The sequence below is a fragment of the Aminobacterium thunnarium genome (genome assembly GCF_055390565.1).
The window spans coordinates 460,229-575,571 of record NZ_AP042412.1 but is presented as its reverse complement, the minus strand read 5'-3'; the positions used below and the strand labels follow the sequence as shown (position 1 = coordinate 575,571).

103 protein-coding genes, 4 tRNA genes and 1 pseudogene (2 of these 108 running past the window's edge) are annotated in these 115,343 nt (G+C 40.4%); 23 read left to right on the top strand and 85 right to left on the bottom strand.

The window, feature by feature from the left end:
* The 29 genes from ACZ5GY_RS02765 to ACZ5GY_RS02625 form a co-directional block, all read right to left on the bottom strand.
* Positions 1-833 carry the 5' portion of an Rne/Rng family ribonuclease gene (locus ACZ5GY_RS02765; RefSeq protein WP_213691640.1) on the bottom strand. Its footprint begins 667 nt before the window's first position, so the window shows 833 of its 1,500 coding nt (coding positions 1-833); its start codon is at positions 831-833; its stop codon lies off the left edge, out of view.
* On the bottom strand, positions 833-1,447 hold the full coding sequence (locus ACZ5GY_RS02760; protein ID WP_213691626.1) for a DUF2344 domain-containing protein: 615 nt from the start codon (positions 1,445-1,447) through the stop codon (positions 833-835). The genes ACZ5GY_RS02765 and ACZ5GY_RS02760 overlap by 1 nt, the downstream gene beginning before the upstream one ends.
* Positions 1,444-3,282 (bottom strand): TIGR03960 family B12-binding radical SAM protein, encoded by a 1,839-nt coding sequence (locus ACZ5GY_RS02755; protein WP_464111976.1) that lies wholly within the window; start codon positions 3,280-3,282, stop codon positions 1,444-1,446. The genes ACZ5GY_RS02760 and ACZ5GY_RS02755 overlap by 4 nt, the downstream gene beginning before the upstream one ends.
* A gap of 21 nt (positions 3,283-3,303) precedes the next feature.
* A complete protein-coding gene (gene rodA, locus ACZ5GY_RS02750; RefSeq protein ID WP_213691628.1) occupies positions 3,304-4,413 on the bottom strand; it encodes a rod shape-determining protein RodA in 1,110 nt (369 codons plus the stop codon).
* A gap of 15 nt (positions 4,414-4,428) precedes the next feature.
* A complete protein-coding gene (gene minE / locus ACZ5GY_RS02745) occupies positions 4,429-4,695 on the bottom strand; it encodes a cell division topological specificity factor MinE (RefSeq protein ID WP_213691641.1) in 267 nt (88 codons plus the stop codon).
* 25 nt (positions 4,696-4,720) lie between these two features.
* A complete protein-coding gene (gene minD / locus ACZ5GY_RS02740) occupies positions 4,721-5,524 on the bottom strand; it encodes a septum site-determining protein MinD (RefSeq protein WP_213691629.1) in 804 nt (267 codons plus the stop codon).
* Positions 5,525-5,549: 25 nt separating this feature from the next.
* On the bottom strand, positions 5,550-6,218 hold the full coding sequence (gene minC, locus ACZ5GY_RS02735) for a septum site-determining protein MinC (RefSeq protein ID WP_213691630.1): 669 nt from the start codon (positions 6,216-6,218) through the stop codon (positions 5,550-5,552).
* A gap of 36 nt (positions 6,219-6,254) precedes the next feature.
* Complete coding sequence (gene mrdA, locus ACZ5GY_RS02730; protein WP_213691631.1) at positions 6,255-7,991, bottom strand: penicillin-binding protein 2; 1,737 nt, start codon at positions 7,989-7,991, stop codon at positions 6,255-6,257.
* Positions 7,984-8,445 carry a rod shape-determining protein MreD gene (mreD, locus tag ACZ5GY_RS02725; RefSeq protein ID WP_213691632.1) on the bottom strand — a complete coding sequence of 154 codons (462 nt, stop codon included), beginning with the start codon at positions 8,443-8,445 and terminating at the stop codon, positions 7,984-7,986. The genes mrdA and mreD overlap by 8 nt, the downstream gene beginning before the upstream one ends.
* Positions 8,442-9,236, bottom strand: a complete 795-nt coding sequence (gene mreC, locus ACZ5GY_RS02720; protein ID WP_213691633.1) for a rod shape-determining protein MreC — start codon at positions 9,234-9,236, stop codon at positions 8,442-8,444. The genes mreD and mreC overlap by 4 nt, the downstream gene beginning before the upstream one ends.
* An 18-nt stretch (positions 9,237-9,254) precedes the next feature.
* Entirely contained in the window at positions 9,255-10,334 is a 1,080-nt protein-coding gene (gene mreB / locus ACZ5GY_RS02715; protein ID WP_213699768.1) for a rod shape-determining protein MreB, read from the bottom strand.
* The gene (locus ACZ5GY_RS02710) at positions 10,331-11,011 is read right to left on the bottom strand and encodes a JAB domain-containing protein (protein WP_213691635.1); all 681 of its coding nucleotides are present in this window, start codon (positions 11,009-11,011) and stop codon (positions 10,331-10,333) included. The genes mreB and ACZ5GY_RS02710 overlap by 4 nt, the downstream gene beginning before the upstream one ends.
* A gap of 6 nt (positions 11,012-11,017) precedes the next feature.
* Positions 11,018-11,656, bottom strand: a complete 639-nt coding sequence (locus ACZ5GY_RS02705; protein ID WP_213691636.1) for an MBL fold metallo-hydrolase — start codon at positions 11,654-11,656, stop codon at positions 11,018-11,020.
* Positions 11,656-12,105: a D-aminoacyl-tRNA deacylase gene (dtd, locus tag ACZ5GY_RS02700; protein ID WP_213699769.1), complete on the bottom strand. Its 450-nt coding sequence runs from the start codon at positions 12,103-12,105 to the stop codon at positions 11,656-11,658. The genes ACZ5GY_RS02705 and dtd overlap by 1 nt, the downstream gene beginning before the upstream one ends.
* A 9-nt stretch (positions 12,106-12,114) precedes the next feature.
* Positions 12,115-14,430 (bottom strand): RelA/SpoT family protein, encoded by a 2,316-nt coding sequence (locus tag ACZ5GY_RS02695; RefSeq protein ID WP_307879496.1) that lies wholly within the window; start codon positions 14,428-14,430, stop codon positions 12,115-12,117.
* Positions 14,431-14,449: 19 nt separating this feature from the next.
* Positions 14,450-16,114, bottom strand: coding sequence for a single-stranded-DNA-specific exonuclease RecJ (locus ACZ5GY_RS02690; protein WP_213699770.1), 1,665 nt, complete (start codon positions 16,112-16,114; stop codon positions 14,450-14,452).
* On the bottom strand, positions 16,111-16,503 hold the full coding sequence (locus tag ACZ5GY_RS02685; protein ID WP_213691783.1) for a LapA family protein: 393 nt from the start codon (positions 16,501-16,503) through the stop codon (positions 16,111-16,113). Before ACZ5GY_RS02685 ends, ACZ5GY_RS02690 begins: the two co-directional genes overlap by 4 nt.
* A gap of 30 nt (positions 16,504-16,533) precedes the next feature.
* Entirely contained in the window at positions 16,534-17,982 is a 1,449-nt protein-coding gene (locus ACZ5GY_RS02680; RefSeq protein WP_213691784.1) for a radical SAM/SPASM domain-containing protein, read from the bottom strand.
* A gap of 189 nt (positions 17,983-18,171) precedes the next feature.
* Positions 18,172-19,047 carry a protein translocase subunit SecF gene (secF, locus tag ACZ5GY_RS02675; RefSeq protein ID WP_213699771.1) on the bottom strand — a complete coding sequence of 292 codons (876 nt, stop codon included), beginning with the start codon at positions 19,045-19,047 and terminating at the stop codon, positions 18,172-18,174.
* A 17-nt stretch (positions 19,048-19,064) separates the two neighbouring features.
* Positions 19,065-20,459, bottom strand: a complete 1,395-nt coding sequence (gene secD / locus ACZ5GY_RS02670; RefSeq protein ID WP_213691786.1) for a protein translocase subunit SecD — start codon at positions 20,457-20,459, stop codon at positions 19,065-19,067.
* A 116-nt stretch (positions 20,460-20,575) separates the two neighbouring features.
* Positions 20,576-20,962, bottom strand: coding sequence for a preprotein translocase subunit YajC (gene yajC, locus ACZ5GY_RS02665; protein WP_307879499.1), 387 nt, complete (start codon positions 20,960-20,962; stop codon positions 20,576-20,578).
* 86 nt (positions 20,963-21,048) lie between these two features.
* The gene (locus ACZ5GY_RS02660) at positions 21,049-21,675 is read right to left on the bottom strand and encodes a redox-sensing transcriptional repressor Rex (RefSeq protein WP_213691787.1); all 627 of its coding nucleotides are present in this window, start codon (positions 21,673-21,675) and stop codon (positions 21,049-21,051) included.
* A gap of 47 nt (positions 21,676-21,722) precedes the next feature.
* Entirely contained in the window at positions 21,723-23,003 is a 1,281-nt protein-coding gene (eno, locus tag ACZ5GY_RS02655; RefSeq protein ID WP_213691788.1) for a phosphopyruvate hydratase, read from the bottom strand.
* Between the two features lie 30 nt (positions 23,004-23,033).
* Positions 23,034-23,309, bottom strand: coding sequence for a S4 domain-containing protein (locus ACZ5GY_RS02650; RefSeq protein WP_213691789.1), 276 nt, complete (start codon positions 23,307-23,309; stop codon positions 23,034-23,036).
* A 48-nt stretch (positions 23,310-23,357) separates the two neighbouring features.
* On the bottom strand, positions 23,358-25,100 hold the full coding sequence (gene dnaG / locus ACZ5GY_RS02645; RefSeq protein ID WP_213691790.1) for a DNA primase: 1,743 nt from the start codon (positions 25,098-25,100) through the stop codon (positions 23,358-23,360).
* A 98-nt stretch (positions 25,101-25,198) separates the two neighbouring features.
* Positions 25,199-27,160 carry a sodium-translocating pyrophosphatase gene (locus ACZ5GY_RS02640; protein ID WP_213695135.1) on the bottom strand — a complete coding sequence of 654 codons (1,962 nt, stop codon included), beginning with the start codon at positions 27,158-27,160 and terminating at the stop codon, positions 25,199-25,201.
* A 125-nt stretch (positions 27,161-27,285) separates the two neighbouring features.
* Positions 27,286-27,936, bottom strand: coding sequence for a molybdopterin-guanine dinucleotide biosynthesis protein MobB (locus ACZ5GY_RS02635; RefSeq protein ID WP_213699772.1), 651 nt, complete (start codon positions 27,934-27,936; stop codon positions 27,286-27,288).
* Between the two features lie 6 nt (positions 27,937-27,942).
* Positions 27,943-29,088 (bottom strand): AI-2E family transporter, encoded by a 1,146-nt coding sequence (locus ACZ5GY_RS02630; RefSeq protein WP_307879503.1) that lies wholly within the window; start codon positions 29,086-29,088, stop codon positions 27,943-27,945.
* 37 nt (positions 29,089-29,125) lie between these two features.
* The gene (locus ACZ5GY_RS02625; protein WP_213691184.1) at positions 29,126-30,052 is read right to left on the bottom strand and encodes a carbon-nitrogen hydrolase family protein; all 927 of its coding nucleotides are present in this window, start codon (positions 30,050-30,052) and stop codon (positions 29,126-29,128) included.
* A 205-nt stretch (positions 30,053-30,257) separates the two neighbouring features.
* Between ACZ5GY_RS02625 and ACZ5GY_RS02620 the strand changes: the two genes are divergently transcribed.
* Entirely contained in the window at positions 30,258-31,601 is a 1,344-nt protein-coding gene (locus ACZ5GY_RS02620) for an MATE family efflux transporter (protein ID WP_213699773.1), read from the top strand.
* A gap of 20 nt (positions 31,602-31,621) precedes the next feature.
* Entirely contained in the window at positions 31,622-32,194 is a 573-nt protein-coding gene (locus ACZ5GY_RS02615; RefSeq protein ID WP_464111975.1) for a TetR/AcrR family transcriptional regulator, read from the top strand.
* Positions 32,195-32,254: 60 nt separating this feature from the next.
* Here ACZ5GY_RS02615 and guaA read toward each other — a convergent pair whose 3' ends face one another.
* From guaA to murJ, 6 genes are all read right to left on the bottom strand, one after another.
* Positions 32,255-33,787: a glutamine-hydrolyzing GMP synthase gene (gene guaA, locus ACZ5GY_RS02610; protein WP_213690280.1), complete on the bottom strand. Its 1,533-nt coding sequence runs from the start codon at positions 33,785-33,787 to the stop codon at positions 32,255-32,257.
* A 145-nt stretch (positions 33,788-33,932) separates the two neighbouring features.
* Positions 33,933-35,573: a chaperonin GroEL gene (gene groL / locus ACZ5GY_RS02605; RefSeq protein ID WP_213690281.1), complete on the bottom strand. Its 1,641-nt coding sequence runs from the start codon at positions 35,571-35,573 to the stop codon at positions 33,933-33,935.
* Positions 35,574-35,612: 39 nt separating this feature from the next.
* Complete coding sequence (gene groES, locus ACZ5GY_RS02600; protein WP_213690282.1) at positions 35,613-35,903, bottom strand: co-chaperone GroES; 291 nt, start codon at positions 35,901-35,903, stop codon at positions 35,613-35,615.
* 206 nt (positions 35,904-36,109) lie between these two features.
* Positions 36,110-37,123, bottom strand: coding sequence for a tRNA (adenosine(37)-N6)-threonylcarbamoyltransferase complex transferase subunit TsaD (tsaD, locus tag ACZ5GY_RS02595; RefSeq protein ID WP_464111974.1), 1,014 nt, complete (start codon positions 37,121-37,123; stop codon positions 36,110-36,112).
* A 6-nt stretch (positions 37,124-37,129) separates the two neighbouring features.
* Entirely contained in the window at positions 37,130-37,687 is a 558-nt protein-coding gene (locus ACZ5GY_RS02590) for a hypothetical protein (protein WP_464111973.1), read from the bottom strand.
* Entirely contained in the window at positions 37,677-39,263 is a 1,587-nt protein-coding gene (murJ, locus tag ACZ5GY_RS02585) for a murein biosynthesis integral membrane protein MurJ (protein WP_464111972.1), read from the bottom strand. The genes ACZ5GY_RS02590 and murJ overlap by 11 nt, the downstream gene beginning before the upstream one ends.
* Positions 39,264-39,308: 45 nt before the next feature.
* On the opposite strand from murJ, the gene ACZ5GY_RS02580 reads away from it, so the two are divergent.
* A complete protein-coding gene (locus tag ACZ5GY_RS02580; RefSeq protein ID WP_213690286.1) occupies positions 39,309-39,785 on the top strand; it encodes a hydrogenase 3 maturation endopeptidase HyCI in 477 nt (158 codons plus the stop codon).
* Here the strand turns inward: ACZ5GY_RS02580 and lptB are convergent.
* The 9 genes and pseudogenes from lptB to ACZ5GY_RS02535 form a co-directional block, all read right to left on the bottom strand.
* Complete coding sequence (lptB, locus tag ACZ5GY_RS02575) at positions 39,758-40,486, bottom strand: LPS export ABC transporter ATP-binding protein (protein ID WP_213690287.1); 729 nt, start codon at positions 40,484-40,486, stop codon at positions 39,758-39,760. The genes ACZ5GY_RS02580 and lptB overlap by 28 nt on opposite strands.
* Complete coding sequence (locus ACZ5GY_RS02570) at positions 40,467-41,243, bottom strand: LptA/OstA family protein (RefSeq protein WP_464111971.1); 777 nt, start codon at positions 41,241-41,243, stop codon at positions 40,467-40,469. Before ACZ5GY_RS02570 ends, lptB begins: the two co-directional genes overlap by 20 nt.
* A gap of 86 nt (positions 41,244-41,329) precedes the next feature.
* Entirely contained in the window at positions 41,330-41,764 is a 435-nt protein-coding gene (locus tag ACZ5GY_RS02565) for an ACT domain-containing protein (RefSeq protein ID WP_464111970.1), read from the bottom strand.
* 77 nt (positions 41,765-41,841) lie between these two features.
* A complete protein-coding gene (gene thrB / locus ACZ5GY_RS02560; protein ID WP_213690290.1) occupies positions 41,842-42,750 on the bottom strand; it encodes a homoserine kinase in 909 nt (302 codons plus the stop codon).
* Positions 42,747-43,796: a threonine synthase gene (thrC, locus tag ACZ5GY_RS02555; RefSeq protein WP_464111969.1), complete on the bottom strand. Its 1,050-nt coding sequence runs from the start codon at positions 43,794-43,796 to the stop codon at positions 42,747-42,749. The genes thrB and thrC overlap by 4 nt, the downstream gene beginning before the upstream one ends.
* Before the next feature lie 345 nt (positions 43,797-44,141).
* Positions 44,142-45,398, bottom strand: a complete 1,257-nt coding sequence (locus tag ACZ5GY_RS02550; protein ID WP_213696061.1) for a class II fructose-bisphosphate aldolase — start codon at positions 45,396-45,398, stop codon at positions 44,142-44,144.
* Between the two features lie 261 nt (positions 45,399-45,659).
* A pseudogene (locus tag ACZ5GY_RS02545) lies at positions 45,660-45,965 on the bottom strand (glycine betaine ABC transporter substrate-binding protein); the annotation flags it as partial.
* A gap of 25 nt (positions 45,966-45,990) precedes the next feature.
* Positions 45,991-46,491, bottom strand: a complete 501-nt coding sequence (locus ACZ5GY_RS02540; RefSeq protein ID WP_464111968.1) for a glycine betaine ABC transporter substrate-binding protein — start codon at positions 46,489-46,491, stop codon at positions 45,991-45,993.
* A 334-nt stretch (positions 46,492-46,825) separates the two neighbouring features.
* Positions 46,826-48,166, bottom strand: coding sequence for a sodium-dependent transporter (locus tag ACZ5GY_RS02535; protein ID WP_464111967.1), 1,341 nt, complete (start codon positions 48,164-48,166; stop codon positions 46,826-46,828).
* A gap of 468 nt (positions 48,167-48,634) precedes the next feature.
* Here ACZ5GY_RS02535 and ACZ5GY_RS02530 point away from each other — a divergent pair.
* Together ACZ5GY_RS02530 and ACZ5GY_RS02525 are read left to right on the top strand one after the other, a co-directional pair.
* A tRNA-Gln gene (locus tag ACZ5GY_RS02530) sits at positions 48,635-48,708 on the top strand.
* Between the two features lie 8 nt (positions 48,709-48,716).
* Positions 48,717-48,792: transfer RNA gene (locus ACZ5GY_RS02525), tRNA-Glu, on the top strand.
* Between the two features lie 78 nt (positions 48,793-48,870).
* Here the strand turns inward: ACZ5GY_RS02525 and speD are convergent.
* Positions 48,871-49,287, bottom strand: a complete 417-nt coding sequence (gene speD, locus ACZ5GY_RS02520; RefSeq protein ID WP_213690294.1) for an adenosylmethionine decarboxylase — start codon at positions 49,285-49,287, stop codon at positions 48,871-48,873.
* Positions 49,288-49,511: 224 nt separating this feature from the next.
* Here speD and ACZ5GY_RS02515 point away from each other — a divergent pair, with 224 nt between their 5' ends.
* Positions 49,512-50,165 carry a heparan-alpha-glucosaminide N-acetyltransferase domain-containing protein gene (locus ACZ5GY_RS02515; RefSeq protein ID WP_213690295.1) on the top strand — a complete coding sequence of 218 codons (654 nt, stop codon included), beginning with the start codon at positions 49,512-49,514 and terminating at the stop codon, positions 50,163-50,165.
* Between the two features lie 572 nt (positions 50,166-50,737).
* Here ACZ5GY_RS02515 and ACZ5GY_RS02510 read toward each other — a convergent pair.
* Positions 50,738-50,813: transfer RNA gene (locus ACZ5GY_RS02510), tRNA-Ala, on the bottom strand.
* 182 nt (positions 50,814-50,995) lie between these two features.
* On the opposite strand from ACZ5GY_RS02510, the gene ACZ5GY_RS02505 reads away from it, so the two are divergent.
* Positions 50,996-52,750, top strand: a complete 1,755-nt coding sequence (locus tag ACZ5GY_RS02505) for a phosphodiester glycosidase family protein (RefSeq protein ID WP_213690296.1) — start codon at positions 50,996-50,998, stop codon at positions 52,748-52,750.
* Here the strand turns inward: ACZ5GY_RS02505 and ACZ5GY_RS02500 are convergent.
* The 5 genes from ACZ5GY_RS02500 to ACZ5GY_RS02480 form a co-directional block, all read right to left on the bottom strand.
* A complete protein-coding gene (locus ACZ5GY_RS02500) occupies positions 52,714-53,583 on the bottom strand; it encodes a mechanosensitive ion channel family protein (RefSeq protein ID WP_213690297.1) in 870 nt (289 codons plus the stop codon). The genes ACZ5GY_RS02505 and ACZ5GY_RS02500 overlap by 37 nt on opposite strands.
* Positions 53,584-53,615: 32 nt before the next feature.
* A complete protein-coding gene (locus ACZ5GY_RS02495; RefSeq protein ID WP_213690298.1) occupies positions 53,616-54,062 on the bottom strand; it encodes a hypothetical protein in 447 nt (148 codons plus the stop codon).
* A 12-nt stretch (positions 54,063-54,074) separates the two neighbouring features.
* Entirely contained in the window at positions 54,075-54,938 is an 864-nt protein-coding gene (locus ACZ5GY_RS02490; RefSeq protein WP_213690299.1) for a peptidylprolyl isomerase, read from the bottom strand.
* Positions 54,939-54,953: 15 nt separating this feature from the next.
* Entirely contained in the window at positions 54,954-55,799 is an 846-nt protein-coding gene (locus ACZ5GY_RS02485) for an SDH family Clp fold serine proteinase (protein WP_213690300.1), read from the bottom strand.
* A 145-nt stretch (positions 55,800-55,944) separates the two neighbouring features.
* The gene (locus tag ACZ5GY_RS02480; RefSeq protein ID WP_464112104.1) at positions 55,945-58,239 is read right to left on the bottom strand and encodes a phage/plasmid primase, P4 family; all 2,295 of its coding nucleotides are present in this window, start codon (positions 58,237-58,239) and stop codon (positions 55,945-55,947) included.
* Between the two features lie 658 nt (positions 58,240-58,897).
* On the opposite strand from ACZ5GY_RS02480, the gene ACZ5GY_RS02475 reads away from it, so the two are divergent.
* The 5 genes from ACZ5GY_RS02475 to ACZ5GY_RS02455 are packed head-to-tail and all read left to right on the top strand — an operon-like array spanning position 58,898 to position 65,638.
* Complete coding sequence (locus ACZ5GY_RS02475; RefSeq protein ID WP_013810668.1) at positions 58,898-59,119, top strand: helix-turn-helix domain-containing protein; 222 nt, start codon at positions 58,898-58,900, stop codon at positions 59,117-59,119.
* A gap of 4 nt (positions 59,120-59,123) precedes the next feature.
* On the top strand, positions 59,124-60,692 hold the full coding sequence (locus ACZ5GY_RS02470) for a type I restriction-modification system subunit M (protein ID WP_464111966.1): 1,569 nt from the start codon (positions 59,124-59,126) through the stop codon (positions 60,690-60,692).
* Positions 60,689-61,885 carry a restriction endonuclease subunit S gene (locus tag ACZ5GY_RS02465; RefSeq protein WP_464111965.1) on the top strand — a complete coding sequence of 399 codons (1,197 nt, stop codon included), beginning with the start codon at positions 60,689-60,691 and terminating at the stop codon, positions 61,883-61,885. Before ACZ5GY_RS02470 ends, ACZ5GY_RS02465 begins: the two co-directional genes overlap by 4 nt.
* Positions 61,882-64,983: a type I restriction endonuclease subunit R gene (locus ACZ5GY_RS02460; protein ID WP_464111964.1), complete on the top strand. Its 3,102-nt coding sequence runs from the start codon at positions 61,882-61,884 to the stop codon at positions 64,981-64,983. The genes ACZ5GY_RS02465 and ACZ5GY_RS02460 overlap by 4 nt, the downstream gene beginning before the upstream one ends.
* Positions 64,984-65,005: 22 nt before the next feature.
* On the top strand, positions 65,006-65,638 hold the full coding sequence (locus ACZ5GY_RS02455; protein WP_213690304.1) for a hypothetical protein: 633 nt from the start codon (positions 65,006-65,008) through the stop codon (positions 65,636-65,638).
* A 150-nt stretch (positions 65,639-65,788) separates the two neighbouring features.
* Here ACZ5GY_RS02455 and ACZ5GY_RS02450 read toward each other — a convergent pair whose 3' ends face one another.
* The 7 genes from ACZ5GY_RS02450 to ACZ5GY_RS02420 form a co-directional block, all read right to left on the bottom strand.
* A complete protein-coding gene (locus ACZ5GY_RS02450; protein ID WP_464111963.1) occupies positions 65,789-68,308 on the bottom strand; it encodes an ATP-dependent Clp protease ATP-binding subunit in 2,520 nt (839 codons plus the stop codon).
* Positions 68,309-68,337: 29 nt separating this feature from the next.
* Positions 68,338-68,820, bottom strand: a complete 483-nt coding sequence (locus tag ACZ5GY_RS02445; protein WP_213690306.1) for a CtsR family transcriptional regulator — start codon at positions 68,818-68,820, stop codon at positions 68,338-68,340.
* Positions 68,821-68,912: 92 nt separating this feature from the next.
* A complete protein-coding gene (plsY, locus tag ACZ5GY_RS02440; RefSeq protein ID WP_464111962.1) occupies positions 68,913-69,515 on the bottom strand; it encodes a glycerol-3-phosphate 1-O-acyltransferase PlsY in 603 nt (200 codons plus the stop codon).
* A 2-nt stretch (positions 69,516-69,517) separates the two neighbouring features.
* A complete protein-coding gene (locus ACZ5GY_RS02435; RefSeq protein WP_213695812.1) occupies positions 69,518-71,572 on the bottom strand; it encodes an acetate--CoA ligase family protein in 2,055 nt (684 codons plus the stop codon).
* Between the two features lie 88 nt (positions 71,573-71,660).
* Positions 71,661-72,755 carry a hypothetical protein gene (locus tag ACZ5GY_RS02430; RefSeq protein WP_213699328.1) on the bottom strand — a complete coding sequence of 365 codons (1,095 nt, stop codon included), beginning with the start codon at positions 72,753-72,755 and terminating at the stop codon, positions 71,661-71,663.
* Between the two features lie 151 nt (positions 72,756-72,906).
* Positions 72,907-74,811, bottom strand: a complete 1,905-nt coding sequence (locus ACZ5GY_RS02425; RefSeq protein WP_213699327.1) for a tetratricopeptide repeat protein — start codon at positions 74,809-74,811, stop codon at positions 72,907-72,909.
* Between the two features lie 24 nt (positions 74,812-74,835).
* Entirely contained in the window at positions 74,836-75,645 is an 810-nt protein-coding gene (locus ACZ5GY_RS02420; RefSeq protein WP_464112103.1) for a Mut7-C RNAse domain-containing protein, read from the bottom strand.
* Between the two features lie 66 nt (positions 75,646-75,711).
* Here ACZ5GY_RS02420 and apgM point away from each other — a divergent pair, with 66 nt between their 5' ends.
* Positions 75,712-77,013: a 2,3-bisphosphoglycerate-independent phosphoglycerate mutase gene (apgM, locus tag ACZ5GY_RS02415; RefSeq protein ID WP_213699326.1), complete on the top strand. Its 1,302-nt coding sequence runs from the start codon at positions 75,712-75,714 to the stop codon at positions 77,011-77,013.
* A 5-nt stretch (positions 77,014-77,018) separates the two neighbouring features.
* Positions 77,019-77,807 carry a hypothetical protein gene (locus tag ACZ5GY_RS02410; RefSeq protein WP_464111961.1) on the top strand — a complete coding sequence of 263 codons (789 nt, stop codon included), beginning with the start codon at positions 77,019-77,021 and terminating at the stop codon, positions 77,805-77,807.
* 67 nt (positions 77,808-77,874) lie between these two features.
* Here ACZ5GY_RS02410 and ACZ5GY_RS02405 read toward each other — a convergent pair.
* From ACZ5GY_RS02405 to ylxM, 8 genes are all read right to left on the bottom strand, one after another.
* Positions 77,875-77,961 (bottom strand) — tRNA-Leu (locus ACZ5GY_RS02405).
* Between the two features lie 61 nt (positions 77,962-78,022).
* On the bottom strand, positions 78,023-78,376 hold the full coding sequence (gene rplS, locus ACZ5GY_RS02400; protein WP_213690313.1) for a 50S ribosomal protein L19: 354 nt from the start codon (positions 78,374-78,376) through the stop codon (positions 78,023-78,025).
* 33 nt (positions 78,377-78,409) lie between these two features.
* The gene (gene trmD / locus ACZ5GY_RS02395; protein ID WP_213690314.1) at positions 78,410-79,669 is read right to left on the bottom strand and encodes a tRNA (guanosine(37)-N1)-methyltransferase TrmD; all 1,260 of its coding nucleotides are present in this window, start codon (positions 79,667-79,669) and stop codon (positions 78,410-78,412) included.
* A complete protein-coding gene (gene rimM / locus ACZ5GY_RS02390; RefSeq protein WP_213690315.1) occupies positions 79,669-80,199 on the bottom strand; it encodes a ribosome maturation factor RimM in 531 nt (176 codons plus the stop codon). The genes trmD and rimM overlap by 1 nt, the downstream gene beginning before the upstream one ends.
* Positions 80,200-80,209: 10 nt before the next feature.
* Positions 80,210-80,458: a KH domain-containing protein gene (locus tag ACZ5GY_RS02385; RefSeq protein ID WP_323402049.1), complete on the bottom strand. Its 249-nt coding sequence runs from the start codon at positions 80,456-80,458 to the stop codon at positions 80,210-80,212.
* Complete coding sequence (gene rpsP, locus ACZ5GY_RS02380; RefSeq protein ID WP_213690316.1) at positions 80,458-80,733, bottom strand: 30S ribosomal protein S16; 276 nt, start codon at positions 80,731-80,733, stop codon at positions 80,458-80,460. The genes ACZ5GY_RS02385 and rpsP overlap by 1 nt, the downstream gene beginning before the upstream one ends.
* 66 nt (positions 80,734-80,799) lie before the next feature.
* Positions 80,800-82,149 (bottom strand): signal recognition particle protein, encoded by a 1,350-nt coding sequence (ffh, locus tag ACZ5GY_RS02375; protein ID WP_213690317.1) that lies wholly within the window; start codon positions 82,147-82,149, stop codon positions 80,800-80,802.
* A 38-nt stretch (positions 82,150-82,187) separates the two neighbouring features.
* Positions 82,188-82,472, bottom strand: a complete 285-nt coding sequence (ylxM, locus tag ACZ5GY_RS02370) for a YlxM family DNA-binding protein (protein ID WP_213690318.1) — start codon at positions 82,470-82,472, stop codon at positions 82,188-82,190.
* A gap of 161 nt (positions 82,473-82,633) precedes the next feature.
* Here ylxM and ACZ5GY_RS02365 point away from each other — a divergent pair, with 161 nt between their 5' ends.
* Both ACZ5GY_RS02365 and ACZ5GY_RS02360 read left to right on the top strand, forming a co-directional pair.
* Positions 82,634-83,296 carry a lactate utilization protein gene (locus ACZ5GY_RS02365; protein ID WP_213690319.1) on the top strand — a complete coding sequence of 221 codons (663 nt, stop codon included), beginning with the start codon at positions 82,634-82,636 and terminating at the stop codon, positions 83,294-83,296.
* A gap of 63 nt (positions 83,297-83,359) precedes the next feature.
* The gene (locus ACZ5GY_RS02360) at positions 83,360-84,349 is read left to right on the top strand and encodes an asparaginase (protein WP_213699324.1); all 990 of its coding nucleotides are present in this window, start codon (positions 83,360-83,362) and stop codon (positions 84,347-84,349) included.
* Between the two features lie 48 nt (positions 84,350-84,397).
* On the opposite strand, the gene ACZ5GY_RS02355 is transcribed toward ACZ5GY_RS02360, so the two are convergent.
* The gene (locus ACZ5GY_RS02355) at positions 84,398-85,153 is read right to left on the bottom strand and encodes a sulfite exporter TauE/SafE family protein (RefSeq protein ID WP_213690321.1); all 756 of its coding nucleotides are present in this window, start codon (positions 85,151-85,153) and stop codon (positions 84,398-84,400) included.
* A 100-nt stretch (positions 85,154-85,253) separates the two neighbouring features.
* Between ACZ5GY_RS02355 and ACZ5GY_RS02350 the strand changes: the two genes are divergently transcribed.
* Positions 85,254-85,679 carry a PPC domain-containing DNA-binding protein gene (locus tag ACZ5GY_RS02350; RefSeq protein ID WP_213690322.1) on the top strand — a complete coding sequence of 142 codons (426 nt, stop codon included), beginning with the start codon at positions 85,254-85,256 and terminating at the stop codon, positions 85,677-85,679.
* On the opposite strand, the gene ACZ5GY_RS02345 is transcribed toward ACZ5GY_RS02350, so the two are convergent.
* On the bottom strand, positions 85,674-86,162 hold the full coding sequence (locus ACZ5GY_RS02345; RefSeq protein WP_213690323.1) for a YbaK/EbsC family protein: 489 nt from the start codon (positions 86,160-86,162) through the stop codon (positions 85,674-85,676). The genes ACZ5GY_RS02350 and ACZ5GY_RS02345 overlap by 6 nt on opposite strands.
* Before the next feature lie 3 nt (positions 86,163-86,165).
* Complete coding sequence (locus tag ACZ5GY_RS02340) at positions 86,166-87,050, bottom strand: LysR substrate-binding domain-containing protein (protein WP_213690324.1); 885 nt, start codon at positions 87,048-87,050, stop codon at positions 86,166-86,168.
* A 194-nt stretch (positions 87,051-87,244) separates the two neighbouring features.
* Here ACZ5GY_RS02340 and ACZ5GY_RS02335 point away from each other — a divergent pair, with 194 nt between their 5' ends.
* From ACZ5GY_RS02335 to ACZ5GY_RS02325, 3 genes are all read left to right on the top strand, one after another.
* Positions 87,245-87,613 carry a helix-turn-helix domain-containing protein gene (locus ACZ5GY_RS02335; protein ID WP_213690325.1) on the top strand — a complete coding sequence of 123 codons (369 nt, stop codon included), beginning with the start codon at positions 87,245-87,247 and terminating at the stop codon, positions 87,611-87,613.
* A gap of 36 nt (positions 87,614-87,649) precedes the next feature.
* Positions 87,650-88,570 (top strand): radical SAM protein, encoded by a 921-nt coding sequence (locus ACZ5GY_RS02330; RefSeq protein WP_213699322.1) that lies wholly within the window; start codon positions 87,650-87,652, stop codon positions 88,568-88,570.
* 94 nt (positions 88,571-88,664) lie between these two features.
* On the top strand, positions 88,665-89,531 hold the full coding sequence (locus ACZ5GY_RS02325; RefSeq protein ID WP_213690327.1) for a MurR/RpiR family transcriptional regulator: 867 nt from the start codon (positions 88,665-88,667) through the stop codon (positions 89,529-89,531).
* A gap of 9 nt (positions 89,532-89,540) precedes the next feature.
* Here ACZ5GY_RS02325 and ACZ5GY_RS02320 read toward each other — a convergent pair whose 3' ends face one another.
* From ACZ5GY_RS02320 to ACZ5GY_RS02300, 5 genes are all read right to left on the bottom strand, one after another.
* Positions 89,541-90,233: a metal-dependent hydrolase gene (locus ACZ5GY_RS02320; RefSeq protein ID WP_464111960.1), complete on the bottom strand. Its 693-nt coding sequence runs from the start codon at positions 90,231-90,233 to the stop codon at positions 89,541-89,543.
* A 75-nt stretch (positions 90,234-90,308) separates the two neighbouring features.
* Complete coding sequence (aspS, locus tag ACZ5GY_RS02315) at positions 90,309-92,117, bottom strand: aspartate--tRNA ligase (RefSeq protein ID WP_213699320.1); 1,809 nt, start codon at positions 92,115-92,117, stop codon at positions 90,309-90,311.
* Between the two features lie 51 nt (positions 92,118-92,168).
* Positions 92,169-93,431, bottom strand: coding sequence for a histidine--tRNA ligase (gene hisS / locus ACZ5GY_RS02310; protein ID WP_213690330.1), 1,263 nt, complete (start codon positions 93,429-93,431; stop codon positions 92,169-92,171).
* Positions 93,432-93,636: 205 nt separating this feature from the next.
* Complete coding sequence (locus ACZ5GY_RS02305; RefSeq protein ID WP_213690331.1) at positions 93,637-93,897, bottom strand: stage V sporulation protein S; 261 nt, start codon at positions 93,895-93,897, stop codon at positions 93,637-93,639.
* 171 nt (positions 93,898-94,068) lie between these two features.
* Complete coding sequence (locus tag ACZ5GY_RS02300; protein ID WP_464111959.1) at positions 94,069-94,653, bottom strand: metallophosphoesterase; 585 nt, start codon at positions 94,651-94,653, stop codon at positions 94,069-94,071.
* A 141-nt stretch (positions 94,654-94,794) separates the two neighbouring features.
* On the opposite strand from ACZ5GY_RS02300, the gene ACZ5GY_RS02295 reads away from it, so the two are divergent.
* Both ACZ5GY_RS02295 and ACZ5GY_RS02290 read left to right on the top strand, forming a co-directional pair.
* Positions 94,795-96,951 (top strand): Tex family protein, encoded by a 2,157-nt coding sequence (locus tag ACZ5GY_RS02295; RefSeq protein ID WP_464111958.1) that lies wholly within the window; start codon positions 94,795-94,797, stop codon positions 96,949-96,951.
* 27 nt (positions 96,952-96,978) lie between these two features.
* Positions 96,979-99,600, top strand: a complete 2,622-nt coding sequence (locus ACZ5GY_RS02290; protein WP_464111957.1) for an ABC transporter substrate binding protein — start codon at positions 96,979-96,981, stop codon at positions 99,598-99,600.
* Here the strand turns inward: ACZ5GY_RS02290 and ACZ5GY_RS02285 are convergent, their stop codons facing one another.
* Both ACZ5GY_RS02285 and ACZ5GY_RS02280 read right to left on the bottom strand, forming a co-directional pair.
* Positions 99,601-100,068 carry a hypothetical protein gene (locus ACZ5GY_RS02285; RefSeq protein ID WP_213690335.1) on the bottom strand — a complete coding sequence of 156 codons (468 nt, stop codon included), beginning with the start codon at positions 100,066-100,068 and terminating at the stop codon, positions 99,601-99,603. It abuts the gene before it with no gap.
* Between the two features lie 92 nt (positions 100,069-100,160).
* Entirely contained in the window at positions 100,161-101,531 is a 1,371-nt protein-coding gene (locus tag ACZ5GY_RS02280; protein WP_464111956.1) for an HD-GYP domain-containing protein, read from the bottom strand.
* Between the two features lie 236 nt (positions 101,532-101,767).
* Here ACZ5GY_RS02280 and ACZ5GY_RS02275 point away from each other — a divergent pair, with 236 nt between their 5' ends.
* On the top strand, positions 101,768-102,862 hold the full coding sequence (locus ACZ5GY_RS02275) for a class I SAM-dependent RNA methyltransferase (protein ID WP_464111955.1): 1,095 nt from the start codon (positions 101,768-101,770) through the stop codon (positions 102,860-102,862).
* Here the strand turns inward: ACZ5GY_RS02275 and ACZ5GY_RS02270 are convergent.
* The 9 genes from ACZ5GY_RS02270 to ACZ5GY_RS02230 all read right to left on the bottom strand — a co-directional run.
* Positions 102,857-103,900, bottom strand: coding sequence for an ATP-binding cassette domain-containing protein (locus ACZ5GY_RS02270; protein WP_464111954.1), 1,044 nt, complete (start codon positions 103,898-103,900; stop codon positions 102,857-102,859). The two genes, ACZ5GY_RS02275 and ACZ5GY_RS02270, sit on opposite strands and share 6 nt — an antisense overlap.
* 29 nt (positions 103,901-103,929) lie before the next feature.
* Positions 103,930-104,703, bottom strand: coding sequence for an ABC transporter permease (locus tag ACZ5GY_RS02265; protein WP_464111953.1), 774 nt, complete (start codon positions 104,701-104,703; stop codon positions 103,930-103,932).
* Positions 104,703-105,491 (bottom strand): molybdate ABC transporter substrate-binding protein, encoded by a 789-nt coding sequence (modA, locus tag ACZ5GY_RS02260; protein ID WP_464111952.1) that lies wholly within the window; start codon positions 105,489-105,491, stop codon positions 104,703-104,705. The genes ACZ5GY_RS02265 and modA overlap by 1 nt, the downstream gene beginning before the upstream one ends.
* Before the next feature lie 25 nt (positions 105,492-105,516).
* Positions 105,517-107,364, bottom strand: a complete 1,848-nt coding sequence (locus tag ACZ5GY_RS02255) for a sensor domain-containing diguanylate cyclase (RefSeq protein ID WP_213691907.1) — start codon at positions 107,362-107,364, stop codon at positions 105,517-105,519.
* Between the two features lie 145 nt (positions 107,365-107,509).
* Positions 107,510-110,542 carry an efflux RND transporter permease subunit gene (locus ACZ5GY_RS02250; RefSeq protein WP_307879512.1) on the bottom strand — a complete coding sequence of 1,011 codons (3,033 nt, stop codon included), beginning with the start codon at positions 110,540-110,542 and terminating at the stop codon, positions 107,510-107,512.
* Positions 110,543-110,553: 11 nt separating this feature from the next.
* Positions 110,554-111,861 (bottom strand): efflux RND transporter periplasmic adaptor subunit, encoded by a 1,308-nt coding sequence (locus tag ACZ5GY_RS02245; protein WP_213699706.1) that lies wholly within the window; start codon positions 111,859-111,861, stop codon positions 110,554-110,556.
* A 98-nt stretch (positions 111,862-111,959) separates the two neighbouring features.
* Positions 111,960-113,195: an HAD-IIA family hydrolase gene (locus ACZ5GY_RS02240; protein WP_213691910.1), complete on the bottom strand. Its 1,236-nt coding sequence runs from the start codon at positions 113,193-113,195 to the stop codon at positions 111,960-111,962.
* A gap of 166 nt (positions 113,196-113,361) precedes the next feature.
* Positions 113,362-114,900 (bottom strand): BCCT family transporter, encoded by a 1,539-nt coding sequence (locus ACZ5GY_RS02235; RefSeq protein ID WP_213691911.1) that lies wholly within the window; start codon positions 114,898-114,900, stop codon positions 113,362-113,364.
* Between the two features lie 95 nt (positions 114,901-114,995).
* On the bottom strand, positions 114,996-115,343 hold the 3' end of the coding sequence (locus ACZ5GY_RS02230) for a glycine/betaine/sarcosine/D-proline family reductase selenoprotein B (protein ID WP_213699704.1). It continues 957 nt past the right edge of the window; only the last 348 of its 1,305 coding nucleotides appear in the window; its start codon lies beyond the right edge, outside the window; the stop codon is at positions 114,996-114,998.

Below are 115,343 nucleotides of genomic sequence, written 5' to 3'. Positions count from 1 at the left end.
ATAAGATACGCACCAGATCGAAGCCATACTTTTCGATCAAGAGCCGTTTCTAACTCTCTCTCGATTCCATAAAAATCAAAAATAGGGGAATTTCCTTCATATAAATTAACATCAGGCTCTTTACCGTTCATAATGCGTTTCAAATATTCATTAACTTTATGAAATTCTTCTTCACTATCTATTACTATTTCCCCAACGTCTCCAGTCAACTCGTCTCGAAGCACACGTCCAACAAGACCTATGTCTCTATAGATAAGACATGGAGCTGTCTGGACCTCCGCTTCGTGGCTAATTTCATTCCACAAATCCAAGAGAACATGCAAGTCGTGAAAAAGAGCTTCTTCCTCTACTCCTTCCGCAGCTGTACGGATAATTACACCAAAGCCTTCTCCTTCTTCTCTCAGCTTTTTGGCAATGGAGCGAAGACGCTTTCGTTCGTCTTCATTCGATATTCTTTTAGAAACACCTGTTTCCTGTCCATCGGGAACCAGAACAAGATAACGACCAGGCAAAGAGATTCTGGAGGTCACTCGTGCACCTTTATTTTTTCGAGCTGCCTTAACAACCTGAACAACCACTTCCAAATTAGGCTTTAAATCAAGACCTTTGGCATCATTCAAATATAAGAAAGCGTTACGTCCATCGCCCAAATTTACAAAAGCAGCGTGGATTCCAGGTAAAACACTATCAACTCTCGCCTTATAGATTTCACCTGTTTTCTGACGTTCCCACATCCGTTCTACGAAAATATCAACAAGCCGCCCCTTTTCAAGGATGGCAACCCTCATTTCCTCAGGATCTAAAGTGTTAGCAATTATTTTTCTGTCTGTCATCATATAACATCCCCCTGAGGAACTACAGGGTCAACATCTGTTCCGTTCCATACCCCCACAGCGGTACGGACAAGATGCACATCAGGCCAGCCTTTTACATAGTCAGCCTCAACTATTCTTTTCACCAAAGAACCCGCGCCAAAAGCAAAAGGCGAGCCTAAAACAAGTTTTAAAAAAGCTCCATCTCTGGAACTATGCATTATCTTCTGAGGCAAGAATATTCCTTCTTCCACATCATCAACAAATCTATCAAAATTCAAAGGAGAACGAAAAGACAGCAAATACCCCGATGCATCGCAGCTTTTACTTAAAGAAGGTCCTTCATAAATCTGTGCACCTGTTATTGTAAAAGCCTCTGGAATACAGCTATTCCACTGATATAAAAAATCGTCATTCCAAGAATCAACCCACATATCAGCAGGCTCTGCAAGCGCTACAACACCTACTGGAAGTTCAGGACCTAAACTTATTCGAGGTCTTGGTGTAAACCCTTCTGTCAAAGCAAAAACTAAACCTGCTCTTCGTCCTGATCTATACAAAAGCTGGGGCATAGCTATATGGGGGATAAAACATCCCCGTCCCCTTTTGGCATAGGTAAGCCTTACTCGAATCATAGTAACGATCCCCCTTTAGACCACTGGCAGCCATTATTTTGCCAACCACATCCATGGCAGTGAGACCAACGACAATCTGGGGTAAGCTGCTTTTTTACTGCTTTTTCATGCTCCGACCATAAAAATGCACGAGATACCCCTGTATCAATATGATCCCAGGGAAGATGCTCACTATGAGATCTTTGACGTGTTGTATAAAAAAGAGGATCTATATCGTTTTCTTCAAAAGCACTAAACCATCGTTGAAGGGAAAAAGTTTCACTCCACCCATCGAATCGAGCACCCTTTCTCCATGCACTTTCAATAACTTTTGCCAAGCGACGATCGCCTCTGGCAAAGACACCTTCAAGAAAAGTCTGCTCTGGCTCATGATACTTTAATGACACACGGCGATTATAGATTTGATGTTTTAAAAACTGACCTTTTTCTCGAAGTTCATCAATAGAGTTTTGTCGTTCCCACTGGAAAGGCGTATGCCCCTTCGGGACAAAACCAGCTACTGAAACAGCAATATTTACATTTCTTTTACATGCCTTACCAATCGACAAAGCGTGAAGAGCAATATCAATAATTCCTTTTAAATCCTCCTCTGTTTCGGTAGGAAGCCCCATCATGAAATACAATTTGACTCTATTCCAACCATGGTTGAAGGCAGCATTCAATGAATTATCAATATTTTCTTCTGTTACTCCCTTATTAATAACGTCTCTAAGTCTCTGCGTACCCGCTTCAGGAGCAAAAGTCAAACCGCCACGACGCATAATTTCAAGGTTCGCAGCTAAATCGACTGAAAAGGAATCCATTCTTAAACTTGGCAAACTCAGTTTTACACCTTTCTCGTCAAGGAAAGGTGCAACATCGTTAAGCAATGTGTTGAGGCCAGAAAAATCACACGAGGCTAACGAAACCAGGCCAACCTCCTCCCAACCTGAGGCAAGAACAAGTCGTTGTATTATTTCTTTTATTTCTTCAGGGGTACGTTCTCGCACTGGGCGGTAAATTATACCTGCCTGACAAAAGCGACATCCTCGCGTGCATCCTCTGAAAATTTCCACAGGAACTCTATCATGAACAATTCCTGCGGCAGGAACAATAAGACTATCCGGGTAAAAAGCACCACGAAAATCTTGTATCACTTGCCGCTTTATAGGCAATGCTTGATGAACAGAAGAAAAAGAGACTCCCTCTTCTCCATAGGTAACATCCACAAGAGAAGGAACATAAACTCCCTCTATCCTTGACAATGCCAATAAGCGTTCATCTCTCGATAGCCCCTTTGTTTCAGCTAACACATCAACCATCTGGAGAAGTGTAATTTCTCCTGCCCCAAGACAAAAAGCATCAATAAAAGGCGCTATTGGTTCTGGTGTTAAAGCCCCAGGCCCCCCGGCAAAAACAATAGGGTCACTTTCCCCTCTCTCTTCTGAATAGAGAGGGATTCCTCCTAAATCAAGCATTGTTAATATATTAGTAAAGCTTAATTCATATTGAAGGGTAAATCCTACGGCATCAAATGTAGATAGAGGACGATCTGTCTCTATAGAGCCAAGCAACAGATTGTTTTTCCTCAACAGATCTTCCATGTCAATCCACGGACAATAGGCACGCTCCACATCAGCCCGTGGAAGATGCTTAAGAAGGCTATAAAGTATCTGGAAACCAACGTAACTCATTCCTATTTCATACACATCAGGAAAGGCCAAACAAAAACGCACAAGAGATGGATCTGGCTCTTTAGGCTTTACCGGTCCCCACTCGCAACCAGCATAGCGCGAGGGACGGGAAACCTGTGCCAAAAGAGGCCACAGCGCATCCTCAAACTCAGGGAATTTCATATAATTCCTCCCAACAAAAATCTATTCATAATCTTTCACTGTCGAAAGATATACGCTCATAATGAGAGCCATGGCAATAAAAACAGCTAAGAGAGAACTACCACCATAGCTTAAGAAAGGAAGTGGCAATCCAGTAACAGGAAGAAGTCCCATGCTCATGCCAATTGATTCTATAACCTGGAACCAAATCCATGTTGCCAAACAAGCGACTAACACCTTTCCTCGTGTATCCTTACAACGAAGACCAGCTTCGATTATTTTCCAAAATAAAATAGAAAAGAGAGCTAATAGCAAAATAGCTCCCAAAAAACCAAATTCCTCAGCATAAACGCTAAAGATAAAATCAGTATGTGGTTCCGGCAGAAAACGAAGCTTACTCTGAAGCCCTTGAAGAAAGCCTTTTCCAAACAGCCCACCTGAACCAACAGCAATTCGTGATTGAATAACGTTATATCCTGCTCCTAGAGGATCCAGAGCAGGGTTCAAAAAGACAAGTAACCTTTTTTTCTGATACTCTTTCAAAAATTGCCACCCTATAGGAAGCAACATAAAACCCAAACTAGTTAGCGTCAAGGTATATTTTTTCGGAGCCCCTGCAATAATTAAAGCAACGAAAGTCATAAGGCCATATACTATAGTACTCCCCAAGTCTGGTTGTATGAATACAAGTAAACTAGAAACGGAAGCAAGAGCCAGCCCTCCTATAAAACGAGATAACGTGTCTGGCGGATATCGACATAAATGTTTGGACAAAACAAGTGCCAGACCTATTTTCCCCGCCTCAGAAGGTTGGAAATGAAAGGGACCGAGGTTCAGCCAACTTTGAGCACCTTTTATTGTTAACCCCATGATAAGAACGATGAGAAGCAATATGACAGATGCCCAATATAAAGGGTACGCCCAACGAAGCAAGCGACGATAGCCTATTTTCAATACGAGCAGAAAAACAACAATAGAGATACCGCCCCATACAAGCTGACGGAGAGCAAATCCACCAGTTCTATGAGTAACTCCTACTCCTGCACTGTATATAGATATAACGCCTAAAGCAAAGAGAGCAAGTACCGATAAAAAGAGTACTTTATCTCCATATATTAGAAGTTCCTTTAACGATAGCTTCTTTTCATCCATCCGGCTTCATAATCTCTATTCGCTCTTATTTGTCCTTTTAATTCTCACAACTGGAATGTTTGCAACAAAGGCAACCGATTTATCTGCTCTATCGAGATCCATTTCAATGTTACCCGTATCAATCTCCATGTATTTAGAGAGAACTTCTATCATATCCTTACGAAGTTCTTCCATAAGACCAGGAGAAATATCAGAACGATCATGAATCAATACGATTTGAAGTCGTTCTTTTGCTGTTTTCTTCGTTCCTTGACGTCCGAAAAGTTTTTGAATTATTCCCATCATGCTCTTCTCTCCTCCTAGATCTCTATAACCCGAACAACCGTCTTATCCCAGAGAAAAATCCGGACCCTTCGTGACTGTTAAGATTCAAAAAGGGTACCTCTTTTCCAAGAAGACGATCCGCAATATTCGTAAACGCCTGAGAAGCAAGAGACGTATCTCCACTGGTGAGTGGTTCTCCCCTATTCGCTGATTTAACAACGCTCTCATCATCAGGTACGATTCCGATAAGTTCTATGGCCAAGACATCAAGAACGTCCTGAACATCAAGCATTTCTCCTTCTTTGACCATTTTCGGTTTGACTCTGTTGATAACAAGGCGAATAGGTGCTTTTTCCATAGATTCAAGAAGCCCTATGATACGGTCAGCATCGCGCACTGAAGGAATTTCAGGAGTAGTTACGACGAGAGCTTCAGTTGCCCCAATTGCAGCATTTTTAAAGCCCCCTTCTATTCCTGCAGGACTATCTATAAGAATAAAATCAAAGTCTTCTTTTTTGAGCATTTCGCACAGATCTACCATCTGTTCGGGATTTACTGCATCTTTCGTTCGCGTCTGAGCTGCCGGAAGCAAGAAAAGGTTATCTACCCTTTTATCTCGTATTAAAGCTTGAGGAAGACGGCATGCACCCTCTATAACATCTATAAAGTTGTAGACTACACGATTCTCCAGCCCCATAACAACGTCAAGATTTCTAAGACCAATGTCAGCATCAATGGCCACTACTTTAAATCCAGCTTTGGCCAATGCAAAAGAAACGTTAGCGGTAGTTGTTGTTTTACCAACACCACCCTTACCAGACGTTACAACTATGACTCGAGGCTCCACGAAAATCCCTCCATTCCCTATGTTCTTATAATTTTAGTTCTCGAACAAAGAGAGAACCTTGTTCAAGCGTGATAATAACAGGGTGTCCCCACCATTCCATTGAACTATCAAGGTAACTTCCTACTTTATGACCCAACCTAACTTGTTTTGCCTGGAAATCTCCTACTACGATATTTTGCCCCTCATCACCATCGGAGCCAGCATGTGCGAGACCTTTCAGACGCCCCCAGATACAAATATTGCCAGAAGCTATTACTTCCGCTCCATCATTGATATGTCCAATAACAACAACGTCGCCTCCATGCTCTATTCGCTGACCGGAACGAAGTGACCGTATAAGGAAAAGAGTATCACAACTTTTTCCCTTCCGCGGAGAAACTTCACGAGCAGGCTCACCCGTTTTCATCCCCCAGGATTGAAGTAAATACTGGCTCTCTGCATCATACGTAACCCACGATGAAATACATACATGTTGGGCATAAATAAATTCATTAAGAAGACGTATTATAAAATCCTTGCCTAAAGAACGACCTTGAAAGTCAAGAATAACTTTCATCCCCAACAACGCTTTTGCCTGAGATGAAAGACTAATAAGGTCTGTTAAAACATCTTTTTCAGATAATTCCTCAGGAACAATAAGACGCAGACCTTCACCTGTTCCCTTCAATTGTACTGGAGTTTGAAACGTTTCCATAGACTCCATACTCCTTCCTTCTTCAGGTCGAGAAACCTATTTCGTCAAATCATGCCCTACGAGGTAAGCCAAAATTTCACCTACAATAGGAGCCGCTATAGAACTTCCATGTTCTCCTGCTTCAACAACAGCCACAGCAACGTAGCGTGGCTTATCTACCGGTGCATAACCTGCGAAAAGTGCGTGATCAGCACCATGAGCATTTTGGGCCGTTCCAGTTTTTCCTGCAACAGTTACCCCGAAAGTTCCAGCTCTCCAACCTGTTCCTCCCTTTACAACTTTTTCTAATCCCTCTTGAACAATCTGCATATTTTTCTTGGAAATATTCAATTGTTTGGGGGGAACTGCATTTCTTCTATAAAGATAAGGCGTAACTAATTCGCCTCCATTAGCAAATACCCCATACATCCGAGCTAATTGAATCGGAGTCATCAAAAGAAAACCTTGTCCAATAGAATAATTGACCGTGTCTCCCTGATACCATGATTCCTTTACAACTCTTTCTTTCCATTCACGACCAGCCCTGTTACCAGAAAGCTCCCCAGGAATATCTATCCCTGTCAACTCTCCGACTCCAAATTTCTGTCCCCAATTCGCCAGTCTGTTAATTCCTAATTTTATTCCTACTTGATAAAAGTATACATCACATGAACTGCTTAAAGCTTCTTTTAATGATATACTACCATGTCCGCTTCTTTTCCAACACCTAAAAGTTCTACGACCCAATTGAAAAGCTCCGCTACAGAAAAAACTTGTTTTAGGCGTAACTTCCTTTTCTTCAAGAGCCGCTATGGAAACTAAGGCCTTAAATGTGGATGCAGGAGGATATACTCCCGCAATACTCCGATCAAGCATAGGCCGCTCCGGGTCGTTCAGCAATGACCGCCATTCCTTAGCGGACACTCCCCAAGCCAAGGGGTTATTATCATAAGAAGGGGAGGTATAGAGCACTAAAACAGCTCCTGTTTCAACATCCAACGCTACAACAGCTCCTCTATTGCCCTCTATAAGATCAGCCGCTAATCTCTGCGCCCCTAAATCAAGAGTAAGGTAGAGATCTTGTCCCTTCACTGGAGGCTTAAAATCCAGATCTTGAACGCGTCTTCCCCGGGCATCAACTTCTATTGATTCTTCACCGGGAAGTCCTCGTAAAAGAGATTCATATGAATACTCTACGCCAGCTTTGCCTATAATATCTCCGCCTACATAATCCCCATCTCGTTTCGACTTCAACTCATCTTCACTTATTTCAGCAACATAACCTGTAACATTTGCAGTCAAAGCCCCTGAAGGATAGGTTCGACGCCATACTGGAACAGGGAAAAGCTGAGAAGGGAATTCCGGGTCAGCAATAAGTTCTGCCATTTGGGTCAATGTAAGATTTGAAACAACGCGTACAACCCGATAAGGCGCCCAATATTGCCGCTTCACGGTGGCTTTTATTTCTTCAGGCGTTAATGGGATGCCATGTTTTTGGAATATCCTTGATGTTTTAACTGCAAGTTCATCTTTTTCGAGATCAAGAGGATACCCCATAATATCGAAGGTGCGGATATTAATTGCCAAAGGGGCACCATTACGGTCAAAAATATTTCCACGAGATGGTGCAAGGCGAATAAATCGAAGACGATTATTAGCCGCTAGTTTAATATAGCTATCGGCATGGATAATCTGAAAAAAGTAAAGGGCCACGGCAAGTAAAGCTATAGAGCCAAGGATGACTACTCTCCATATGCGGAGACGTCGATCTATATCAGTTCGAGAATTAGACATCGTTTTGTTCGGTCCTCCACGCATAAAGAAGACATGCAAACATAACCATGGGGATAAGAACAGCTTGCTGAACAAGGAAGGCTTTTAAAATAGTCTGCTCACGGAATCCCCACATAAGTAATCGAATGAATGTCAAAAGTAGGTGAGAACTCCATACTAAAAGGCCAAAAGCAGTAATGCTTCGGGCTGAAGATGGCAAAGAAAACCATATCCATCGGGCAAAAAATATAGATACAACATAAAGTCCAGAAGAAACACCTATGAGACCAGGCCAGCGTAAATCCCATAACAGCCCTCCGATAAAACCTATCCAAAGAATAGATATTCCTTCTTCGTGATTTTTTAAAGCTGAATAAAGAAGAACGAGAAGGAAAATTTCAGGAACTAGAAAATGGCCTGAAGAGAAAACGCGAAGAAGATCTTGAATATACCAAGCTATAACAAAGGAAATCATTGTTCAGTATCTCCTTTGAGTACTTCAACACTGTACAATTGAACAAAATCAGCCCCTGGTTCGATTTTATATGCGACAAAACCTCCAGAAAAATGCCGCAAGTCACCTGTGACCTTTCCTACAGGAAGGCCTGGAGGTAAACTTTCACTAACAAGAGCAGTACTCACCGTCATATTTTTTTCTATTGATCTCCCCTCAGGGATATATTGAAGCCATATGTCTCCCTGTCCATCTCCTGTCACAATACCCAAATCACGTGTCTGGTCCACAACTACAGGAATAAAAAGAGACGCAGAAGTTATTAGCTCCGCCCATGAATACCCTTTTTCGACACGGGTGATTCGGCCAACAAGATTTCCGTTTTGCAAAACAGGGGATCCGGGTTGTAGTCCCTTTTCCTTCCCTTGATTTATTCGTATTTCTGTCCACCAATTTTCTGGAGAACGAAGTGTTATTCGAACATATTCTGCCGACTGCTCGATTTTTTTCTTTATTTCCTCTACTTCATCTTTATTAATAGCTAATTTGAGCACCCAATTCTCTTGCGATAACTCTTGTATCTGCGCTATAAGGTCAGCTCTTTCCTTAAACCAAAAAGATACTTTTCTAAGGGTATCACTTAAAAAAACGGCTGGAATTTCAGGATAGTATAAAAATTTTCCTACCCAGTCACTTGGTGTACGAAACGCTGAAAGCTGAGGAGCAAGAGCCAACAGCAAAAGGCTCGTAGCAAGGGCCACGAGCCCGTGTATAACTTCTTTACTGAAATCGCCAGAGTCTGGCTTGCGCATCTTACAATCTCCAATACATTACTGTGAGCCTTTTTCAACAGAGAGAAGAACCTTTTTCATATCATCAAGATTCTCAAGTATTTTCCCCACTCCTTGAGCTACTGAAAAAAGAGGATCTTCAGCAACAATAACGGGTGTACTTAACGATTTCGAAAGGCGTTCGGGAAGGCCACGAAGTTGGGAAACTCCTCCCGAAAGGATTATACCTTGATCTACAATATCTTTGGAAAGCTCAGGTGGTGTCTGCTCCAAAGCTACCTTTACCATATCTTCAATTCGACGAATAATAGGTTCAAGAGCCTCTCTAACCTCAGAGGACGTTACAACATCAGCTTTAGGAAGACCATCAGCCAAGTCTCGCCCCTTTACTGCCATCTCCAATTCTTCTTCTAGTGGGAGAGCCGAACCAATCTGTATTTTCACTTCTTCAGCCGTCGTTTCACCAATGAGAAGAGCATATTTTTGTCGTAACATGGCTATAATGGCTTCGTCCATATCCTGCCCTGCAGTACGAAGCGAATTTGTAACCACTATACCTCCAAGGGAAAGAACGGCAACTTCACTCGTTCCACCACCAATATCAAGAATCATGCTTCCTCGCGGTTCTTTAATCGGAAGGCCAACTCCTATTGCTGCAGCAACAGGCTCTTCAACAACATAAGCTTCCCGTGCACCAGCCCCTAATGTAGCATCAATAACGGCCTTTCGCTCAACTTCCGTAACTTCCGCAGGAACTGATATGACTACTCTAGGATGAGATAAAACCATACTTCCGCCTGCTGCTTTTTTAAGACAATAACGAATCAATTCCTCTGTCATATCAAAGTTAGCTATAACACCATCCTGCATTGGCCATATCGTATAAACTCCTGTTGGCGTCTTACCTGCCATTGCTTTGGCTTCTCTTCCAACAGCAATAACTTCTATATTTCCGCCGCCTTTTATTTTCTTACGGATAGCCACAGCAGAAGGCTCGTTAATTACAATTCCCTTCCCCTTCACATATACAACGATATTGGTCGTTCCCAAATCAATACCAACGTCTGTTCCAAACATACCAGAAAGAAATCTGAACACTTGAACACTCCCCACCTTCATGTGGTATACCGCGAGGGAACCCGTATTTTTTCCCCTCCGGCAGCAATAAAATGCCCAATCAATTTTATATCGAGCACTTTGAGATTCCGCTCTACAAACTCAGTTAATAATATATCTTCCCTGCTAGGAGCTAACATACCATTTGGATGGTTATGAACTAAAACCATTCCTTTTGCGTCAAGGCGAACAGCCCTTCGAAATAAATATTTTACATCAAGGTACGCTCCTTCAATACCTCCATATGATATCCTATCTCTCGATATTATATTTTCCTTATCATCAAGAAACAAAGAAACAATTACTTCTCTATCTTCATGCGAAAGAAGGTGACACAAAGAGATTACCTTATTTTCCCATTTTTCGCATTCTCCTTCTCTTTCTGTTTCTGTTTCGTATATCATCAAACGTCTGCCTAACTCCATGGCAGCTGCAATAACTGCAACCTTAGCCTTCCCTATACCTCTTATTTTGTAAAACTCGGAAATGGAGGCTTGTGATATACCTTTCAATCCACCCAACACATGTAATAACTCTGCCGACATTTCAAGAACGTCTCTGTTTCCACTGCCTGTACGAAGAAGTACTGCAAAAAGTTCTGTTAATGAAAGTGCAGCAACTCCCTCTCGAAAAAGCCTCTCTCTTGGGCGTTCAGAGGGAGGCAAATCTTTTAACTTCACGAAAAACTACTTTTTTCTCTCTGGCCAGAAGGGATTTGACTCTCTTTCCTTCCCAATAGTCGTTTCTGGCCCGTGTCCAGGAAGAACTGGCATTGAATCTGGCAGAGTTGTTAATTTTTCAAGAGAACGAGAAAGAAGTTCTCCATCTCCTCCGGGAAGATCTGTTCTCCCAACGCTCCTGGCAAAAAGCGTATCACCAGACAGGAGCAACAGTTCACCGTTATGATCAACCGCAAAACAAAGACTTCCAGGAGTATGCCCAGGAGTAGCTATAACAGATATCGAAAATTCACCTATTTGTAGTTTGTCGCCATCCTCCAGTAACCGAGAAGCTTTCCATCCAACAAAATCCAGACCTAACCATTGAGAAAGATTCAAATCTGGATCACTTAAAAGATTCTCGTCATCTCGGGAAACGGCAACCCCTTTTGAAGCATAAGGGGCAAGAGAGGAAAGTCCTCCAATGTGATCGATATGAGCATGGGTCAAAAGAATCCATTCAAGATGGATATCATTTTCTTGCATGAATGAAATTATATCTGCAGGATCTCCGCCTGGGTCAACAAAAAAACCAGTCTTTTGATTATCCCAAAAGAGGAAACCATTTGTCCATAAACTTCCCAGGGGAAAGCGCTTATAATTCATTAGAGAACCTCCGGTGTATCAATTATGAGCGTAACTGGACCATCATTTACAAGTTCAACCATCATATGAGTTTGAAATACTCCCGTTTGAACAGGTACATTTCGTTCTCTAGCTTTCTCTACAAAAATAGTATAAAGCTTATCAGCCACATCGGGGGAAGCCGCTTCAACGAAAGAAGGGCGCCTTCCTTTTCTGCAGTTACCATAAAGAGTAAACTGAGAAACAACAAGCAATTCCCCGTTTACATCAAGAAGAGATCTGTTCATCTTCTCATCTTCATCTTCAAAAATTCTTAAATTAACTACTTTTTCTACAAGCCAATCTACATCGGCCTCTGTATCTTTTACAGAAACACCTAACAAAACAAGAAGCCCTTTATTTATGTTGCTTACCCTTTCAGCATCCACGGATACTGATGCCGATGATACTCTTTGAACAACAGCTCTCATATTTTACCTTCACCCCCGGATGACTTCTATGACATTCTTAACCGCATTCAATCTAGCAACAACCGTGTAAAGATGCTCTATGTCTCTAACTCTGATCTCTATCTTCATTCGGGCAAGGGTTCCACCAACAACGTGAGCCTTGATCCCAACAATATTTCCATCACTTGCCATTATAGCCTGAGCTACATCAGTAAAAAGGCCAGATCTGTCCATAGCTTCAAGCTTCAATCGTGTCGTGTAATAATTCCCCCGCGTTCCAGCACCCCACGAAACGTTTATAAGTCTCGATTCTCCCGCCTCTTGTAAGTTAGGACAACCTAACCGATGAACAGTAATACCTCGAGTGCGGGTAGAATAACCGACAATTTCATCTCCTGGAACCGGAAGACAACAGCTTGCTATAACAACCTGAACACCTTCTGCGCCCTCTACTATAATATCGGAATCTGTTTTCTTTATGCCGGAAACTGGTACTTCTTCGGGTATTTCTGGTAATGCAGGAATCTGAGCCTTTCCTATCAGTTTCTGTATGAGCGTTGAAGGATTTAACGTATTGTTTCCAACAGCGACGAGGATATCTTCCCCATTGGAGTGCCCTATTTCACGGGCTATTTTATTGAGAAGGGGAATGAGTTCCTCATACTCTGTATTTATTTCTTCAACATTCCGTCTCTTTATTTCGCGTTCAAGAAGTTCATATCCGCGTTGAATTTTTTCTTGACGTTCCGCTTTTTCCTGCTGTCGGAAATATGAACGTATTTTACTCTTCGCTTTTCCACTTCTAGCCATTTTTAGCCAATCACGAGAAGGTGTTCCCTGGGGAGATGTAATAATTTTTACTATATCTCCATTCTTCACCTCGTAAGTCAGCGAAACAATTCTATTGTTAACCATAGCTCCTACACATCGGTTACCCACCTGTGTATGGATCGCATATGCAAAGTCTATAGGCGTCGATCCCTTGGGCAGTGAAACGACCTTTCCCTGGGGCGTAAAAACAAAAACATCAGATGTAAGGACATCTTCTTTCAAACGCTCTAAAAACTCTGAGGGACCAACTTCATGATCTCCTTCCAGGGCTTGGCGAATCCAAGTCAGACGAGCATCTAAATCATCGAGGACATTGCCTCCCTCTTTATATCGCCAGTGAGCTGCAATACCATATTCTGCAAGTCTGTTCATATCAGATGTTCGTATTTGAACCTCTAACGGTTCTCCCATAGGCCCCACAACAGTTGTATGGAGAGACTGATACATATTTGTTTTCGGATTAGCTATATAGTCGTCAAATTGTCCGGGGATAGGTTTCCATATTGTATGAACAATACCTAAAACAGAATAACATGTTGCTACATCGTCTACGACAACTCTCAAAGCCAAAAGATCGTATAGCTGTTCAACAGAAAGCTTTTTACGGTTCATTTTTTCATATATGCTATAAAAATGCTTAGCGCGGCCTTTAACTCTGAAGTGAATATTTTCTTGTTTTAGTCGTTCCTGGAGGATTTCTATTGCTTTTTTAATAATAGCTTCTCGCTCAGGTAATTTTTTTCGAACTCGACGACGTATTTCATAATACATATCAGGATCGGAATATTTAAAGGCCAAATCTTCTAAGCCTCGTTTAACTTGATATATTCCCAAGCGGTGAGCTAAAGGAGCATATATTTCCAGCGTTTCCTTTGCTATTCGTAACTGTTTATCTTTGCGAAGAGCCCCTAGCGTTCGCATATTATGAAGCCTGTCTGCCAATTTGATAAGAACAACACGAATATCCTTGGCCATAACAACAAACATTTTTCGAAGATTTTCAGCTTGATAATCTTCAAAAGATTTAAAAGGCAGTTTTCCTAATTTAGTAACGCCATCAACAAGGGTAACGACTTCTTCCCCGAAGGTTGACTTCACTTTTTCGGCAGAAAGAGCCGTGTCTTCAAGAACATCATGGAGAAGAGCTGCAATAAGCGTTACAACATCAAGCTGCATATCTGCCAGTATTGAAGCCACATTAATACTATGTACCACATATGGATCGCCACTTGAACGTTTTTGCTCACCATGAGCTTCCGCTGCAATAACGAAAGCTTCGCCTAATTTTTTTAACTCTTCCTTTGTTAAATAATAAGTGACCTTCGACCATAATTCGTGCCAAGCAAATTTAACAGAAATAGTTCTTTCGGTCTCTGGAATTCGGCCAATGTAGCTATCACGCAACTTCCCCAACGTCTTCTTATCAAGTCCCAAGCTCTTAAGATGACGTTCTTGCTCACTAGGATCAATTGGATCTATTTCATATTCCAAAGAATCAGTATGTATCTCTACCATGGCTCGGTCACCTTTCAAATCAAGAGTCTACAACAATATAATCGAGCATAAACTGAAGATGGGCTTGCCCACGCCAATAATTAATACTCGGATGGTAGACCCAGCCCTCAATTTTAGACGAAGGTATAGACTGAAGCATTTCCACACTGTTAAAAGCAACGAGAGACTCTGAACCACATTGTATCTTTGCATGAATGCCTGTTTTTCCCAATGGAATAACTTGCTCATCTCCCTGTCTTTCGCAAAAAAGCAACGGACAAGGATTCCCCATTCCAAAGGGACCAAGAGGCAACGCAGCATTCCAATCCTCAAAGGTGATTCGTGAAGGATGTAAGGCTAATGCAGATATTTCAGGCTCTTCATATTTTACACTAGAAAGTATTTGCTCTAAATCCACTTTAAGCTTCTCCCAATTATCTTTGGTCACAGAAAAACCTGCTGCTTGCTTATGCCCACCCCAAGCCTCAAGTTGCCCAGCAAGACAATCAAGAACATGTACAGCATTTCCGCCGTCTGGCATACGCAATGTTCCTCGGATCCAGTCTCGTACAGGTGCCGCCAAGACTACAGGAGCATTCTTTTCAGAACATAGGCGACTCGCTACACCACTCAAAACACCGACTGGCCAAGATTCTTCAAAAAGAACATGTTTCGAATCTTCATCGACAACTTTCGCAGCCTCTTTGGTTATTCGTGTTGAAAGGTTTTGTCTCTTTCTATTTATTGAAATAAGTTCCTCCACGCGACTATCAATGTTATCTTCACCAATTAAAACTTTTACTGCGAGATCTGCATAAGAAAGGCGACCAGCAGCATTAAGACAAGGTATAACTTTCATGGCAAGATGTTCTTCATTAATGAAACGCTGGGAAAGCCCTAATTTTCTAATAAGCTGCTCCAATCCAATCCGGCTGGAAAAACGAATTTTCTGAATGCCTTCCTTTACCAAAGCTCTGTTTAAAATTTCAAGAGGCATACAATCAGCGACGGTAGCCAAAGCTACTAAATCAAGACGATCTAGCAGCCACCTACGCGGCATAATTTCAAACTGATAGGCCCACATCCATAATACAGCTGTTGCACAAAGCCGACGAGCCTCATTATCGCCATCTATTTGTGGATTAACGACAAAAGAGTCAGGAATTTCATCTCTGTCTGGTAGGTGATGATCAAAAACAAAAACATTCATCCCCTCTTTACGAGCCGCTTGTAAGATATCTTTATCTTTTGTACCACAATCAACAATAACAAGGGTATCACACCCTGCTCCAAGAAGTTGTTGAACAACGTCTTGATGAAGCCCATACCCTTCAAAATGCCTGTGAGGAATATAATATCTGACTCCTGTTGCTTGCCTTTGACATAATTCCATTGCTAAAGTTGTGGATGAAACTCCATCCACATCATAATCACCATAGACAACAACATTGCCCAATGAAGAAAGACTTCGCCATTTATCCGCCACCACTTTTGCCGCTTCACCAAGAAAACAGGAAGACGTTAAGAAATCAAGGCTCGGACGAAGCCAGGCCCGAGCCTTGTCTATATCGTGAAGAGAAAATCTTCCTTGCATATCTAAAAGAGCAGCAACGAGAGGCGAACAATTTAATTCATTGGCAATGCTGTAACTTGTTGTTGCCGGCACTGCCACTTTAAGTTTCGATCTTGAACAAAAAGATGTCACTGTTTGTCATTTTCCTCTCTTTGCGTAAAGTCTGGTTCTACTATTTCAGTTTCTGCATGCGTTTGCACTTTTTCTACGGTTGAAGAAGATACCGCTGCCGTAGCATTCATAGCATTAAGCAACGACATGCGTTCCTCTTCCATCTTTTTTACCTTGCCTTCTAACTCACGAATCTGTTTCTTATACTTTACTCGTGATTCGAGAGCTGCAGACATGGAAACAAGCCACATGAGAACGCAGCCTCCTGCAAAAACAGCTACCTCCCAAATACCTTGAGGAACCTGACGAGTCCATATTAAAAACTTGACAGTAATCTCCCCTGTATTCTGAAAAGCAAAAACCGCAGATAACATCATTGCAAGTCCCACAGCTAAAGCGTAACTCCTCATGTGACTCCCTCCTCAGGATCCGACTACCCACTAACGACGAGAGCCGGCTGGTAGATTCATCCTTTCGAGCCACTCTTTTTTATCTTCTTTTTCGAGGCTCTTCAGATACTTTTCTTTTTCTCCATGCTTCCACAATGGATCATAAATCTCTTTCATTTCACGTGCATATTCATCAAGAGCGCGAGGAATGCTACCAGAAAGTATTTTTTCTAACCCTTCGTGACACGGCCTTGCTCCAAATTTTTTGACAGCATCTCGTAGCACTTCTGGATGATCCAAAATCATACACGGACGAAGAAGGTTATCATCTCCATCGTATGGAAGTTGGTTACGAATATACGTGAAGAATGGACTTCCTGCAATCTCCACAAGAGATTTTTCCCTAATATTATCAACTGCAAAGGGAGCAAAAACACATGGCTCAACGCTTCCATCAGAAATCACATGCCAATAACGCTCTCCAGCAGCCATACACCCATCAACATATGGCCCGTCATTCCAAAAATCACCTATGAAGATTGGAAATTCTCCACTATGGCGCCACTCTTCAACCTTTTTATGTAACATTGAACGCTGCTTAGGTGTCGACATGTACGTCAAGTCGGGATTTTCCCCTATTGGAACGTATTGGAAAAACCATCCTATTTTACAACCTCTGTCTATCATCGTCTTAATAAATTCATCGCTCGACATATAATCCGCTGTATTACGCGTATATGTAGCACTAAATCCGAACATTACTCCGGCTTCGTTAAGTCGACGATAAGCAGCTATCACCTTATCATATATTCCCTGACCACGTCGTAAATCAGTGAGTTCTCGACTTCCTTCCACAGAAATCATGGGCATAACATTACCCAAATCAACAAGTCGTTGCACCATTGTATCATCGAGAAGTGTTCCATTTGTATAGACCTGGAAGTAACAATCGTCATGTTTTTCCCACAAATCAAGCAAATCATTGCGGAAAAAAGCTTCTCCTCCAGAAAATGTAAAAAAGTACATGCCCAGCTCTTTTGCATCGGTAAGAAGCTTATCAAGTTCTCCAAATGTAAGTTCATTACTTGTGTCATATTCGGCAGCATAACATCCCTTGCAATGAAGGTTACATTTCATTGTAGGGCTAATAACCATGAAATTAGGCAAATGGACATTATACTCTTTCTCTTTTTTGTCACGGATACCTCTGCCAAGGACCATAAAGTTAACAACAAGATTTTGAATAAATTTGGAAAGGCAGTGAGGATTGAGTTCCAGGGCAATTCGACGAACAACCCCCACAAAGGGATCATTCTGTAGAACCATGTCTGAAAGCTGTTTAAAAGTTTCTCGATGATACCGCGCAGGAGCAATACTTGCAATTGCTCTGAAAAGAGATGCTAGTTGTCTATCATCCCCTTTCCGAAGCATTAATGCAGCTTTTTCGATAGCTTTTTGGGAAAAATGCCCTTTAGCTTTATCGATCATTGAAATGGCCACTTTCATCATCTCCTTTAAGTGATTTTGACCTTGACCATTTACTTTTTTTCGAAAAGGCGAATTTTTTTCATTTTAATAGAGTATTTGCATTAAGTAAAGCAAATATAAAACATGTTAAAAAAACAGGGGGCAAGAAAGAAAGTTCTTTCGCCCCCTGGGATCCTCTATTACAAATAAGAGAAAATTACATTATTTTTTGTTAGTATCTTTTAAATACCATTCCGTTAATAGAGAGCCTGCCACATAAATCGAACTATATGTTCCTACGACGATACCAACAAGCAAAGCTAAAGAGAAATTAGCTATAACCGGTCCACCCCAAATGAAAAGGGCAAGTACAGGTAGGAACGTTGTCAAAGATGTATTGATCGTTCTTGACAGAGTTTGATTGATAGACATATCAAGCAAGTTGGCAATTCCCTCTTGTCTCAAATACTTCCAATTTTCACGTACTCTATCAAGTACGACTATTGTATCATTAAGAGAATAACCGACAATAGTTAAAATAGCAGCGATGAAAGGCAAACTAATCTCTCGACCAGTAAGACTGAAGACACCCAATGTAATAATAGAGTCGTGAATTAGTGCAGCAACGCTGACGACGGCAAATCTAAACCGGAAGCGAACTGTTATGTACGCTAAAATTCCCAAAAGGGCAAGTCCCACAGCAATTAACGCTTCGCGGCGCAATTTTTCGCCAACAACTGGTCCTACCTTCTCGAATCGAAGCACTTCCATGTCCTGATATTTATCTTTAAGTGACTGGATAACTTCTTTGCGAGATTCCTCTGTATCGGCATTAACTCGAATAATAACTCCGCGATCGCTATAAGCCTGAATAACAGCCTGTTTTTGGCCAACTCCTGCCAAAACATTACGAACATCCCCTACTGGAACAGGAGAACTAAACTCTACTTGAACGACGTTACCTCCTGTGAAGTCTATACCCAAATTGAGTCCCTTCACTAAAAGGAGTCCAAGGCTCACTACAATAAGTACCAGGCTAAGAAGGATCGCTTGTCGCCGATGCTTCATAAGTTGAAAAGAAAACTTTTTATTGAACATGTGCAAACCCCCCTCGCCTATGAACGGTGACTAGAAAAAGAAGCTTTAGAACCACTCATGAGAGCCTGGAGTAAAACACGGGTGACAATAACTGCGCTGAAAACGCTCGCTAAAATCCCTATGCTTAACGTAACAGCAAACCCTCGAACAGGACCACTTCCGAAATAATAGAGAACTCCTGCCGCTATAAGAGTAGTAACGTTGGCATCAAGAATGGTTGTTAACGCTTTTTTAAATCCTGCATCAATTGCAGCACTGGGCGTTTTACCCATTTCAGACTCTTCTTTTACTCTTTCATAAATCAAGATGTTTCCATCTACTGCCATTCCGATAGTCAAAATAATACCGGCTATTCCTGGCAAAGTCAGAGTTGCCTTCAAGCTGATAAGGCCAGCAAAGACAAGAAGGATACATACACCAAGCGCAACATCGGCTGCTAAACCAAGACTTCTATAGTAAAGCAACATAAAGCCCAAAACAAGCAAAGTACCAATAAGTCCCGCTTTAAGTCCAGATCTGACAGAATCTGCTCCGAGGCTGGGTCCAACAGATCGGTTTTCTATTACTTCTACAGGAACAGGAAGGGCGCCTGCTCGAAGCATTATGGCCAAACGCTGAGCTTCTGTAGCAGAGAAACGTCCTGAAATCTGCGCATTACCACCACTGATACGCTCTTGAACCACAGGCGCAGAAACTACATTTCCGTCAAGGATAATAGCTATCTGTTTCCCTACATTATCTGCCGTCGCCTGTTCAAAAAGCTTTGCACCTTCAGAATTAAACTCAAGAGTAACAACTGCCCGCCCCAAATTATCAAACTGAGTCTTGGCATCAACAAGATGTTTCCCGCTTACAAGAGCTGAACCAAGCAAAAAATATCTGCCTTCATCATCTTGGGCGACAATTGCACCTTCAATAGTTTGAGACTGTTTTTCCAGTTCAGATTTGTATGTTTCAATTTCACTCTTAGCTTCGTTCCATCTTTCTTGGGCCGTTTTGAATTCTTCGTCGTTATCATAATTAGGCCGTTCAGGGCCAGGAGGGACTGCCGGAGTTGCACCGATAACCTTCCGGAACTCAAGCAAGGCTGTTTTTCCAATAAGCTCAAGTGCTGCTTCAGGATCTTCCACACCTGGCAAATCGACTATTACACGATCCCGTCCCTCTCGCTGAATCACCGGTTCCGCAACACCATACTGATCTATACGATTTCTTAAAACAGCCAATAGCCGTTCTATACTATCGTCAGTAAGGGCACTACCTGGCACAGACTTTGCCTGGAGAACAATATGCGCTCCGCCTTTCAAGTCAAGACCTAAATTTATCTTTCCTTTTATAGGAAAGACAGAGAGCAGGGCGGCAACAATTACCACTGCAACTAAGACAAGCCGCCATCGGTCTTTCTTCAACATGACTTTAACCTCCCTAAACCTTAAGTTCCAAAAACTTTAACATTGAACAAAATCATAGAAAAAGGAGCGGACACTCAGAGTATCCACTCCATTTACACTATAATATAAGAGTTAACCTACTTCTCTTCATCTTCCTTTGTCTCTTCTTCAGAAGGAGCCTCGGAAGTAGCTTTTTCATTGCTTACTGCTGGCTCAGCTGCTGCAGATCTCTTATTGATGATAGAAGATTTGAGAATACGAACCTTCACACCGTCTGCTATTTCAAGAATTATGCTGTCATCTTTCACTTCGCGAACTGTACCAAAAAAGCCACCTGCAGTTATAACCTGATCGCCACGAGTCAGGGCTGCCAAAAGATCATCATGCTGCTTTTGACGTTTCTTTTGCGGCCTAATGATAAAGAAATAAAAAATAAGCACAAATATTACGAGAGGGAAAAGCATCCCCAAAAGACCACCTTGCGCTCCACCAGCTCCTGTTGTCTGACCACACTGCTGATTCAAATAAAACGCCTCCTCTTCTAAATTCATCCCTTTGAGTTCAACAGTGATATTCTAGCAGAATATCAAATCCATAAAAGGGTTTATTATTACTCTTCTCTATGTTTGAGATAAAAAAGTAATTTTTCGAGCTCTACAGATATATCTACACTATAAACAAGCACACTATCAGGGGCAACAATAGCCAAGGGAGAAAAGTTAAGAATCCCTTTTACAGTGCCGACAGAAACTATTTTATCAACACATTCCTGAGCCACGGATGATGGTACCGTCAAAATAATAACTTCAATACCATTCTTCTTCATGACATCATATATGTCATCCATGTGATAGCAAGGAATACCAGCAACTCTTTTCCCTACTTTTTCAGGATCTACGTCAAAAAGCACTTTAATATCAAATTTTGAGCTTTTGAAAGCTTTATGCCCGAGAAGGGCTTCGCCCAGACGTCCGACCCCCACAAGGGCTATAGGCCATTTTCGCGGAGAAGCAAGTATTTCATCAACATGTCTATACAGTTTCTCTACGTGATAACCCACCCCCCTTTTTCCAATTTCACCGAAATAAGAAAGATCTTTTCTTACCTGACTCGCTTTAAAAGCAAGCATCTCTCCTATTTCTTGGGAAGAAACTACCTTCTGACCTTCATGATAAAGCTGCTCTAATAATCGATGATATTGAACAAGCCTTTCAACTGTAGGTTCAGCAATTTTCATTTTTTCACGTCCTTCAATCTTCTCTCAAAATATGTGCGGCCCTCTGACTATGAAATTTTGAAACGAGACAGCCCCGCATAGCCAGTTCCAAATCCTTCTATTTCTTCCTCTATGCGAAGGAGTTGGTTATATTTTGCTACTCTGTCAATACGTGCTGGAGCTCCGCTCTTAATTTGACCTGCTGCTACAGCAACGGCCAGATCACTAATAAACGTGTCATCCGTCTCTCCAGACCGGTGGGAAATAACGGTGCTATATCCATGACGTACAGCCATATCAATAACATTCATTGTTTCACTTACCGTCCCTATTTGATTCAATTTAATCAGTATAGAGTTGGCAACTTTCTGATTAAACCCTTCTTGCAACCGCTCTGGATTCGTAACAAAGATATCATCTCCAACCAATTGCACAGACGTTCCTAATGCATGAGTCAGAGACGCCCACCCTTTCCAATCGTCTTCAGCCATTCCATCTTCAATAGAAACAACTGGATATGCTTTGCAGAGATCAGTATAATACGAAATTATATCGCCTGTATCCAGAGTTCTTCCTTCACCGGCAAACTCATATTTACCATCTTTGTATATCTCAGAAGCAGCAACATCAAGGGCTAAACTTATCTGATCACCAGGAGTATAACCAGCTTTTTCTACAGCTTCAAGGATCAAATCGATGGCCTCTCTATTGCTTTGCAAGTTGGGAGCAAAGCCACCTTCATCACCAATTGCCGTACTGTATCCACGAGTCTTAAGCGTCTTTTTCAAAGAATGGTAGGTCTCTGCTGCCATACGAAGGGCTTCTGCAAAAGAACTCGCTCCATGGGGAACAATCATGAATTCCTGTATATCAAGATTATTATCGGCATGAGCACCGCCATTGATTACGTTCATCATTGGGGTAGGCAAAAGATATGGTCTAATTCCTCCCAAATAAGCCCAAAGTGGAAGGCCATGATCTTCGGCTGCTGCTCGTGCGACAGCCATTGAAACTCCAAGGATAGCATTGGCTCCCAAATTTGATTTGTTATCTGTTCCATCTATTTCTAATAACGCCATATCAATGGAAGCCTGCTCTGAAGGATCACTCCCCACAAGTTCCGGCCCAATTTTATCGTTTATATTTCCGACAGCCGTCAATACCCCCTTACCCATATAGCGGTTTCCACCATCCCGCAATTCCAAAGCTTCATGAGTACCTGTAGAAGCTCCGGAGGGTACCGCAGCTGTTGCTATAATGCCGTTATCAAGCCAAACCTCTACCTCTACTGTAGGATTTCCTCGTGAATCAAGAATTTCTCTTCCATAAACACCCGCTATGATACCCATCCCTATCATCTCCAATTCAAAAAATTCCGTTTACCACGGCTTTTCATCAGATTTAACACGACGTTCCTCTTGCAACTCGTAAGGTATTGACTCTTTTCTTCTTATCATCTTTTCGTCGTCAATTAAAACTTTTATCGTGAGAACACGTGTTGGGTAGGCTATTTCTACAGTGTCTCCCATCCGAACCTGAGCGGAAGAACGACATTGGCGACCATTGAGGCGCACGGCTCCTACTTCTACCATCTCCTGAGCCACGACTCTCCTTTTTACTAACCTTGACTCTTTCAAATATTTATCAAGTCTCACATTGTTCCTCCATACACAAATCTAGATTAAGTATAACAAAAATTTGTATTAGCGAGCTTTCAAATTTTTGGCAATTTTACTATACTCTTCTAGCTCTTCTCTCGTTGCTTTACCTTGCAACATCCTTTTCTCAATTCTTTTAAAAACATTTTCTGACTTTCTTCTATGCAATGCTTCTGAAACAGCTTTCCAACACTCTTCTTCTTCACTGAAAGAATCACAAAAAGCCCCTCCAGAAGCCAAAATTCTAAATGGGAGTGTTTCACTCAAATTACGCCAATGCTCTTCTAGCTTTTCTGGAGATTGCCCAGAGAAAAGAGCTGCTATCATACCCTTAAGCCCTTCATTATCTATAAGCAGAAAAACTTCATCAGGGTCAACTGTTCGACGCCGCACGGGGTTATTCCAAAGACAATATACGAGTGCCGCCTCAAGAGGGTCAATAGTTTCATCTAAAGCATTATGTTCCTCTTTTTGAGCATCTCCGTCTCTGTGCTCTGACACATTTGATTTTGACACGTTTCTTGCCACACGCAGAGAGTCAAGCTGAAGCTGCAATTCGTGAGGAAGAACTCCTAAAACAGCACTTACTCTCGGAACATAAGGCGCAATATCGATAGGATTCAGCTGAGCAAATCCTTGAAGTAAATCTTCAACGGCAGTTCTTCTTGTCTGAGGATTTTCAAGTTGCGATTGTCGCAAAGAAAGGTGGAAAAGGACTAAGGGCAACGCTCTGTTCAGCGATTTATTGAACAGAGCCTTTCCATCTTCATGGGAAAGCAAATCATCTGGATCTTTTCCTGAAGGCAATCCAACGACGCGAACATCCAAGCCACATTGCTGCAAAACATACATACTCCGTACTGTAGCCTCTTGTCCAGCTGTATCTGAATCGTAACAAATAAAGCAAAGATCCGTAAAGCGTTTTAATAGGCGCGCCTGATCTTCTGTCAAGGCTGTACCTAAGGACGCAATAGTTTCTTTATATCCTGAAAGATGCAATCGGATTGCATCCATATATCCTTCAACAAGAATCGCTCGCTTCTTTTCTCGAATCTCTTGTTTAGCTACGTGTAATAAATAGAGATTTTGACGCTTACTGTATAAAAGTCCTTCTGGGCTATTAATATATTTTGCTCCATCTCCATCTGTAACTCTTCCGCCAAAAGCAAGAAGTTTTCCTGAAACGTCGCGGATAGGAAAAATAATTCTACCCCTAAAACGATCATATACTCCTTTTGTTCCCTCTATGACAAGTCCACAATCCAATGCTTCTTTTAGAGAGGTTTTTTCTTTTTTCAAATGGCTCCATAATGAATCCCATGAAGATGGAGCCCAACCTAACTCAAACATTGATGCATCCTCTGGCGTTATATCTCTCTTATTGAGATAATGCAATGCTATACGTCCACCAGGCTCTTTCAAAGCTGTACGATAAAATAGTAAAGAGAGCTCCATAATATCAAATAAAGAACGTTTGTCCTCACTTTTCCCAGACACAGAAGGAACAGAAAGAGTCACTCCAGCCTTGCGAGCAAGAATTTCTAGAGCTTCTCTAAAGTCTAGTCCTTCAATTTTCATAATAAACGAAAAAATGTCTCCGCCTTCTCCACATCCAAAACAGTGAAAAGTCTGCCGATCAGGAGAGACTATAAAAGAAGGGGTCTTTTCTTGATGGAAGGGACACAAGCCTTTAAAGTTTTTGCCTGTCTTATGAAGACGAACATAGTCGCCTACAACATCAACAATATCAAGTCGTTCTTTTATAAGACGAACTGCATCCTCACCCACCTGAGATCACCTCCACTTAATACAGCATAAGAAAAAAGGGGAAGGATATCAATCCTTCCCCTCAGAAAATACAATCTTTACAATAAACTTTACCTAACTTACATGAAGAGAGGAGCTAAAACCAAAGCTACGACTGACATCAACTTAATCAAAATATTCAAGCTTGGACCAGACGTATCTTTGAAAGGATCTCCCACTGTGTCTCCTACAACTGCAGCAGAGTGATTACTTGTTCCCTTACCGCCGAAGTTTCCTTCTTCTATGTACTTTTTGGCGTTATCCCACGCACCACCCGAGTTTGACATGAAGATAGCCATCATAACACCGGTAACGATAGATCCTCCGAGAAGACCACCCAATGCTTCAGGACCAAGAATCAATCCAACAAGAATAGGGGTAATGACAGCCAAAAGACCAGGAATAACCATTTCTTTCAAAGCAGCGCCAGTTGAAATATCAACACATCGCTCATACTCTGGGCGTCCTGTTCCCTCCATAATGCCTGGAATCTCACGGAACTGTCTTCGGACTTCATCAATCATGGATTGAGCAGCTCGTCCAACAGCCTGAATTGTCAAAGCGCTGAAAAGGAAAGGTAACATGCCTCCGATGAACAACCCCACCATAACCTGAGGATCTTTTAAGTCAATGGCATCAAGATTAACAGCATGCGCATATGCAGCAAAAAGAGCTAACGCTGTAAGAGCTGCGGAACCAATGGCCAAACCTTTACCCATAGCAGCTGTAGTATTCCCTACGGCGTCAAGTTTATCGGTAATTTCGCGAACTTCATGAGGAAGGTGACTCATTTCTGCGATTCCACCAGCGTTATCAGCGATAGGTCCGTAAGCATCAACGCTCAGTGTCATTCCAGTGATTGAAAGCATACCAACGGCTGCACATGCAATACCGAAGAGGCCTCCAAATTTATAACCAACAAGAGAAGCAACACAGATCAGTATAACAGGTATAACAGTGGATTTCATTCCCACAGCTATACCGGAAAGAATAACAGTAGCTGGTCCTGTCTCTGAGGATTTGGCGATCTGCTTAACAGAATTATAGTCTCCAGACGTATAAATTTCAGTCACATAACCAATGAGAACTCCCACAGCCACTCCGGAAAGAACAGCCCAGAAAAGAGTTAAGTCTCCCAAAACAGCTTTGGTTACAAAGAAAGAGCCTGCAATCATAACTCCGCCTGTTACAAAGGTACCTATTCTGAGAGCAACCTGTGCATTGCCGCCTTCTTTAACACGGACAAACATCGTTCCGATAATGGCTGAAACAATTCCTAAACCAGCCAGAAGAAGGGGATAGTAAATGCCACGACCTCCAAAAACGGTCAAACCAATAGCCATAGCTGCAATAATCGAATTTACATATGATTCAAAAAGGTCGGCACCCATTCCGGCAATATCTCCAACGTTATCACCAACGTTATCGGCAATAACAGCTGGATTACGTGGGTCGTCTTCAGGAATTCCGGCTTCAACTTTACCAACCAAGTCAGCTCCCACATCGGCAGCTTTAGTATAAATGCCTCCACCAACACGAGCGAAAAGAGCAATGGAGCTTGCTCCGAAACCAAAACCTGTTATGATGTTGGGATCCTTGAAAAGAACGTAGCAAAGCATTATTCCAAGAACACCAAGACCGACAACAGACATCCCCATAACGCTTCCGCCACGGAAAGCGACACCAAGAGCCTCATTCATTCCATGAGTGGCAGCGTAAGAAGTTCTTCCATTAGAGCGTGTGGCAACTGTCATGCCAATATATCCAGCGATAGCACTGAAGAGAGCACCTACTAAGAAAGAAACAGCTGTCCCCATGCCGATTTTAAAGCCAAGAAGAGCTCCAACAAGTATTGCGAAAGGGAACAACCAACGATACTCCCTCGAAAGGAAAGCCATTGCCCCACCATGAATGATTTCTGAAAGTTCATTAACTCTTTCGTTTTTGACTTCAAACGCTTTAATTTTGCTATATGCAAAGAAAGCGTAAACGAGAGCCAGAACTCCAGATCCTACTACGATCCAAAACGCCTGAGAATCCATACAAAGAAACCTCCCTTTAATTCATAAAAACTTGAAAAAGACAGCCCGCCTCAATAGGCGGGCAACTACGGCCAAAAACTCAGTCAATTATAGTAAGGAGAGATAGTAAAGACAAGTGATAAAACCTATTTCCTTTTGTCTTTCTTTATAAATATTTCAATATTTCCATTTAATTTTCCTATTTTCTTCAAAGAAGAGAGCATGCCCTTTATGCCACCCTCGATAAACTCCGCTACAAAAGGTTTTAAATGTATATACTCCCCTTCTACAGTCAGAGTAAGTTTATTGGGATTTGCCTTACGAGATAATGAAAGAATATATTCCGCCAAAAATTTTTCTTCTCCAACATAAAATATTTGTCTTGAACATTTCGTCTCTTTTTCTCTCTTTGAATTCAAACTGTAAAAAGCAACAACTCCCAAAATATCTGAAGGACAATCTTCAGGTTCTCCTATCCAAACCTTCGGGTAGGAGAAAGATTTTCCCCCTTCAATTAGAAGAATGTCAAGATCAGGCTCTATATTATACTGTATTTTTTCAAGGGGCAAGTCTCCTGCTTTTTCATATCGATAACCATCAACACCCCAATAAAGCACCGGGATATCGTATAATAAAGCTTTTCCCGTATCTGTATGGCATGATGATAAAACTTTTTCATGAGAGTGTTTGACATAAGCAACTTTAGCATCAGCTTCCTTTAGATATTCAAGCAATAAAAGGCAAAGGCTTGTTTTACCACTGTTTTTTATCCCAGCGACAGTAAAAATAAAAGCCATATCAAGTCACTCTTTCGCCCGATCTGAAGGAGTCTCAATCGGACTTGTTTTCACGCTGTATTCTCGTATGTAGCCCTTCCAGATATTTCTATAGCTATCAAGCAAAAAGACAAAAAGGCTTATGATCAAAGGCCCCAAGAACAATCCGAGAAAACCCCAAGATGCTAAACCCCCGACAACACCTATAAAAATAATAAGTACGTGAGCTTTTCCTCCGCCAGAAATAAATATGGGACGAATAAAATTATCGACCATACTCACAATGGTAAGTCCCCAGATTGAAAGAATAAGAGCTTCTTTTATCTGCCCATTGTAAAAAAGATATATAGCTCCCGGCCCCCAAATAAGTGGTGTACCAATAAAGGGTATCATTGCCAGCAATGCCATAATTGCGCCAAAAAGTGCAGGGCTAGGGAGTCCTACATACCACCATCCCAGAGCTCCGAGAACACCCTGAATACCGGCGGTAAGGGTGATGCCATAAATAACCGCTTGTAGAATTTGCTTTGCCCTATTGAAAAAAGCTTCTTTTTCTTTTAAAGGAAGAGGCACAATATCATTTACATAGTCTAGAATAACGTGTCCGTCTCTAATCATGAAGAAAGAAGCCACAACAATAACTATAAGTTGATAAAGGATACGTATAGAATCTCCCAAAAAAGATCTGGAGGTATCTGCTAACGTGGAGGCAATCCATGACCCAATCTGTTCTATGACATTGACTAAGAAGGGATAATCCTCTAAGAAAGGACGTATTCTATTGGCAATTATTTCAGGGAAGAAAAGATTCATCAGTCCTTTGCCTTGTTCAATGTTCACCTTTGACAAAATCGAGGCGAGATGTCCATATATTCGTATTCCTTCCCTAGCCAGTGTAACGCCTACAAAGATGGCTGGTACAACTATAAGAAGAATGAGAATCGCTGTGGATAGGACGGCTGCAACGTTAGGGTATTTCCCCTTAAATAATTTTCCGTGAATAATTTTATAAAAAGGATAAACAAAAAACGACAATATGGCTGACCATGCCAACGGACGAAGCAGATTAAAGGACACCAGATATGCAAGAGCACCCAATGCTAAAAAAACAATTGTAAACGGAAGGAAAAAATTTCGAATCCGTTTATAAGGCCGCCGACTCTGGTATGTCAAAACAATCTCTCCCATCCCACACTTCAATTATAAACATTTATTTTTCATGAACTATTAATTCTGTAACATCTGGCCTCGAATAGTGGCCGCAGACATCAAATTCCATTCTAGCCCTTGCAGACTCATCGGGATTAATGTCGGCATAAATGATGCATTCTTTATCCCAAACAGGTTCAGTAACATAGTGACCGTAAGGATCGATAATGGCAGAGCCTCCATTACAGGGTGTATCAGGCAGCTTTTCAATTTCAGCAGCAGGGCCATGGTATCCAACAGGATACATTTCTTTTGTAAAATACTGATTAACATGAAAAACATAACATTTGCCCTCAATAGCAATGTGCTTAATAGTACTATGCCATTCAGGATTATTGTTAGTATTGGGGCATAGATATAATGAAACCCCCTTCTGATAAAGTGCTACACGAGCGAGAGGCATATAGTTTTCCCAGCAAATCAAAGCTCCCATTTTCCCCCATGGCGTATCAACTACAGGAAAATAATCCTTGTTGGCATCTGCCCAAATCACTCGTTCTGTACCTGTAGGCTTCAACTTCCGATGATTACACAGCAGGTCTCCTTCCGGGGAGAAAATCATATTGGAACAGTACAATGAACCATTATTATAGTCCCGCTCGGTATAGCCTATGCTAACATAGGCACGTGCCTCTTTTGCTGCAGCACCTATCTTATCAGTATCTCCACTAGGGCAGAGGAGTGCATTGTCATAATAGATTTTCCAGTCATCTCGACAAGCTTCCGTTCGTGAACCGACGGTAAATCCATATGTCAATCCATATGGATAACAAGGAATAATAGACTCAGGAAATATAATCAATTCTGCTCCATTCGCGCCAGCTTCTCTAATTTGTCCACAAACCTTTTCGATAGTGGAATTCTTATCAAACATAACTGGGGAAGCCTGGACCAAGGCAACTTTTAAATATTTTGATAAGTCTTTCATAGCAACCTCCAAGCAAAATACAACTTATATTGTCCAACAGTAAAAGTATACCAGTTCCATAGACAAAGAGTATATAGATTTATTGTTGATTATAAAATCACCTTGATTTATAATATCGAATTCGTATTCAATATATACCGCAAGTTGACGGTGTATTTTTTACTCTCATTATTGAATATAAATTCATTTTTAAGGAGATACTCGAATGAACAAAGAAGAAAGAGTTCAACTTATGTTACATGGAGATTTAAAGAAAACCTTATTAAAAATGGGTATTCCAACCGTGTTTGGAATGCTTATCAATGCTCTGTATATCGTTGTTGATGGCTATTTTGTTACTGGACTTGGTACATCGGCTTTTGCCGCAGTCTCTGTAGTATTTCCATTGGTTCAGATTGTTATTGGGATCGGTCTCGTTTTCGGTACAGGAGGTTCTTCCTATATAGCTCGATTGCTGGGAGCTGGGGAAAAAGAGCGTGCTAATCGCACTGCATCTACGACCCTGTTCGGCGGGTTGATAGGAAGTATTTTTTTCATAGTCCTTTTTCTCCTGTTTATCAAACCTCTGCTCTTTACGTTGGGAGCTACTGAACAAAGCTATGGTTTTGCCCACAAATACGCCACTATTATCCTATCTGGATCAATATTCAATATTCTGTCTATCATAATGGGCAATTTAACGATAGCGGAAGGACGCGTAAAACTTACTATGATAGGAATGACAACAGGAGCTGTTCTCAATATTATTCTTGATCCAATTTTTATATATACTCTGTCCATGGGTGTTTCTGGTGCTGCCATTGCCACTGTCTTAGCAGAATTCATTGCTAATATATTTTATTTCCAGTTTATTTTACGGAAGAAGAGTTATCTTCATTATTCTCTCAAAAACTTTCGACCAGATAAAATTATGTTGCAAGAAATTTTCAAGATTGGTCTCCCTAGCTTTTTTGTTCAACTGCTTACTAGTCTTTCTATGGGGTATACCAATCAACAAGCCAGAATGCTTGGCGGAGATGACATGGTGGCAGCAATGGGCGTCATGTTACGCTTGATGGCATTGGGATCTTTTGTGGTTTTTGGTTATACTAAAGGTTATCAACCCGTTGTTGGAGCAAATTATGGAGCAAAACAGTATCATCGAGTACGCTTGGCTATCCGCACTACTCTTCTTTGGCTCACTAGTTTCTGCGCTATTTTTGGAATATCGATTGCTCTTTTCAGTCATCCCATCGCTATGGCATTTTCAAACGACTCTTTAGAAGTTTCAAAGCTCGCCTCAAAAGCACTTTTATTAAATGGGCTTATCTTCATTGGTTTCGGATTTCAATGTACCTATTCGCAGGCGTTTCTGGCGCTAGGGAGAGGTAAGGAAAGTTTTATACTGAATATATCTCGACAAGGAATATTTTTCTTCCCAGCAATGTATTTTTTATCTAAATACTTTGGGATCAAAGGTATTTTTTGGGCTCAACCTATAGCTGATATTTGCACGATTATCCAAACGTTATTTTTAGTTCTTCGAGCAAATAAAACACTGCACTTTTGACAATAAGGGGGAGGAAGTTTATGCCGCAAGTTTTAAAAGAAGAAATTCGTGAACGAATTTTTTACGCAGCAGAGGAAGTTTTTTATGAAAAAGACTTTCGAAGTGCAAAAATGCAAGACATTGCGAATCGTGCAGGGATTCCGGTAGGACTTATCTACTCCTATTATAAAAACAAAGAAGACCTGTTCAATGATGTAGTTGAACCTGTATATTTTGCTTTTCATCAAGCAATTAAAGAAGAAGAATCGTCTCTACATGGATTTACTTCGAAAAGTTCTCAAGATGCTGGAGTAATATATATGAACAACCTTTTTGCAAATCATAAAAAACTTGTAATTTTAGTGGACAAGGGCTCTGGGACAAAGCACGCACACGCAAAAGATGAGCTTGTTCATATTCTTGAACTTCATATTCGAAAAGCGCTAGATTCAAAAACAATCAGACACTATGACAACATGCTTATTCACATTCTAGCATCCAATTTTACGGAAAGTTTGCTGGAAATTGCACGCCATTACAAAAATGATCAATGGGCTCAAGAGATGTTTACTTTAGTTAATCAGTGTTATTTCAAGGGAGTTGACTCTTTGTGAAAAAGCAGAGCGGCTTCAAAAGAAGCCGCTCTGAATATTTATAGAATTATTTGTAAGCGCTTATTCCCACTCTATAGTGGAGGGTGGCTTACTGGTAACATCAAGGACAACCCTGTTAATTCCCTTAACAGCATTACAAATTCTCCGAGACGTTCTATCTAATACATCGTAAGGAACACGCACCCAATCAGCAGTCATTCCATCTGCAGATTCAACTGCACGAAGAGCAACCACTTCAGCGTAGGTTCTTGAATCTCCCATAACTCCTACGGTCTTAACTGGCAAAAGAATACAGAAAGACTGCCACACTGTAGGATAGAGGTCACTCTTTGAAAACTCTTCTCTAAAGATTTCATCTGCAGCTCTTAATGTCTCAAGACGTTCTTTTGTAAGTTCTCCCAAGCATCTCACTGCCAGGCCAGGACCAGGGAAAGGCTGCCTATTAACGATATCGTCTGGAATTCCCAATAATGTGCCTATTGTCCGCACTTCGTCTTTAAAAAGATCGCGCAGAGGTTCAAGAACCTTTAGTTTCATATCATCAGGCAATCCGCCAACATTATGATGGCTCTTAATGACAGAAGCACCTTTTCCTTTTTGACCGCTCTCAATAACGTCTGGGTAGAGAGTTCCCTGAAGAAGCCATTCTGCATCCTCAACTTTAGCTGCTTCCGCTTCAAAAACGCGTATAAAGGTCTCCCCTATTATCTTTCGTTTTCGTTCAGGATCGGTAACACCCTTTAGGGCTTCCAAGAAACGATCACTAGCGTCCACATAATGCACATTAAGATCTAATTGCTTATATTGCTCCAAAACTCGCTCAGCTTCCTGATACCTTAATAAACCATTATTAACAAATATACATTCGAGACGATCACCAATAGCCTTTGCAGTCAACACAGCAGCGACACTTGAATCGACTCCGCCAGAAAGACCACAAATAACTCTAGTATTCTGGGTCGTCTTTTTTATATCCTCAACCATGGTATCAATCCAGTTTCCAAGATCCCAATCTCCAGTACATGAACAAATATTGAAAAGGAAGTTGGAAAGAATTGCCGTTCCGTTCTGCGTATGAGCAACTTCAGGATGAAACTGCAATCCCCAAATATGTTTTTCTTCCATTGCGAAGGCTGCAGGAACCCCACCATCTGTTTCTGCCAAAAGCTTTGCCCCATCTGGAAGTTTGGAAATATGATCACCATGACTCATCCATACTTCAAATGTCTCAGGCACACTCTTCAAAAGCAAAGAATTCAACTCTTTCAGAGAAATGGCTGTTCGCCCATACTCCCGGCTTACTCCGGAATCGACATGCCCACCTAGAAGTTTTGTCAAAAGCTGCATTCCGTAACATACTCCCAAAATAGGAACACCAATATTAAAAAGATCTGCAGAAACAGTTGGGCTGCCTTCTTCCATAACGCTCTGAGGTCCACCAGATATAATAACGCCACGAGGCTGACGTTGACGAATATCGTCAACAGAGGTATCCCAAGGCAATATTTCGCTATGCACCTTCAGTTCCCTTATTCTTCTAGCTATCAGCTGTGTGAACTGAGAGCCACAATCAAGAATCACTATATTATCCATTTACATTCCTCCGAAAAAGAGCAAAATTCTCAAGGTAAATTCGTACTTCAATTATATTACCAGAAAGAGAAAAGAGGGAAAAGAAAAGCCTCCACTTTCGTGGAGGCTTTTCTTCATATTTATATTTTGTCGATTGCTGATATTCCTAATACATGCCTTCCATTCCGCCCATGCCACCCGGGCCACCCGGCATTGGAGTAGCACTCTTAGGTTCTGGTTTGTCAGCAACAATAGCTTCAGTGGTCAGAACCATAGCTGCAATGGAACCAGCATTCTGCAATGCGCTGCGTGTAACCTTTACAGGATCAATAATTCCGGCCTCAATCATGTCAACATATTCGCCGGTAGCAGCATTTAGACCATTACCAGTCTTCAAGCCGCGAACTTTCTCAACAATGACATCGCCCTGATATCCAGCATTCTGAGCAATAAGATGCAACGGAGCTGTAAGGGAACTCAACACAATTGTACCGCCAGTTTTCACATCGCCGGCAAAATCCTCAAGATATGTCTCAAGGGAAGCAAGGCAGTTGATTATAGCAACACCGCCACCTGCAACGATTCCTTCCTCAACAGCAGCTCTTGTAGCGTTAAGAGCATCTTCAATACGATGTTTGAGCTCTTTCTGCTCTGTCTCAGTAGCAGAACCAACCTGAATGACAGCTACGCCGCCAACAAGCTTAGCAAGGCGCTCCTGAAGTTTCTCTTTGTCATAATCGGAAGTAGAATCTTCAAGCTCTCGTTTGATCTGAGCAGCTCTCTTACGAATTTCGTCTGGGTTGCCTGCACCCTCAACGATAGTTGTCTCTTCTTTTGTAATGCGAACTTTTTTGGCTTTTCCGAGCATGGAGATATCTGCACTATCAAGTTTGATGCCGATATCTTCACTAACAACCTGACCGCCGGTTACAATGGCGATATCGTTAAGCATTGCCTTACGACGCTCACCAAATCCTGGGGCTTTAACGGCTGCAACCTGCATTACGCCTCTCAGTTTGTTAACTACGAGAGTTGCCAAAGCTTCTCCCTCGATGTCCTCAGCAATGATCAAGAGAGGTTTACCTGTCTGAACAACTTTTTCGAGAATAGGAAGAAGGTCTTTGATATTGCTGATCTTGCCATCGTGAATAAGAATATAGGCATCATCAAATGCTGTTTCCATTCTCTCAGGATCAGTTACCATATAAGGGCTGATATATCCTTTATCAAACTGAAGTCCTTCGACCATTTCGAGAGTGGTTCCTACGGTCTGGCTATCTTCTACTGTGATAACTCCATCCTGTCCCACTTTATCCATAGCTTCAGCGATAAGCTGACCAATAGCAGAATCATTGGCGGAAATAGAAGCTACCTGAGCAATTTTGTCTTTATTTTTAACGGGAATAGCCATCTTTTTCAGCTCATCCACGACGAAATCGATAGCTTTGTCAATTCCCTGGCGCATAAGCATACCGTTAGCACCAGCCGCAACGTTTTTCATACCTTCACGGATAATTGCGCGAGCCAAAACTGTAGCTGTTGTGGTACCATCTCCAGCTACATCATTTGTCTTGGAAGCAACTTCTTTTACAAGCTGAGCTCCTGTATTTTCAAAAGGATCTTCCAATTCGATTTCTTTCGCAATGGTAACACCGTCGTTGGTAATTGTGGGAGATCCAAATTTTTTCTCAAGAACAACATTACGTCCTTTAGGACCAAGTGTTACACCAACAGTATCAGCTACTTTATCAATACCACGCAGCATTGCATGGCGTGCTTCTTCACTAAAAGTAAGGATCTTCGGCATTTTTATTTTCCCCCTTAATAGAGATCTCGTTCTCGACTCTTACTTCTCAACGATAGCGAGTACATCGCGCTCGCTGAAAATGACAAATTCGTCTCCGTCAAGCTTTACTTCAGTTCCAGCATATTTACTGAAAATAATGCGATCGCCGACTTTAACTTCAAGAGGAAGCTTCTGTCCGTTTTCAAGAACCTTACCGGTTCCCACTGCAATAACTTCTCCCTCCTGGGGTTTTTCTTTTGCAGTGTCTGGAAGAACAATGCCTCCCTTTGTTTTCTCTTCCTGATTGATGACCTTAACGACAAGACGATCACCAAGTGGCTTTAAATTCATTCGAGAATCCCTCCCTAAAAGATAAATATCTCTTTTAACATATTAGCACTCAATGTCATCGAGTGCTAACCGAACGGCTTAGATATTAATTGTCCTGCTTTTGAATCTCAAGGATGGTTAAATGTAATTAGCTGAATTTATTCTTGATAATCCATCATTTCCTCGTTATTTCTCCTATATTCTTACTTTTAAATTCTTTTAAAATACTAAACCAGTGTCCATGAGGGGTTAGGCGCTAACAAAAGATCTGATATATCCCCTTTTTGATATCTATTGAAGGCAGCTGCTGCAATCATTACAGCATTGTCAGTGCAACGAATTGCTGGAGGAATAAAAACCATCCAATCCTTTTTTTTCATCAGAGCCTCTCTCAATCCTCTATTAGCTGCAACGCCACCAGAGATAGCAACTTTCCGAATACCTGTAACTTCGACCGCTCTTTCTAGCTTGGTCATAAGGGCTTCCACTGCAGCTTTTTGAAATGAAGCGCATAAATTTGCCACTGGAAGTTCGACTTTCTTCTCTTTCAAATCATTCACAGCCCACAGCACCGCTGTTTTCAAACCACTAAAACTAAAAGCAATTTCATTACTGGATTTTAACGGGACAGGAAAAGAAAAGGCTTTAGGATCGCCTTTGTAAGCAAGTGAATCGATCACTGGCCCTCCAGGATATCCCAGATCCAATAGTTTGGCCACCTTGTCGTAAGCTTCCCCCGCAGCATCATCACGAGTAGCACCTAAAAGACTGTATCTTCCAAAATCTTCTACCAAAACTATCTCCGTATGTCCTCCTGAAACAATAAGACAGATAAAAGGTGGAACTAGGTCAGGAGATGCTACAACGTTTGCAAAAAGATGTCCCTCAAGGTGATTAACGCCAAGAAGGGGCAACTTCCATGTCTGAGCCATAGCCTTGGCAGTCATTACCCCTACCATCAAAGACCCCATCAAGCCGGGACCGGCTGTGACTGCAACAAGAGAAAGCTCTTGAGCCGGTTTAGTTATGCCGGCATCGCCTAATGCTTTATGAACAAGAGGCAAAATAGCCTCCAGGTGCTTTCTCGACGCAAATTCAGGCACAACCCCCCCAAAAGGGGCATGATCTTTAATCTGGCTCGATATTAAATCAGCCTTTACGTTCCGCTGTCCTTCCAATATAGCAACAGCAGTATCATCACAACTACTTTCTATTCCTAATGTTAAAAAGCTTTTTTTCACCTATTGTCACCTCTTTGGTACATTGAAAACCCCAGTGTATTGCTCATATGAGAGTTCTACATTTCGTCCTTTAATCACATATTTAGATGGAACCGAAAAAGCTAACGTTCCAATTGTGTCGGGAGGCAAATCACCCACAGCCATAAAATCTTCATTCGTCAAAATATCCTTTGGATCGACGTTATGAGTGCCAACTTTTATATTTTCTGGAGAAAAATCCCATCTTTTTATGGTCTTATAGCGCATAACAAAGAGTGCTCTGTTTCGCAATTCTTTATTTGAAAAATGGCTGGCGTGCCATTTTAACCAATCAGGAGCATGCGGATCAGAAACAATCCCTTTAGAAAGAGATTCATCAACATAAATAAACGCAACTTGAGCTCGCGCCCCAATGACCATGTCTCCCAACGCTTCTCCCTCTATCCAAATTACAATTGTTCGTTCATCAATTTTTTGTTGCAGAGTATCGGCTGCGCTTCCTGGCGTGCTTGAACAAAAAATAGAGATAGCTAAACACAATAGAAAAGCAATCTTTTTCCCGCAGCGCGTTGTTCTATTGATCATTATGAGAATCTCCCTTCTGGTCTGTCTCTTTCTTTTTTGTAAATGCTCCTCGCAACCACTGCCATTCATGAAATTTAAAGAGCAATGTTCCCACACCATAAATCGCTGCACCCAGAATCATTACAGCAAATAGCCAGCTGCATCTTACAATAAGGCTCTCCTCGATGGGAAAAGGATAGAAAGCTTTAAATTTCAATATCGCAGCTGTCATAATTCCTAATATGGTTCCCATTCGAAATGTCCACTTCATACCCAGAATTTCTAATGGGTGATTAATTCTCCGAGCTAAAAGATATCCCCCAACAAAAGAAGAGAAGGTGAACCCTAAAGACGCAGCAAGAGCCAAACCGGCAAATCCCATCGGCTTAACAAGAATAAGACAGAATATAACATTGGAAACCACGCTCGACAATGTTACAAGTAAAGCTGAACGGGGAGTGCTCTGTGCATAAAGCCCCCTGAGAAGAACAGTTGTACAAGCCATTCCAGGTAGTCCCCAAGCATACATAGCCAAAGCAACCCCTGTTGCATGCCATGCCCAAGCGTTAAAGGCTCCCCTAAAAAATAATATATTGACCACTTCATCAGCAACGAGAACAAGACCCACTGTAACAGGAAGAACAACAAAAAGGGCAAACCGTACCGCATCTCGCATTGTTTCTCGAAACTCCTTTGTATCGCCAACCGCACAACGAGAAAGTTCCGGCAAGACTGCCTGAGATATGGCAATTACAAAAAGTCCTAAAGGCAATTGGATAACTCTATTAGCATAATTTAAAACAGAAATGGCTCCATCCTGAAGAAAGGACCCTAACATACGGCTTATAACGGGATTGACCTGATTCAACGATAATCCAGCGGCATAAGGAAAGAAAAGTTTCATTACTTTTCGAAGCTCAGGATCTTTGAATCGAGGCTTTTCCGGCAAAAGCATTATCCCTTTGAATCCACTCCAAACCCATTGGAGAGCCATTTGACAAAAACCTCCAGCCAAAACGGCAATAATAAGTGTCCATATTCCAAAACGAGAGGCCATTACGAGAAGAATGATGAGATAGACAATATTGCTCAGCGCAGGTGCTATAGCTGGAACAAAATAAGAATCAAGACTATTAAGAACCCCCATAGCTAAAGCAGCAAGCGAAACAAAAATTAAAAAAGGGAACATCCATCGTGTCATAGAAATTGCCAAAGAGGCTTTGACAGGGTCGAAACCTGGGGCCATAATTTTGACAAGATAGGGAGACAAAAGGACTCCCCCTAACACAACAGCTGAACCTGCCAGAAGGAGAATGCATAAAGATTGCCGCGCTAAGTTCCTAGCCTTGTCTTTTCCTTTTTGAAGAAGAGTCTGGGAAAAAACAGGCACAAACGCAGCCGAAAGAGCTCCCTCTGCCAGCATTTGTCGAGATAGATTAGCTAACGTATATGCAATATAGAAGGCATCAAGTTGACTTGATGCCCCAAAAATAGCAGCTGTTACAATTTCTCGCGCTAAGCCTAAAATTCGGCTAGCAAAAGTTCCAACCATCATTACTAGAGCGTGTTTAACCATTCGGGAAACACGAGAGGACATGAAATACGCCTCCTGAAAAAATTAGCAAGAAATGAGGTGCTTTCTTTGAGTTCTATTATACTTTGGGGTATTGGCAACCCCCTTTTTGGCGACGACGGTGTCGGTCCATTTGTTGCTGACGCGCTACGAAAAGAAGGACTACAACGCTCGATAACCGCTATTAATTGCGAAACTATGCCTGAAAATTATGTTGCTGATTTAAGACGGAAAAGTCCAAACACACTTCTCATCATTGATGCTGCCGATATGAATCTTGCTCCTGGTTCTCTTCGGCGCATTCCTTTTGACATGGTAGAAAATATCAGCTTCAGCACTCACGGCTTACCGTTAGGAATGCTTCTAGGAGATTTAGTGCAAAAGATCTCTGTCATCTACATAGGAATACAACCATCAAACCAAGATCTAGGGGCTCCTATATCAAACGAAGTAAAAAAGGCCGCTCAAGAGCTTCTCGTAATACTTGGAAAAGAAGATTTTGAAAGTATACCCCTACTTCACCATGAAAACCTGTCACCCAAATAAAATTTTCTTGCAACATCACTCTGGGCAACTTCATCGGGAGAGCCTTCTATTACTATTTCTCCCTGATGTATAAGATAGGTTCGATCTGTAATAGCCAAGGTGTCACGAACATTATGATCCGTAAGCAAAATACCGTATCCCTTAGCTCGAAGACTCAATATAATCTGCTGAATATCGTAAACAGCAATAGGATCTATGCCGCTAAAGGGCTCATCAAGCAATATAAAATCCGGCATTATGGAAAGGCACCTGGCTATTTCGACTCGACGCCGTTCTCCACCACTGAGAGCATACCCAGGAATATTAGCTAAATTAGTCAGGCCAAATTCTTCCAATATGTGGGAAACCATCATATCCATTTCTTTCTTACTCTTTCCCTGTTCTTGGAAAATAACTTCTATATTTTCTTTTACTGTAAGATTTCTGAAAACAGATGCCTCTTGAGGAAGATATCCCACACCTATACGTGCTCGTCTGAACATGGGGAAGGGTGTAATGTCTCTTGAATCAATCATCACTCGACCTGAGTCAGGTTTAATAAGACCTACAATCATATAAAAAGTGGTCGTCTTTCCTGCGCCATTAGGACCAAGGAGCCCCACAATTTCACCCATATGAACATCAATATTCACAGATGAAACTACAGTGCGCCCTTTATAGGCCTTACAAACATTACGGGCCTTAAGAATCTTTGCGCTCATCTTCTGAGTTTCCTTTCTTATCCTGCATCTGAATTGTAACTTGGGGTTTTCCTGATGCAGACATCTTTCCTGACTTCGGAGAGTAAAGTATTTCTTCTGCTCTTAGCGTACGTTCCGGCTGTACCGCAAGAGCATTGCCTCGCACTTTTACCAGATCCTGAGCTTGGGAATAAACAGCGTTAGAACCTGTAATACGAGTTTTTTGTCCATCAGTTCCAATTATGATAATTACAACATTTCCAGAAGCTTGAATATCCGATGTTTCCCCATTCTTGATTTTTCCTTTTATTGAAGAAGCTGAAAGAAACATTTTCTGCTGACTGTCCTCAAATTTTTTTACTTTTTCTGCTTCAAAAGCAGTTTTACTCACTTTCAGCTCCTGAGCCTCTACAGAACGCGGCCCAATATACCCAGATACGCCTCCTAACAAGGAATACCAACCATTTTCAGAAAGGTCGCCTTCCAAAGTCGTACTCTTAAGATCTACAGGTTCTTGTTCCCATTTTCCAGTAATATGAACTCCACCTGATAGAGTCACGTGGCGATTATCAAGATTTCCCTTTCCAGTAGGAGCCATAATAAGCAAATCAACTCTCTGTATGCGAACGTTGCCATCAGCAGTAAAATCACCTGTTCTAGAGTGATACACCATGCTATCTGCCGTTACATGGGCCTCTACCGCCCATAAAGTACCTGCACAGATACAAAGCAAGGCCAAAATAGTTAAAATTTTTACATGCCTGAGGCTTTTTTTCATATACCTTACACCGTCCCCGTAAAAGATACGACGTAAAAACGCCGCAGTTATTCTACATTATATCTGCTATTGGAAGAAGCTCTCTATTAGGACTTCTTCTTTTCTTGAAATTTCCACTCTAAAGCCTCTATGGCATCGTCAACAGTAGAAGATGAAACAACGCATGTCACAGCACTTTCCGTTGCTAAAATCATATCAATATTTATGCCTTTATGAGCGAGAGCAGAAAAAACCTTTGAAGGAAGTTTTATATCAGTTCCATCAATCAAGACAGATACCTTCGCGATCTCAGAATCAAAGGTTACCCCCTGCGCTCCAATTTCCATAGACACAGCTCGGCAAACACGTATTGCTCCCTCTATTCCACTCTTTTGAACTAGAAAAGCAATATCATTAACTTGTCCTCTCATAACGCTCTGAACAATCATTTCCACTCTGATATCAGCATCGGCAAGGGCAGAAAACAAAGAAGCAGCTATACCTGGAATATCTGGAACCCCCAACAGGGCAACTTTGGCCACATCTAAGCTTTTCTGAATCTGACTGTTAGTTTTCTTTTTGGCAGTTATTTTAAAAACCTCCCCTCAAAAGTGTAGATTTAAAGCACGCTTAAGCCTTCACGCTCTTCACTAAGAACAAAAAAACGGGAGCGAATACCGTATCGTGAAAAGATGGAGCACATATGTCTGGCAACGTCTCCTGCAACTTCTTCTGTAAAGGCTATCATACTTGGGCCAGATCCGCTAATGGCAACTCCGAGACAACCGGGAGCATTAGAAAGTTCGTTAAGTATATCTTCTCCACCAGGAAAAAGGCGAGCTCGAAAAGGCTGATGTAACCGATCCCCCATAGCCCAAGGTAAATTGTTCCAATTGCCGGTACTCCACGAAGCAGCAAGAAGGGCTGCTCGGCTTATATTATAAACAGCATCTTTCAAAAATACTTTTTCGGGAAGGGCATCTCTGGCACTTTGTGTACTTACACGCACATCAGGAACAGCGACAACAGCAAATATGTTTTCAGGTAAGGGGGGCAATTTAACAAACCTGACATTTTCTTCATCAATGCCGCTCACAACCATACCTCCCATACAACAAGGAACGACATTATCCGGATGTCCTTCAAGCTGAACCATTAACGGCAATAATTCTTCTTTAGGAAGAGGAGCTTCTCTCAACACATTAGCAATAGCTATACCAGCGACAATCGCTGTGGAAGAACTTCCCAATCCTCTAGCCATAGGAATAGCATTTAAAGAACACAGGTCAAGGCCAGGTGGATCTATTCCCCATTTTTTACAGGCATACTCATAACTCTGGACAAGGGCATTGTTATCTTGGCATAACTCTCCGCTACCTTCCCCTATTACTTCAATGTTATATGAGCCTGATTTTAAAAAACCTTTAACATCGAAAAAGTTGTATAGCGTTAATGCCAAGCCTAACGTATCAAATCCAGATCCTAAATTAGCACTTGAAGCCGGAACTTTTACTCTAAAAAGCCTCATAGTCCTAAAACTCCCCCCAACGCTTCAATTGTGCCATCGACAGCAATAGGATCAGGTAATCCCTTGAGAGGAGCATCGGGGTCCTTTAAACCATTTCCAGTGAGGATAAGAACAATGCGCAATCCCTGCGGTAGTTTTCCACTCCTTTTCAATTTGAGAAGAAACGCAAGAGGAGCACACGAAGCGGGTTCTGCAAAGACACCATCATGGGAAGCAAGTTCACGTTGAGCCTCAAGAATTTCTTCGTCAGAAACAGAAGCAAATTGGCCACAACTCATTTGAATGGCCTTAATAGCTTTTTCAGCATTTACGGGGTTACCGATTCGAATAGCAGTAGCAACTGTCTCTGGATTCTCTACCGTATATCCACGAACAAGAGGTGCAGCTCCCTCTGCCTGCACACCCATCAAACGAGGCATAGTATTTATTTTTCCTATCTCTTTGTAGTATTCCAACCCTGCAGCGTAAGCACTAATATTTCCAGCATTTCCAACAGGTAAAACGATCCAATCGGGAGCCTCCGACAATTCGTCGCAGATTTCCCAAGCGGCAGAACGCTGCCCCCAAAGACGATAAGGATTAAGAGAATTGACAAGGGTAACTTTTTTAGATGAGGCAAGTTCTCTCGCTAAACGTAGAGCTTCATCGAAATTTCCTCGTACAGCAACAACCTTTGCACCGTAAATCAGAGCTTGAGTTAGCTTCCCTAAAGCTACTTTTCCCTCTGGCAATAAGACAAAACATGAGAGTCCCGCAGATGCTGCGTAAGCAGCTGCAGAAGCAGAAGTATTTCCAGTAGAGGCACATATAACGGCATTCGACTTTTCTTCAAGAGCTTTAGCCACAGCCATAACCATACCTCTATCTTTAAAGGAACCACTTGGATTAAGGCCATCAAACTTAGCCCAAAGAGTGACGTCCAACTCACGACTCAAGTTTTTTAAAGGAATAAGAGGAGTATCCCCTTCAAGCAACGTTATACGTGGTGTTGCCTGAGTTAGAGGTAGATCCTTCTCGTATCTATATAGTATTCCCTGCCTAGCCATTTTTCGCCCTCCTTAAAAAATAAGAAGCCCACATCTCTCCAAATAGGAGACGATGTGGGCTACACTCGCGGTTCCACTCCATTTCCGGCATAAGCCGGCTCTTTTTCCGCAACAGATAATAGGGTGCGGTTTCCGTGTCTTATCCCTATACTATAGGCTTCGACACAAGCTCCAAGGTGGTCTTCGTTCAGACAATCCGCAAAAAGCTCTCAGCCGCTGGCTTTTCTCTCTGTTCCGGATAAATACAAAACTACTTTCCTCTTCATCGCTCATACCACAAACAAATTTTACATTTGAGGTAATCTTATATACTTAGTTTATATATCTGTCAAGAAGAGATTTTTTCTAATCTGTATAATCTTGACCGTCCTTTACGGAATGTCCTGGTACACGATCAACTGTAAAATCGGATCTTTTCCCTAAAATTGCTTGTTCGGGAGTACCATTATGATCAGAGCGTTTTGCAATAAACTCAAGAACTCTATCAGCAGAATCCACTGCATTAAATGCCTTAATAAAACGCGTTGCCCATTCCTCTGTTTCATCAACAATTCGCCCTATAATTTCAGGGGACTCGCTCTGAATTATATCTCCCATGGGCAAATTAGCTTTTTTATAATTTCCGTCTTTTCTACTGTATCCTTGAGCGTCACACCACTCTACAATTTTCTGCCATGTTTGCTCAGTTACACCACGATTCGGCTCTTTGACATACGCACCGTTTTCTGTAATGGCGTTTCCCGTATCTGGATCCATTTTGATTCCAAATATAATGTTCTGGAAAAGAGTCGCAACATTTCCCTTATTAATGCCAAAACGGGCAAATTTAGCCACTTTTTCAATAGGAGTACCAGAAATACCGTGCTGCGCAATTGACGCACCATAAGGGCGAATAGCATTGGCTATTTCAAGGGTTCTTTCAAGATCTATGCCTTCCTGCTGGCCTGTATCATAAGTTCCATGCAAACTGCCATTAGAAATAGCAAGAAGATCTGGGAAGATTCCCCACGAATTAAGCCCTCCAATAAAGAATTTTGCTTCCTCTACTGTGGTTAATTCCCCTGGCCCTTTTATCTCACCTACTTCAACTTCCAATCCAAGATAGGGAGGGATATGCATTGCTACATCACGAGTGCTGCAAAGATTTTCCCAATCTGGCAAATGAGAAGCATCAATGGCAACAGAAGTCCATCCTTCTTGAATAATTGAAGGAATATGACTTACAGCCTTGAAAAGATCCGCTTCGGACTTAATAGCATAATGGTCGACATGTAGACCAAAGATCACACCATGTCCCAATTCAGAAGAAGTTTTTACTGCATATTCCGGAAGATTTTGGAAATTTCCGGCACAGTACGTCGCTTCTGACTTCGCTATCTCAATAAAAACAGCCGCATTCAATTTTTTAGCAGCCCTGAACACACCTTTTATTGTCAAAGGGTTCCGTGCATTAGCTGCAAGAATAATAGCATTTGCTTCTCTGAAGGCTCTAACAATGTCTCGACCACTGACCAATCCAACTTCTTCATTTCCCCATAAAGCCTGAACGTTCAGAGGGCGTTTTTTCAGCATCTCTTTATATGAGGCGCTGTTCGTTCTCATCCGTTGTCACGCTCCTTATATAATTTTCCTAAAATATTTTTATCTCAAATATAGACACCCATAAATGACATACAATACACTATACCACAAGCTTTTTATAGGGCTTGTTCAACCTTACGAATTGTCTCATCATCAAGCCAATTCATCCAATCCTCTTTGTATTCCTTGAGATACCAAAGAGCTGTTTCTTCTGCAGTTGCTTTATTTTTTTGCATATGAGCTAACGCCCTATTAGACTTATCTAACGTTATTGATACTTTTTCAAGAAAGTGACAATATCAGGATTTTTTTTGCAAAATCAGCATTAATAAGTTTAAGAACTTTTGACTTGGGATAGGCGCATCCATGATTTTCTTCCCATTTTTCCTGATCGAACAATGGTTCTTCAAGCATTGTCATATCAAGAGTACCCATTATTGCGGTCAGTTCCCAATGATAAACCAGAATCGGCTCTCCTCTTTGATAGGCACGCATAATAACTGTCGTCAAAGCTGTTCCTGATCCTGGATCGAACGCTATGAAATATTCATCTAATCCATACGCTTCGAATTTATCTTTATTAATGGAATGACAACCCCATCCAGAAGGAGCATTATAAAATCTTCCTTCGTTTGGTTCCTCTGGATCTTTGAAAAATTCCCAATATCATTGGAAGATCCATCACAGACTTTAGATTCGGAAATATTGGATCAATCCCTCGTTCGGGATCTCCTTTAATAACGTATGTAGGGACATACCAACCTTGAGGAGCGTCAGGATAAGTATTGCCAAGACTAAGGACCCTTCCTGCTTCTTTGTTACGTTTCCACCATTCAGAAACGTTATCAACCCAAAGGTCCAATACTACATCATAATTTCCTCGCTCAAGCCCCAAAAGACCTGGCATTGAGTCAGCAAAAACATAGTCTATTTTTTTGCCATATCCGTGTTCCAGAATAAAACCAGCCACTCTATTATGTATTTGAACAGAATCATAACTTAGATCAATCATAACAATCTCTTTTTGACTGGCTAATGCTTTTGGGGAGAAAGGGGAAATTATTAGAGACAAACCACTTATGAGAAGTATTATCGAAACAAAATATTTTTTCATATAGCTACCTCCTTTATTCCTAAGCGAAGACATATGAAGCATAGCTATACAATTTTCTTTCGGGGAATAAACCATTAACAATAATTAGTTAACAAAAAACACAACACTACATAATAAAAAAATCACCAGCAATTTAGTAGTTTGTCACGCCATTTATTTTCTTCTAGTAAAAATATGCTTCATATGCACAACACTCACTATAAATTAACATGTTGGAACTATTGCGTCAAAGAAAGAAGGGCACTTATCACTAACAATCCTACTATATTGCAAACAGAAAAGAAGAATTCTTTTGTAAAATCCTTCTTTTCTGTTCAGTTAAAAAACTAAGATTTTAACGTAAACCATTCCACATGATCATAATGATAGCTATAGGAGCAAAAAAGCGCAGTATCAAAAGCCATGGAGACATAAGAGCAAAGTCAAGTCGGCCATTGTTGGAAACATCATCTTTGATTCTATCTGTTACAACCCATCCAACAAATAAAGAGATCAAAAGACCACCTGTAGTCAAAAGGATGTTATTGCATACCCAGTCCATGGCATCAAGAAAACTCTTTCCAAAGAGATTAATAGGATAGGCTCCCTGAGAAAGAGCCGATGGAATTCCGAGAAGAAAGATAGCTGTTCCCATAAGAAAGCAACTTTTTCTTCTACTCCATTTCAACTCATCTTTACAGTAAGATACAACAACCTCGAAAAGAGATACTGACGAGGTAAGAGCAGCTATAAAGAGAAGTGCAAAAAAGAGCGCTGACCAGACCATACCGCCCCACATTTTCGAAAAAACTGCGGGTAAAGTTATAAAAGTGAGACCTGGACCTGCCCCCGCATCGATGCCAAAAGAAAAAACAGTAGGGAAAATGATCAATCCAGCAAGAAAAGCAACAAGGGTATCAAGAAGAGTAACTGTAGCAACTGATTTAGGAATATTTTCATTCTTACCAATGTAGCTGCCAAAAGTTATGAGAATTCCCATACCGAGAGAAAGGGAATAAAAAGCTTGTCCCAAAGCATCAATAATAGTACTTCCTGTAACTTTTGAAAAATCTGGCTTAAGATAAAAAGCAATACCTTTTGATGCGCCTGGAAGCGTCAAAGCCCTGACAACAAGTATCAGTATGATAAGGAAAAGTCCTGGCATTAGAATTTTGCTGGCCCGTTCAATACCTTGACCAACACCTTTATACACCACCATAACAACCATAAGCATAAAAGCAAAAAAAGCCAGAAGAACTTGAGTAGGATTAGCAATAAAACCTAAAAAAGCATTCTGTACAGCCGACGTATCATTAAGAGACATAAGGCCTGTGAAAGACTTAAAAATATAAGCGAATGTCCAACCTCCGATAACGGCATAATAAGAAAGAATAATAAAGGCTACAGCCAGCCCCATCCAACCAACGAGAGGCCAGGCGCCTCCTTTTAGCTCTTTGAAAGCTCCCACAGCATTCTTTTTCGCTGCGCGACCAATAGCAAACTCTGCCAACATTACTGATGCTCCTATAGTAAATGCCAAAGCAATGTATATCACGAGAAATGCAGCTCCACCATTTTTACCCGTAATATAGGGAAAACGCCAGATATTTCCAAGACCAACTGCTGATCCCGCTGACGCAAGAAGAAAGCCAACCCGGCTTCCCCACTGCTCCCTTTCTTTTTCTTCTTGTCTCATAAAAATCCCTCCCTGTAATATTTGAATATTCAAAACAGATAGACGCATAACATAAGCGCTCTTTATGGCGTTAGTAATTTAGTTATTTAAGAATTTAATGTGATCTTGATGACTGAATAAAAAAAGGGCCGAACCCTAAAAAGGGCCCGACCCCGAAAAGTCTGCTGGCTAAAATCAAATGCCAGTAGGCGCTCCGGAAGAGGGCCCGCAGCTAATAATAACGAGGAGTATAATTATTATGTTAACTAAAGTATTTCGATTTATAATCACTACGTTCCCCTCCTTGCCTCTGGTGTATTTTGTATCCTCGAAAGTGGCGCTATTCTATATGTTATTTTCAGACTTGTCAAATTCTATTTTATTAAATATTTCAAGGTTCACCATTAAACACATTTCTGCGAAGAAAAGGGGTTGCAGTTTCATAAAGACCATGGTAATATACCCATCGCTGTGTGAGACGTAGAATGTTGGGGAATGGTGCAACGGCAGCACGCCTGACTCTGGATCAGGTAATCCTGGTTCGAATCCAGGTTCCCCAGCCAGAAAAAGAGGCCCCATCGACTAGTGGTCAAGGTCGTCACCCTCTCAAGGTGGAGACACGGGTTCGAATCCCGTTGGGGCTACCAATATAAATTTAAAAGAGGCTAGAAATTCTAGCCTCTTTTTTTGCTTTTTGGATAACAACGAGAGAAGAAGAGAACTCTCTACTTGCCTTCGTCTTCCTCTTTTAATCTCTCTTCCCAAGTAATAAACGAGTGGTAGTAAAGTTCGTCGCCATCATCAATTCCACGGGTAATTTCTGTTATGTGGGTATGGGCGGCACCAATCTGCTCCAATACATATTTTACAGCTACCTCTGGCATACTGTGTTCCCCACAGGTATAGATATCAAGAGCCATATACTGAGCTTCTGGCCATGTATGGACAGAAAGATGCGATTCACTGATGACCACAACGCCGCTCACTCCATTGGGAGGAAATCGATGAAAGGACACGGACCAAACCTGCGTATTTGCTCTTTTTGCCGCTTCCACTAAAATCTCTTGCAACCGTTCAACCTGTCCGATAACGTCCCCACATCCCGAAGCCTCAACAATAAAGTGGTACCCCTTTGGTGACATTTACCCTCCTCCTCTTTCTACAAACAAAATTGCCCTCAGGCCAAGTGGAATAAGTATAGTACAAAAGAACACAAAAGCACAAAAAAGAAAGTAAAAAATCTTGAATACTTTTCACACTGTTCCCAGCACAAAAAACTATAAAGCAAAACGATAGTTAGCTAATTATTGTGAACGCTTTAAAACGGGGGTAAAATTAAAATTAAAAGTGTAAGGAGGATAAAAAGATGGAAACAAGTTATTTAAAGTCTGGTAAAAGGATTCTTGAACTAGATGCCGCTCGCGGAATCCTCATGATTTTAATGGCTCTTGACCATTCTTCATCATTTATAGGTAACATTCACTTTAGTGAAATGTGGGCTTTGCCCATGCCGGATTATGGTAATTCTCTGCTCGCTTTTTTCACGCGATGGATTACACATCCTTGTGCTCCTGGTTTCACTTTCCTTATGGGAACCGGAATGATTCTCTTTGTTGAATCAAGGATAAAACGCGGTTGGAAAGCGCATGCTATGCTTCGTCACTTTTTCATCAGAGGATTTATTCTTCTATTTTTATCACTCACTTTAGAGAATTTCTTTTGGAATTGGGGATTTTTAACTAAACAAGGTGGTCCCAAATGGTTCATCTTTTTCACTATTATTTCAACATTGGGTATCTCTATGATGGCAAGTTCGCTGTTAATGAAATTACGCTCCTTATGGTTAGTAATCTTTTCGATGATTTGCATTATTGTAACTCCGTTCTTTCTTCCCTTAGGTCTCCCTATAAAAGAAATAGCTGGGCAACTTTCTATGTCTCAAATTCTTCTCTTTACACCTTGGGAATTTAAAACCTTTGTGGGGCCAATAGCTTTTTGGGTCTACCCACTTATGCCCTAGTTAAGTATAACTCTTTTAGGCATAATATTCGGACGCATTCTTATCAAGTACAGAGATGGTGCCTTTAAAAAAACAGGCTTGGTCGGCGGAGCTTTTCTACTTATCTTTGCCGCAATGAGATTCGCTGGATCTTTAGCCAATATAAATACACTGAAACCAAATGGACTAATAAGCTTTCTTTCCATCACTAAGTACCCACCAAGCATAACTTTTATCCTCTTAACTCTCGGCATTTTATTTCTCATGTTGGCAATGCTTAACCATTTTGCTTCTCATATGAGTGATAAAAACCCTTTAGTAATTTTTGGGAGAGTGCCTTTGTTCTATTACATGCTCCACCTTGCTCTTTTTAGTGTTATGGGCAAAATCATCTCTGCATCAGGATATGCTGTAGCATACGGGGCATGGGGGACAGGAATCATTTTGCTTTATTTTCCCTGCAAATGGTATGCTAGATTCAAGAAAAGTACCTCTATAGATTCAATTTGGAGGCTATTCTAAGATCATATTGTTAAGACAAAACATAAAAAAGCAACTGATGGAATATTCCATCAGCTGCTTTATCATTCTAATGGTGGAGCTAAGGGGATTCGAACCCCTGACCTCTTGAATGCCATTCAAGCGCTCTCCCAGCTGAGCTATAGCCCCGCATCGCGAAACGTGAGTATTATAAGTAGCCACAGCAGTTCTGTCAACCTCTGAAAATTTTATTTTCTTAAAAGGGGACCTAAAATCACTGTCTAAGAAGGGTCTCAAGCATGATTGTCCTTATATATTGGCAATGAGAAAATATAAAGATACCTAAATATAACCATGAGGAGAACTTTTCCATGACTTTAAAAAAATTAGCAACAACACTTTGCTGTTTTTCCACTTTAGCCCTTTTTTATCTCTGGGGATCTATTCCGGCTGAAGCTATAACTCGTGGAATAATGGCGGAAGCTATTGTTGATGCTTTAGCGATACCCAGATGGACAGGAGAAGAAAGATTCTCTGATGTGCCTGAAAATCATCCCGCCTTTTCAGCCATAGAAACAGCACGGTCATACGGCATTATATATCCAGGAGAACGTTTTCACCCTGATTTGGAAGCAACACGAATTGAAGCCCTTTATTTCGCTTTTAAGGCTATGGGGTGGTCTCATGAAGCTTCGCTTATGGGGAAACTCAATTTTGAAGAAAATAACGAGATTCCGGAATATATGGTTTCATATCTATCTCTTGGCAAGACTTGTGTACCAAGTGCTCCTCAAAAGTTCTTGACTGAACCTAAAGGAAATTTAACGGATGACGATCTTAAAAGTTTAGTTGATTGGTTGTTGCAATGTCGTCAATCAATTGTCTGGGATGAGATATTTCACGGGAAATATACGTCTTTACGCATACATCGCGAAAAGATAGGGACACCTCCTCGTTCATGGGCTATTTTTGTAAAAGAAGCGCCTGATAAGAATTCAGCTCTTCTATTGCAAGAAAAAATATCTCTTCAGGGATTACCTGCTTTTATAGCAAATACTGAATGTGCTTTTGCCGTATTTGTCGGTCCTTATTCTAATTACGTAAAAGCATGGGAAACCCTCTCTGCTATGCCTTCGGAATTTGTTGGGAATGTAGTCCCCTACAGTGAGCAAGGGAGCAACGCTCTTTTTTGGGCAGCTATATGCTCAATAGATGGATATTATCCATCTATCATAACTGCACCTTCTCAAGGAAGATCTCTAGCCTCATTAAGTAATATAGCCAAGAAGGCAAAGGCAGAAGGAGGGATTAATGGTGGTTTTTTCGCTAGTAAAAAACCTATCGGGACCTTACTTATCGATGGGGAACCTGTTTCTCCCTCATATACGTCACGTTCTGCCATTGGGTGGTCAGATAAAGGAGAGGCTTTCTTCGGCAATGGAGAGTTTCGAATAGTGCTGCGAAAAGAAAACTGGATCGCGCCAGTACCCCTTTTAAATACAATGCCTCCACAAAATAGCTTGGCCCTTTTTTCGTCTGAAGCAGGTCCTCTTGCTCGTCCTCTGCCCCAAGACAGCCAAGCCTTCTTATTAACTAACGGGCATGTTAGTGAGCTTAATGGAATATCTAAAGCTAAACGAATAGTTCCTTCAGGAAGTCTTCTTTTAGCTGCTCGAGGAACAGGAATACAAGTTGTACGCTCTTTACTGGAAAAAGGGAATCCACTCTCTGTTGAAGTTGAGTGGCGTGACCCAGTTATGCAAAAATCAAAGTTTGCGTTACAAGGGGGACCAATGCTTTTAAAAGATGGAGAGTTACAATCAAAAAATGAAGGTTTTTCTGTAAATCTTCGTAATCAAAAACATCCACGCACCCTTGTAGGGTCAAATGGTAAGAAACTTTGGTGGGTCGTTATCGATGGCCGAGATCCATGGCACAGCAACGGGGTAACCCTCATGGAAGCAGCTCGACTTGCAGATAACCTGGGAATCTCTACCCTTCTGAATCTTGACGGAGGAGGCTCTTCAGAGCTTATATGGAAAGACTACATCATTAATTCCATTCCTGGTGGGAAGGAACGCCCTTTGCCTTACGGCATTTTCTTTGGTTCGGAAGAGGGGGAATGAAGCCATACTTCCGATTGTGGCACAGCAATACGTATACCAGAACGATCGAAAGCTTCCTTCACGCGTAGGCGGTATTCTCGCGATAAAACCCACTGGTCACCTGGTGTCGTATCAAAGAGGGTTCTCAATAATATAGAACTATCGAGAAAATCGAGAATTCCCTGTACTGTAGGAGGCCCTATAAAAAGAGAAGGGTTCTCTTCCTGCAAGCTATTGGCTGTCTCTTCCATAATGTGCATAGCCTGACGAACATCTGTATCGAAGGGCACGCGCAACTTTATGGTCGCACGAGACCAGTTTTTCGTGTAGTTAGTAATGCCATTAATGCTTCCATTGGGAATAATAATAAGATTTCCATCAATATCTCGTAGGTGAGTGGTTCGAAGGGTTAACTTTTCTACTGTTCCGCCCCCCATAGACGTTTCTATCCAATCCCCTACACCATAATGATCTTCTAATACGACAAAGATACCGTTTAAAAAATCACGAATTATATTCTGTGCAGCCATGGAGATTCCCAAACCTGCTAATCCAACTCCTGTAAGTATAGGAGTAATATTCACACCGAAACTACCTATGATGCTCAGCACAAATACAATGGCAATAACCCATTTCACAACATTTAATGTAATACCTTTCAATGTCTCTACCCGTTGTAAAGCAGATGGGCGTCTTTCATTATTTTCACTTTTTTCTATCCGTTTTCGAAGAAGATCAAAACTTCTGGAAAGGGCCAAAAGAACAATCTTACTAACAATAATCCAAGCAATGAGTAAACCTAATGCAACAATGAGCTGATGAGCAAAAGGAAATGCAGCCCTGATCCCTTCCATTTTTTTCTCTCCTTATTTCTGCACAATAAAACTTACATATCTGTTATATCTTCTATGTTAATATCTGAATGGTATCGCTTCATATATGAATTAAAAGCTTCTAGCTGACTAATTTTAAAAGGGATCTGCCATCCCTTACCGTTCTCTTTAAAAAAACGAGCATAAAACATATTTTTCTTACGCTGTAAAACTACAGAATTAATAACATCCCATGACAACGTTTCTTCTTTTTTCTTTCCCCAAACAGATCGAACATGAACAACTCCCTCTGGAGAAAGAGACATAGAGGTAGAAATGCCTCCTATAGAAAAACATACAACTCCCACTAAAATATAGGGAAACATCAGCTTCAACTCAGCAATAGAATGAGAAAAGAGCTTACCCAGCCCCAGCGCTAAAATTATGAAACCAACGGCTGATGCCATAATCCTCAGCCATTTAGGAAGAGCAAAAGAAGACTCTAAATTTTGTGTTTTCATAACTTACCCCCGTTAAGGAATACGTATTTCATCAAGAGCTTCACTCTCGTTTGATATTTCTACCCCTTTTTTAAGGTTAAGCAATTCTTCATTGATATATTCTGCCTCTAGGTCTTTTTGAACTTGTTCCTTGACTTGCTCATATGGCAAAAGAGCTCCGCCTTTTTCCTCAAGCAATTGAATGATGTGAAATCCGTACTCCGCTTTTATCGGCTCACTAAAATCCGTTACTTTCATCCTCTTAACAACATTAAAGACTTCAGGAAGTTCGCTTTCTTTAATCCATCCCATATCACCGCCATCACGCGCCGTAGAAAAATCCAAGCTAAGCTGAGTGGCAAGTTTTTCGAAGGGAATTCCTGTTAAAAGACGAAGCAAGACAGAGTGAGCTTCAGCCATATTTCCGACAAGTATATGGCGAATATGGTATTGTTTTTCTTGCGTGTATAATTCCGAGTGGTTTTTATAAAAAAGTTTGGACGTTTTCTCGCTAAGATCCCAATTTTTAGAAAGAGATTCAACGTATGCATCTGCTAATACGTTTAAACGTGTCCATCTTAGACGAGCTGCGACATCAGCGTTGAACTGTAACCCTTTAAGTTGGGCTCCTCGCGCTAAAAGCAGCATATTCGTAACGCCATCAAGAAGCTCATTTTGTTCATCATTGCTCATCCGCTGAACTATCAATGCAGCTAAAGCTCTGTCAACTCCTGTGTGCTCTTGTATCAGAAAGAGAATGTCATCATTGCTAACTGTTTCAATTCCAACACGAACTGGTTCTTTAAACTCTTTGGCTTCAATCACTGATGGAAAAGTTATAGCTGTTACAATGCAACAAAGAATAGGAATAATAACTTTTTTAATACTTGTGGGCATTACAAAGTGCCTCCTTTACCGCCTTGCGTCTGAATGATTACCATCTGGAGCTGAAGGATAAGGAATAGGAACATACTGAACAGAAGGACGTCCTAGCCCTGATTGAGGATACAGCTTCATAATATTACAAATTTGAGAAGAAAGATCTGTATTCACCGGCAATCCTAGAGACACCGCTTCTTCCGCAGTTATAGGGTAATCGTGTGTCCATCGACCTTCAGTTAATACTGTAGCCAGTTCTATTGCCTTTTCTTCTCCCATTTTATCTTTTAAAAGGTTATATACAAAAGAACGTGTTTGTTTCACGGCTTTCCTGCTCACGTCAGCAAGTATTAGAGTTGTATCATCAATTTCAGAGACTGGTTTCTCTTCAACAGCTCTTAATATAGAAGCTGCGGGATATTGCCCTATTTGAGGATCCACCGGGCCGAGTACTGCATGTTTATCCATAAGAATTTCATCAGCTGCAAGAGCAATGAGAGTTCCCCCAGACATTGCATAGTGAGGAACAACAACTGTAACTTTTGCCGGATGTTTGTTCAATGCATAAGCTATTTGTTCTGCAGCAAGCAATAAACCTCCCGGAGTATGAATAATGAGATCTATGGGTGTCCCCTCTGAAGTAAGACGAATGGCTCGAAGCACTTCTTCAGAATCCTCTATGTTTATGAAGTTCCGAGAAAACATTCCAAAAAAACCGATGCTCTCTTGTCGATGAATAAGCGTAATGATTCTACTTTTACGACGTTTTTCGCACGTTCTAAGTGCCGTAATTCTTCTCCAATGTAACAATTGCTGCTTGAGTTGGGGATAGATGAAAAAGAAGACAAAGAATAGAAACCATATATTAGATCCTTCCATGAGGCACCTCCTTCATTAAATTCAGGGGGATAGTGCCTTTTATTGTACATGGCAGAACTCTCTCTGTCATCATAAAAAAAGGCGGCTTTACGAGAGCGATTTTTTATATAAGCTGTTTTTCTTGCTACAAGCTGCTACACTGTGTTTAAATAAGAAAAAATTCTTCTTCAGTCAGCTTATATCCGATAAGCATTGTGGTCATTCCACCACCAGAACGTGGTCGTTTCCGTTCTACACGAGCGATAGCTGTTAAGGCTTGTTTGAAGTTTCTTGCATTCTCCGAATAACATCCATTGGCACTGCACCAACGCTGATACCGGGCATACACTTCGGATGTCCGCACCTCACTGTTAGGACTTTCCTCCAAGGCATCCTCGAAAAATAATGCTATTTTATCGCTGTCACGCTTATAAGCCTCCGTTGCTGTCTTAACGGAATCAGGTAAAGTCAAGCCCTCCTTCTTTAACAGCTGATAGCCTTCAATTAGCCAGTTGAGGATAGCACTCTGATTCTTCGGTTTGGCGAATTCGCGTTTTAAGTTTTTATCCTGCTCGTTTTCATCGAAGTGTCGTTCAAAAGGGATAATCACCACTCTGCCACTGGAAAACAGTGTCATATCCGTAATAACGGGCAGATAATTGGTGTTGATATACAGCTTAAACTTTGGTGAAAAGTCAAAAGAATTCTCATGTAGAAACCTTGCATTGATGGTGTCACCACCTGTCATGCTTTTTACCTGTGCAGCATTTAGGACAAGTCCTCTGCTAGGTTCGGAGATATTCACAAAGCGTACTCCTGCAAGCCGGGCAATATCTTCACTTGGACTTGAACTGTTATTGTTCTTTTTCAGACTGATAGTCTCCGGCCTTGCGGTACAGCCATAACTGCCTAATACCTTAAGAACGCTCTCACATAGCGTACCTTTACCATTTCGAGTTGTAGCACCATAGAGAACAAACAGGCATTCATACCGAGTGTCTCCGCTGATACTGTAGCCAAAGGCTTTTTGGAGGAATTTTGCCTTTTCCTCATCTCCGCTCATAATCTCATGAATAAATCTATCCCATCGCTCACTTTTTGCTTCTGGGTCATATTTAACGCCAGATATCTTTGTAAGTCTGTCCTCGCTGTTGTGGGGACGAAAACCCATGGATATTAAAAACAAGGTTCCATTGGCACAGTTGAGCATAAGCGGGTCTTGGTCAAATTCAGCCATTGATATGGGATATACGCTCTGTGCATCTTTAAGTACCGTTTCTCGGTATCTTCTTGACTGCCACTTTCGGCAATAGTCAATGTATGCCTTTCTTTGATGTTCATCCTGAATAGTCAAAGCATAGGTTAGCAGTTGGTTAGCCAATGATTTACACATTTCCATCACTTTGAGATTACCGACATCAGGAATCCAAATGCCATTCGCATAGCAAAACCACATCTTCCTTTCGGGAACAAAGCGGGCAAAAGACTTATAATAATCAGCAAACAGCCTGCTTGCCCCAATATCCGTCCAAGGGTAGCGATCGTTACTCTCAGGCTTAAAGCCAGTAAGAGAACATTCACCAAAATCCTCTGTAGCTGATGAATGTATACCACCCGGTTTGTATATCTCAGTAGCATTTGCGATTGCTTTTTCTATGGTTATTATTCCATAAGTACTGCCAGACTGTGGTCTATTCCATTTATCCCGCATTAGGCCGCTCTGCCGGAATAGTCTGTCCATCTGTCCAATATCCCTGCCACACCAAAATGCCAGCATACCGCAAAGTGCCAAATCAGCTTCACTGGCAGAAGCATAGCCTGATGTATCCCCTTGCCATAATGCTTTGAACCTTTCTCCATTTGCCGATTTTAAAGCCTTCTCAATAACAGACTTGTCAGACAGATATGATTGACTTTCTGTATCCAGAAGTTGCTTCACAGTGGTAGGACGTAGCATATACTTGTCTAGTATCATCTGTAGTTCATTCGATTTCTCCGCTATATCACCATCTGCATATACATTGCCTGTTACGGTAACAAAACGATTTGTTGCTCCGCCCACATAGACCTCAACTCCCAGCTTTCTGTTGCTGATATAGTATTTTGTTTTGTCAAAGTTAAAGCCTGTGGCCTTAAAGAAAATATGAAGCCCTTTTTCAGATGGACTGTGTTCCATATAACAACCACTAAAAGCCTCTACAACAATTTGGGTAACAGGCTTAAGCTTACCACCACTATCAAAGCAATCATCTAAGTCGATAACACATATGTCATTACCCACCAAAAATCCGATACCATCATAATCACTTATAGCAGCTACCGCCGAACTAAAATCTTTGAATGTACCACGTTGATTTGGTTTTGCCCTTTTTCTCGTTACTGGGTTATAGGGAACTTTGGTCTTTTTACCACTTCGCTCTTCATATTTCCAACAGCAAAACTGTGGCTTATCTTTAAGCATCTGCGGCAAGTTATCATATTGTGTTTTCAGTTATTTCACCTCCTTGCCTTTTATAAATGACCCGAAACGCTACTGTTCCAGAGGGTTTGCCTTGTTTGACACAACCTCGTTATCTTTCAAGGAATACGCTCGGAATTATCGTCATGGCATATTCTGCTTGAAGTATCTCTTGCATTTCGGGGTATTCAGTTGTCAAGGATCAGTGAGAGAAAAACTATGCTTTTATTGGGGGATTATTTTTCTTCTCACCTTATAGCCTTGGTAGAACACATTAGTTGAGGATTTTAGAAAAATATTTTCCATCCTCATTCATAAGCGAAGAATTCTATTGATTCGAACCCCTTAAAATAAAAAAACAGCCTGTCTGTTTTCCAGAAAAGACGGCTGTAATGCATATGCTTTTGCTCAAATTTGAGCGAAAGTGGCATTAAATTTAAGAAGGCTGAATGTTATAACTTTGCCTTTGGTTTTACAAATAGACTTAAAGACTTTTTTGTCTAAAAGTATTTATTTGAATAAAAGAGAAAAATGAAAGGCATACACAACTATCATTATCTTTGTTAACATTGTAAAATTACTTCACAAACACAGAATAATCATGTTGTTTTTGAAGGAAATGTGCTATAATGGAAAAAACATATATAAAGAGGTGACCAAGATGACCGTTAGCTATAAAAAGCTTTGGAAATTGTTGATAGACCGCGATATGAAGAAGAAAGATTTGCAAGCTGCTGCGGGAATAAGTCCATCGTCAATTTCAAAGCTTTCTAAAAACGAATATGTCAGTATGGATGTTCTTGTAAAGGTTTGTACGGCACTTGGCGTTGATTTTAAAGATATCATGGAATTAGTGCCTAATATGGTTGAAGAAAGGGAGTAGAGTTATGGAAAACAACAGAAAAGAACAGGAACGGGCGGAATTACACCGCACGATACGGAATATGGCAAATGATATAAGAGGCAGTGTAGATGGATGGGACTTTAAGCAATATGTTCTAGGTATGCTGTTTTACCGCTACATATCTGAAAATATTACCGCCTATATTAACGCCGGAGAATGGGAAGCTGGCAATACGGAATTTGATTATGCCAAGCTATCCGACGAAGAAGCAGAACAGGCACGAGAGGATTTAGTTAAGACAAAAGGCTTCTTTATTTTACCCAGCGAGCTTTTTGAAAATGTCCGGACTCGTGCAAAGGACGATGAAAACTTAAATGAAACACTGGAACAGATTTTCAGTAATATAGAAGCATCTGCGCAAGGAACAGAGAGTGAAGACAATTTCAAAGGTCTGTTTGACGATATTGATGTTAACAGCAATAAGCTGGGTAACACTGTAGTAAAGCGTAATGAAAAGCTGGTTAAGCTAATGAATTCTGTTGGAGAAATGAAGCTGGGAGATTACAAAGACAATACCATAGATGCATTCGGTGATGCTTATGAATTTTTAATGGGTATGTATGCATCCAATGCAGGAAAAAGTGGTGGTGAATACTATACGCCGCAGGAGGTTTCTGAACTCCTTACCCACTTAACATTAGTAGGAAAAACTGAAGTCAACAAGGTATATGACCCCGCCTGCGGTTCTGGCTCTCTACTGCTAAAGTTTGCAAAAATCTTAGGAAAAGAAAATGTACGTCAAGGTTTCTTCGGTCAAGAAATCAACATTACAACCTACAACCTGTGCAGAATTAATATGTTCCTGCACGATATTGATTATGACAAATTTGATATTGCCCTTGGGGACACTCTAACAGATCCGCAACATTGGGATGACGAGCCTTTTGAAGCCATTGTATCAAATCCACCTTACTCCATTAAATGGAAGGGCGACAATGATCCTATTTTGATAAATGACCCCCGTTTTTCTCCAGCGGGAGTATTGGCTCCTAAATCCAAGGCAGACCTTGCTTTTATTATGCATAGTCTTTCTTGGCTTGCAACAAACGGAACAGCGGCTATTGTATGTTTCCCCGGTGTAATGTACCGCGGTGGTGCTGAAAAGAAAATCAGACAATACCTGATTGATAATAACTATATCGACTGTATCATTCAGTTACCGGATAACTTGTTCTATGGTACTAGCATTGCTACCTGCATTATGGTGCTGAAGAAGTCTAAATCAGAAAATAGTACCTTATTTATCGATGCATCAAAGGAATTTGTCAAGGTTACAAATAACAACAAACTAACACAAGAAAATATTGAGACCATTCTTAACGCATTCAAAGATAGAAAAGATATTGAGCATTTTGCTAGGCTTGTGCCAAACAGCGAAATTGCTGAAAAGGATTATAACCTGTCTGTTTCAACTTATGTGGAACAGGAGGATACAAGGGAAAAGATTGATATTGTTGCTCTTAATGCTGAGATAGAAAAGATTGTGGCGAGAGAGCAGATTTTAAGGGAAGAAATAGATAAGATTATTGCGGAAATTGAGGTGGGCAAATGAGTAGATTGGATGAGTTAATTACTGAACTTTGCCCGGATGGGGTTGAGTATGTAGCAATGAAAGATATTAAAGAAGAGTCTTTTTGGTTAATGCCAGCCACACCTAATTTTATTTCAGAAGGTATACCATATATTACATCAAAAAACATAAAGAATGGATCAATTGATTTCACAGATGTAAAATATATTTCACAATGTGATTTTGAAACTATAACATCTAATAGAAAAATTAAAGAGAATGATTTATTGATTACAATGATAGGAACTATTGGTGAAGCGGCATTTGTAGATAGTAATACAGAGTTCTATGGTCAAAATATGTATTTAATTAGGCTAGATAGCACAAAAGTTGATAGATTTTATTTTTATTACTATGTCACTTCTCCTATTGTTAGAAGCAAATTAGTCTCAAAAAAAAATGCATCGAGTCAAGGATATATAAAGGCTGGCAGTTTAGAAAATTTAAAAATTCCCCTCCCTCCACTGCCTGTTCAGCAGGAAATTGTCCGTATTCTGGACAATTTTACAGAGCTTACAGCAGAGCTTACAGCAGAGCTTACAGCAGAGCTTACAGCAAGAAGAAAACAGTATGAGTATTATAGGGATTTTCTGTTGACGTTTGGTGATGATGTGCCAAGACTTGCTATAAGTGATCTTTTAATACGTACAAAGGGAACAAATATAACAGCACAAAAAATGAGACAATTACATAAAGAGAATGGTGAAGTACGAATATTTGCTGGTGGTAAAACTTATGCGGATGTTGATTTTAAAGATATCCCAAAAAAAGATATTAATTTAAACCCTTCTATAATTGTTAAGTCACGTGGAATTATTGAATTTGAGTATTATGATAAGCCATTTAGCCATAAAAATGAATTCTGGTCATATTATAGTGAAAATAAAAATGTCAATATTAAATTTGTATACTATTATCTTTCAAAAAATGCGAACTATTTTCAACGTATAGCTAATAATATGCAAATGCCACAAATATCAATTCCTGTAACAGATAAATATAAAGTTCCCCTCCCTCCTATAAAAGAGCAGGAATGCATCGTTAGCATCCTTGATCGTTTTGACGCTTTGTGTAACGACTTAACTAGCGGCATTCCTGCCGAAATCGAAGCTAGGCAAAAGCAATATGAATATTACAGAGATAAACTTTTATCTTTCAAGGAGGTGACGGCATGAGTATATACAACATTGTTGCAAGTACTGATGAAGCAACAGTTGTTGCCGAATACGCAGCTGAATACAATGTCCGTCCTGAAAAGTATCAAAGCGAGGCGGAACTTGAGCGGGAGTTTATTAGGCAACTGACTTCCCAAGGATATGAATATATTTCAGTGCACAATGAAGCTGCATTGACAGAAAATCTCCGAAAGCAACTTGAACTGCTTAATGATTTTACATTTACTGATAGTGAATGGGATAAATTTTTCACAGAATGTATTGCCAATACAAATGAAGGAATTGTTGAAAAGACCAGAAAAATTCAGGATGACCATATCCAGATTCTAAAACGTGAAGATGGAACAACAAAGAACATATACCTTTTGGATAAAAAGAATATCCATAACAATCGCTTGCAGGTTATTAATCAATACGAAGAAGCAGGCGGCAAGCATGAAACTCGATATGATGTAACAATCCTTGTAAATGGACTTCCACTGGTTCATGTGGAGTTAAAGAGGCGCGGTGTTGCTATCCGAGAAGCCTTCAACCAGATAAAAAGATACCAGCGTGACAGCTTTTGGGCATCTTCTGGTTTATTTGAGTATGTACAAATATTCGTAATCTCCAATGGCACTCATACAAAGTATTATAGTAACACCACAAGAAATGCTCATATCAAGGAGCAAAATAGCAGTGAACGTCGAAGAAGCAAAAAAACAAGCAACAGCTTTGAGTTTACCAGCTTTTGGGCAGATGCAAATAACAAAATTATTCCTGACTTTGTGGACTTTACTAAAACATTTTTTGCCAAGCATACCCTTTTAAACATTCTAACAAAATATTGTATCTTTACATCTGAAGATCTGCTTCTTGTAATGCGTCCTTATCAAATAGCTGCTGCAGAACGTATATTATCACGTATTGTAGTATCAACCAACTACAAGAAGATGGGCACAACTGCAGCTGGAGGATATATTTGGCATACAACAGGCTCTGGTAAGACATTGACCAGTTTTAAGACAGCCCAATTAGCTTCTGCCTTGCCTTACATAGACAAGGTACTGTTTGTTGTTGACCGTAAAGACCTAGACTATCAGACGATGAAGGAATATGACCGTTTTGAAAAGGGGGCAGCTAACGGTAATACGTCCACAAGAGTTCTTCAAAGACAATTGGAGGACAGGGATGAAAAAGGAAATCCTCATGAATACAAAATCATTGTAACCACTATTCAGAAGTTGGATATATTTATACGTAAAAACAAACAGCATGATATTTACAAGAAACATGTGGTATTGATTTTTGATGAGTGTCACCGTTCCCAATTTGGTGAAATGCATCAAGCTATTACGAAGAGCTTTAAGAACTATCATATCTTCGGCTTTACGGGAACCCCAATTTTTGCTGCCAATGCCAGTTCAGGAGGTAACCCACTGCTTCGTACAACAGAGCAGGCTTTTGGAGAAAAGCTACATACTTATACCATTGTAGATGCCATCAATGATGGGAATGTTCTGCCTTTTAGAATAGATTTTATCAATACCATTAAGATGCCTGATTACGTTAATGATAAAAAAGTCTATAGCATAGATAGAGAAAAAGCCTTAGCAGATCCACAGCGAATCAGTGAAATTGTTTCTTACGTTCTTGAACACTTTGATCAAAAGACGAAGCGCAATAGTTATTACACATTCTCTGCGAAATGGGAAGAAGCAGATAAGCACAACCCTAAAAAGATGATAGAAAAGCGTGAAACAAGGCGAGTTGCCGGTTTCAACTCCATATTTGCTGCTGCATCCATCCCAATGGCAATCAGATACTATAATGAGTTTAAGAAGCAGATAGCGGAAAAGAACCGTAACCTTACCATTGCAACTATTTTCAGTTTTAGTGCAAATGAAGAAGAGCCAGATGGACTGCTTCCTGAAGAGGATTTTAATATGGAAAACCTCGACCAGAGCTCTAGAGATTTTCTTGATGCGGCTATCCGAGATTACAATTCCACATTTAGTACGAATTACGATACTTCCTCGGATAAGTTTCAAAATTATTATAAAGACCTCTCTCTTCGTGTAAAGAATCGGGAGATCGATATATTGATTGTTGTTAATATGTTCCTGACAGGCTTTGATGCAACAACCTTGAATACGCTATGGGTAGATAAAAATCTGCGGCAACATGGACTTATTCAGGCTTTTTCAAGAACTAACCGCATCTTAAACAGCGTTAAGACCTATGGTAATATCGTTTGCTTTAGAGATTTGAAAGAAGAAACAGATAAAGCTATTGCACTATTCGGCAATAAGGATGCTGGCGGTATTGTACTGCTAAAAACATACGAAGAATACTATAACGGCTATGATGACAAAGGTGAGTATAAGCCGGGCTATGCTGAACTGATTGCAACCCTTACAACACAGTATCCCCTTGGACAACCTATTCTAGGAGAAGAAGCTGAAAAAGACTTTATACGGCTATATGGAGCAATACTTCGACTCAGAAATATTCTTACTTCCTTCGATGACTTTGAAGGAAACGAGATTTTATCTGAAAGGGATTTTCAGGACTATCAGAGCATTTATATTGACCTGTATCAGGAATATAGAAAAGGTGCTGATGGTGACAAAGAAACTATCAATGATGACATAGTTTTCGAGATTGAACTGGTCAAACAGATAGAGGTAAATATTGACTACATCCTTATGCTTGTAGCCAAATATCAACAATCCAACTGCAAGGATAAAACCATTCTTACGACCATTGATAAGGCTATCAATTCGAGTATTGAACTTCGAAGTAAGAAAGAACTTATCGAGCGTTTTATTGAGCAAGTCAATGTATCGACCAAAGTGGATGAGGATTGGCGCAAATTCCTCCACGAGCGTAAAGAAGCGGATATTACAGCAATTATAGAAGAAGAAAGATTAAAGCCTGAAGAAACCCGCCGATTCATCGACAATGCTTTCCGAGATGGAATGCTTAAAACAACCGGTACAGCCATTGATAAAATTATGCCACCTGTATCTCGCTTTGGCGGAGGCAGAGCCGCGAAAAAGCAAGGAATTATCGAAAAACTAATGTTATTCTTTGAGAAGTATTTAGGGTTGGTGTAATAATGATATTGAGAGGTGGATAATGGATACAAATGAGTTGATATTAAGAGTAGCTGAAGCATTAGAAAAACAAATGGCCTTTCCTCAGTGGGATACAATTATTCAAATATTTTCAGTTGTTGCTGCTTGGATTACGATACTATTTCTTCTAATTGAACGTAAAAACAAAGAACGGCCTTACCTTCAAGTTTCTTTCGAACTGGTCAGATCTTCACTTGCTTGCCTGGTCATAAGAAATGTTGGGGAATGCCCTCTTGAGGTTTCTTCAATAAAACTAAGTGAAGAATTTGTAAAACAACTACCTCAAAAAACTCAGGAGCGTGTTGCTAGCCTTGAAAAATCAGAAATTAAGATTTTCTCAAAGCGCTTTTATGTTTTTTCATTGGACGTTATTACTGGAACAATTATTAAGGATTATAATATCAAAAAATTGACAATAGATTACAAATACAAAAAGCTTGGCAAGTACCGCAAAAAATATAAAGAGCAAACAACAATAGATTTTTCTCAATATGCTACTATGCTAATCTATATTTCAGAGATAGATGAGTTGAAAGGCAGTGTGGACAATCTTTTGAAAGAGGTAAAAGAAATCAAAAAACTTATACCATCTACCAAAATTGGCGATACTCATGCATCCAAGATTACAGAATAAAGCAAATTGGACATATTGTATTAAATCCAAGGCTGCATTAATAAAATTTTATCCTAACGATTTGAAGCAAAAGACCAGTCACAATCAAGCATTCATGCCAGATTGTGACTGGTCTCTTTTTGTCCCGCTTGAAGCTGTTCACTTAAGTTTTTATTCAATCCCTAAGTGAACGCTTCTTACTGCCGCCTTTTTTTCTTTCTTTTGTTTTTTGGGAGTCTTTCTACTTTTGACCGTAATCTCTCCGTTACTCAAACCGATAAAAACCTGACTCCCCCGTTTAACTTTTCCTTCAAGAAGAAGATCAGCTAATCGGTCCTCAATAAGCTGTTGTATTTTACGGCGCAAAGGTCTGGCTCCAAACTTAGGGTTGTAACCCTTTTCAAGAATAAACCCCTTCGCCTCTTCACTTACATTGATATCGATATCGTGGACTAACAGTCTCTTTTTAATCTCATTTAACATAATATCGACTATAGACAACATTTCTTTTTTGTTCAAAGGTCTGAAGACAACCATTTCATCAATACGATTTATAAATTCTGGTCTAAATGTTTTCTGAACAGCATCTAAAATATATGATTTTGTTTTGCTCCAATCAAAATAGCCGTCTGTCTCTTCAGTTACAGAAAAGCCCAGAGACGTACCTTTTGCTAGTTCCTTAGCTCCAACATTACTTGTCATAATAATGACAGCATTTCTGAAATCTACTGTATGTCCCTGACCATCTGTAAGTCGCCCATCTTCAAGAATCTGAAGTAAGGTATTAAAAATGTCTTCATGAGCTTTTTCTATTTCGTCGAAAAGGACAACTGAGTATGGACGACGCCTTATCGCTTCTGTTAGTTTTCCACCTTCATCGTAGCCCACATAGCCAGGAGGAGCTCCTATAAGTTTACCAACCTCATGGCGTTCCATAAATTCACTCATGTCCAAGCGAATCATGGCTTCTTCACTTCCAAAAAGAAACTCGGCCAATCTTCTGGCTAACTCCGTCTTTCCGACACCAGTGGGACCAAGGAAAAGAAAACTTCCTACAGGACGTCGAGGATCTTTCATTCCACTTCTTGCACGTCGTATAGCTCTTGAAACAGCATTAACAGCCTCATCCTGCCCAATAAGCTGGCGATGAATTTCCTCTTCCATTCGAAGTAATCGATGAGATTCTTCCTCTGTCAATTGCGCCACAGGAATATTTGTCCATTCGCTTACAATCGTCGCGATATCATCAAAACCAACAAGAGGCTTTTCTTGGTGTCTTCTTGATTGCCAGTTTTTCTTATTCATTTCAAGTTCTTCAGATATCTGACGCTCGGTATCACGTAAACGTGCTGCCTTTTCAAATTCCTGTGATGTTACTGCCGCCTCTTTTTCCTTACGAACTTCTTCAAGATGATATTCTATATCTTTCAACTCTGCAGGAATTTCCATAGTTTTAAGCCGGGCACGAGCCGCTGCTTCATCGATAAGATCAATCGCCTTGTCGGGAAGAAAACGATCCGTAATGTAGCGGGATGAAAGTCGAGCCGCTGCTACAAGTGCATCGTCAGCAATATTTACTCTATGGTGAGATTCGTATCGATCTCGAAGCCCCTCAAGAATATGCACCGTATCATCGATAGAAGGTTCATCAACAAAAACAGGCTGGAAACGGCGTTCAAGGGCCGCATCCTTTTCTATATATTTTCTATACTCTTCAAGAGTTGTTGCGCCTATAACTTGAAATTCTCCTCGAGACAAACTCGGCTTAAGAATATTAGCCGCATCAACAGCCCCTTCAGCTCCACCAGCTCCAATTATTGTGTGAATCTCGTCAATAAAGATGATAATATCTCCAGCCTCTCGAAGTTCCTTCAAAAGCTTCCTCATTCGCTCTTCGAATTCACCTCTATACTTCGTGCCTGCAACGAGATTACCCATATTCAGCTGAACTATTTTTTTCCCTCGCAAAATTTCTGCGATATTACCATCGTTTATCTTTTGCGCGAGTCCTTCAACAATAGCTGTTTTTCCTACTCCTGGATCGCCAAGAAGAATAGGATTGTTCTTTGTGCGTCTCGCAAGAATTTGAATAACTCTCTGAATTTCTTTATCTCTGCCTATTACCGGATCTAATTCATCTTTCTTGCTTTTTTCAGACAAATCAACGCCTAGCTGATCAAGGGTCGGCGTTTTGCTGTTCATTCGATTCTGACCGTCTCCCAGCATTTCGGTTTGGGGCATTCCATCCGCCTCGTTATTGCTGATAAAACGTCCTATTTCTCGCTGTATTACCGTCATATCGATTCCCAAAGATAAAAGAATCTGTGCAGCAACACCTTCTCCTTCTGCCAAGAGACCAAGAAGAACATGCTCTGTTCCTACATAGTTAACCCCCATATTTCTAGCTTCTTTAATAGCGAGATCAAGCACCCTTTTAGCCCTAGGACTCAAGGGAAGATCAATAGGTTTCAAAATAGGTTGTCCTTTGCCTACAAGTTCTTCTATCTGACGGCGCACTTCTAAAAAATTGACACCTAATGAATTTAATACTTGAGCTGCAACTCCTTCGCCCTCTACTAAAAGCCCCAGAAGTATATGTTCTGTGCCAATCACATCATGCCCCATACGAAGAGCTTCTCTGTGAGCAAGCTGAACTACTTTTTTACCTCGTTCTGTAAAAAATTGCCACATAGCTTTTCATCCTTTCAAATGGTACTCCTTTAAGCAAGAGCAAGACCTCGAAGCATTCTTCTCAACACCTCTGCTTGCAAAGCGTTACGTTTATATGGTGAAACATCAAAATCAGACGTGGCCAGCTCATCAACAAAACGCATAGCAATTTCTATTAAAAGACGTTCTCTGGAAGAAAGAAGTTCTCTCTCTTGTAAAGCTGCTAATAATCTCTTAGCATCTTGCTCACTGATAGCATTTCCAACTATTTCATCAATATGATTAACCTTTTCTTCCGGCATATCGTAACAAATACGTACAATACGAATATATCCGTGTCCACCACGTTGGCTCTCTACAATGTAACCTCTTTCTGGAGTAAAACGACTTCTTAAAACATAATTAATCTGACTAGGAACGCAGCCAAAAATCTCTGCAAGATCCTTACGTCGTAGAGAAACTGCGTCTTCCTCTACTTCATCTTCAAAAAGTTTATTAATGTAATCTTCAATAATCTCAGTTAGGCTAGGCATAGCTGAAACCTCCTACACCAAATCGTTGGGTATTCTTATTGTAGAGGGATGGTCAACATTAGTCAAGATAGGCATCCTCTGTACAAAAGTGATCACTTTTCGCCAATTCTCGACTCTTCTCCGTGTTGCATTCGTTTTATATTTTCTCGATGGCGAAATGATGCTAATAAGGCCATGAAGAGAACAGCCAACACGTAGGAAGGTTTGAGTTTCAAAATTAAGAAAAAAACAGGGAGGCTAAACAACGATATAAGGGATGCCAATGACACATATCGTGACACTTTCATTACTCCATACCAGATTATTCCAGCAGTGAGTGCAGCGTATGAGCTATAGGGAGGAATCATAAAAAAGACAACTCCAAAAGTTGTTGCCACTCCTTTTCCCCCCTTAAAACCGAGCCATAAGGGGAAATTGTGACCACAAACGCTGGCGAAGGCAATTGCTGCAATAAGGGGGGGGCTTTCTACATTCATTACTCTTGCAAGAATCAAAACAACGCCACCCTTTATCATGTCAATCAACGTTACGGCTACAGCCCACTTTTTACCCATTCGACGCCCGACATTAGTCGCACCAATATTCCCTGAACCAAAATTTCGAATATCTTCGTTACGCAAAAGTTTTACGATAACATACCCAGTAGGGAACGAACCTGCCAAATACCCTACGAGAATCCATATCCAGCCAGACATTTTTACCTCCTCACAACAAAAGCATCAACAACAACAGACCCCTTTTTTTTAACAAAAACAGGGTTTATTTCTAACTGAACAAGCTGATCTTCTATGCACGCCAAATTAGAGAGACGAGCAACCATCTTAGCAAAGGCCGCAACATCATAACTAGGCCTGCCCCAGGCACCCTTTAAGAGGGAGTACCCCTTCAAATCTCGAATCATCGCCATAGCGTTTTCTTCATCTACAGGAGCTATTCGCAACACACTATCTCGAACGGCACTCGCATAAACGCCTCCCAGACCAACAGAAAGGACAGAGCCAAAGATAGTATCTCTTTTTATGGCCACAGTACATTCGATACCATCTTTAAGCATTTCCTGAACAAGAACACCTCTTATGTCAGCCTCTGGATTGGCCAAGCGAGCTTTTTCTAGAGTTCGCCCGTATGCATTCCTCAACTCTTCTTCGCTATTCAAGTTTAGAGCAATAATACGAGCTTCACTTTTATGAACGATATTAGGAGACATTACTTTGAGAGCAACAGGGTATCCAATCATTTCGGCAGCTTCAAGTGCTTCTTCCAAAGATTGACATAAGTACTCTCTCGTTACATCGATATTGTGGAAAGCAAGCAATCTCTTTGCATCATATTCTGTCATTTTTTGTGGCAATTTAGGAAGTAGATCCTCTCCTTTTATCACGCATTCCTCACAACTTACTGGCATCATTTTATCAAGAGATGGAACTGGAGCACTTAGACCGGCAAGTGCTCGAGCACACCTTCTAGGGCTGGTAAAGAATGGAATGCCTTCCTCATTCAACATTTCTTTAACTTCCTCTTCCTCAATATCTCCAATGGAACAACAAACTATAGGATGCGTTTTCTGGCGAGCTACATCAAGTAAAGCAGCCAAAATATTACGAACCTCTTCACCCTTGCTTTCAGTAAGTATTGCTGTAATTATATCCAGGTTTGGAGAATCCATAAGACGACGAAGAAGATACGATATATCCTCTGATCCTTCGGCACCAAGAGAAGCTAAATCGATAGGATTTTTAACGTAAACATTATCAGGAAGACTTTTCTTAAATTCTCTCTGTAAATCTTCGGGAATAGAGGGAACCTTCAGCCCCTCTTCAAAACAATTATCTGAAAATGTAATTCCGGCTCCTTGAGAAGGGGAAACAATAACAGTTTTTCGGCCATTCGGTGGTATAAATGAATTATAAACTCTTGCAAGGTCAACAATTTCATCCACATCTCGAAGAGGAAGTATTCCGAATTGTCTAAATGCAGCATTCCAAATTGAAGAATTTCCCGCAACAACAGAAACATGACTAGTAATAGCCTGGCGAGAAGATACATTAAGCCCGCCTTTAAGAACGCCTATCCGGACCCCTTTTATATTCGCGTCACGAGCCATTCTTAAAAAAGCAATTCCATCATGTAACCCTTCTAAGCAAAAAAGCAATAATTTTACAGAGGAATCCTTTAGTATCCATCTGCCAATATCCACTGTGTCAATATCGGCCGTGCCCCCAGTTGTTACAACATAACGGAAATTTGTTCCCGCCATCCTAGCAGCAGATGCGATAGCAAACCCCAAATCCCCGCTTTGAGATACGAGAGCAACTTTTCCACATTTATCTTCCCAGCTAAAACTTCCTTGAAAAGGAGAAATAACAACATTATGCTTTAAATTCATAAATCCCATAGAATCCGGGCCTAGAAGACATACTTTTTTCTCTTCCAAACGCTTGTTTACTCTATTGATATCTTCCTGACTCCAAATGCTACTTTGTTCTGAAGAAAGGAGCATAATATACGGAATTTTTTGTTCTGCACATATATCTATCCAAGGTAATACTCTCGGCAATGGGACATCTAAAACAGCCAAATCTGAAGATTTTACTGGCTCTGTGCCATCATGAACTTCAAAAATTTGCCCTGTAAATGCAGACTGCTTTAAAGTTTCTACTGCCCGAGCACACGCACCTCGCCACGCAGATCCCTCACCAATAAAAGTAACTGACTGAGGACTAAATAATCTATCCAAATTAGCATTGAACATTAGAGATCAGTCCTTCCTGATGCTCACATAGAAATAAGGGAGAGCTTGACGCCCTCCCTTATTATAATCAACTATGGGAAGAGAAAAATTAATCGACGAGACCTTTTATTCGATCCGAACCTTTTTTGACATTTAAAGCAACAAGATCTTTCTCTTGAAGCACATCCCATTTCATATTTAAAAGTAATAAAAACAAAGCAGAAAATCCATCAACACGCCAATTTGCGTTCTCTTTTTCAAAAGCTTTAACAATGGATTCCAACTGTTCCATACCGAGGCCGTTCTTGTGAATATCTTTGATAAAGCGATCTAAATCTTCTATTGTTTTTATTTCAGAAGCTTGCAACATATCATAAAGATATGTAAAGCTCTCAGCTAAATATTCTTCAGTTGGATAAAAAGCAGGGAAACCGGCTTTAACTGCATTTGCTGCCCATTCTTCCGCTATCTCTTTATGTTCTTTAAAATAATCTGCTAAATTTTGTTGAGAAAGAACCTGAGATTGCTTTTCCTCTTCTTGTACAGGCTCCGTTCGAGAAGGAGCAACAAGCACAGAAGAATCCTTCGCCGCATCCCACAAAGCTAAAAAGCCTTCGTCAGCTTCTTCAAGAAGTGCACTAAGCCGTATAAGTTTTCTTTTCAATTTCTTCTGCGTCAAAGTATCAGTGGCGGTGGTACTCACTTTGGGAGAAATTGTAGCCCATGCTTCTTGGATCACTGTCCGAACAAGCACTGTACACTTTAAATCTCTATATTTACTCCACTCCCGAAGTCTGCTCCGCTCATTTGAAAGAGAAACAACATATGAAATAGAAGGATACCCAAATCTTTCAGGGTCATTCACCAAACTTGACGTCGTAACTGAGTGGGCAAGATCTACAAGAAATTCTTGCTGCAATATCTTTTCCACATTACGTACGTCTTCTGGGAAATGGAGCAATATCCGCACCTGAGAAAGGTCTTGAAATGCTCCAAGCGAAGAAAGTTCACCTTCATCTCTCTTCGCTAACTCTGAAATAAATTCATCAGGGTTTTTCGCGCTGCCTTGAATTCCATACACCATTATATCTTCTTGCCCAATTAAATCTTGAACAAGATTCTTCACACGCATTGTAAATTCTTCGTAAAGAGAGAGCTTCTCTACGTAAGCTCTGCCCCATTCTTCAGCCTTCCGACCTTCCATACATTAATCACCGCCTGTTAATGTTAGATCATTTCGTCTTCTGCAAACCCGTTAGAGGTATTGCTCCTCCACCAGCTTCTGAAAATCAGAGGCCGTAAAGCCGTCTGTAGTATATATTAAGTCGCGCAACTTGAAAAGGACAATTTAGTTTTCAGGCCTTTTTAAGGCAATTTGCAAGAATTAAATGTAACCTCGCAATATATAAATTGTCTGGCGCGAGCTGTTTTGCTCTTTCAATGGCATCCCATGCCTCTTCTGGAAGACGAGATTGATAGGCAGCATGTGCTAAAAGAGAAGAATAGAAAGCTTCTTCTTGTTGGGCCTTTTCAGCTAAAGAAACGTTATTTTTCTTGTGTAAATCTTCCCAAGCTTGAGACATCATCATATATACTTTACGATCTATCAAATTGAGTTTAATGGCTCTACGCAACGTTTGCAAAGAGTCAAAATGATTATCTATAATTGGTTCTATCCATGTGGGCGTTGTTTTATATGGTATAGAAAGACTTCCGAAGAAGCGTACTTTTTCTATCTTGATTTCACTATTAAGCTCCTCAGTTGCTATTTTTTCCAAAGAAAAGATGTATTCCCACCCTGTACGGAGTAATTCTGCGAAATTCTGCGTTTTACTCAAATCAACCATACGTCGTACTAACTCTTCTGGTGAATTCTTTTTCATTTCAGCTTCAACAGAAAGTGCTAGTGGGCGAGGAGAATAAACAGGCACAATGCGAACCTTTTTCAATGGCTCACTTCTCAATATCTTCTTTTGGGGCTGTATCTCTTTTGTTTCACCGTTTGCATCACGCTGCTCTTCATGAGGCAAATTCTTCGATATTATATCGTCTATTCGGGTATAAAGATTAAATTCTTTATGAAGACCTGCCATCTTCTCAAGACAATACTTCCGTTCTTCTTGTGCTTCCCAATCTCTAGGATTGAGAAGAAGCACTTCTCTATAAATCTGTTCTGCTTCACTGTACGCCATCAATGAAAGAGCACGTTGGGCAGTTTTTTTCTTCTCGTTCGCCTGGGCTAAAATTTGTGATTCTTCCTCCAAGCGCTTTTCATCTTCCTCATGCATAGCAAGGATATCCTCTATGACCCTCTTCTGAGTAAGAGATTCCATATTCCCAGGCTCAAGCAATAAAATTTGGCTATAAGAATCTAAAGCCTTCTGCCAATCTTTCTGATCAAAGAAGCAACGAGCTATACCTAAAAGTGCAGGGATATTACTTTGCTCTATCCGAAGTACTTCTCTGTATGATTGCAGCGCTTTATCTCTAGATCCTAACGCATAGAGCAAATCTCCCAAACGAAGATACGCTTCACTATTATCTGGATCTACTCTCAATACCTTAAAATAAGCATCAACAGCCTCTCCTCGTTTACCTGTGTTCTCGAGAGTTTTGGCTATTGCTATTAAAGCTTCGGTGTTTTGTGGGTTTTTCTTTAAGACCTTTTGATAATAATTTAATGCTTGATTATACTCTTTTAATTCATAAAAATCGTGACCTTTAGAAAGCAACGTTTCAGGCGCAGTCAACGTTTTATACATATACAAACCAGCAGCAGCAGAAAGGGCCAAACCTAAAGCTAACGTTTTTTTCCCGCCCCAAAATGCCTCTTTATTTTTTTCATCTTCTAAATTTTCCGATATAAGTATTTTGGGTTCTGTTTCTGGCTCAATTTCTTTCTCTGGTTTTAATTCAAAATCATCTTCTGCTATAGACTCGTTTTTTTCTCCATTCTCAAACAGCGACTCAGCTTCTACGTTGATACTTTCTCTCTTCTCGTTTTGTCTTTCTTCTTCAATCTCAATTTGCAAATCTCCCCGTTCTTCAACGTCTGTTTCTACTTCGGAGAATGTTAATTCAAGTTCTGATTTTGATACATCTTTCTTTTCTTCTATTTCCTCTTCGTCACTTTCTGTTTTCGCAAGAGCAACAACAGGAAGGTCAAGAGGTGAATGTAAAGCTACTATAGGGAGCCCTAAATCATTATTCTTATGTTGAACGGTATCGCCACGAAGCCATTCTTCTAAACTTTTTTTCACCTCAAGAGCTCCTTTCTTAAAACATCAATTGCAATTTGAATCTTCATTAAAAAGTCTACCAACATTAACATCATACTGCAATCCCATTCGATGGGTTTTCTCCAGAATGTTCTGTATCCTTTTAATTATTCGATGTTTATGTGACCCGGCCCAGTATATTTGACCACATGATGGACATTGTGTAAATTCATCATAAAATATCCGAGTAAGAGGCTCTAATGAGTCTAGGATCTCCTTCTTTGGTACAGGGCAAAGAATTGCATTGCATAAGCTACACCTGCTAAAGGGGAGAAGCCATTTATACACATCATAAAATGTCAGAACTTCTACCAGCTGCGCCCATGGATTCTGCTCTCGAATAAGCCGACCATATACAACAATTTTTCTCTTCAAAAGAGAACGATCACGAGTTAAAACAATACGCTGCTCTTCCATAGAAATTTGGGCAATTTTTTCATCATGCCACTTGCTATTATACGCAGAATCAAGCCCCATAAGTCGAAGAAGGGCCCCTAATTTTGCCACATTAACGTCAATTATAAATCGTGGCATCGAGTAGGGATCAGGACGTAAAAGTGTTGCTTGTGTTACATCTACAGGAGGTAAAAAGGGAAGCACTTCAGCTTGGTCATCCATATCAAGGATAGAGTCAAAACCTGCTGACATGCCATTTATCTTTATTCCCCCCACTTCAGTATGAGGAACACCCAATGCTTCTATCGCATCTTTCACTGAGGTTCGCCTCTTTAATCTAAAGCTCAGTTTCGAAAGTTTCGATTCAGGTCTTTTTAAAAAATATATAAAAACATCAGAGAAAGAAATTTGTGCCCTCATCCCCATACTGAAACCCCCCTTCAAAAATGCCTAGGCGCACATTTATTTGTATATTATAATCGCTTTATGAGATGCATACTTGTAGTTCTGGATGGATTAGGCGATAAGGGAATAGCAGCTATAGGGAAGCATACTCCCCTTCAAGCTGCTCGGACACCTAATTTAGACTATATTGCAGAAACGGGAAGTTGCGGACTCTATCACAGTTGTCTGCAAGGACAGGCTATGCCCAGTGAAATGGCCCATTTTATTATGTTCGGTTATGATCTTGCTGACTTTCCTGGAAGGGGGTACATAGAAGCAAAAGCGGAAGGTTTTCCCGTTCAGGATAATGAAGTCGCTCTCCTCTCAAGAACATTTTCTGTTGCCAAAACAAATAATTTTTATATTCTAAAGGTTGAAAAAATGGATTTGGCACCAGATCTGCTGAAGCCTCTTCACGAAGCCATTAGATTTTATCGAAAAGACAACATAGAAATAGAATTTATTCCTACAAAAGGCATTGCTGGACTTTCTATTATGCGCGGATTGGGACTTTCTTCGGAAGTTACAGATTCGAATCCTATCTACGAAGAGCGCCCCATAATGAAGGTCCTTCCAAGAAAAGACGCCTGCGATTTTAAAAAAGCCCAATATACGGCAGCGATTCTCAATGAATATGTAAAATGGTCATATTTGGTTTTATCATCCCATCCTATAAACATAAAGAGAGTAAACAATAACGAGCCTCCCGTAAACTTTATTGGCCTTCAAAGAGCAGGACAATATCGTCCTCTTCTTCCCTTTCATGAAAAATGGGGGCTTAAGGCCTTGTGTATTGCTTCTGGAGCAATTTATCATGGTTTATGTTCTATTCTTAGTATGGATATACAGCGAGTCAAAGATTCAATCTTTCCTGGCAAAGACTTGGAGGAAAGACTTCGCATGGCCTACTATGCAACTGACTACGACTTTATCTATGTTCATACTAAAGCTACTGACGAGGCAGCACACGAAAGAAATTACCAAAAGAAAATTGATGTTATAGAGCAACTTGATAAGGCTTTTGAATTCGCTCGGAAACACATTATTCCTGATAACGATGTTTTATTTATCGTTACTTCGGATCATTCCACAGCAAGTGTAGGAAATATGATTCATTCAGGAGAAACTGTCCCTATTCTCATGTCAGGATGTTATGCAAGGAAAGATGACGTTAGAAAATTTGACGAAATAAGCTGCGCCCAAGGCTGTCTTGGATTATTGCGAGGACACGAGCTCATGTATATGATTTTGAATTTGCTTGATCGCGGAAAATTGGCGGGTCTCATGGACTCCCCTATCGATCAACCGTATTATCCGGGCCATTACATTCCCTTAAAGGAGTGAAAAGTATGGATGAACGCATAAAAAAAATTCTATTGGAGAAGCCTGATCTCATTTCTGATTTTCCATCGTGGATGTTGCCATCTGAAGAAATAGAAAAGATGCGAAAAACACAGGATATTGTCATTTTAGAAGTAGCAGGAAGAGATAGCTTTGCAGCCCTCTTCAAGTATATGGAAAATAACACTGTAAAGGGCATCTTGCCAACAATAGCTTATACCGCAACCGAATACGGCCCTTGGGAATGCCTATACGATAACCTTGATTACATGAAAGATCATTTGAGTACACTCTCTGTTAATATTTTTACTCCTGTTGTTATGGGAGCCCCTTCACTCTGGAAAAAGCTTTGCGGCTCAATCACCACCAAATCTATTCAAAAATTTGGATTCTATACCCCTTGTATCGGTTGCCACTTATATTTACACGCTATTCGCATCCCCTTAGCTCTTCTCATCGGAGCCAAGGCGGTTATAGCCGGAGAGCGAGAATCCCACAACGGTATGTTGAAAATCAACCAGCTACGTGTATCCCTTGAAGGCTATCTCAGCTTATATAAAAAATTCGATCTCTCTTTGGAAATGCCTATAAGATATGTGAAACAAAGCAGCGATATAGAAAAAATACTAGGCGTTCCGTGGGGTCGGGGGAAACGTCAATTAGAATGTGTTCTAAGTGGTAATTATGTAGATGAAAATGGAAATGTCACCTATGATGAAGATGCTATAAAAAAATACCTCAACGACTTCGCCATACCTCTTATAGAAAATTACATTCGAAAAAACATTAGTAATTAAGGTTTTCTGTATAACCGCACATAAAAAAAGGGAAACACAAAATGTGTTTCCCTTTTCAACTCAGATATGGTGCGGAGGGGGAGACTCGAACTCCCACAGCCCAGAGGCCACAAGGTCCTTAGCCTTGCGCGTCTACCTGTTCCGCCACCCCCGCAGAACGACGGTTATTATAATAGGGCTTACCTATTAAGTCAATACGTTTATAAGCTAAAAAACTAAAATTCTCTTCTTTCTTTAATACGAGCAGCTTTTCCGCTGAGTTTTCTCAGATAATAAAGCTTTGCTCTGCGTACTTTACCAAGACGTTTCACTTCTATCTTATCGATTGATGGGCAGTGGATAGGGAAAACCCTCTCTACTCCTATGCCATTCGATATTTTTCTAACTGTAAACGTCTCGTTTACCCCGCCATGTTTACGGGCAATAACAACACCCTCGAAAACCTGAATACGTTCGCGTGCTCCTTCTGTTACTTTAACGTGAACTCGCACAGTATCTCCTGCCCGAAAGGCTGGTACTTCGTCTTCGTTCTTCATATATTTCTTTTCTACCAGTTTAATGGCATCCATTGCTAACCCTCCTTACTCGCATTACGAAATCTTTTATCTCCAACCGAAAAACCTGTCAAGAGTAACGCCCACAGCGGTTCGAACCGAAAGATGATTATAATCTTCCATTCCCCCAGAAAGCGGTTGCAAAAGTGCGGAACACTTATTCAGAACATCTTCGTGTAAGCCGGAAGCCGTACCGAAGAGAAAAAGAACAGGTTTCTGCAACTCAAGAAGAGTGCGCTTCATTTCAAGCCAATGAATAGCTTCATCATGAAACTTTGCAGTTGTCGCTATTACTAAAGGTTCGTCATGCTCTTTATCTTTTATCCACTGAATAGCTCTATCAACATTTGAAACCGTTTTCATAACCTTAAATGCTTCCGCTCTACTGGGATAAGAGGTAGCACCATACCCCTCTACCCAATGTGAAGCCACGGTTTTAGCAAGTTCTCTTTGGCTTTTCAAAGGAGTTATTACAAGAAACTTCCGCACCCCATAGGTACGGCAAGAACGACTAATATCAGAAAGATCCAACCCTGTAAGCGCTGCTGTTGTTTTTTCCCCACAACGATCAATTACAGGATGGTGCACTAAGGCCACATATACACCTTTCTCCAAATAAGAAGAAATATTCGCCCGACTGAGCAAATCAGGACGTCTACATAATGTACGTTGAACAGCCTGCTGCTTTCGCCATCTGTCTATTTCCTTATCATTACCAGAAAGAAGTACAGGTGGAACTTCTTTATCTTCCCATACTGCCGGTCGTGTGAAATGTGGGAAATCTAACATTCCTCTAAAAAAGGAATCCTCCTCTACAGCACCATTTCGCCCTACCACATCGGGAACAAGGCGAGCCATAGAATCGATAATGGCCATAGCGGGAATTTCTCCCCCCGTTAAAACATAATCTCCAATGGAAACTTCAACATCAACATACTTTTCCGAAAAACGTTCGTCTATTCCTTCATAATGCCCACAGATAATGATGATGTGCTCTCGACTAGCAAGAGACTCAACCATTTCTTGCGTAAGCATTGCCCCCTGAGGACTAGGATAGACTACCGTTGACATTCCAGAAGAAGTCTGTCGAGCTTTTTCCAACGCTTTTGTGAGAGGCTCTGGCATGAGAACCATACCGTCCCCGCCAAAAGAATAGTCGTCTATCTGATGATAGTTACCAAGCCCAAATTCTCGAAGATTGATAACGTCGACGTCTATTAGTTTTTTTTCAACGGCCCGGCCAATAATGCTTGTAGAAAGGAAGTCGTTAAAAAACTCGGGAAATGCTGTAATAATAGTAACGTGCATTATTCCCACAATCCTTCAATAAGTTCTATTTTCATGGTTTGATTTTCAATATCCACTTCTTTGATAAACTCTGAAACTGCTGGAATAAAGTGTTCTTTGCCATCTTCTGAAATAACGGCATAGATATCCATTTCCCCTGCAGAAAAAACATCCTTTATTTTTCCTAAATAACAATTAGTTGTTTTCTCATACACATCGACACCGATTAGATCATCAACCCAATATTCCCCTTCTTCCAAAGCATACCTTTCTTCCTCGGGAATTTTGATCAAACCACCCCTGAGACACTCTGCCTCTTCAACTGTCTGAAGTTCCATCGTATCGGCAATGAGAACTCCCTTGTTTTCAGCAATTCTAATCTTTTCAATGGAGAGAACAGTCATTAAAGAGTCGTCTTCACCGTAAACTGCAAGGCTCTCCATCATAAGGAAACGACGAGGGAAATCAGTGAGAGGCATAATTTTTATGCTCCCCCGAATTCCGTGTACCCCTATGATACGCCCTATAGTTACAAGATTACGGTTTTCCATGACTGTCACCTCAGTCTGCTACGATATCAACTTCCACTCTTTCGTTTTCTTTCACTGCCGCAGCCTTGACTACTAAACGTATAGCATTAATTGTAGCTCCACGTTTCCCTATAACTCGCCCCACATCTTCAGGCGCAACTTTAATCAATACCATCACTATGCCGCGATCATTCATTTCTGAAGTGATAAGTACTTGATCAGGGTCTGTAACAAGGTGATCGACAATATACTTAACGAGATTCTGGTAGTTAGACATCATTATTCAGCAGAATTTTTCTCTGCGGCAAATTTTTCCCACACGCCAGCTTTCTTCAATATGCCACGAGCGGTATCAGAAGCTGACGCTCCGTTTTTCAACCAACGAAGAGCCTTTTCTTCGTCAACCTGAATCACTGCGGGATCTTCCATCGGATTATATACTCCAAGAAGATCGATGAAACGTCCATCTCGCGGTGATCTAGAATCGGCGACTACAAGCCGGTAAAATGGGTTTTTCTTACGCCCATATCGGGCCAAACGAATTCGAACTGCCATTGACTATGACACCTCCTGCTTTTACAAAAAATAGATCTATTCTTTCTTTGCCCTCCTATATGGATACTAGAAGGGTAAACCTTTACCGCCAAAAAGACCTTTAGGGAGACGAGGTCCCTTTTTGCCCTTCCCCATATATTTCCAAAGTTGTTTCATTTGATCATATTGTTTAAGAAGTTGATTTACCATTTGTACGCTGGTACCAGAACCTTCAGCTATGCGCCGCCTGCGGCTTCCCTTTATAATTTGAGGATTGCGCCGCTCCTCTATTGTCATAGACTGAATGATAGCTTTGGATTGTTTTAATCGTTTAGGGTCAAGCTCCGCATTTTTCAACTCTTTCATTTTTCCCATGCCAGGAAGCATATCCATAATCTTATCAAGAGGCCCAAGCTTCTCTATTTGTTCAAACTGCAACAAAAGATCTTCCATGGTAAGCTTGTCTTTCTTAAGACTTTTAGTAATTTTTTCGACATCTTCCTGTGATGTAACCTGCTGAACACGCTCTGCCAAGCCCATAACATCGCCCATACCAATAATACGCTGGGCCATTCGTCGCGCATCAAAAAGCTCTATAGCATCAATGCCTTCGCCTATACCTGCAAATTTTATAGGAACATTCGTCGTTGCCCGAATAGCTAATGCAGCACCACCGCGGGCATCTCCATCCAACTTGCTTAAAACTGCCCCTGTCAAAGTCAGTTTTTCGTGGAAACTGGACGCTACCTTTACTGCTTCCTGCCCTGTCATGGCGTCTACAACTAACAATACTTCGTGGGGCTGCACAAGTTCTTTCAATTGGCTAAGCTCATCCATCAAATCTTCATCTACGTGTAATCTACCTGCTGTGTCAAAAATGACAAGATCATTGAGATGAGCCTCTGCATAGGCAAGAGCCTCTTTGGCAACTTTAAGAACATCTTGAGTGTTATCGGATGGGCCGTAAAAAGCAACTTTGCTTTGTTGCGCAAGAACTTTTAACTGCTCTATAGCTGCCGGACGTCTGAGGTCACATGCAACGACAAGAGGTCTGTGCGCATTCTGAAGGCGCTTTGCTATTTTAACTGTTGTTGTCGTCTTACCACTTCCCTGCAAACCAACCATCATGCAAAGAGTTGGTGGCTTAGAAGCAATGGTAAAAGGAACCACATCAGCCCCCATAAGGCTAACTAATTCCTCATAAACAATGGCGATAACCTGCTGGCCAGGAGTTATGGAATCAAGAACCTCACGCCCAACGCAGCGTTCACGAATTGAATCAACAAGTGATTTAACTACTTTGTAATCCACATCAGCTTCAAGAAGGGCACGCCGTACTTCTCTTAAGGCCGAACTTACATCTTCCTCAGATAATTTACCCTTCCCTTTTAATGCATCAAATACAGATTCCAAACGTTCTTTCAATGCTTCAAACATATATACGATCCCTCCCAGGAAAAGGGGGTAGTAACTCACTACAAACTTTTTTCCAAATTCTCTATTTGCTTTTCAAGGTTCGTTATCCGAGCATGAAGCTTTAGGAGTTCTTCCAACTCTTCGAGTCTGCTTTTCGCTCTTGTTATAAGATCAAAAACAGCTTGCCTTGATGTATTTAAACGCTCAGCTATCTCTGAAATGGAAAGATCTGAGAATTCATGATATTCATAGGCGTTCCGTTGTTTTTCTGTCAAAAGAGGGCCATACAAATCATAAAGCTCGTTAAGGTAAAGACGTTCTTTAAGAAGATTTTCCTCGTTCATAATAAAATCGAACCTCCTCTTAAAACAGAAAAATTATACGCTTCACCACTTTGAGTGTCAAGAGAAAAACCTTTACAGCATAGCTGGACTTTTTTCACATTTCTTGTAATTATAAGGAGGTTGATCTTCGGCCCTTATGGGCAATAGAAGGAGGCACGAATATGACACATTCACAAGATCCATTTGCAGCCGCACAATCTACAAGTAATCGTCAGTTAGGTCTCGAAGTTGTAAAAGCCCTGTCATCAAAAGGCTTTGAAGCGGTCTATGCTGACAATCGTCAACAAGCCCTCGATGAGGTTTTAAACCTCATCCCTCAAAATTCAACTGTTGGAATTCCTGGAAGCGTCACCATCAGACAAATCGGCGCTCTTGAAAAACTCTCAGAACGAGGATGTACTATTGCTCAGCATTGGGATCCCTCTCTCTCGCCAGAAGAAAAGAAAGAGGTTCTTAAAAAAGAGTTTCTATCTGACTATTTTCTAACAAGTTCCAATGCGCTGACTCAAGATGGCATGCTTGTTAATATTGATGGAACAGGAAATAGAGTGAGTGCTATGGCATGGGGTACAAATACTCTAATTTTTGTTGTAGGAATAAATAAAATAGCACGAGATATAGACAGTGCCCTTGCACGGATACGAGATAAAGCTACGCCTCCAAATGCTATTCGATTAAATATTGATACTCCATGTACTCATGTAGGTCATTGTGTTAATTGCAATAGTCAATCACGTGTTTGCAGAGCTGTACTCATTTTGGAACGTCCCACTATGGGAAGAAAAACCCACGTTATAGTTGTAGGAGAGAATCTTGGTTACTAAACACAAAGATGCATTCTTCCTATTTCTCGTGTAAACTTAACGGACCTGAGGAGGGATGCTCAAATGCCCAAGAGAGGGAAAATAGCACTTGTAGTCGCTGGAGGGCAAATTGGATTAAAAAGAGATGAAGAGACGGGAAGACAGCCTTCCCTAAATGGAGAAACAATGCTTTCATGGCTTCCAGAGAGCCTAACGGAAAATGTGGTGCTTGTGGATTGGAGTCATCAACCAAGCAGCCATTATTCTATACGTATGACAACTGATCTCATTCAAATATTGAATAAACTCGTTGTCGATGGCATTGACGGAATTGTTGTTTCAAGTGGTACTGACACGCTAGAAGAGATGGCCTATTTAACAGATCTTCTGTGGGCCTATCCTCAGCCTGTCATATTTACAGCAGCAACGTTACCTTACGACCTTGCCGGAACAGATGCTGTTATTAATTTAACTCAAGCCCTTAATGCCGCTTCTTCTCAAAAATGTTGGGGACTGGGAGTAATGATATGCCTGCAGGACCAACTTTTTGCCGCCGCAGAAATAACAGAAGAAACTAATCATCGAAGGAACGCCTTTATTTCTCCAGACAGAGGCCCCGTTGGAGAAATAATAGGGGAAGATATTCATATACTCAGGGTATATAAACGAGGGAAAATACTTGAAGGAAATCTGGTGCCAGCAAGAAACGTTGAGTTAATATATGCAAATCTTGGAGGAGGCGAGATTCTCGTCAAGATACTTTCTGAAACAACGGATAAAGATCTGGATGGTCTTGTCATTGCGGGGTTTGGCGACGGCGCCGTTCCGCCCTCTTGGATTCCATTTCTAAGAAAAATTATACGAGATGATATTCCTGTTGTTATAACCTCGCGATGTTTCATGGGACGTACTCGTCAATTCTTTGCTTACGAAGGAAGTTTAAATAAACTTCTTGAATTGGGTGCTTATGATGGTGGGAATTTACGCCCACTTCAGGCTCGTTTAAAGCTAGCTGCCGGATTGGGCGCCGGGCTAAAAGGCCCAGATCTTCAAAAATACCTCTATAATGGTTAATAGAAAAGAAGGCGAAGGAATTTTATTTCCTTCGCCTTCTTTTTCCTTTTACAACATATGAACAACATCAAAAATCATTTTTGCTGCACTCGCAAAAATTACTGTAGCTAGAACCCATCTTAACCAATTGTTTCCCTTTGCAATACTAAATCGAGCGCCTAAAAAGCCACCTATCATCGTGCCACATGCAATAATAAGCCCTGTCTGTAAATGCACTAATCCCCGAGAAGCGAAGAGGAGCAAGCTAATAGCTGTGTAACATAGAATAACTGTAACTTTAATTGCGTTAGAATGTAACAAGTCATATCCCGTCAAACCAACAAAAGCCCAAATAAAGAAAAAGCCTACTCCAGCCTGAACAAAACCACCATAGATACCTATAAAGAAAAAGATAATTCTAAGCAACCATGGAGAACCTCTGCGAACGCCTGTACCTTCCCACATTTTTGGCTTAATCACGAGGAGAACAGCCATTATACAAATTAAAATAGAGATAACAATTCGCAAAAAAATTTCATTGAGCTCTATAGCCAAGAAAGTTCCTGCGACTGCCCCTAAAGCTGCTGGAATAATAAAAAATAGCGCTTCCTTAGGACGCAAAACCCCCTCTTTGTGGAACTTCCCGCTCGCAACAAGATTCTGCATGAAAATCCCCACACGATTCGTTGCATTTGCTACGCTCATATCCATTCCAAGAAAAACGAGAAGAGGCAACATCAACATACTTCCGCCACCAGCGACTACATTTAAGAAACCTGCGACTATACCTACGATTAAAATAAGTGCTACGTTAAAAAACGACACTCCTACCACCCCATTGTAAGACGAAACTTAATATTCTTAAAATGTAGCCTGTTCCATGATACAATATTGAAAAGATCATTTCCCACCGGGAGGTGTAGAAATGAAATACGCAGCGACTGATGAAATGATAGTAATACGTCTCACTGATGGAGAAGACATCCATAATTCCATCAATTATGTGTGCAAAGAACAGGATGTTGACTCTGCGGTTATTGTCTCGGCGGCAGGCATGGTATCAAGCGTCACTTTCGGTTGGTTTAATGGTAAGGAATACGAAAAAGTCACGTATAACGAAGTTATGGAACTCTCTGCTCTGAGTGGAAACGTCAGTTACAAACAGGCAGGAATATATCCTCATTTACACGCAGTATTTAGTCGCCCCGACCATACATGCCTCGCTGGTCATATCTTACACGCGGTCACTTTTCACAATATTGAAATATGCATTATTCCCCTCAAAACTCTTTATTTAAATCGAGAATTCGACGAATGGTTTGAAGCGTTAGCTCCAGAAAAACGTCTATAGGTCTTTTTTAATATCAGCTTTTTCTCCTTCCGTAAGACGGCATAATTCTTCGGGAGAAACGGGGAAAAATGCATGATCAGTACCAGCAGCAGCCCATACAGTTTCATACTGGAAAAGATCCTCATCTAAAAAAGTGGGGATCTTTTCCGGATATCCAACTGGAGAAACCCCACCTATTTTGTACCCCGAGTATTCGTAAACAAATTCTGGAGATGCCATTTTTATTTTCTTAGCTCTCAGAATTTTTTTTACTTTCTTTGTATCAACCCTATTCGGCCCCGACATAAGAGCCAATAGAGGTTCCTCATCAGCCAACAAAAGGAGCGTCTTCAAAATATGTTCCTCAGGTGCTCCTACTGCATGAGCAGCATCCTCAACCGTAAAAATAGTTTCCTTGCTTATGGTGATATTTCCTTCGTAACCGTTCTCATCAAGGAAAGCCTTAACGTTGTCTACTGGATCAAAAACTACGTCCGTCGACACCAGTTACACCTCCTGTGTTTTTTTTATTCTTTCAGACAAAAACTCTATAAGCAACTCCATTGCTCGGGTAGAAACTGTGCCATACGTGATGTAAAAAGAGCGCTTTAATGCCGGGCTAAAAGGTATTTTTGCTAATCGAGGATTTTTCTCCACTGCCAATTTTGAAACTATCCCCGCCTCCGCACCTGATTCAACGGCATTAACCACAGCAGACACATGACCAAAGCTTAACCCAAGCTCTTTTTCTTCTCCGTAATATTCTTTGAAAGCATCTTGCCATAATCTACGAGTAGCGGAACCTGGAACGCGCCCCACAATATCAAGAGCCTCTATATCTTTCATTGTTATTGACTTCCGTAGAGCTAAGGGATGATTCGGTGGAACAATAAGAACGAGTTCATCTTCACATAGCGGATACGACTCTAGTCCTGAAGTATTGCGGCTAAATCCAGTGACAGCCAGATCCACTTCTTTCGTAACGAGTTTTTCGATAGCTTCTCTAGAATCAGATATGTAAACTTCAACATCTATTGAAGGATATTCTTTGCGAAATTCGACAAGCATCGATGGCAACACAAAATCTCCCGGAATTGAACTGGCACTTATAGTGACAGTTCCTGCTACTTCTGCTGAAGCGTTAGAAACTTCTCGTTTTATATCATTCAAAGAAGAAACAACTTTCTTAGCAAAATTGTAAAGGATCTCGCCCTCTACTGTAAGCTTAGAACATTTCTGTCCTCTTACAAAAATTTTAATACCCATCTCTTTTTCAAGACGAGCTATATGTTTACTCACCGCTGGTTGGGAGATTCCTAAAGATGCTGCAGCCCCTGAAATACTCCCTTTTTCAAGAATTTCTACAAGGCTTTCAAGCTGTCTGAAATCCACGTCTTTATTCCCCTTTCTTTTATCTTCGTCAATAACAAAATATTTTTAGTCTTTATTTTTACCTTTCATGTAGTATCATTCAGCAGGTAAAAACAGTCAAGAGAGCTTTTTTTGCAACGTAATTTACAATATGTAATCAAGTTTCTATAATACACATTATATGATAACGAAGCTGAAATGGAGGTTTCTATTCTATGAGTTTAGGAATACGCATTAAAACATTACGAAAAGCCGCACGACTAACACAACAAGCCCTTGCAGATAAAACTGATGTGAGTCGAATTTATATACAAGCCCTTGAGAGTAACAGGCGACTTCCATCAATGAAACTTCTTGCGAAATTAGCTCAAGCTCTTGATGTTGAAATCACAGACCTCGTAAAAGGAGCTCCTTCAGACGAAGCAGGAAGAGTTCACCTTGAAGAAGTTCTCGAAAATGCAGAAGACGTAGAAATTTGGTATAAGAGCTATCGTTTTTCTAAAAATGAACTCTCTTTCATAAAGCAAATTATAGAAGCAACTGTCTCTTTTTGGCAAAACGAAAATATAGATCAGAAAGGCTAATGAAAAAAGATGAAACGAAGAGCAGTCTTCCTCCCTATGAGAAATTGCCCACATCGCTGCATATACTGTGATCAGGGGGCCATAACAGGAGAATATCAACCACCATCACCTTGGGAAGTCAAAAATATGCTGGCAGAGCTTTCTGAACCAGTTGAGCTTTGTTATTTTGGCGGAAGTTTTACGTGTCAACCATTGACATTGCAGGAGGAATATCTGAAAGCGTTAGAAACAGCGCCTGTTGGTAGTTGTGTTCGCTTCTCTACTCATCCTCTGTGTATTTCCGAAGAGAGGCTGCAATGGTTAAAACAGTTTCCCGTTTCTATGATTGAGCTGGGGATATCCTCTCTTGATGATCATATTCTCTCTCTCTGCAATAGAGGATATTCTGAAAAGGAGGCTTTACACGCTCTTCATCTCATTCAGGAAAATGGTTTTTGCGCAGCTGCTCAAATGATGGTAGGACTTCCTGAACAAACTTTGGAAAGTTCTCTCAGTGACATACAAAAACTTGCAGAACTAAAAGGGCCTTGTGAAATGACTCTTCGTTTTTATCCTTGTCTTGTGCTAAGAAATACAGCGTTGGAACAACTTTTAATAATGCAAAGATATGAACCGCTATCTGTGGAAGAAGCTGCCCATTGGGTAGGCTCTCTCCTTTATAATGCGCGAAAATTAGGGTTCGCTGTCCAACGTGTGGGACTTCAAGAAACGGAAACTTTAGAAGAATCTGTGGTAGCTGGACCTCACCATCCAGCTTTTGGAGAATTAGCCAAGAGTATAGCACTAGCTCTTGCATTAATAGAGAATGCTCCTCAAGGCCCCTGGACTGTTTTTAAGAAAGATATATCTTTATTCAGTGGACATGGTAATTGGGGACTTTCTGTGTTATCTTCAATGACCGGTCTAACTCCTAAAGCAACTAAAGATCGCCTTTTTATATGGGATAATCTTCACTAACTTTTGTTCATTATTGACGGAAATCATAACTTGAAATAAACTCAAGTACACAGAACCTTATTAAAAGGGTTTTCTGCTACATGGAGGTGTTTTTATGTCTGATCAGGATTTTTTGGATCTCTTAAGGCAGAAAATGGATGGTATGCCTAACAAAGCAAGACGGGTTGTTGAATACATTCTTGCAAATTCAAGAGAAGCTGCTTTTTTATCTATCGGAGAGGTTGCTGATAAGCTGGATGTTTCCAAAGCGCAACTTGTTCGAGTAGCAAGGATGCTTGGCTACGATGGGTACGCATCGTTGAAAGATGCTCTTAAAAAGACGGTGTTACAACAAGTTAATCCATCTGCCATGCTTTCGAAAATTATGAAAGATCACAAAGACATACCCGACGAAATATATCGTCTCGAACATGCCAATATTGACGACACGTGGAATCAAATTCAGGCAGATCAGGTTTCGACTTTTTGTTCTATGTTGCAAGAAGGCAAGACTATTTTTTGCGTAGGCTGGGGAATATCTGCTCTGGTAGCCGAATCTCTTTATACTCGTCTTCTAGAGTTAAGTTTGAAAGGAGTTCTTTTAAAGCGAGGATCTCTGGCTCTTATCGAGCAAGCAAGAGCGATAGAAAAAGGAGATATTGTCATTGTTTGCGAATTGCCTAGCTATGTAATAGAGGTTACGGACTCGATAAAGTTGGCAGCTGAACGAGGAGCTCGGATTATTACGATTACTGATAGTCCAGCTGCCCCTGTATGTAAGTTCGCCAAACTTTCTTTCTTTGTCAGCGATATGAGCCCTACTTTTGGCAGTTCAATAATAGGGCCTATCTTCTTGATTCACATTCTTACGTCTGTTTTAGCAGCAAACATGGGCGATCAAGCTAAGAAAGCGCTTGAACGACAAGCCAAAGGCTTGCATGATGAGCGAATATATTATCCTACATATGAACTTCGATATTAGGAGTGTAAATTACACTTTCAGAATCAATTCGTCTCCTGGATTTAATATTTTGACATTTGCTCTTTTACCTACAAGGGTTGCGAATTCTTTTGGATTCGCCTTAATAAGATCAAATGTATTGTAATGTATCGGTACAACGATTGATGGTTGAATAAAGTCTACAGCCTTTACAGCATCATAAATATCCATTACAAAATTGCCACCAATAGGAAGAAGGGCGACATTGACGTGCTCTTCTTTCAAAAGGTGCATTTCCATTGAGAGACCGGTATCACCAGCATGGTATATCTTTTGACCGTGAATCTCGATGAGAAAACCACATGGATTTCCCCCTGCTACAACATTTCCATTTTCGTCAGTAAGGTCGGATCCATGAAGAGCTGGAGTCATTTTCACCCTGCCAAAGGGAAATTCAAAAGAACCGCCAATATGCATTGGATGACACGAAATGTTCTTTTTTCCCAGATATTGTGAAATCTCGAAATTAGAAATTACGATCGCTTGAGTACGCCGACAGATTTCTACTGTGTCTCCTAAATGATCTCCGTGACCGTGGGTCACAAAGATGTAATCAATCTTATCGAAAGAATCAAGAGTATCTACAGCTTGAGGGTTACCTGTAATAAAAGGATCGATTAGAAATTTCTCCTTTTCTGTTTCGATAAGAAAAGCAGAATGTCCCACATAATAGATGCGAATCATATCTAACAGCTCCTTTCTCAAAATATAAGAATGTTAAAAAAGGCCGGATTTAAATCCGGCCTTTTTTGAATTCCTTTAATCCTCTTCAATATGGGCAACACTTTCAATATAAAGTTCCTGAAGCTGATCTAAACTTACAACAGAAGGTGCCCCCGACATCAAGCATTGCGCTTTTTGCGTCTTTGGGAAGGCCATAACATCGCGTATTGATGTAGCCCCGCACAAAAGCATTACAAGACGATCAACACCAAAAGCAATTCCTCCATGGGGAGGTGTTCCTGAACTTAATGCGTCTAGCAAAAATCCAAAACGCTTTCGTGCCTCTTCTCTGCTAAAAGCCAAACACTCGAAAACTTTTTCTTGAACTTCTGGGTCGTGGATTCGAATAGAACCTCCACCAACCTCGTTCCCGTTTAATACGCAGTCATAAGCACGAGATCTGACTTTTTGAGGGTTACTCTCCAATAATTCAAGATCCTCCAGAACAGGAGAGGTAAAGGGATGGTGAACAGCAACCCATCTATTTTCTTCCTCGTCACGCTCAAAAAGTGGGAAGTGTACAACCCACAAAAACTCCCATTTTCCGCTATTAATAAGACCATGCTCTTTTGCAAGTTCTAAACGAAGCTGACCTAAAATCTGGCTTACTGTCAAACGATCAAGATCTGCTAAAACAAAACAGGCGTCTCCTTCTTTCAAAGAAACTGTCTCTATCAAACGTTGTTGCAACTCATCCGAAAGGAACTTTGCCAATGGTCCTTTAAGTTTTCCTTCTTTGAGTTGGAAACATGCAAGTCCGTTAGCTCCAAGCTTCTTTGCTTTTTCCTCAACAAGAGAAACTTCTTTTCTAGAAAGGGAAGCTCCTCCAGGCAAAGGCAACCCTCGTACAAATCCGCCTTTATCAATAAGTTCCTTAAATGGAACAAACTCACTCTCCTTAAAGACCGCGCCCAGATCATGAATTTCAAAGGGTATTCTCAAATCTGGCTTGTCACTTCCGAAACGATCCATAGCTTCCCAATATTCCATCCGCCTAAATGGTGTAGGAATTTTCACAGAAGCTATCTCTTCGAAAAGGCCTGCCATGTACTCCTCAATAAGAGCGTATATATCTTCCTCATCTATGAAGCTCATTTCCATATCAATCTGTGTAAATTCAGGCTGCCTGTCTGCACGAAGATCTTCATCTCTGAAACACTTTACAATCTGAAAATATCGATCAAAGCCGCTTATCATTAAAATTTGTTTAAATATCTGAGGCGATTGTGGCAATGCAAAGAAAGTCCCTGGATTTACACGACTTGGAACTAAGTAATCCCGAGCTCCTTCTGGAGTCGATTTGGTCAGCATTGGAGTTTCAATATCTATAAAGCCATGCTGTGCAAGAAAATCTCTTGTATATCGAGTAATCCTATTTCGTATTCTCAAGTTTTTTTGCATCTTGTCTCGCCGTAAATCAAGATAGCGATAACGCAACCGTAAATTTTCATCGACTTTGTCTGTAGCATCCGATATTTCAAAAGGCAGAGGGGCGGCAGGAGAAAGCAACAAAAAGTCTTCGACAACAACCTCTACTTCTCCCGTTTTCATAGAACTATTTACTGTACCTTCCGGCCTCTTCCCAACTTTGCCACGAACAGAAATAACATATTCACTACGTAATGTTTTGGCTCGTTCATGAACTTCTGGCACAATTTCAGGATTAAAGACAACTTGGGTAACTCCAGTATTATCCCATAGCTCAACAAAGATGAGTCCTCCAAGGTCTCTCCGACGTCGTACCCAACCGTTTAAAACTACTTGTCGTCCTTCATCTTCAAGACGAAGGGCTCCGCACATCTCTGTGCGCTTCCAGAATGCATCAAAATGTTCCGACCTGCTCATTCTATAACCTCCACCACACGGCAAACTTACTTTATAGACTCTTTATTACTTCTATAATTTACTTTGAATATAATTAAGAATAGTGGCTCGTTTAACCTCTTCCTGTTCGCCAGTTTCAAGGTCTTTTACGTTGACTACTCCTTTGGCCAATTCATCGCCACCAAGAATACAAGCAAAACGGGCTCCAGAAGCTGCTGCAGATTTAAATTGAGCTTTCATACCACGTCCCATGTAATCCATGTCTGCTGCAATATTTGCTTGTCTTAGTTCCGTAAGGATTTTGAATAGTTCCTCTCGCGACACTTCGTCAAGTCCGATAGCATAAACATCGAGATCAGGGCGAGCCCCAAAAGAACAATTTTGTTCTTCCATCACGAGGACAATCCTTTCAAGACCAGCAGCAAAACCAACACTCGGCGTAGATGGGCCACCAATCGTTTCTGCAAGGTTATCATAACGTCCCCCACCACATACAGCATTTTGCGCTCCCAAAGCTCCTGAAAGAACTTCATACGCTGTTTTTGTATAATAATCAAGGCCGCGAACAAGCCGTTTATCTATATGGAAATGGGCTCCTATACTATTCAATCTTTCCTGTACTTTATCAAAGTGACTGCGACAATCATCGCAAAGGCTAGAGTAAATATCGGGAGCACCCTCGGTAATCTCTTTGCAATCAGGATTTTTACAATCAAGAATTCTGAGAGGGTTACGATCAAATCGACTTTGGCATGTTTTACAAAGTTTATCAAGCTGTGGTTTGAAATACTCTTTTAATTTTTCTCTATATGTTGGGCGACACTCAGGACACCCTACTGAATTAATAACGACCTCTAAATTCTGGAGACCAAGTCGTCTATATAATTCAAGAGACAAGGCAATAACTTCCACGTCTATCATAGGATTTTCTGAACCTATACTTTCAAAATCCAACTGCCAAAATTGACGATAACGCCCCTTTTGTGGTCGCTCGTAACGAAACATCGGACCAGCACACCACAGTTTAACAGGTTGAGCTCCATTATTCAGTTTGTTCTCTAAATAACAACGAATCATTGAAGCCGTTGCCTCTGGACGTAACGTAAGGCTTCGTCCACCGCGATCTTCAAAAGTATACATCTCTTTTTCAACAACATCAGTTGTTTCGCCTATTCCGCGTGAGAAAAGTTCTGTGTGCTCAAAAATAGGTAAATGAACTTCCGAATATCCGAAATCTCGCGCAACTTCTGCTGCAACGTTTAAGACATAAGCCCATTTCCAAGATTCTTCTGGGAGTATATCCCTGACACCACGCGGCGCTTTTATATCTACCATAAAAACTCCCTCCCATAAACTAAAACAAACATAAAAAACGTTTGCACATAATCATTCTATTGTTTTATACATTATGCAGGTAAGTATAATCATTCGTTGAAAAATTCTCCAGTAAAAAAATGGAAGGCTATAAAATAGAAAAGCGCAACGGCCTAATCACCGTTACGCCTGTCTCATGCTTCCTTACGGCATAAAAGACTAATTTCTAACGTGACTCGAGTTGGAACTTAATGGCCGTTCTTTCTTCGTTGTCAATTTCAATCTTGGCAAAAGCCGGAATACAAACAAGATCAATTCCATTAGGAGCTACATAACCCCGGGCGATAGCAATAGATTTCACTGACTGGTTAACCGCACCGGCTCCCACTGCTTGAACCTCAACCGCCCCTTTTTCGCGAAGAACTGCTGCGATAGCACCAGCGACGGATTTTGGTTGCGACTTTGCAGAGACTTTGAGCACTTCCATGAAATTCGACCTCCCTTGAGTAGCGCCGCAAGAATATAAAAACAGGAACATTTAATGGATCAGCGAGTTTCACTATTTGAAACAAATCAAGTATAGTCGTATTGTGCGGCTTTTGACAAGTGTTTTGCAATAAAAATCAGCAAATACGACTTTTTCCCAAGAAAGTTAGCCCTATAATCCACATTTTCTTTTCAAAAGTCTATTTTGATCCACAAATCTCGGATATGGTAATGTATAAATATCTCCATTATCTGGAACAATGCAATGTATAGACATTAACCCATTCAAGTATGTTTTATTGCTATCACTCTGAGGCACAAATTCGTTATGCCCAAAAAGATTTAAATCACCTTCCATTGAAGGAAGTCCCTGGAAATCATGGCTCACATTTAATTTTAGACCACAAACATCGAAAGAGCCACTCCAATTTACTATTTGGCTAGTGTGAAAAACCTGCTCTACAACATCTTTGTTATCGTGATTTCCTGTAACAATACAAACTTTTCTTTTTTCTTCCCCTTCTAAAATCCGAGCTAACAAACGTAATTTTTTAGAATAAAGGGCGAGTCGATTTGGTAATAATCCTAATTTTATTTCATCAACAAGATCGCCAGTATGTATAATTGCCAAAGGATCAAGGAAAGTAACTAATTTATTTAAACAAGAATAAAAAGACGAAGGAGTATCAGAGACATGCAAAACAACACGTCCTTTTATTTTCTCCAAACTCTCAGGAATATAAAGTAAATCAAACATCTTGTAGATCATCTTTTTCCATGATTCCACAGCAATCACCTCTAAACTATTTTAAATTTTACCATTTTTTAGGCAAATGCGTAAACAAAAAAACATGGTACTATACTAAAAATAAGATTCATGCAGGAGGTTCAACCTTATATGGCCCAATCTAAAACAAGATTTGAAAAACCTATTGCTTTAGAGATGAACATCTCAACAACACAAGTACAAGCAGTATTCTCTCTCTTTGACGAAGGCTGCACTGTTCCTTTCATTGCTCGTTATCGTAAAGAAGCAACAGGTAGTCTTGATGAAGTAGCTATTACACAAATTCGAGATCGACGAGAAGAACTTCTAGAGTTAACTAAACGAAAAGATTCTATTTTGAAATCACTGCAAGAACGCGACATTCTTACAGAAGAGTTAGAAGAGAAGATTTATGCAGCTAATAACCTGACAACACTGGAAGATTTGTACCTTCCTTATCGCCCCAAACGTAAAACAAGGGCAAGTGCCGCTATAGAAAAAGGACTAGAACCCTTAGCGCTTAAAATTATGAATCAAGAAGGAACTATTCCCCACCAAGAAGCTCAAAAATTTATTGACATAGACAAGGGAATAGCAAATGAAAATGAAGCCATACAAGGGGCTCTTGATATTATCGCCGAGAAAATCAGTGAAGACACGCTGGCTCGTAACCTGTGCCGCAAAATATTCGCCAAGCATAGTTTTATTTATTCATCTCGGGCTTCGGAAGAACCCGATGAAATGGAAAAATATAAAGACTACTTTGAGTGGCAAGAAAGAGCTATCAGCACACCATCTCATCGTATTTTAGCTTTATTTCGAGGTGAAAAAGAGGGTAAACTTTCCCTTCGAGCACGGCCTGATGACGCCCTTTGCATTATTCAGCTAAAGAAACTTTTTATTAAAAGTGAGGGGGAAGAAGCCTCTCTTCTCGAAGAAACCATTAATGACAGTTACAAGCGACTCATTACACCTTCTATGGAAACAGAACTACGAAATGCGCTCAAGAAAAAAGCCGATGAAGAAGCTATTTCCGTTTTTGTTCAAAATATAAGAGAAGTTCTTATGACACCACCTCTCGGACATAAGAATATCTTGGCAATAGACCCAGGCTTTAGAACAGGCTGTAAGGTTGTTTGTCTGAATAAACAGGGGAGCCTTCTTCATAATGAAACCATATATCCACATCCGCCAATAAACAAAAAAGATGGAGCTCAAACTAAAATTTTAAGTCTAATAGATACATTTTCTATAGAGGCTATTGCTATCGGAAATGGAACTGCAGGAAGAGAGACTGAAGCTTTTATAAAGGAGCTACCTATCACTTCAAACATCATTATTACTATGGTTAACGAGAGCGGCGCTTCGATTTACTCAGCATCAGAAACAGCCAGAAGAGAATTCCCAGATTATGATGTAACGGTACGAGGTGCAGTTTCTATAGGCAGAAGACTTATGGACCCATTAGCAGAACTAATAAAGATTGACCCATGTTCTTTGGGAGTTGGTCAATACCAGCATGATGTTGATCAAAAGGCTTTAAAAAGAGCTCTTGATGATGTTGTAATCAGTTGTGTTAACGCAGTCGGAGTTGATATTAACACGGCTAGTTATGAACTTCTCTCCTTCGTTTCAGGAATAGGCCCTCAGTTAGCCAGCAATATTGTAAAATACAGAGAAGAAAACGGACTTTTTGAGTCACGAAACGACCTAAAAAAAGTCCCACGTCTTGGCCCAAAATCATTCCAACAATGCGCTGGATTTCTACGAATACCAGGAGGGAAAAATCCGCTCGACAACACTGCCGTGCATCCAGAAAATTATACATTGGTAAAAAGGATGGCCTCCGATTTAAGTGTAACGGTGAAGGATCTTATTGAAAAAGTAGATATTAGAAAAAAGATTGATATATCCAAATATATTACAGAAGAAGTAGGGCTCCCGACATTACAAGATATTATGGAAGAACTTGAAAAACCTGGGCGAGACCCACGATGCAGTTTTGAGGAATTTGCCTTTGCAGAAGGCGTAACAGAAATCTCTCATCTAAAAAAAGGCATGATTCTTCCTGGAATTGTAACGAATGTTACTGCTTTCGGAGCCTTTGTAGACATTGGCGTACACCAAGACGGACTCGTGCACATAAGTGCAATTTCTGATAAATATGTCGCTTCTCCGCATGCTATCGTTTCACCAGGGCAACGTGTAAAGGTCGCTGTAACGGGAATAGATTTGGGAAGAAAGCGTATTTCCCTTTCTATGAAAAAGAGTGATCTAGAAGAAAACTAATATAAATACTTGTTATTGGAGGAAAAAATGGAGGAAAAGAAAAAGGTTCTTCAAAAACTTTATTTTCTTTTCATTTTAGGGGTGTTCATTATTGCCCCGAAGGGAGTTTTTTGTCGTGATAAACTTCCTATTCTCATCCTCCACTCTTATGATCAAGAAAACGCATGGACAGAATGCCTCTCTCAGAGCATTCTGTCTACTTTTCAAAAAAGCGACTTACAAATAGACCCGTTTACAGAGTACATGGATAGTCAACGTTTACTCAATCAAACAATAAATAGTTCGTTACAAGAACAATTTTTCATGAAGTATTTCCCTTTCCATCTCCGCGTCATTATTAGCGAGGGGGATGAGGCCTTTCGCTTTCTTGTCCGTTTCAGAAACAAGGTTTTCCCCAATACCCCAGTAGTATTTACAGGGATAAGTGACATATCTCTTTTAAAAGAGTCATCTTTACGAAAAAGCTTCACGGGGATAGTAAAACATATACCTTATAACAAAACGATTGATGCGATTATTCGTTTTCATCCAAATCTAAAAAAAATAATTGTTATAGGCGATAGTTCACTAATCAGCGAAACAAACATGAACATACTTTTACATATTGCTCAAGATAAAAAGCAGTATATAAATATTAGTTTTTTAATGTCATATCCTATAGAAAAGGTATGTTCTATATTATCAGAGCAAAATCCCCAAAATACAGCCATATTGCTCGCTTCTCCTTTGGCCTCAAGTAAAGAAAAGATGTTTTTAAGTACTGATGAAAGCATTAAAAAACTTTGTTTTACAGGAGATTTTCCTATTTACTCCAATCTACCAGAAGCTATAGGAAAGGATGGGATCATTGGCGGAGCAATCCATTCAGGAGAGCGCTTTGGAATATTGGCTGCGAAGATGGCTCTTGAAATTATGCATGGAAAGAAACCATCAGAGATACCTTTTAATGAAAGTGAAATGGCACAATGGATTTTTAACTATAGAGAGTTTAAAAAACACGCTATTCCCCAAGAGAAACTTCCGGCAGGAAGTACCATTATAAAAGACCCTTTTAAAGATATAAAAGATAATTTTCGATTGATAACTATCAATTTTGTCGTTATCGCTACTTTAGTAACATTGATCCTGCTGCTCCTTTTCAAGATATACCGGCGACGTTTTATTAATTTAAAGCTAATAAAGGAAAAGAAAAACCTTAGCGGACTTATGGATGGAGCTCCTGATGGAATTGTTGCTATCGATGAGCAAGGATGTATCATACTGGCTAATAATGGGTTTCGCCGTATGTTCGGCTATACAGACGAAGACATCGAAGGGAAAGAAGTTGGTCAAATTATTAGCCAATCAAGCTCAAGTCATAAAGATAACCTTTCCTTGGTTCAAAAAGCTATTTCTTATCCTATCAAAGATGTACATAGGTATAGAACTAAAAATAATGGAATTACTTTTCCCGTTTCAATTAGCGGCTTTCCTGTTCTGTTATCGAATAACAAAAAGGAAGCATTTTTGCTTTTTAGAGATATTACACATCAAAAAAACCAACAAAATGCACTAGCCCAACGTTTTCATCTCGAAACGTTACTTTCTACTGTTTCTTCAAGATTGGTACTTTCAGGTCCCTTCGATGAAACAATAAAAAGTGTTCTTCAAGAAATTGGAACACGCCTTGGTTTGCTTTCATGCGCGCTTTATTTTCCTCAAGAAAATAGTTCATCTTTTCGTCTATTTCACGTCTGGAATTCATATGTATTTCAAAATAGTAATCTCTTAAAAGAGACAATTACACTAGACCTCACTCCTGAACAACAAGAACTCTTTAAAAGGTACGAACCCATTGAAGTTGATATAAAAGACTCTAAAGGATGTCTTTTTAATGTGAACATAGTCCCCATTGATAACGGATCAAGCAATGCGACTGTTCTTCTTTTGGTGCAAAATAAAACATCTCAACCATGGCATTTTATTCGCTATGCTTCAAGTCTAAAAATTTTAGCAGAAACACTTGGAGAAGCTTTTAAACGGAAAAAACAGCAAGAAATTTTGCTCCAAACAATTGACAGACTCAGAGAAACTTTTAACTCTACAATATCTACTATAGGCAATGTTATTGAAATGAAAGACAATTCCACCTATGGACACCAAAACAGAGTGGCACAATTATCTCTGGCAATTGCACGCGAAATGGGTTTACCGGATGCGGTAATAGAAGCCGTATATAATACTGCTCTCGTACATGACTTGGGCAAGCTATATATTCCTTCAGAAATACTCACTAAACCTGCAACTCTTTCTCCTCTTGAATATGATGTTGTAAAACAACACCCTCGGTTCGGCTATGAAGTTTTGCGAAATGTTCGCTTCCCGTGGCCTGTAGCAGAAATAGTGCTTCAACATCATGAACGATTGGACGGATCTGGATATCCTGAAGGGTTGAAAGGTAAAGATATTCTTCTTGAAGCTCGTATATTAGCTGTTGCCGATGTTATAGAGGCAATGGCATCGCCACGTTCGTATCGCCCAGCACATACAATAGAAGAAGCTCTTGAGGAAATAAAAAGAGGAGCCGGAATAACCTTCGACTCCTCAGTAGTAAACCACTGTATTGATATTTTTGAGAAGAAAAAATTTACCTTTTATATAGACAAATAATTAAAGCTTATTATAGGCTGCACGTGCTTTATAAGGGATGGAGTTCTCAAGGACATCCATCCACTGCATATCCTGAAAATTCACGTCAGCAGAAAAAAGCTCATGCCCTCCCATATCATAATGACGGGCAGATGATATGCCATATGTATTATCCGTGGTATGAAATACATAGTCATATTCGCTGAAATAAAGAGTTTGAGCCTTCGCTTCATCCAGATTTGCCTCAGAAACTAAGGCCTGAACCATTTTTTTCTTTCCAGCAGCTGCTGCATAATAGACACGTAATGTTGTTAGCGGCATTCCTTCAACTTCATCGACTTTTACCATATACCATCTTAATTTATTTTCGTCTGCTCCGAGATCTACTCGAACATCTCTAGCTTCAGCATAAAGGGGTTGAGTCATGAGAAGGATGCTCCCTACACAAATAATGCTCATCAAAAAAATTATTTTACCAATTCGAGACACAGCGTTCCCTCCTTTCTATGATCTTAAATCATATTGCCATGTTTTTTATAAAGCAGGATCAAGTAAAAAACAACCGTAGGAATAACGATATGCTAAAAGCTAAACCCCTTTTTTTTAAACAGCTTAATACAAGCATTCACAACGTCTAAATCTAAAGCTGTACCTTTTAATTTTTCTATTTCTTCAAGTGCTACATCTATTCCAAGACTCGGACGATAAGGACGATGGGAGGCCATCGCTTCTACGACATCAGCTACACCGATAATTCGAGAAGCTAATAAAATTTTATCTCCCTTCAAACCACGAGGATAGCCTGAGCCATCCATACGCTCATGATGCTGATATACTATTTCAGCCAAAGGCCACGGAAGTTCTATACGACTCAAAATGATAAAACCAACTTCCGAATGAGTCTGCACAAGTTTGAATTCAACATCTGTTAGAGGACCAGGCTTATTTAAAAGCTCAGAGGGAATTTCTACCTTCCCAATATCATGAACCAAAGCTGCTTTTTCGAGGTTATCAACAATCTCTTTCTCTAGTCCAAGCTCTTCACCTATTGCCCGAGATAATGAAGCCACTCTTTTCTGATGCCCTACACTAAAGGGATCTTTCATTTCTGAAGTAAGTGCCATAACCTCAATGGTCTGATTCCACGCGCGTCTTACGTTTTCTAGATTGTTTGATAGGGCAATTTCTGCATTTTTGCGGGCAGTTACGTCTGCTACGGTGCCTTGATAATATACAGGTTTACCATAATCGTCTCTAAAGACAGAAGTTCGTTCGTCAACCCAGATAATTTGGCCATCCCCAGTTACGACTCGATACTCCATTTCGTACTCTTCATCTTCAGCTTCCTCATGGGCCTTCACTTGGTTAATAACCTTTTGTCTATCTAATTCGTAAATCAGATCAAGATAACTTTTCTCTCCTGCCAATATATAGTCAGGAATATACCCCCAACGATTTACATTCTCTGACACATAAACAATAGGCCATCCTTCTGTCGTTTTCCATCTGAAGAGGACAACGGGACTCTCCTTTACTACAGCGGAAGCGTATAAAAGCTGCCTATCTCTTTCATACTCTTCAGTCAGATCATGAAAAATAATATACGCATTGATTATTTCCGAATCAGAGAAGATCGGAATCGCGGAAACACGACAGGGAAAAGTTGTCTGATCATGCTTGACACACAAAACATCATTGAAAGGGCCTCTCTCTCCTTCCAATATTAAATCGAAAGTTCGAATAGCTCTCTCGTGAAAGTAAACCGGGATAGTACTTCCTATAACAGATTGACCAATAATATTTTCTCTTTTTACTTTAAAAACTGTTTCAAAATAAGAATTAACATCGCATATGTATCCATCAGTATCAACTAATGCAACGGAATCTGGAGCGTTATTAAATAAACTTTTAAAATAAATCTTTTCGAGAGATTCTTCCTTTTCCATCATCATATGTTTTCTCCATGTACCTTCCTAATACAACAGTCTAGCAACAGAGATATAATAAAAATACATATAAAGTATAGCATTATGAAAACTGAAGAACTGAAACGTTAGGCATGTTTAACCTAAGAAAAAGGCCTCAGAAAATTACCCCCCTATACCTTTTATAAAAACAAAGAAACAAAAAAATCTTACGCTATAATATGTGCTACATCATAAAACTAAAGAAAGAGACTGTCTGATTTATGAATAAACTGCCTGTTGGCTGCAACCTAAAATGCCGAGCTTGTGCCCATCGCATGATGAGTCAAAAAGATAGTGAAATTCAAAAAGAAACATGGCTAAAAGGAGTTTTGTCTCATTGGACATACGCCTTAAACCCAATTGTTTCCCCGTTACCAGAAAGACGTTGGGGATATAGAAATAAAGTCAGTCTGATAGCTGAATGGAACTCATATCGTTGGATATTTGGAATGAACGTGCGCAAGCAGGTCATTTCGTTGCAAGAGTGTCCTATTCATTCCGCAACTGTTAAGAATGTGCTTGCGTGGCTTTCTTCGAACATGCCTCCATTTACGCTGTTTCCTCTCTCGATTTATGTACAGGCAGGCGCACAAGCTACACTTATATTAAAAACAAAAGAGTTGCCCAACCTTGATTGGTTAAAAAACACACTAAACAGCCTTAACCAAACTGGATTGGAAGGACTCTGGCTTCACCTTCACCCAAGTGCTGGAAGAAGGCTCTTTGGCAGTGGAGTTTGGAAACTACTATGGGGAAAGCCTCGTTCTTACAATGAACACGGTCTTATATACGGCCCCACAGCTTTTCAGCAATTAATTCCTGAACTATATAACCACTCTCTTCTTGAAACGATTAAATTTCTTTCCCCTCAAAAAGATAGCGGTATTCTCGATCTCTATTGTGGAAGCGGAGCCACTCTTCGACAATGGATGGATGCTGGTTCCGCAGCAATAGGTGTAGAAACCTCAGCTGAAGCCATTGAAAATGCCGCGATTAACGCACCAGGTGCGCATCTTTTACGGGGAACATGCAGTCAACGCCTGCCGCAACTCAATGAATGGATTAAATTAATTCCAATAAATAAAAGACTGGCCTACATTAATCCCCCCAGAACAGGAATTGAACCCGATGTTCGCGAATGGCTTGCAATAAAAGCACGTCCACAGCGTATAGCATATCTCTCTTGCAGTGCAGGAACTCTCGCGCGAGACCTTCTCTACCTTGAAGAAAAAGGGTATGAAGTAAAGCACATTACGCCTTACGACTTTTTCCCTAATACATACCACGTTGAAACTCTCGCTTGCCTTTCTCTATAGATGAGAAAGGACTCGAACAGAACGAGCCTTAAACATCAAAAAGCAATGCCCTCCTTCTCTAAGATGCAACTCATCAAAGGCACTTCTCGTTACAACGGTATAGATAAAGGTTGAATTCCATTGTGTACGGATCCAGACGAGCGGGCCACGTAAAGAAACCTCATCAACTTTTACCTTTAAAACATTACGAGCAGAAGAATAAAATGGCTCTGTGGCTACAATAATTTCTTCTGGACGGATAGAGAGAGCAACTCTCTCGTTGGGTTTTACATAATCTGTTGTGCGGATAAATACTCCATCCACATCTATGGCATAAGGTTCTCCTTCTAAGGTGTCACATCCCTCCCCTTCAAAAATATTTTTTGCTCCCACAAGACAAGCCACATGAAAAGATTGAGGTTTTTGAAAGATATCATCTGGTCTCCCAATTTGAGAAAGACAGCCGTTCTGAATAACAACAACGTGAGTAGCCAATGTCCATACGTCTTCCATATCATGAGTAACGTGTAAAACCGTAACTCCAAGCTCTTTAACTAACGCCTTGATACATTTGCGCATTCGCTCTCTTGTAACTATATCAAGGGCACTAAAAGCTTCATCTAAAAGCAAAATTTGAGGCCGTATAACAAGAGCTCTAGCTAAAGCAATCCGTTGTTGCTCTCCTCCAGATAGTGTTGTAACGTTCCGTTGTAAAAGAGGCTCTATTTGCAACATTTTAGCCATAGAATAGACTTGAGTTCTAATATCACTATGGGGCATCCTCTGATTTCGAAGGCCAAAAGCTATATTTTCAAAAACAGAAAGATGAGGGAATAGCATATAATCCTGATAGACGATGCTTAATTTTCTTTTTTCCGGCGACCAAGATGTTATATCTACATCATTTAAAAAGACCTTTCCAGAAGAAGGAAGAAACCCTCCCGCTATTGTTTCAAGCAAAACACTTTTTCCAGCCCCAGAAGCACCTATAACACAACAATATGTTCCTTCATCTACTTGAAAAGAGACATTTCTAAGAGAAAAGATTCCAAGTTCCACCGACAGATTACTTACTTCTAAAAGGGGGGTCATACAAAAACATCTCGATTCATGCATTCAAAAATAAGGATAGAAAGCAAAGATATAACAATAAGAACAATGCCAGCAGTAATAGCGACTGGTAAATTTCCATAAGATATATTAAGAAAAAGAGCAATTGGAAGGGTTTCTGTATACATACGAGTCCCTCCTGCGAGAACTAATACTGTACCGAAACAACCAACACTTCGAGCAAAAGCAATTACAATAGCTGCTAAAACCCCCCCCTTAGCCATTGGAAGGGAAACTCTGAAAAAGCAACTGACAAGATCACACCCTAGACTTCTCGCAACAAGCTCATAACGTGGATTTATGCTGCAAAAAGTCCCGTACATAATACGAATAGCATAAGGAGCCGCTGTAAAAATTTGAGCAATTACTATTGCCTCTTTTGAAAAAACGATATTTTTAGACCAGAGAGAAAGAGGCCCCTGCCCTAAAAGTAAAAGTAAACACAAACCTAAAACTAATTCGGGTAGAGCCATAGGCAAATCGATAATCGTTCGAAATAAATGTTGGCCTCGAAATTGAAACCGAGCAAGCACATAACCAGAAGATACAGCTACAACCATAACAATGAATGTAGAGAGAGCACTCGAAAAGATCGAAAGTTTCAAACTATAAAACATTTCTTCCGATCGTAAATTAATAAGGATATCGTCTAAATTCAACATAAAAAACAACGAGAGAATGGCAGCGAAAAGTAATCCTGCAAAAAATAGGAAAATAAGCCACAAAAATAGCTTAAAGAGCGTATTTTTCATTACTCTACCGGTTTTTCAAGAGGAAAACCCCAACGTTTCCAAGCGATTTTGCCTGAATCTGCAACAAGGTATTTTATAAAAGCAAGGGCATCGTCTGTGCGTTTTGAGTACGAAATAATAGCTGCAGGAATTGTTTTAACACTATTTTGCGTTATGGGAATGGATACAATTTCGACCTTTTGATCAGCTTGCGCCCATGTGGATTGATCGTGCCATGCTATTGTTCCATCGACTTGAGATGTTGCAACATACATCAAAAGCTGGTTCGTCGTTCCAGGCTTTACTACAACATTTTTTTTCACATCTTCGTAAAGAGCATTCTTTTCTAAGATAGCCTTACCTGTCTTACCGATAGCAGCTGCCTTTTCATCAGCTAAAGCAAGTCTTAAACCTGGTTTAGCTAAATCTGCCAAAGAGTGTATTTGAGCGGGATTTCCTTTGGGAACAAGAATAACGGGAACATGGTAACAAATAACAGTTATTTCGTCTTCCACAATCATTTTTTCACGTAGTGCATCTTCAATATACTTTTCCGCACCTGGAATATAGACATCCCCTTCTTTTCTTGTAGAAATCATGCCAAAAAGTTCTCCTGAACCACCGTAAACAATACGAACAGTTAGGCCTGTCTCTTCTTCAAATGAAACCTTTATTTCGTCCATCGGTTTCATGAGACCCGCTCCGCAAAAAACAAGGAGTGGTTCTTCCGCTGCTCCTCGAAAGGAACAACTTAAAACCACTCCTATAGAAATAATAACCAAGAAGCAGAATCTTCTAATAAAAGTCATCTATAAAAGCACCTCCATAAAAGATCTATTTGATTGAATCCCTCCACATTTTTATTCCGTTCCTTCCTCGGCGTTTTACACAATACATTGCAGAATCAGCTTTTTTCAGTAATGTATTAATGTCAGTCCCATGATCAGGGAAAAGGCTCACTCCTATGCTAGGAGTTATAGCAATTTCAATTTCGTCTATATGGAAAGGAGAAGAAAGAGTCATGTGCATTCTCTTTGCAATTGAAAGAACCTGTTCTGTACTAAAAACATCCGTAAACACAAAGAGAAATTCATCTCCTCCTGTTCGAGCAACTGTATCAACATCTCGTAAAATCGTTTCGAGTCTTCGTGCAACCTGAACAAGTAACTTATCACCCATAGTATGCCCCCAGGTATCATTGACATTCTTAAAATTATCAAGATCCATAAAAGCCACAGCTACAAGGGTCCCACTGCGAAGGGCGTGCTTTATTGCCTGATTCAGGCGATCAATAAAAAGCAATCTGTTCGGAAGTCCCGTAAGGGCGTCATGTGTTGCTTGGTAGCGAATAAGTTCTTCCATACGAAGCCGTTCTGTTACATTACGTGCAATACTTTCCACATATCTGACTACACCTTGCTCATCTTTTAATGGGATAAGGGTATGCTCAAGATCAATACGACGTCCTCCCTTTACGGTCCACGTCAAAACAATGGAGTCTATTTTCTGTTTTTTCTTTGTGAGAATTTCTAATGTTCTTTGAAAAGTCTCCATAGAATCAGGATCCATTAAACGATATGTAAGACCTGGATCTTTTTGAAAATCCTCAAGAGAGTAGCCCGACAATTTTTCTCCTACCGGATTAAGCATATCAACTTGTAGATTATCGACGGCAAAACGAGCAATAATTTCTCCAGCGTTTTCAATTAAACGGTCATATCGTGCTAAGGCGTCACGCAAATCTCGCTCCATTTGACGCTTTTGAGTTACGTCCCATACAAAAATAAAAAAACGGCCATTATCATAAGGGACATGACAACCGTTACCTGTAAGTTCTAAAACATGACCATCTTTATGAGTGTGATGAAAATAAGACAGCGTTCCTTGTTTTTCTTTTAGTGTATTAAAAAAAGCCCGGTTTTTTTGAAATTCAGGACACACATCTGCCAAAGTCATAGAAAGAAGGTCTTCTCTGTTATACCCTATCATCTGGCAATACGAACTATTCACGTGAAGGAAATTACCTTGACTGTTTATTTCAATAAACCCTTCACCAATACTTTCAAGAACAAGTTTTAGATCTTTTGATGTCTGCTGAAATTGACTTTCTAATTTTTCCGTAAGTTCTGCAACATTTTTCTCGTTTTGCCAACGAATTAAGGCACTTGAAAAAATCCCTGCCAAAAGCCGTAACGTAGAGATTTCTTCATCTGTCCAAAAACGACGTTCTCGCACTGAATCAAAGCCGATAAAACCTATAGAATGCCCCCTATAAGTCATCGGAACAACCAACAATGATATTATTCCTTGAAAACCAAGAATCATTTTTTCTTGAGTAGCATCGTCAGGGATATCGGAAAGGGAAGGTAAATCTATAATTTCATCATTTTTTATTTTACGACTCCACCATCTAAATTTATTAGTAGGAAGAGATTGTAATTCATTTTTAAAAGAGGTTACACCTTCAGCGCACCATTCATGAGTATTGCTTGCAATTTGCCTGGAAATATCCCCCTCAAACAAAAAAATGTAACTGCGGTCTACATTAAGAAGTTGACCAAAAAGAGATAGACCTTTCTCCAAAACATCATCTGATCGGTCCCAAGAAACATTCATAAGTTCTACCCCTAAAGAAGCAAGAAGAGAAAGAAGAGCTATCTGGTAATTCGTATTAGTTAACATAAACACCACATCCTAATTAAATAGCTCTATTATGATTTTTAATATTACATAAAGGAATTATAAAATCAAGATATAAAAAGCCCCTTTTGTGGCGACAATCATAAAAGGGGCTTCGCTCCATTCTTAAATGAAGTTACAACATTGCCTATTTTTCTCCTATTTTAAAAAACATTGAATAAAAAACAGGAACGACAACGAGCGTCAAAATCGTTGCGAAAGCAAGACCAAACATAATGGTAACAGCTAAGGCTGAAAAAAGAACGTCGAAAAGAAGAGGTATCATGCCTAAAACGGTAGTCATAGCTGCCATAGATACAGGCCGAGCTCGGCTTACCGCTGAATCGACAATAGCATCGAATCCATGTTTTCCCTCTCTGATTTCCAAATCAATCTGGTCAATCAATACAATGGCGTTTTTAATAAGCATTCCAGTAAGACTCAAAAATCCTAGCAAAGCCATAAAATCAAAAGATTTATTGAAAAGAAGCAACCCCGCAGTCACTCCAATAATAGAAAGAGGAAGGCATAGCATAATAATTATTGGCTGCTTAAATCCGTTAAACAGAATTACCAGTATGACGATAATAGCAATAAACGCTATAGGGATCATTCCCATAAGGCCACCTTGAGCCGTTTGAGAACTCTCATATTCACCTCCCCAATCAAGTTTATACCCTATAGGAAGCTTTATCGCTTCTATATCAGGCCGGACTCGAGAAAAAAGGAGGGCAGCATTACCAGAACGAGAGTCACATTCAACAGTCAACGTCCTCATTCTGTTTCGTCTATAAATAATGGGATCCTCTGCAACAATATCAATACTTTTTGTTATCTGCCCCAAAGTTATATATTTTTTCATGAGAGGACTCCAAATCTGAACATCTTGTAAAGTTCCCGGTTTCGCTCTGTCTGCTTTAGGCAATGCAACTATGATAGGTAGTAACTTGTCATTTTCCCTATATAGTCCTGCCTTTGAGCCTGTAAAAGACATCTCTAGCGCTGCTGCAATATCTGTTCTGGAAAGCCCTGCCTGACGAGTTCGAACTTCATCAAGAGTAGGTCGAATAATTTTGACTTTCTCTCCCCAATCGCTTCTAATGTTTATAGAATCTGAGTCACCTCTAAAGATTAAAAGGGCCTGATCCCCAAGATTTCTAAGAACTTTGGGGTCTTCTCCCATAAATCGAGCCTGAATTTTGGCGCCACTTCCAGTTCCTTTACTAAATGACCGAACACGAGGATCAACATCTGGCATCTCTGCGGTCATAAAGGTAGTAACCTTATTGCTTAATATTGATGATGATTTAGAATTCCTACTTTCAACAATCAAATGGCCGTAACTATCTGAAGGATCGCTGGGAGTATATGTCAAAATAAAACGAAGTGCGCCCTGCCCAGCATAGCTTGCCACAGATTTTGTTTCAGGTTGTTTCAGAAGAAAAGACTCCACATTCTTAACATCTTTTAACGTTTCGTCTATATACGCACCTTTTGGACGCCAGAAATCAATTGTAAACATTGGACTCGTAGAGTTCGGGAAAAAGGATCGATCAACAAAAGTAAAACCAAAAAGCGCACATCCCAACAAAAGTACTAAAACAATTACTGTTCTTTTTCTCTTTCTGAGACATACTTCAAGGAAAGTTCTATACATTCTATATAATTTCGTATCGTAGGGATCCTTTCCTTCTTGAGTGACTGACGTTTTTAAAAAATGTACACCTGCAACAGGTGTGACCGTAACAGCTAATATCCAACTCAAAAGCAAAGAAATCCCTACAACTTGAAAGAGACTTCTACAAAACTCCCCCGTACTATCAGGGGACAAACCAATTGGAGCAAAAGCTATAACAGCTATAAAAGTAGCACCTAACAATGGCCATTGTGTTTGGGTTACAACTTCAATTGCCGAAGATACTCTTTCTTTCCCCGTCTGGATTCGAACTAAAATACCGTCGGCAACTACGATAGCATTATCGACAAGCATGCCAAGAGCAACGATAAGAGCACCTAAAGATATGCTATGAAGGTCTATTTTCGCCATTTTCATCGCTATAAATGTAGCCAAAATAGTAAGCAATAAAACTCCACCAATAAGCATTCCACTTCTAATGCCCATAAAAATCAGTAAAATAGCGATAACAATAATCAAAGCTTCCAAAAGATTCATTAAAAAGTTATTAATCGCATCTCGCACTGTATCAGATTGATAATAAATCAACCCTAAATCCATACCAACAGGAGTCATGGGCTCAAGCTCTTTCAGTTTTTTCTTAATGGCTTCCCCCATAGTAATAACGTTGCCGCCTTCAATATTCGATATTCCAATACCTATAGCTGGAGTCCCGTTAAATCGTACTATTGCACGAGGAGGAGCTACATATTCTCGTGTAATGGTTGCTACATCCGCCAAACGTATCAATGTACCTGAAGAAGAGGGAAAAATCAGAGCCCCTATTTGAGCGACGGAAGAGAACTCTCCTGTTGGAGTTATACGAATATACTCCGATCCCGCTTGAACTTTTCCAGATGAAACCACAATATTCTGAGCTTGAAGTGCTTGGAAAATTTCCTGGGTAGAAATCCCAAGCTGTGTCAGTTTAGGACGAGAAATCTCAACATAAATAGCCTCCTGCTGGGTACCATGAATTTCCACACTCGCAACTCCAGGAACAAGCAGCAATTCTTTTTTTAAAAAATCAGCAAAATCTTCTAACTCTTTATATGTATATCCTTCCCCAGTCAAAGCAAAATAAACGCCATACACATCTCCATAATCATCGTTTATAAGAGAAGGACCAGCACCCGGAGGCAATTGCCTTTGTATATCATTTATCTTGCGTCGTAATTCATCCCATATTTGAGGCAAATCTTTAGCTGTGTAGATATCTTTGATGTCAACATATACTATTGATACCCCTTCTTGAGAAAGAGAACGAACTTTGTCGATCTGCCCCATCTGTTGAGCAGCTCTCTCTATAACTTCCGTAACTTCCTCCTCAACTTCACGTGGCGTCGCTCCAGGATACGTAGTTGTCACAACAGCCGTTTTGATTGTGAAAGCAGGATCTTCAAGTTTGCCTAATTTACCATAGGCAAAAATGCCAAAAATGACCACTATCACAACAATAAACCATGTAACATTCTTTTTCCGTATGGAGTACTCCGCTATATTCATGATAAGCCTCTCTATTCCTCAGAGTTAAAAAATGTTACAGAATCACCTTCTACCAAGTAATGTACACCAGCAATAACAATTCGGCTTCCAGTGTTAACGCCCCCACGTATAATGGCCATATCATCTTTATAAGAAAGCAAAGAAACTTCAGCCTTATGAACAGTCATTGTTTTTTCGTCTACAATCCATACAAAATGTTTCGTATCTTCTCCAGGAACAACAGCTATGGAAGGAACAAGAAAATCACCAGTTCCTTTGGTTTCCCCTTCACCTACTATTTCTATTTGCGTTGTCATTCCCGGTAAAGCTATAAAATCTTCAGGATAAGGCATTGAAAAAGTTGCAGCATATGTTTGAGTCTGAGGATCTGCTTTAGTGGTAATTTCTTTAAATTCTAACGGATATTTTTTGCCAGGCGAAGCTTCGAAAGACGCAAAAAAAGAAGGACTTCTGTAAGTTTTAATTCGCATAATATCTTGTTCTGGAACAGAAATGATAATTTCTATCCTTTCAAGATTTTGTAAACTTATAATGGTTTGGTTTTTTTGTACGCTTTGGTAGTTATCTACATAACGTTCTGCGACAATTCCATTAAAAGGGGCTCTAAGTTCCGTATCCTTAAGTGCACTTTGAGCCGCTTCTACTTGAGCTTTCAATCCCTGAATAGTAGCCTCCATAGCTTTAATATCCTCAACACGTGCGCCACTTCGTGCCTCCTGTAACTGCTGACTTGCAGTATTCAATTCACCTTTTGCCACTTCATAAGTCGTTTTAGCTCTTTCTAAGTCAACTTGCGCCACAACACCTTCATCAAAGAGTCGATTCATTCTTTGATAATCTGTCTCTGCTTCCGAAAGTCGTGCTTTAGCCGAGGAAACCTTTGATGATAAGGCTGAAATCTCTTCTTTTCTCGCACCAGCTTTCATAGCATCCAACTGCGCGCTAGCATTACTGAGTGCACTTTGAGCATTAGTTAACTGAATTCTAAAATCACGTGGGTCTATTCTAGCAATAAGACTTCCTTGCTGAATTGATGCCCCTTTTTTCACAGGTAACTCAACTAATGGACCTGAAACACGAAAAGAAAGTTCTGCTGTTTTTGACGCAATAACCTTTCCAGGGAAAATTCTCCGAAAAGTAACTTCAGGGGCTAGAAGTGTCATGGTTTTTACAGGTCGCGATGCTTTTTCAGGTGAAATCTCTGTCTTCCTTCCAGTAATTCCCATCAAAAGGAAACCTCCCACAGCAAAAAACACCAAGGCAGCAATTCCCCATATTTTTTTAGCCATTTTTTTCTTTTGATCCTGAAATTCACTCATATGCCTTCCTCCATAAAAATAGATGTCGATTGTACACACAAAAAAGGATAGCTATTTTACGTTTCTTCTCTTAAAAAAATCAGCAAAAAGTAGGATTTTTAGCGAATGTAGGATTTTTCGCAATGGCTCAAAGCATCAGAGAGCCATTGTGGATGCATAGGCATCAACGGTGTTGGCAACTTTTGAGGATCAAAGAAACCAGCATTCAGAGTTTCCTCACCTGTTTTTTTCAAAATTCCTCCTTTCATTTTACACTCAAAACATGTTGTAATAAAATGACAAATTTTCAAATCTGGATAACGAATAATTTGTGATGCAGGATCCGAGTAGACACCAATTAAACGTTGTACTTCCACTTCCAATCCTGTTTCTTCGAAAATTTCTCGTATGATCGCATGCTCAACCTTTTCAGCAGGTTCAATGTGCCCAGATGGAATGCCCCACAATCCGTTATCTGCTCGTTTCATCAAGAGAACTTCTCCCTTATCATTAAAGACAACACCCGCTACACCTGGTTCTACACTTTGCGGCCAAATATGTGAAGGTGCTTGCCATTCCCTTATTGAAACATCAGGGTCAAATAAATCTAGTAACGTCACAATATGAGCATCTGCATTTCTATAATCGTTAGAGAAAGGAAAGGAAATATTCTCTCCCATAAGAATAGCTTGCATACCTATTTGATGAGCACCCAAAATATCCACACTAGGAGTGTCTCCAATCATAACAGCTTTATCACTCGAAAAAGTTAATGTATCTAAAGCCTTTAAAAACATCGGGGAATAGGGTTTGCCTATTATCTGAGGGGACCTTCCAGATGCAACATGAAGAGCTTCAACGACAGCTCCTACAGCTGCTAGAGGCCCGTTCTCCGATGGAAAATTACAGTCAGCATTCGTAGCAATAAAAGTTACCCCGTTATGAATGGCAAGTGCAGCGCGCCTTATTTCAGCCAAAGTTATTGAATCTCCCCATCCAGCAATAACCGCATCGCACGTAAAGTCATTAACGATTTTGACTCCAGCATTGGCTATTTCTTCTTTCAAATAATCATCACCCAAAACCCAAGCCCGTCTTATTCCATGTTCTGCAGCGTAAACACCTGTAACCCAGCCTGAAGTTATAACTTCTTCATCTTTTGCATCAATACCCATCCTATGCAAACGTTTCGTAATTCGTTTACGCGTCGTAGGATTGTTCGTAAGAAAGCGAATAGTTTTATCCCTTTCTCTCAAACGAGAAAGGGCTTCTTGCGCACCAGGTGTAAGCTCTCTGCTTATATAAACTACGCCATCAAGGTCAAAGAAAAAGGCATCAAATAAATCCGCAAGCATATCTATCTCTCCTTATTAAAATTCTCTTTCCCCAAGTATTTTATACCAGCAGAGTAATACTAACAGTTTATGATTATCAGATTTCATTAAAAGAGGGAAGAGCGCTTTTTCGCGCTCTTCCCTCTTTGTATTAAAAAACAGCAATATGAATTAATATTTTTACAATTTACATATTCATATCTTTACGCATACGTTCTGCTATTTCGTTTTTAACAACAGGATCCTGTGAAAAGCCTTTCCATATAGCCACGCAAGCAATAAGCATAACGACAGAAAATGGAAATGCCGCAACTATAGAAATTGTCTGTAGAGCCTTCAATCCTCCACTCATTAAGAGAACAGCCGCCAAAGCAGCTAAAAGAATGCCCCAAATTGCTATCTTAATTTTAGAAGGATTAATCTCACCATCTTCAGAATACATAGCTAGAACAAGAGAAGCAGCTTGCCCAGACGTAATGAAAAACGTCGAAACCAAAATAGCTGCAAGACCAGATAAGACCTGACCTAAGGGGTAATAAGAAAAAACCTTATATAGACCTGTTGAGATATTTTCTAAAACTGCTTGCCCTACAGGAGCAATTCCTGCAATGTCAAGATGAATACCTGATGTTCCAAAAACTGCAAACCAAACAAAGGTTCCTAAGCTGGGAGTAAGAAGAGCTCCAATAATAAACTCTCGTACGGTGCGTCCTTTAGAAACTCTTGCAATAAAAGAACCAGCGAAAGGAGCCCAGGCCATCCACCAAGCCCAATAAAAGACAGTCCATCCTCCAAGCCATTTAGAGAGAGCTCCACCATAAGGAGCCATTAAGAAAGATTGCTTTACAATTCCACTAAAATAGTAACCAATACCATTAAGGAATGAGCCTAGAATTGATACAGTTGGGCCAACTGCGAACATTACAAGCATAATCGCAAAAGCTATGTATAGATTCAAATCAGAAATCATTTTGATTCCCTTATTGATTCCTGAGACAGCTGCAGCCACATAAATACAAGTAATTACAATGATGACACTCATTTGTGTAGAAAAGGCATCTGGTAAACCAAGCAAATGATTCAACCCGCTTGTAATTTGCATAGCACCAAGACCAAGAGATGTTGCTAATCCAGCCAAAGTTGCAAAAATAGCCAATATATCTATTATTTTACAAACAACACTTTTCTGACCGGCTTCTCCCGTTAGGGGAATCATAAAACTACTAACCAAAGCTTTTCCGCCACGACGATACTGAGCATAAGCAATAGCAAGTCCCATAACGCAGAAACCCGCCCAAGGGTGAAGTCCCCAATGGTGAAAAGTAATCTGCATTGCCTGCGCAGCAGCTTCAGCTGTTCTAGGTTCAGCTAAAGGTGGAGCCATATAGTGCATAAGAGGCTCTCCCACGCTATAGAAGACAAGACCGATACCCATAGAACCAGAAAATAACATGGCTAGCCATGAAAAATTGCTGAATTCCGGCTTTGAATCTGGATCACCAAGTTTAATTTTCCCAAAACGGCTAAAAGCAATAATGACACAGAAAAGCAAAAGTAAAGACATTACAGAAACGTAGAGCCAGCCAAATTTGGCTATTAAAAAATCAAAAACATTACTGGCTCCGACACCTAATCCTTCTGGATCAACTATGCCCCAAACAACTACAAAAAGAGTGATACACAACGCTACAATAAAAACTGGATTCATCTTCTTGCTTTTGCCCATTGATAATACTCCCTTCTTTGCACGAAGTTAAAGTAATAGTAATTATGAAGAACAGGAGAAACTGAACTTATCGAGCTTCTCCTGTAATAAAAGCCTCATTCAAAGACTGTCTGTTTCTGAATGTCATCTGTTAAGGCTAAAATAGCCTTCTTTACAATTGCTAATCTAAACTCGAATTCTTGATCTTTTTCAAGGGAAGGATTACCAAGTGGATGAGGAATGGAACTTCCTTGAACTATCCTATTAGGACCGATAGAAGCAGCTATATCGGTTAAATTTGTAATTACAACAACAGGAATGCCAGCTTTTTCTATTTCCTTAGCCATCGTTGACCCGCAACGAGTACAGGTTCCTCAGGTAGTCACAAGAACTACAGCATCCACAGCCTGTTCTTTTAATTTTTCTACAATCTCCAATGCCATTCGTGAAGCTTCTTTTTGAGT

What these genes read in the sequence shown, in the direction of transcription:
- ACZ5GY_RS02760 (WP_213691626.1), bottom strand. Translation starts at nt 1,447, where the DNA reads ATGATTCGAGTAAGGCTTACCTATGCCAAAAGGGGACGGGGATGTTTT.
- ACZ5GY_RS02755 (WP_464111976.1), bottom strand. Translation starts at nt 3,282, where the DNA reads ATGAAATTCCCTGAGTTTGAGGATGCGCTGTGGCCTCTTTTGGCACAG.
- rodA (WP_213691628.1), bottom strand. Translation starts at nt 4,413, where the DNA reads ATGGATGAAAAGAAGCTATCGTTAAAGGAACTTCTAATATATGGAGAT.
- minE (WP_213691641.1), bottom strand. Translation starts at nt 4,695, where the DNA reads ATGGGAATAATTCAAAAACTTTTCGGACGTCAAGGAACGAAGAAAACA.
- minC (WP_213691630.1), bottom strand. Translation starts at nt 6,218, where the DNA reads ATGGAAACGTTTCAAACTCCAGTACAATTGAAGGGAACAGGTGAAGGT.
- mrdA (WP_213691631.1), bottom strand. Translation starts at nt 7,991, where the DNA reads ATGTCTAATTCTCGAACTGATATAGATCGACGTCTCCGCATATGGAGA.
- mreD (WP_213691632.1), bottom strand. Translation starts at nt 8,445, where the DNA reads ATGATTTCCTTTGTTATAGCTTGGTATATTCAAGATCTTCTTCGCGTT.
- mreC (WP_213691633.1), bottom strand. Translation starts at nt 9,236, where the DNA reads ATGCGCAAGCCAGACTCTGGCGATTTCAGTAAAGAAGTTATACACGGG.
- mreB (WP_213699768.1), bottom strand. Translation starts at nt 10,334, where the DNA reads ATGAAGGTGGGGAGTGTTCAAGTGTTCAGATTTCTTTCTGGTATGTTT.
- ACZ5GY_RS02705 (WP_213691636.1), bottom strand. Translation starts at nt 11,656, where the DNA reads ATGAATTATAAGCGCTTTCCCCTGGGAAGTTTATGGACAAATGGTTTC.
- dtd (WP_213699769.1), bottom strand. Translation starts at nt 12,105, where the DNA reads ATGAGAGCTGTTGTTCAAAGAGTATCATCGGCATCAGTATCCGTGGAT.
- ACZ5GY_RS02695 (WP_307879496.1), bottom strand. Translation starts at nt 14,430, where the DNA reads ATGGTAGAGATACATACTGATTCTTTGGAATATGAAATAGATCCAATT.
- ACZ5GY_RS02685 (WP_213691783.1), bottom strand. Translation starts at nt 16,503, where the DNA reads ATGAGGAGTTACGCTTTAGCTGTGGGACTTGCAATGATGTTATCTGCG.
- secF (WP_213699771.1), bottom strand. Translation starts at nt 19,047, where the DNA reads ATGTTCAATAAAAAGTTTTCTTTTCAACTTATGAAGCATCGGCGACAA.
- secD (WP_213691786.1), bottom strand. Translation starts at nt 20,459, where the DNA reads ATGTTGAAGAAAGACCGATGGCGGCTTGTCTTAGTTGCAGTGGTAATT.
- ACZ5GY_RS02660 (WP_213691787.1), bottom strand. Translation starts at nt 21,675, where the DNA reads ATGAAAATTGCTGAACCTACAGTTGAAAGGCTTGTTCAATATCATCGA.
- eno (WP_213691788.1), bottom strand. Translation starts at nt 23,003, where the DNA reads ATGGGTATCATAGCGGGTGTTTATGGAAGAGAAATTCTTGATTCACGA.
- ACZ5GY_RS02640 (WP_213695135.1), bottom strand. Translation starts at nt 27,160, where the DNA reads ATGGATTCTCAGGCGTTTTGGATCGTAGTAGGATCTGGAGTTCTGGCT.
- ACZ5GY_RS02635 (WP_213699772.1), bottom strand. Translation starts at nt 27,936, where the DNA reads ATGGCTTTTATTTTTACTGTCGCTGGGATAAAAAACAGTGGTAAAACA.
- ACZ5GY_RS02625 (WP_213691184.1), bottom strand. Translation starts at nt 30,052, where the DNA reads ATGAAAGACTTATCAAAATATTTAAAAGTTGCCTTGGTCCAGGCTTCC.
- ACZ5GY_RS02620 (WP_213699773.1), top strand. Translation starts at nt 30,258, where the DNA reads ATGAACAAAGAAGAAAGAGTTCAACTTATGTTACATGGAGATTTAAAG.
- ACZ5GY_RS02615 (WP_464111975.1), top strand. Translation starts at nt 31,622, where the DNA reads ATGCCGCAAGTTTTAAAAGAAGAAATTCGTGAACGAATTTTTTACGCA.
- guaA (WP_213690280.1), bottom strand. Translation starts at nt 33,787, where the DNA reads ATGGATAATATAGTGATTCTTGATTGTGGCTCTCAGTTCACACAGCTG.
- groL (WP_213690281.1), bottom strand. Translation starts at nt 35,573, where the DNA reads ATGCCGAAGATCCTTACTTTTAGTGAAGAAGCACGCCATGCAATGCTG.
- groES (WP_213690282.1), bottom strand. Translation starts at nt 35,903, where the DNA reads ATGAATTTAAAGCCACTTGGTGATCGTCTTGTCGTTAAGGTCATCAAT.
- ACZ5GY_RS02590 (WP_464111973.1), bottom strand. Translation starts at nt 37,687, where the DNA reads ATGATCAATAGAACAACGCGCTGCGGGAAAAAGATTGCTTTTCTATTG.
- murJ (WP_464111972.1), bottom strand. Translation starts at nt 39,263, where the DNA reads ATGTCCTCTCGTGTTTCCCGAATGGTTAAACACGCTCTAGTAATGATG.
- lptB (WP_213690287.1), bottom strand. Translation starts at nt 40,486, where the DNA reads ATGAGCGCAAAGATTCTTAAGGCCCGTAATGTTTGTAAGGCCTATAAA.
- ACZ5GY_RS02570 (WP_464111971.1), bottom strand. Translation starts at nt 41,243, where the DNA reads ATGAAAAAAAGCCTCAGGCATGTAAAAATTTTAACTATTTTGGCCTTG.
- thrB (WP_213690290.1), bottom strand. Translation starts at nt 42,750, where the DNA reads ATGAGGCTTTTTAGAGTAAAAGTTCCGGCTTCAAGTGCTAATTTAGGA.
- thrC (WP_464111969.1), bottom strand. Translation starts at nt 43,796, where the DNA reads ATGGCTAGGCAGGGAATACTATATAGATACGAGAAGGATCTACCTCTA.
- ACZ5GY_RS02550 (WP_213696061.1), bottom strand. Translation starts at nt 45,398, where the DNA reads ATGAGAACGAACAGCGCCTCATATAAAGAGATGCTGAAAAAACGCCCT.
- ACZ5GY_RS02540 (WP_464111968.1), bottom strand. Translation starts at nt 46,491, where the DNA reads ATGAAAAAATATTTTGTTTCGATAATACTTCTCATAAGTGGTTTGTCT.
- ACZ5GY_RS02535 (WP_464111967.1), bottom strand. Translation starts at nt 48,166, where the DNA reads ATGAGACAAGAAGAAAAAGAAAGGGAGCAGTGGGGAAGCCGGGTTGGC.
- speD (WP_213690294.1), bottom strand. Translation starts at nt 49,287, where the DNA reads ATGTCACCAAAGGGGTACCACTTTATTGTTGAGGCTTCGGGATGTGGG.
- ACZ5GY_RS02515 (WP_213690295.1), top strand. Translation starts at nt 49,512, where the DNA reads ATGGAAACAAGTTATTTAAAGTCTGGTAAAAGGATTCTTGAACTAGAT.
- ACZ5GY_RS02505 (WP_213690296.1), top strand. Translation starts at nt 50,996, where the DNA reads ATGACTTTAAAAAAATTAGCAACAACACTTTGCTGTTTTTCCACTTTA.
- ACZ5GY_RS02500 (WP_213690297.1), bottom strand. Translation starts at nt 53,583, where the DNA reads ATGGAAGGGATCAGGGCTGCATTTCCTTTTGCTCATCAGCTCATTGTT.
- ACZ5GY_RS02495 (WP_213690298.1), bottom strand. Translation starts at nt 54,062, where the DNA reads ATGAAAACACAAAATTTAGAGTCTTCTTTTGCTCTTCCTAAATGGCTG.
- ACZ5GY_RS02490 (WP_213690299.1), bottom strand. Translation starts at nt 54,938, where the DNA reads ATGCCCACAAGTATTAAAAAAGTTATTATTCCTATTCTTTGTTGCATT.
- ACZ5GY_RS02485 (WP_213690300.1), bottom strand. Translation starts at nt 55,799, where the DNA reads ATGGAAGGATCTAATATATGGTTTCTATTCTTTGTCTTCTTTTTCATC.
- ACZ5GY_RS02480 (WP_464112104.1), bottom strand. Translation starts at nt 58,239, where the DNA reads ATGCTTAAAGATAAGCCACAGTTTTGCTGTTGGAAATATGAAGAGCGA.
- ACZ5GY_RS02475 (WP_013810668.1), top strand. Translation starts at nt 58,898, where the DNA reads ATGACCGTTAGCTATAAAAAGCTTTGGAAATTGTTGATAGACCGCGAT.
- ACZ5GY_RS02470 (WP_464111966.1), top strand. Translation starts at nt 59,124, where the DNA reads ATGGAAAACAACAGAAAAGAACAGGAACGGGCGGAATTACACCGCACG.
- ACZ5GY_RS02465 (WP_464111965.1), top strand. Translation starts at nt 60,689, where the DNA reads ATGAGTAGATTGGATGAGTTAATTACTGAACTTTGCCCGGATGGGGTT.
- ACZ5GY_RS02460 (WP_464111964.1), top strand. Translation starts at nt 61,882, where the DNA reads ATGAGTATATACAACATTGTTGCAAGTACTGATGAAGCAACAGTTGTT.
- ACZ5GY_RS02455 (WP_213690304.1), top strand. Translation starts at nt 65,006, where the DNA reads ATGGATACAAATGAGTTGATATTAAGAGTAGCTGAAGCATTAGAAAAA.
- ACZ5GY_RS02450 (WP_464111963.1), bottom strand. Translation starts at nt 68,308, where the DNA reads ATGTGGCAATTTTTTACAGAACGAGGTAAAAAAGTAGTTCAGCTTGCT.
- ACZ5GY_RS02445 (WP_213690306.1), bottom strand. Translation starts at nt 68,820, where the DNA reads ATGCCTAGCCTAACTGAGATTATTGAAGATTACATTAATAAACTTTTT.
- plsY (WP_464111962.1), bottom strand. Translation starts at nt 69,515, where the DNA reads ATGTCTGGCTGGATATGGATTCTCGTAGGGTATTTGGCAGGTTCGTTC.
- ACZ5GY_RS02435 (WP_213695812.1), bottom strand. Translation starts at nt 71,572, where the DNA reads ATGTTCAATGCTAATTTGGATAGATTATTTAGTCCTCAGTCAGTTACT.
- ACZ5GY_RS02430 (WP_213699328.1), bottom strand. Translation starts at nt 72,755, where the DNA reads ATGGAAGGTCGGAAGGCTGAAGAATGGGGCAGAGCTTACGTAGAGAAG.
- ACZ5GY_RS02420 (WP_464112103.1), bottom strand. Translation starts at nt 75,645, where the DNA reads ATGAGGGCACAAATTTCTTTCTCTGATGTTTTTATATATTTTTTAAAA.
- apgM (WP_213699326.1), top strand. Translation starts at nt 75,712, where the DNA reads ATGAGATGCATACTTGTAGTTCTGGATGGATTAGGCGATAAGGGAATA.
- ACZ5GY_RS02410 (WP_464111961.1), top strand. Translation starts at nt 77,019, where the DNA reads ATGGATGAACGCATAAAAAAAATTCTATTGGAGAAGCCTGATCTCATT.
- rplS (WP_213690313.1), bottom strand. Translation starts at nt 78,376, where the DNA reads ATGGATGCCATTAAACTGGTAGAAAAGAAATATATGAAGAACGAAGAC.
- trmD (WP_213690314.1), bottom strand. Translation starts at nt 79,669, where the DNA reads ATGCACGTTACTATTATTACAGCATTTCCCGAGTTTTTTAACGACTTC.
- rimM (WP_213690315.1), bottom strand. Translation starts at nt 80,199, where the DNA reads ATGGAAAACCGTAATCTTGTAACTATAGGGCGTATCATAGGGGTACAC.
- ACZ5GY_RS02385 (WP_323402049.1), bottom strand. Translation starts at nt 80,458, where the DNA reads ATGATGTCTAACTACCAGAATCTCGTTAAGTATATTGTCGATCACCTT.
- rpsP (WP_213690316.1), bottom strand. Translation starts at nt 80,733, where the DNA reads ATGGCAGTTCGAATTCGTTTGGCCCGATATGGGCGTAAGAAAAACCCA.
- ffh (WP_213690317.1), bottom strand. Translation starts at nt 82,149, where the DNA reads ATGTTTGAAGCATTGAAAGAACGTTTGGAATCTGTATTTGATGCATTA.
- ylxM (WP_213690318.1), bottom strand. Translation starts at nt 82,472, where the DNA reads ATGAACGAGGAAAATCTTCTTAAAGAACGTCTTTACCTTAACGAGCTT.
- ACZ5GY_RS02365 (WP_213690319.1), top strand. Translation starts at nt 82,634, where the DNA reads ATGACACATTCACAAGATCCATTTGCAGCCGCACAATCTACAAGTAAT.
- ACZ5GY_RS02360 (WP_213699324.1), top strand. Translation starts at nt 83,360, where the DNA reads ATGCCCAAGAGAGGGAAAATAGCACTTGTAGTCGCTGGAGGGCAAATT.
- ACZ5GY_RS02350 (WP_213690322.1), top strand. Translation starts at nt 85,254, where the DNA reads ATGAAATACGCAGCGACTGATGAAATGATAGTAATACGTCTCACTGAT.
- ACZ5GY_RS02335 (WP_213690325.1), top strand. Translation starts at nt 87,245, where the DNA reads ATGAGTTTAGGAATACGCATTAAAACATTACGAAAAGCCGCACGACTA.
- ACZ5GY_RS02330 (WP_213699322.1), top strand. Translation starts at nt 87,650, where the DNA reads ATGAGAAATTGCCCACATCGCTGCATATACTGTGATCAGGGGGCCATA.
- ACZ5GY_RS02325 (WP_213690327.1), top strand. Translation starts at nt 88,665, where the DNA reads ATGTCTGATCAGGATTTTTTGGATCTCTTAAGGCAGAAAATGGATGGT.
- ACZ5GY_RS02320 (WP_464111960.1), bottom strand. Translation starts at nt 90,233, where the DNA reads ATGATTCGCATCTATTATGTGGGACATTCTGCTTTTCTTATCGAAACA.
- aspS (WP_213699320.1), bottom strand. Translation starts at nt 92,117, where the DNA reads ATGAGCAGGTCGGAACATTTTGATGCATTCTGGAAGCGCACAGAGATG.
- hisS (WP_213690330.1), bottom strand. Translation starts at nt 93,431, where the DNA reads ATGGTAGATATAAAAGCGCCGCGTGGTGTCAGGGATATACTCCCAGAA.
- ACZ5GY_RS02305 (WP_213690331.1), bottom strand. Translation starts at nt 93,897, where the DNA reads ATGGAAGTGCTCAAAGTCTCTGCAAAGTCGCAACCAAAATCCGTCGCT.
- ACZ5GY_RS02300 (WP_464111959.1), bottom strand. Translation starts at nt 94,653, where the DNA reads ATGTTTGATTTACTTTATATTCCTGAGAGTTTGGAGAAAATAAAAGGA.
- ACZ5GY_RS02295 (WP_464111958.1), top strand. Translation starts at nt 94,795, where the DNA reads ATGGCCCAATCTAAAACAAGATTTGAAAAACCTATTGCTTTAGAGATG.
- ACZ5GY_RS02290 (WP_464111957.1), top strand. Translation starts at nt 96,979, where the DNA reads ATGGAGGAAAAGAAAAAGGTTCTTCAAAAACTTTATTTTCTTTTCATT.
- ACZ5GY_RS02280 (WP_464111956.1), bottom strand. Translation starts at nt 101,531, where the DNA reads ATGATGATGGAAAAGGAAGAATCTCTCGAAAAGATTTATTTTAAAAGT.
- ACZ5GY_RS02275 (WP_464111955.1), top strand. Translation starts at nt 101,768, where the DNA reads ATGAATAAACTGCCTGTTGGCTGCAACCTAAAATGCCGAGCTTGTGCC.
- ACZ5GY_RS02265 (WP_464111953.1), bottom strand. Translation starts at nt 104,703, where the DNA reads ATGAAAAATACGCTCTTTAAGCTATTTTTGTGGCTTATTTTCCTATTT.
- modA (WP_464111952.1), bottom strand. Translation starts at nt 105,491, where the DNA reads ATGACTTTTATTAGAAGATTCTGCTTCTTGGTTATTATTTCTATAGGA.
- ACZ5GY_RS02255 (WP_213691907.1), bottom strand. Translation starts at nt 107,364, where the DNA reads ATGTTAACTAATACGAATTACCAGATAGCTCTTCTTTCTCTTCTTGCT.
- ACZ5GY_RS02250 (WP_307879512.1), bottom strand. Translation starts at nt 110,542, where the DNA reads ATGAATATAGCGGAGTACTCCATACGGAAAAAGAATGTTACATGGTTT.
- ACZ5GY_RS02245 (WP_213699706.1), bottom strand. Translation starts at nt 111,861, where the DNA reads ATGAGTGAATTTCAGGATCAAAAGAAAAAAATGGCTAAAAAAATATGG.
- ACZ5GY_RS02240 (WP_213691910.1), bottom strand. Translation starts at nt 113,195, where the DNA reads ATGCTTGCGGATTTATTTGATGCCTTTTTCTTTGACCTTGATGGCGTA.
- ACZ5GY_RS02235 (WP_213691911.1), bottom strand. Translation starts at nt 114,900, where the DNA reads ATGGGCAAAAGCAAGAAGATGAATCCAGTTTTTATTGTAGCGTTGTGT.